Origin of the sequence: Arcanobacterium hippocoleae (assembly GCF_040360365.1) — a bacterium.
GTDB lineage: Bacteria > Actinomycetota > Actinomycetes > Actinomycetales > Actinomycetaceae > Arcanobacterium_A > Arcanobacterium_A hippocoleae_A.
Map to the genome: position 1 here is coordinate 692,060 of NZ_CP136412.1, position 115,343 is coordinate 807,402.

The 115,343-nt window shown below is 47.6% G+C and carries 113 protein-coding genes, 12 pseudogenes and 1 riboswitch (1 of these 126 cut by a window edge); of the genes and pseudogenes, 25 read left to right on the forward strand and 100 right to left on the reverse strand.

The genetic code is table 11. The annotated features are described in order from the left end of the window. Positions 1-187 precede the first annotated feature (187 nt). The gene (locus tag RQN30_RS03660) at positions 188-397 is read left to right on the forward strand and encodes a GntR family transcriptional regulator (RefSeq protein WP_353061291.1); all 210 of its coding nucleotides are present in this window, start codon (positions 188-190) and stop codon (positions 395-397) included. A 102-nt stretch (positions 398-499) separates the two neighbouring features. Beyond that, positions 500-985, forward strand: a complete 486-nt coding sequence (locus RQN30_RS03665; protein WP_353061292.1) for an FCD domain-containing protein — start codon at positions 500-502, stop codon at positions 983-985. Between the two features lie 397 nt (positions 986-1,382). Here RQN30_RS03665 and sucD read toward each other — a convergent pair. From sucD to RQN30_RS12530, 17 genes and pseudogenes are all read right to left on the reverse strand, one after another. Beyond that, positions 1,383-2,260 (reverse strand): annotated as a pseudogene (gene sucD, locus RQN30_RS03670) (succinate--CoA ligase subunit alpha). A gap of 67 nt (positions 2,261-2,327) precedes the next feature. Then, entirely contained in the window at positions 2,328-3,500 is a 1,173-nt protein-coding gene (gene sucC, locus RQN30_RS03675) for an ADP-forming succinate--CoA ligase subunit beta (RefSeq protein WP_353061293.1), read from the reverse strand. 287 nt (positions 3,501-3,787) lie between these two features. Further along, positions 3,788-5,167 (reverse strand): acyltransferase family protein, encoded by a 1,380-nt coding sequence (locus RQN30_RS03680; protein ID WP_353061294.1) that lies wholly within the window; start codon positions 5,165-5,167, stop codon positions 3,788-3,790. After that, positions 5,151-5,558 carry a hypothetical protein gene (locus tag RQN30_RS03685; RefSeq protein ID WP_353061295.1) on the reverse strand — a complete coding sequence of 136 codons (408 nt, stop codon included), beginning with the start codon at positions 5,556-5,558 and terminating at the stop codon, positions 5,151-5,153. The genes RQN30_RS03680 and RQN30_RS03685 overlap by 17 nt, the downstream gene beginning before the upstream one ends. Next, complete coding sequence (locus tag RQN30_RS03690) at positions 5,516-5,749, reverse strand: acyltransferase family protein (RefSeq protein WP_353061296.1); 234 nt, start codon at positions 5,747-5,749, stop codon at positions 5,516-5,518. The genes RQN30_RS03685 and RQN30_RS03690 overlap by 43 nt, the downstream gene beginning before the upstream one ends. A gap of 51 nt (positions 5,750-5,800) precedes the next feature. Next, the gene (locus RQN30_RS03695) at positions 5,801-8,209 is read right to left on the reverse strand and encodes an ATP-dependent helicase (protein WP_353061297.1); all 2,409 of its coding nucleotides are present in this window, start codon (positions 8,207-8,209) and stop codon (positions 5,801-5,803) included. Next, on the reverse strand, positions 8,206-8,604 hold the full coding sequence (locus tag RQN30_RS03700) for a hypothetical protein (RefSeq protein WP_353061298.1): 399 nt from the start codon (positions 8,602-8,604) through the stop codon (positions 8,206-8,208). The genes RQN30_RS03695 and RQN30_RS03700 overlap by 4 nt, the downstream gene beginning before the upstream one ends. Positions 8,605-8,698: 94 nt before the next feature. Then, positions 8,699-9,532, reverse strand: a complete 834-nt coding sequence (trpA, locus tag RQN30_RS03705) for a tryptophan synthase subunit alpha (RefSeq protein WP_353061299.1) — start codon at positions 9,530-9,532, stop codon at positions 8,699-8,701. A 75-nt stretch (positions 9,533-9,607) separates the two neighbouring features. After that, positions 9,608-10,798 (reverse strand): tryptophan synthase subunit beta, encoded by a 1,191-nt coding sequence (gene trpB / locus RQN30_RS03710; protein ID WP_353061300.1) that lies wholly within the window; start codon positions 10,796-10,798, stop codon positions 9,608-9,610. Positions 10,799-10,989: 191 nt separating this feature from the next. Further along, the gene (locus RQN30_RS03715; protein WP_353061301.1) at positions 10,990-11,673 is read right to left on the reverse strand and encodes a phosphoribosylanthranilate isomerase; all 684 of its coding nucleotides are present in this window, start codon (positions 11,671-11,673) and stop codon (positions 10,990-10,992) included. After that, positions 11,670-12,286 (reverse strand): annotated as a pseudogene (gene trpC, locus RQN30_RS03720) (indole-3-glycerol phosphate synthase TrpC). The gene RQN30_RS03715 and the pseudogene trpC overlap by 4 nt, the downstream one beginning before the upstream one ends. After that, positions 12,256-12,453, reverse strand: coding sequence for a beta/alpha barrel domain-containing protein (locus RQN30_RS03725; RefSeq protein ID WP_353061302.1), 198 nt, complete (start codon positions 12,451-12,453; stop codon positions 12,256-12,258). Before RQN30_RS03725 ends, trpC begins: the two are co-directional and overlap by 31 nt. A gap of 72 nt (positions 12,454-12,525) precedes the next feature. Continuing rightward, positions 12,526-13,560, reverse strand: a complete 1,035-nt coding sequence (gene trpD, locus RQN30_RS03730; RefSeq protein WP_353061303.1) for an anthranilate phosphoribosyltransferase — start codon at positions 13,558-13,560, stop codon at positions 12,526-12,528. A 374-nt stretch (positions 13,561-13,934) separates the two neighbouring features. Further along, positions 13,935-14,501 carry an anthranilate synthase component II gene (locus RQN30_RS03735; RefSeq protein WP_353061304.1) on the reverse strand — a complete coding sequence of 189 codons (567 nt, stop codon included), beginning with the start codon at positions 14,499-14,501 and terminating at the stop codon, positions 13,935-13,937. Further along, entirely contained in the window at positions 14,482-16,032 is a 1,551-nt protein-coding gene (gene trpE / locus RQN30_RS03740) for an anthranilate synthase component I (RefSeq protein WP_353061305.1), read from the reverse strand. The genes RQN30_RS03735 and trpE overlap by 20 nt, the downstream gene beginning before the upstream one ends. 265 nt (positions 16,033-16,297) lie before the next feature. Beyond that, complete coding sequence (locus RQN30_RS03745; RefSeq protein WP_353061306.1) at positions 16,298-16,552, reverse strand: hypothetical protein; 255 nt, start codon at positions 16,550-16,552, stop codon at positions 16,298-16,300. Between the two features lie 25 nt (positions 16,553-16,577). Further along, entirely contained in the window at positions 16,578-17,021 is a 444-nt protein-coding gene (locus RQN30_RS12530; protein WP_491608699.1) for a hypothetical protein, read from the reverse strand. A gap of 397 nt (positions 17,022-17,418) precedes the next feature. Here RQN30_RS12530 and RQN30_RS03755 point away from each other — a divergent pair, with 397 nt between their 5' ends. The 3 genes from RQN30_RS03755 (at position 17,419) to RQN30_RS03765 (ending at position 20,040) form a co-directional block, all read left to right on the forward strand. Then, positions 17,419-17,931 carry a protein kinase family protein gene (locus RQN30_RS03755; protein WP_353061308.1) on the forward strand — a complete coding sequence of 171 codons (513 nt, stop codon included), beginning with the start codon at positions 17,419-17,421 and terminating at the stop codon, positions 17,929-17,931. A 64-nt stretch (positions 17,932-17,995) separates the two neighbouring features. Continuing rightward, on the forward strand, positions 17,996-18,499 hold the full coding sequence (locus tag RQN30_RS03760; protein WP_353061309.1) for a phosphotransferase: 504 nt from the start codon (positions 17,996-17,998) through the stop codon (positions 18,497-18,499). A gap of 17 nt (positions 18,500-18,516) precedes the next feature. After that, on the forward strand, positions 18,517-20,040 hold the full coding sequence (locus tag RQN30_RS03765) for a galactose-1-phosphate uridylyltransferase (RefSeq protein WP_353061310.1): 1,524 nt from the start codon (positions 18,517-18,519) through the stop codon (positions 20,038-20,040). 183 nt (positions 20,041-20,223) lie between these two features. On the opposite strand, the gene RQN30_RS03770 is transcribed toward RQN30_RS03765, so the two are convergent. Further along, positions 20,224-21,645 carry a sulfatase-like hydrolase/transferase gene (locus tag RQN30_RS03770; RefSeq protein ID WP_353061311.1) on the reverse strand — a complete coding sequence of 474 codons (1,422 nt, stop codon included), beginning with the start codon at positions 21,643-21,645 and terminating at the stop codon, positions 20,224-20,226. A 78-nt stretch (positions 21,646-21,723) separates the two neighbouring features. Between RQN30_RS03770 and RQN30_RS03775 the strand changes: the two genes are divergently transcribed. Together RQN30_RS03775 and RQN30_RS03780 are read left to right on the forward strand one after the other, a co-directional pair. Then, on the forward strand, positions 21,724-22,173 hold the full coding sequence (locus RQN30_RS03775) for a LacI family DNA-binding transcriptional regulator (RefSeq protein ID WP_353061312.1): 450 nt from the start codon (positions 21,724-21,726) through the stop codon (positions 22,171-22,173). Continuing rightward, the gene (locus tag RQN30_RS03780; protein ID WP_353061313.1) at positions 22,170-22,745 is read left to right on the forward strand and encodes a substrate-binding domain-containing protein; all 576 of its coding nucleotides are present in this window, start codon (positions 22,170-22,172) and stop codon (positions 22,743-22,745) included. The genes RQN30_RS03775 and RQN30_RS03780 overlap by 4 nt, the downstream gene beginning before the upstream one ends. A 5-nt stretch (positions 22,746-22,750) precedes the next feature. Here RQN30_RS03780 and RQN30_RS03785 read toward each other — a convergent pair whose 3' ends face one another. From RQN30_RS03785 to RQN30_RS03850, 15 genes and pseudogenes are all read right to left on the reverse strand, one after another. Next, on the reverse strand, positions 22,751-23,323 hold the full coding sequence (locus RQN30_RS03785; protein WP_353061314.1) for an MFS transporter: 573 nt from the start codon (positions 23,321-23,323) through the stop codon (positions 22,751-22,753). Next, positions 23,317-24,111 carry an MFS transporter gene (locus tag RQN30_RS03790; RefSeq protein WP_353061315.1) on the reverse strand — a complete coding sequence of 265 codons (795 nt, stop codon included), beginning with the start codon at positions 24,109-24,111 and terminating at the stop codon, positions 23,317-23,319. Before RQN30_RS03790 ends, RQN30_RS03785 begins: the two co-directional genes overlap by 7 nt. A 253-nt stretch (positions 24,112-24,364) precedes the next feature. After that, positions 24,365-25,171 (reverse strand): DUF6880 family protein, encoded by an 807-nt coding sequence (locus RQN30_RS03795; protein ID WP_353061316.1) that lies wholly within the window; start codon positions 25,169-25,171, stop codon positions 24,365-24,367. A gap of 1 nt (position 25,172) precedes the next feature. Further along, entirely contained in the window at positions 25,173-26,195 is a 1,023-nt protein-coding gene (locus RQN30_RS03800) for an SWIM zinc finger family protein (protein WP_353061317.1), read from the reverse strand. A gap of 1,240 nt (positions 26,196-27,435) precedes the next feature. After that, entirely contained in the window at positions 27,436-27,711 is a 276-nt protein-coding gene (locus RQN30_RS03805) for a hypothetical protein (RefSeq protein ID WP_353061318.1), read from the reverse strand. 137 nt (positions 27,712-27,848) lie between these two features. After that, entirely contained in the window at positions 27,849-28,841 is a 993-nt protein-coding gene (locus RQN30_RS03810; protein ID WP_353061319.1) for an ATP-binding protein, read from the reverse strand. 25 nt (positions 28,842-28,866) lie between these two features. Further along, a complete protein-coding gene (locus RQN30_RS03815) occupies positions 28,867-29,475 on the reverse strand; it encodes an SIR2 family protein (RefSeq protein WP_353061320.1) in 609 nt (202 codons plus the stop codon). Positions 29,476-29,519: 44 nt separating this feature from the next. Next, entirely contained in the window at positions 29,520-29,867 is a 348-nt protein-coding gene (locus RQN30_RS03820) for a hypothetical protein (protein ID WP_353061321.1), read from the reverse strand. A 409-nt stretch (positions 29,868-30,276) separates the two neighbouring features. Then, entirely contained in the window at positions 30,277-31,842 is a 1,566-nt protein-coding gene (gene guaA / locus RQN30_RS03825) for a glutamine-hydrolyzing GMP synthase (RefSeq protein WP_353061322.1), read from the reverse strand. A gap of 194 nt (positions 31,843-32,036) precedes the next feature. Continuing rightward, positions 32,037-32,225, reverse strand: a complete 189-nt coding sequence (locus RQN30_RS03830; RefSeq protein WP_353061323.1) for a hypothetical protein — start codon at positions 32,223-32,225, stop codon at positions 32,037-32,039. A 164-nt stretch (positions 32,226-32,389) separates the two neighbouring features. After that, positions 32,390-35,289: pseudogene (locus tag RQN30_RS03835) on the reverse strand (DEAD/DEAH box helicase). Positions 35,290-35,328: 39 nt separating this feature from the next. Then, positions 35,329-35,562, reverse strand: a complete 234-nt coding sequence (locus tag RQN30_RS12535; protein ID WP_491608716.1) for an NUDIX hydrolase — start codon at positions 35,560-35,562, stop codon at positions 35,329-35,331. Then, on the reverse strand, positions 35,544-35,750 hold the full coding sequence (locus tag RQN30_RS12540; RefSeq protein ID WP_491608700.1) for a hypothetical protein: 207 nt from the start codon (positions 35,748-35,750) through the stop codon (positions 35,544-35,546). The genes RQN30_RS12535 and RQN30_RS12540 overlap by 19 nt, the downstream gene beginning before the upstream one ends. A gap of 468 nt (positions 35,751-36,218) precedes the next feature. Next, the gene (locus RQN30_RS03845) at positions 36,219-36,389 is read right to left on the reverse strand and encodes a hypothetical protein (protein ID WP_353061324.1); all 171 of its coding nucleotides are present in this window, start codon (positions 36,387-36,389) and stop codon (positions 36,219-36,221) included. Positions 36,390-36,612: 223 nt separating this feature from the next. After that, positions 36,613-37,698 (reverse strand): pseudouridine synthase, encoded by a 1,086-nt coding sequence (locus RQN30_RS03850; RefSeq protein WP_353061325.1) that lies wholly within the window; start codon positions 37,696-37,698, stop codon positions 36,613-36,615. Between the two features lie 829 nt (positions 37,699-38,527). On the opposite strand from RQN30_RS03850, the gene RQN30_RS03855 reads away from it, so the two are divergent. From RQN30_RS03855 to RQN30_RS03885, 7 genes are all read left to right on the forward strand, one after another. Further along, positions 38,528-38,776 carry a hypothetical protein gene (locus tag RQN30_RS03855; protein ID WP_353061326.1) on the forward strand — a complete coding sequence of 83 codons (249 nt, stop codon included), beginning with the start codon at positions 38,528-38,530 and terminating at the stop codon, positions 38,774-38,776. Continuing rightward, the gene (pta, locus tag RQN30_RS03860) at positions 38,773-40,155 is read left to right on the forward strand and encodes a phosphate acetyltransferase (RefSeq protein WP_353061327.1); all 1,383 of its coding nucleotides are present in this window, start codon (positions 38,773-38,775) and stop codon (positions 40,153-40,155) included. The genes RQN30_RS03855 and pta overlap by 4 nt, the downstream gene beginning before the upstream one ends. Positions 40,156-40,308: 153 nt before the next feature. Then, complete coding sequence (locus tag RQN30_RS03865; protein WP_353061328.1) at positions 40,309-41,481, forward strand: acetate/propionate family kinase; 1,173 nt, start codon at positions 40,309-40,311, stop codon at positions 41,479-41,481. A 685-nt stretch (positions 41,482-42,166) separates the two neighbouring features. Then, a complete protein-coding gene (locus RQN30_RS03870; protein ID WP_353061329.1) occupies positions 42,167-42,631 on the forward strand; it encodes a GNAT family N-acetyltransferase in 465 nt (154 codons plus the stop codon). Positions 42,632-42,794: 163 nt separating this feature from the next. Next, positions 42,795-44,471 (forward strand): fumarate hydratase, encoded by a 1,677-nt coding sequence (locus RQN30_RS03875; protein WP_353061331.1) that lies wholly within the window; start codon positions 42,795-42,797, stop codon positions 44,469-44,471. A gap of 420 nt (positions 44,472-44,891) precedes the next feature. Next, on the forward strand, positions 44,892-45,614 hold the full coding sequence (locus RQN30_RS03880) for an exonuclease domain-containing protein (protein ID WP_353061332.1): 723 nt from the start codon (positions 44,892-44,894) through the stop codon (positions 45,612-45,614). Positions 45,615-45,790: 176 nt separating this feature from the next. After that, positions 45,791-46,597: a formate/nitrite transporter family protein gene (locus tag RQN30_RS03885; protein ID WP_353061333.1), complete on the forward strand. Its 807-nt coding sequence runs from the start codon at positions 45,791-45,793 to the stop codon at positions 46,595-46,597. A gap of 513 nt (positions 46,598-47,110) precedes the next feature. Here the strand turns inward: RQN30_RS03885 and rbsK are convergent. The 6 genes and pseudogenes from rbsK to guaB form a co-directional block, all read right to left on the reverse strand. Beyond that, entirely contained in the window at positions 47,111-48,025 is a 915-nt protein-coding gene (gene rbsK, locus RQN30_RS03890; RefSeq protein ID WP_353061334.1) for a ribokinase, read from the reverse strand. Between the two features lie 2 nt (positions 48,026-48,027). Continuing rightward, positions 48,028-48,999: an aldose 1-epimerase family protein gene (locus RQN30_RS03895; RefSeq protein ID WP_353061758.1), complete on the reverse strand. Its 972-nt coding sequence runs from the start codon at positions 48,997-48,999 to the stop codon at positions 48,028-48,030. 54 nt (positions 49,000-49,053) lie between these two features. After that, positions 49,054-50,448, reverse strand: a complete 1,395-nt coding sequence (gene fucP / locus RQN30_RS03900; protein WP_353061335.1) for an L-fucose:H+ symporter permease — start codon at positions 50,446-50,448, stop codon at positions 49,054-49,056. A 1-nt stretch (position 50,449) separates the two neighbouring features. Then, positions 50,450-51,091: a deoxyribose-phosphate aldolase gene (gene deoC / locus RQN30_RS03905; protein ID WP_353061336.1), complete on the reverse strand. Its 642-nt coding sequence runs from the start codon at positions 51,089-51,091 to the stop codon at positions 50,450-50,452. Positions 51,092-51,321: 230 nt separating this feature from the next. Beyond that, positions 51,322-52,304, reverse strand: a pseudogene (locus RQN30_RS03910) (sugar-binding transcriptional regulator). A gap of 83 nt (positions 52,305-52,387) precedes the next feature. Continuing rightward, entirely contained in the window at positions 52,388-53,902 is a 1,515-nt protein-coding gene (gene guaB, locus RQN30_RS03915; protein ID WP_353061337.1) for an IMP dehydrogenase, read from the reverse strand. Positions 53,903-54,273: 371 nt separating this feature from the next. Here guaB and RQN30_RS03920 point away from each other — a divergent pair, with 371 nt between their 5' ends. Further along, entirely contained in the window at positions 54,274-54,573 is a 300-nt protein-coding gene (locus RQN30_RS03920; RefSeq protein WP_353061338.1) for a WhiB family transcriptional regulator, read from the forward strand. Positions 54,574-55,365: 792 nt separating this feature from the next. Here the strand turns inward: RQN30_RS03920 and groES are convergent. Beyond that, entirely contained in the window at positions 55,366-55,662 is a 297-nt protein-coding gene (groES, locus tag RQN30_RS03925; RefSeq protein WP_353061339.1) for a co-chaperone GroES, read from the reverse strand. Positions 55,663-56,048: 386 nt separating this feature from the next. On the opposite strand from groES, the gene RQN30_RS03930 reads away from it, so the two are divergent. Both RQN30_RS03930 and zupT read left to right on the forward strand, forming a co-directional pair. Then, a complete protein-coding gene (locus RQN30_RS03930; protein WP_353061341.1) occupies positions 56,049-57,257 on the forward strand; it encodes a class I SAM-dependent methyltransferase in 1,209 nt (402 codons plus the stop codon). 169 nt (positions 57,258-57,426) lie between these two features. Beyond that, positions 57,427-58,257 carry a zinc transporter ZupT gene (gene zupT / locus RQN30_RS03935; protein WP_353061343.1) on the forward strand — a complete coding sequence of 277 codons (831 nt, stop codon included), beginning with the start codon at positions 57,427-57,429 and terminating at the stop codon, positions 58,255-58,257. A gap of 545 nt (positions 58,258-58,802) precedes the next feature. On the opposite strand, the gene RQN30_RS03940 is transcribed toward zupT, so the two are convergent. From RQN30_RS03940 to RQN30_RS03990, 11 genes are all read right to left on the reverse strand, one after another. Continuing rightward, positions 58,803-59,534 carry a succinate dehydrogenase/fumarate reductase iron-sulfur subunit gene (locus RQN30_RS03940; protein WP_353061344.1) on the reverse strand — a complete coding sequence of 244 codons (732 nt, stop codon included), beginning with the start codon at positions 59,532-59,534 and terminating at the stop codon, positions 58,803-58,805. Further along, positions 59,531-61,504: a fumarate reductase/succinate dehydrogenase flavoprotein subunit gene (locus RQN30_RS03945; protein ID WP_353061345.1), complete on the reverse strand. Its 1,974-nt coding sequence runs from the start codon at positions 61,502-61,504 to the stop codon at positions 59,531-59,533. The genes RQN30_RS03940 and RQN30_RS03945 overlap by 4 nt, the downstream gene beginning before the upstream one ends. A 21-nt stretch (positions 61,505-61,525) precedes the next feature. Then, complete coding sequence (locus tag RQN30_RS03950; RefSeq protein WP_353061346.1) at positions 61,526-62,191, reverse strand: succinate dehydrogenase cytochrome b subunit; 666 nt, start codon at positions 62,189-62,191, stop codon at positions 61,526-61,528. Between the two features lie 285 nt (positions 62,192-62,476). Further along, positions 62,477-62,953: a GNAT family N-acetyltransferase gene (locus RQN30_RS03955; RefSeq protein ID WP_353061347.1), complete on the reverse strand. Its 477-nt coding sequence runs from the start codon at positions 62,951-62,953 to the stop codon at positions 62,477-62,479. An 11-nt stretch (positions 62,954-62,964) separates the two neighbouring features. Next, positions 62,965-63,678 (reverse strand): tRNA (adenosine(37)-N6)-threonylcarbamoyltransferase complex dimerization subunit type 1 TsaB, encoded by a 714-nt coding sequence (tsaB, locus tag RQN30_RS03960; protein ID WP_353061348.1) that lies wholly within the window; start codon positions 63,676-63,678, stop codon positions 62,965-62,967. A 58-nt stretch (positions 63,679-63,736) separates the two neighbouring features. Continuing rightward, positions 63,737-63,964, reverse strand: a complete 228-nt coding sequence (locus RQN30_RS03965; RefSeq protein WP_353061349.1) for a hypothetical protein — start codon at positions 63,962-63,964, stop codon at positions 63,737-63,739. Continuing rightward, positions 63,961-64,344, reverse strand: a complete 384-nt coding sequence (locus RQN30_RS03970; protein ID WP_353061350.1) for a hypothetical protein — start codon at positions 64,342-64,344, stop codon at positions 63,961-63,963. Before RQN30_RS03970 ends, RQN30_RS03965 begins: the two co-directional genes overlap by 4 nt. Then, positions 64,302-64,772, reverse strand: a complete 471-nt coding sequence (locus tag RQN30_RS03975; RefSeq protein WP_353061351.1) for a hypothetical protein — start codon at positions 64,770-64,772, stop codon at positions 64,302-64,304. The genes RQN30_RS03970 and RQN30_RS03975 overlap by 43 nt, the downstream gene beginning before the upstream one ends. 57 nt (positions 64,773-64,829) lie before the next feature. Then, complete coding sequence (gene tsaE / locus RQN30_RS03980; RefSeq protein ID WP_353061352.1) at positions 64,830-65,372, reverse strand: tRNA (adenosine(37)-N6)-threonylcarbamoyltransferase complex ATPase subunit type 1 TsaE; 543 nt, start codon at positions 65,370-65,372, stop codon at positions 64,830-64,832. 108 nt (positions 65,373-65,480) lie between these two features. Next, complete coding sequence (alr, locus tag RQN30_RS03985; RefSeq protein ID WP_353061353.1) at positions 65,481-66,626, reverse strand: alanine racemase; 1,146 nt, start codon at positions 66,624-66,626, stop codon at positions 65,481-65,483. Positions 66,627-66,716: 90 nt separating this feature from the next. Further along, complete coding sequence (locus RQN30_RS03990) at positions 66,717-68,318, reverse strand: NAD(P)H-hydrate epimerase (RefSeq protein WP_353061354.1); 1,602 nt, start codon at positions 68,316-68,318, stop codon at positions 66,717-66,719. A 251-nt stretch (positions 68,319-68,569) separates the two neighbouring features. On the opposite strand from RQN30_RS03990, the gene coaA reads away from it, so the two are divergent. Then, positions 68,570-69,529, forward strand: coding sequence for a type I pantothenate kinase (gene coaA / locus RQN30_RS03995; RefSeq protein WP_353061355.1), 960 nt, complete (start codon positions 68,570-68,572; stop codon positions 69,527-69,529). Continuing rightward, a complete protein-coding gene (locus RQN30_RS04000) occupies positions 69,502-69,639 on the forward strand; it encodes a hypothetical protein (RefSeq protein ID WP_353061356.1) in 138 nt (45 codons plus the stop codon). Before coaA ends, RQN30_RS04000 begins: the two co-directional genes overlap by 28 nt. Positions 69,640-69,736: 97 nt before the next feature. On the opposite strand, the gene glmM is transcribed toward RQN30_RS04000, so the two are convergent. The 4 genes from glmM to truA form a co-directional block, all read right to left on the reverse strand. After that, a complete protein-coding gene (glmM, locus tag RQN30_RS04005; RefSeq protein ID WP_353061357.1) occupies positions 69,737-71,068 on the reverse strand; it encodes a phosphoglucosamine mutase in 1,332 nt (443 codons plus the stop codon). 441 nt (positions 71,069-71,509) lie between these two features. Then, on the reverse strand, positions 71,510-71,995 hold the full coding sequence (gene rpsI / locus RQN30_RS04010; RefSeq protein ID WP_353061358.1) for a 30S ribosomal protein S9: 486 nt from the start codon (positions 71,993-71,995) through the stop codon (positions 71,510-71,512). 38 nt (positions 71,996-72,033) lie between these two features. Further along, on the reverse strand, positions 72,034-72,477 hold the full coding sequence (gene rplM / locus RQN30_RS04015) for a 50S ribosomal protein L13 (protein WP_353061359.1): 444 nt from the start codon (positions 72,475-72,477) through the stop codon (positions 72,034-72,036). 292 nt (positions 72,478-72,769) lie between these two features. Next, complete coding sequence (gene truA / locus RQN30_RS04020; protein ID WP_353061360.1) at positions 72,770-73,669, reverse strand: tRNA pseudouridine(38-40) synthase TruA; 900 nt, start codon at positions 73,667-73,669, stop codon at positions 72,770-72,772. A 135-nt stretch (positions 73,670-73,804) separates the two neighbouring features. Between truA and RQN30_RS04025 the strand changes: the two genes are divergently transcribed. Further along, on the forward strand, positions 73,805-74,683 hold the full coding sequence (locus RQN30_RS04025) for a phosphoribosylaminoimidazolesuccinocarboxamide synthase (RefSeq protein WP_353061759.1): 879 nt from the start codon (positions 73,805-73,807) through the stop codon (positions 74,681-74,683). Positions 74,684-74,813: 130 nt separating this feature from the next. On the opposite strand, the gene RQN30_RS04030 is transcribed toward RQN30_RS04025, so the two are convergent. The 6 genes from RQN30_RS04030 to RQN30_RS04055 all read right to left on the reverse strand — a co-directional run bounded on the left by RQN30_RS04030 (position 74,814) and on the right by RQN30_RS04055 (position 79,370). Then, positions 74,814-75,902: an ABC transporter ATP-binding protein gene (locus RQN30_RS04030; RefSeq protein ID WP_353061361.1), complete on the reverse strand. Its 1,089-nt coding sequence runs from the start codon at positions 75,900-75,902 to the stop codon at positions 74,814-74,816. Positions 75,903-76,125: 223 nt separating this feature from the next. Continuing rightward, positions 76,126-77,211 (reverse strand): ABC transporter substrate-binding protein, encoded by a 1,086-nt coding sequence (locus tag RQN30_RS04035; RefSeq protein WP_353061362.1) that lies wholly within the window; start codon positions 77,209-77,211, stop codon positions 76,126-76,128. After that, a complete protein-coding gene (locus RQN30_RS04040; RefSeq protein WP_353061363.1) occupies positions 77,208-77,426 on the reverse strand; it encodes a hypothetical protein in 219 nt (72 codons plus the stop codon). Before RQN30_RS04040 ends, RQN30_RS04035 begins: the two co-directional genes overlap by 4 nt. A 95-nt stretch (positions 77,427-77,521) precedes the next feature. After that, a complete protein-coding gene (locus RQN30_RS04045; RefSeq protein ID WP_353061364.1) occupies positions 77,522-78,439 on the reverse strand; it encodes a carbohydrate ABC transporter permease in 918 nt (305 codons plus the stop codon). Continuing rightward, positions 78,436-78,615 carry a hypothetical protein gene (locus tag RQN30_RS04050; protein WP_353061366.1) on the reverse strand — a complete coding sequence of 60 codons (180 nt, stop codon included), beginning with the start codon at positions 78,613-78,615 and terminating at the stop codon, positions 78,436-78,438. The genes RQN30_RS04045 and RQN30_RS04050 overlap by 4 nt, the downstream gene beginning before the upstream one ends. Further along, positions 78,612-79,370 carry a carbohydrate ABC transporter permease gene (locus RQN30_RS04055; RefSeq protein WP_353061367.1) on the reverse strand — a complete coding sequence of 253 codons (759 nt, stop codon included), beginning with the start codon at positions 79,368-79,370 and terminating at the stop codon, positions 78,612-78,614. Before RQN30_RS04055 ends, RQN30_RS04050 begins: the two co-directional genes overlap by 4 nt. Before the next feature lie 407 nt (positions 79,371-79,777). Between RQN30_RS04055 and RQN30_RS04060 the strand changes: the two genes are divergently transcribed. The 3 genes from RQN30_RS04060 (at position 79,778) to RQN30_RS04070 (ending at position 82,124) form a co-directional block, all read left to right on the forward strand. Beyond that, the gene (locus RQN30_RS04060) at positions 79,778-80,464 is read left to right on the forward strand and encodes an ROK family protein (RefSeq protein ID WP_353061368.1); all 687 of its coding nucleotides are present in this window, start codon (positions 79,778-79,780) and stop codon (positions 80,462-80,464) included. 905 nt (positions 80,465-81,369) lie between these two features. Further along, positions 81,370-81,756, forward strand: a complete 387-nt coding sequence (locus RQN30_RS04065) for a glycerophosphodiester phosphodiesterase family protein (RefSeq protein WP_353061369.1) — start codon at positions 81,370-81,372, stop codon at positions 81,754-81,756. Beyond that, on the forward strand, positions 81,738-82,124 hold the full coding sequence (locus RQN30_RS04070; RefSeq protein ID WP_353061370.1) for a glycerophosphodiester phosphodiesterase family protein: 387 nt from the start codon (positions 81,738-81,740) through the stop codon (positions 82,122-82,124). The genes RQN30_RS04065 and RQN30_RS04070 overlap by 19 nt, the downstream gene beginning before the upstream one ends. Before the next feature lie 157 nt (positions 82,125-82,281). Here RQN30_RS04070 and rplQ read toward each other — a convergent pair whose 3' ends face one another. The 12 genes and pseudogenes from rplQ to RQN30_RS04130 all read right to left on the reverse strand — a co-directional run bounded on the left by rplQ (position 82,282) and on the right by RQN30_RS04130 (position 91,663). Continuing rightward, positions 82,282-82,812: a 50S ribosomal protein L17 gene (rplQ, locus tag RQN30_RS04075; RefSeq protein ID WP_353061371.1), complete on the reverse strand. Its 531-nt coding sequence runs from the start codon at positions 82,810-82,812 to the stop codon at positions 82,282-82,284. A 48-nt stretch (positions 82,813-82,860) separates the two neighbouring features. Then, entirely contained in the window at positions 82,861-83,862 is a 1,002-nt protein-coding gene (locus tag RQN30_RS04080) for a DNA-directed RNA polymerase subunit alpha (protein WP_353061372.1), read from the reverse strand. Between the two features lie 223 nt (positions 83,863-84,085). Continuing rightward, complete coding sequence (gene rpsK / locus RQN30_RS04085) at positions 84,086-84,481, reverse strand: 30S ribosomal protein S11 (RefSeq protein ID WP_353061373.1); 396 nt, start codon at positions 84,479-84,481, stop codon at positions 84,086-84,088. Between the two features lie 54 nt (positions 84,482-84,535). Continuing rightward, positions 84,536-84,904 (reverse strand): 30S ribosomal protein S13, encoded by a 369-nt coding sequence (rpsM, locus tag RQN30_RS04090; protein ID WP_353061374.1) that lies wholly within the window; start codon positions 84,902-84,904, stop codon positions 84,536-84,538. A 206-nt stretch (positions 84,905-85,110) separates the two neighbouring features. After that, on the reverse strand, positions 85,111-85,227 hold the full coding sequence (gene rpmJ, locus RQN30_RS04095; protein WP_124054080.1) for a 50S ribosomal protein L36: 117 nt from the start codon (positions 85,225-85,227) through the stop codon (positions 85,111-85,113). 159 nt (positions 85,228-85,386) lie between these two features. Then, positions 85,387-85,608 (reverse strand): translation initiation factor IF-1, encoded by a 222-nt coding sequence (infA, locus tag RQN30_RS04100; RefSeq protein WP_309957261.1) that lies wholly within the window; start codon positions 85,606-85,608, stop codon positions 85,387-85,389. A gap of 209 nt (positions 85,609-85,817) precedes the next feature. Then, positions 85,818-86,665, reverse strand: a pseudogene (map, locus tag RQN30_RS04105) (type I methionyl aminopeptidase). A 154-nt stretch (positions 86,666-86,819) separates the two neighbouring features. Continuing rightward, positions 86,820-87,401, reverse strand: coding sequence for an adenylate kinase (locus RQN30_RS04110; RefSeq protein ID WP_353061375.1), 582 nt, complete (start codon positions 87,399-87,401; stop codon positions 86,820-86,822). Positions 87,402-87,453: 52 nt separating this feature from the next. Next, complete coding sequence (secY, locus tag RQN30_RS04115; RefSeq protein WP_353061376.1) at positions 87,454-88,740, reverse strand: preprotein translocase subunit SecY; 1,287 nt, start codon at positions 88,738-88,740, stop codon at positions 87,454-87,456. 344 nt (positions 88,741-89,084) lie between these two features. Next, a pseudogene (locus RQN30_RS04120) lies at positions 89,085-89,868 on the reverse strand (amino acid ABC transporter ATP-binding protein). 8 nt (positions 89,869-89,876) lie between these two features. Next, positions 89,877-90,752 carry an amino acid ABC transporter permease gene (locus tag RQN30_RS04125; protein ID WP_353061377.1) on the reverse strand — a complete coding sequence of 292 codons (876 nt, stop codon included), beginning with the start codon at positions 90,750-90,752 and terminating at the stop codon, positions 89,877-89,879. Between the two features lie 125 nt (positions 90,753-90,877). Beyond that, entirely contained in the window at positions 90,878-91,663 is a 786-nt protein-coding gene (locus RQN30_RS04130; protein WP_353061378.1) for a transporter substrate-binding domain-containing protein, read from the reverse strand. 127 nt (positions 91,664-91,790) lie between these two features. Further along, a riboswitch (Lysine riboswitch) is annotated at positions 91,791-91,958 on the reverse strand. 345 nt (positions 91,959-92,303) lie between these two features. On the opposite strand from RQN30_RS04130, the gene RQN30_RS04135 reads away from it, so the two are divergent. Further along, a complete protein-coding gene (locus RQN30_RS04135; RefSeq protein ID WP_353061379.1) occupies positions 92,304-92,831 on the forward strand; it encodes a MarR family winged helix-turn-helix transcriptional regulator in 528 nt (175 codons plus the stop codon). A 96-nt stretch (positions 92,832-92,927) separates the two neighbouring features. Continuing rightward, a complete protein-coding gene (locus RQN30_RS04140; protein WP_353061380.1) occupies positions 92,928-95,003 on the forward strand; it encodes an MFS transporter in 2,076 nt (691 codons plus the stop codon). Positions 95,004-95,440: 437 nt separating this feature from the next. On the opposite strand, the gene rplO is transcribed toward RQN30_RS04140, so the two are convergent. The 27 genes and pseudogenes from rplO to rpoB form a co-directional block, all read right to left on the reverse strand. Further along, positions 95,441-95,917, reverse strand: coding sequence for a 50S ribosomal protein L15 (gene rplO / locus RQN30_RS04145; protein WP_353061381.1), 477 nt, complete (start codon positions 95,915-95,917; stop codon positions 95,441-95,443). Continuing rightward, a pseudogene (gene rpmD / locus RQN30_RS04150) lies at positions 95,917-96,092 on the reverse strand (50S ribosomal protein L30). Before rpmD ends, rplO begins: the two are co-directional and overlap by 1 nt. Beyond that, positions 96,092-96,784 (reverse strand): 30S ribosomal protein S5, encoded by a 693-nt coding sequence (rpsE, locus tag RQN30_RS04155; protein WP_353061382.1) that lies wholly within the window; start codon positions 96,782-96,784, stop codon positions 96,092-96,094. The pseudogene rpmD and the gene rpsE overlap by 1 nt, the downstream one beginning before the upstream one ends. A 21-nt stretch (positions 96,785-96,805) precedes the next feature. Next, positions 96,806-97,177 (reverse strand): 50S ribosomal protein L18, encoded by a 372-nt coding sequence (gene rplR, locus RQN30_RS04160; protein ID WP_353061383.1) that lies wholly within the window; start codon positions 97,175-97,177, stop codon positions 96,806-96,808. Continuing rightward, on the reverse strand, positions 97,177-97,713 hold the full coding sequence (gene rplF, locus RQN30_RS04165) for a 50S ribosomal protein L6 (protein ID WP_353061384.1): 537 nt from the start codon (positions 97,711-97,713) through the stop codon (positions 97,177-97,179). The genes rplR and rplF overlap by 1 nt, the downstream gene beginning before the upstream one ends. A gap of 19 nt (positions 97,714-97,732) precedes the next feature. Then, a complete protein-coding gene (gene rpsH / locus RQN30_RS04170) occupies positions 97,733-98,131 on the reverse strand; it encodes a 30S ribosomal protein S8 (protein WP_353061385.1) in 399 nt (132 codons plus the stop codon). 55 nt (positions 98,132-98,186) lie between these two features. Next, entirely contained in the window at positions 98,187-98,372 is a 186-nt protein-coding gene (locus RQN30_RS04175) for a type Z 30S ribosomal protein S14 (protein ID WP_353061386.1), read from the reverse strand. A 2-nt stretch (positions 98,373-98,374) separates the two neighbouring features. Continuing rightward, a complete protein-coding gene (gene rplE / locus RQN30_RS04180; protein ID WP_353061760.1) occupies positions 98,375-98,920 on the reverse strand; it encodes a 50S ribosomal protein L5 in 546 nt (181 codons plus the stop codon). A gap of 13 nt (positions 98,921-98,933) precedes the next feature. Continuing rightward, a pseudogene (gene rplX, locus RQN30_RS04185) lies at positions 98,934-99,277 on the reverse strand (50S ribosomal protein L24). Next, positions 99,277-99,644, reverse strand: a pseudogene (rplN, locus tag RQN30_RS04190) (50S ribosomal protein L14). Before rplN ends, rplX begins: the two co-directional pseudogenes overlap by 1 nt. A gap of 64 nt (positions 99,645-99,708) precedes the next feature. Next, entirely contained in the window at positions 99,709-99,975 is a 267-nt protein-coding gene (gene rpsQ / locus RQN30_RS04195; RefSeq protein WP_353061761.1) for a 30S ribosomal protein S17, read from the reverse strand. 20 nt (positions 99,976-99,995) lie between these two features. Continuing rightward, on the reverse strand, positions 99,996-100,238 hold the full coding sequence (rpmC, locus tag RQN30_RS04200; protein ID WP_353061387.1) for a 50S ribosomal protein L29: 243 nt from the start codon (positions 100,236-100,238) through the stop codon (positions 99,996-99,998). Beyond that, the gene (gene rplP / locus RQN30_RS04205) at positions 100,238-100,654 is read right to left on the reverse strand and encodes a 50S ribosomal protein L16 (RefSeq protein WP_353061388.1); all 417 of its coding nucleotides are present in this window, start codon (positions 100,652-100,654) and stop codon (positions 100,238-100,240) included. Before rplP ends, rpmC begins: the two co-directional genes overlap by 1 nt. Before the next feature lie 5 nt (positions 100,655-100,659). Beyond that, positions 100,660-101,511 carry a 30S ribosomal protein S3 gene (gene rpsC, locus RQN30_RS04210; protein ID WP_353061389.1) on the reverse strand — a complete coding sequence of 284 codons (852 nt, stop codon included), beginning with the start codon at positions 101,509-101,511 and terminating at the stop codon, positions 100,660-100,662. Between the two features lie 2 nt (positions 101,512-101,513). After that, the gene (gene rplV, locus RQN30_RS04215; RefSeq protein ID WP_353061390.1) at positions 101,514-101,879 is read right to left on the reverse strand and encodes a 50S ribosomal protein L22; all 366 of its coding nucleotides are present in this window, start codon (positions 101,877-101,879) and stop codon (positions 101,514-101,516) included. A gap of 33 nt (positions 101,880-101,912) precedes the next feature. After that, positions 101,913-102,192, reverse strand: a pseudogene (gene rpsS, locus RQN30_RS04220) (30S ribosomal protein S19). Between the two features lie 17 nt (positions 102,193-102,209). Next, on the reverse strand, positions 102,210-103,046 hold the full coding sequence (gene rplB, locus RQN30_RS04225) for a 50S ribosomal protein L2 (protein ID WP_353061391.1): 837 nt from the start codon (positions 103,044-103,046) through the stop codon (positions 102,210-102,212). Positions 103,047-103,077: 31 nt separating this feature from the next. Further along, positions 103,078-103,419: a 50S ribosomal protein L23 gene (gene rplW / locus RQN30_RS04230; protein ID WP_353061392.1), complete on the reverse strand. Its 342-nt coding sequence runs from the start codon at positions 103,417-103,419 to the stop codon at positions 103,078-103,080. After that, positions 103,391-104,036: pseudogene (gene rplD, locus RQN30_RS04235) on the reverse strand (50S ribosomal protein L4). Before rplD ends, rplW begins: the two are co-directional and overlap by 29 nt. A 5-nt stretch (positions 104,037-104,041) precedes the next feature. Next, complete coding sequence (rplC, locus tag RQN30_RS04240; RefSeq protein ID WP_353061393.1) at positions 104,042-104,713, reverse strand: 50S ribosomal protein L3; 672 nt, start codon at positions 104,711-104,713, stop codon at positions 104,042-104,044. 11 nt (positions 104,714-104,724) lie between these two features. Then, positions 104,725-105,099, reverse strand: a complete 375-nt coding sequence (gene rpsJ / locus RQN30_RS04245) for a 30S ribosomal protein S10 (protein ID WP_353061394.1) — start codon at positions 105,097-105,099, stop codon at positions 104,725-104,727. A 247-nt stretch (positions 105,100-105,346) separates the two neighbouring features. Next, on the reverse strand, positions 105,347-106,537 hold the full coding sequence (gene tuf / locus RQN30_RS04250) for an elongation factor Tu (protein ID WP_353061395.1): 1,191 nt from the start codon (positions 106,535-106,537) through the stop codon (positions 105,347-105,349). 176 nt (positions 106,538-106,713) lie between these two features. Next, a complete protein-coding gene (fusA, locus tag RQN30_RS04255) occupies positions 106,714-108,834 on the reverse strand; it encodes an elongation factor G (protein ID WP_353061396.1) in 2,121 nt (706 codons plus the stop codon). Between the two features lie 75 nt (positions 108,835-108,909). Continuing rightward, positions 108,910-109,380 (reverse strand): 30S ribosomal protein S7, encoded by a 471-nt coding sequence (gene rpsG, locus RQN30_RS04260; RefSeq protein ID WP_353061397.1) that lies wholly within the window; start codon positions 109,378-109,380, stop codon positions 108,910-108,912. Then, complete coding sequence (gene rpsL / locus RQN30_RS04265; RefSeq protein ID WP_309957196.1) at positions 109,380-109,754, reverse strand: 30S ribosomal protein S12; 375 nt, start codon at positions 109,752-109,754, stop codon at positions 109,380-109,382. Before rpsL ends, rpsG begins: the two co-directional genes overlap by 1 nt. Positions 109,755-110,059: 305 nt before the next feature. Then, positions 110,060-113,952: pseudogene (locus tag RQN30_RS04270) on the reverse strand (DNA-directed RNA polymerase subunit beta'). A gap of 99 nt (positions 113,953-114,051) precedes the next feature. After that, positions 114,052-115,343, reverse strand: the 3' end of a protein-coding gene (gene rpoB / locus RQN30_RS04275; RefSeq protein WP_491608701.1) for a DNA-directed RNA polymerase subunit beta. 2,182 nt of this gene lie beyond the right edge of the window; the window shows 1,292 of its 3,474 coding nt (coding positions 2,183-3,474); its start codon lies off the right edge, out of view; the stop codon is at positions 114,052-114,054.

Here is a 115,343-nt window from a genome sequence, read left to right on the forward strand (position 1 = left end):
TACAACACTTGTATACTAGATTCTTTTCAATCTTCCGTCAACATGTATTTATTTTTCAACCAGAAGTGTCATTTCAAGAAGCTTTACACCATAATTGAAACTGCGCCGCAAATAAGTGTTTATAAACGCTTAAACGGTGCAGAAAATTATTTGCGATAGTTCAGAAACCATCGGAGCACAACAAACCGTGACCAAAATTAAGACCCCTACCCGCACACAAGTATTCACAGAAATCCGTTCCCGAATCATCACTCTCGAATACCTGCCAGGAGCTGCAATTTCTGAAACAGAATTAGCTCAGCAGCTAAACACATCCCGCACACCAGTACGGGAAGCATTAGTTTTACTGAATAACGATAACCTCATTGAAGTATTCCCCGCTGCGGCACTTTTGTAACAAAAATCGATTTAGAACTCGTCCATGAAACTCAGTTTCTACGGGAAGCAATTGAACTCTCATCCCTAAAATCAGTTCCGAAAGCTGCAAACAAGGAGATACTTGAAAAAATCGAGCGCAATCTCGCAGCGCAAAAACAGCAGCCACGGCAAAAACTCCAAAGAGTTCTTCTCCCTAGATGAACAATTTCATGAACTTCTCTTAAATCTCGCAGGTCATTTCAGAATCTGGCAATCGGTAACAGACGCAAAACCGCACCTTGACCGCGCCAGATACCTCGGTTTCCAAAAGGCAACACCGCCAATCGACTTTTACCATCAGCACGCTGCTATAGCTGCGGAATTATGCGCTGGAAATATCGATAATGCTGTACAGCTTCTTTCAACACACCTGCGTGCAGTTTTTGCCGACACCGACCATGCCCGGCAGCTTTTTCCGGAATTTTTTATTAACAACACGGACGAAGTTTCTTCCGCCGGCACATTACAGACACCGCAAATGAATAAACGCTCAGGACGTTTCGGCATCGGAAACAAAAAATCATTAGAAAAGCTTGCAGCCGTCCGAGATTCCCATCTCCATAGCTAAGAACGATGGGTTTATCGCAGAGCTGCGTGAATTAAGCTGCGAGTTTTTGGACTGAAACGGGTTCTTTACTTCCCGAACCGCGGATGATACGCATACATAAAGAAAAATAATGACGGCAAGAACTAGTATAAAATTTCTACTCACGATTATCTCTTGCGTTTTCACTGGTCACAGGCTTGCAATGACGGCGGATAATACCGTCGCAGTACAAACCGCTGTTTCGCCGCCAGTTATCTAAAATGCTGGCAATACCGTCAGCCGCGCACCCTCGCGCATGAAAATAAGCATAGACCAACGCAATGAGTGCATCAGCCTATGCTTATTAAAATATGGTTATTAAAATTTGATTTCTGCCTTCATCGAACCGGAAAAAATTCTCCAGTAAGATTGCGGCGGCTTATCTTCCAAGAAGAATTTCACGGGCAATATTTGCCGTCTCGGTTGGCGTCTTCCCCACACGCACTCCGGCAGCTTCGAGCGCAAGTTTCTTCGCAGCTGCCGTTCCAACAGATCCGGAAACAATTGCACCCGCATGCCCCATCGTCTTCCCTCCGGAGCAGTAAATCCCGCCACGTATCCAACAACCGGTTTGGTGAGGTGCTCTTGCACGTATGCTGCTGCACGTTCTTCCGCGTCACCGCCAATCTCGCCAATCATCACAATCAGCTCCGTCTCCGGATCTTCTTCGAAAGCCTGCAGCGCATCAATATGCGTCGTACCAATAACCGGGTCGCCGCCGATACCGATACAAGTAGTGAAACCAATATCGGAAAGCTCTGACATCATCTGATAAGTCAGCGTACCGGACTTTGACACAAGGCCGATCTTTCCCGGACCGGTAATATCGGGAGGGGTAATTCCCACGTTTGCCTGACCCGGCGTAATAATACCGGGGCAGTTCGGACCAATCAGCCGCACCCCGTGTTCGTTGGCATAGGTGAAAAATTCAGCTGCATCCTTTACCGGAATCCCTTCAGTGATAACCACCACAAGCCGCATTTGCGCATCTACAGCTTCAACGACGGCACTCTTTGCGAACGCCGGCGGGACGAAAATTACTGAGACTTGCGCACCAGTAGCCGCTTTTGCCTCTTTCACAGTTCCATACACCGGAACTGAGACGATAGCCGCTTCGCGTTCTTCCTTGCCATAGCCGATTGGCTCTACCGCAAAATCGACAGACGTACCGGCTTTGCGCGGATTAGTGCCAGCCACAATTCTCGTACCGGCTCCCAGCATTCTCCGCGTATGCTTTTGCCCTTCGGAACCGGTCATTCCCTGCACGATTACTTTATCGTTTTCCGTCAAAAAATAGCCATTGTTTTCTCGTCTCACTAAATTCTCATTTTGCTGCCAGCTCAGCTGCCTTTGCAGCAGCGCCGTCCATCGTATCGACGGTGATTACAAGCGGATGATTCGCTTGCGCTAAAATCTGCCGGCCTGCTTCCACATTGTTTCCATCCAAGCGCACCACGATTGGCTTATTTGCTTTCGGACCAAGAATTTCAAGTGCTTTCACAATTCCGGAGGCAACCTGATCGCAGGCAGTGATTCCTCCGAAGACATTTACGAAAACTGAACGGACATCCGGATCATGTAAAATCACATCCAAGCCGTTCGCCATCACATCTGCGTCTGCGCCGCCGCCGATATCCAGGAAGTTTGCCGGACCTACTCCATACTTTTCACCGGCATATGCCACTACATCAAGTGTAGACATCACAAGGCCGGCACCATTCCCAATAATTCCAACCTGCCCATTATCAAGCTTCACATAGTTTAATCCGAGCTGCTTTGCTTTCGCTTCCAACAGGTTCTCGGTGCGGTGATCGATGAGAGCATTATGTTCTTCATGCCGGAAACGGGAGTTATCATCTAACGTGACTTTCCCGTCGAGTGCAATAATCTCACCTGCCGGGGTGCATACAAGCGGATTCACTTCAACAAGTGTTGCGTCTTCACCGGTATAGACGTTCCACAATTTTTCCAAAACCGGCACAATCTTCGCCCCCAACTCCGGGGCGAAACCTGCCTGCGTTACAATTTCCCGTGCTTTTACCGTATCGATACCAACAGTTGGATTTACCGGCACTTTTGCCAGTGCTTCCGGACGTTCTTTTGCCAACTGTTCGATTTCCATCCCGCCCTCTTTGGAACACATTGCCAAATAGCGCCGGTTGGAACGATCTAGGAGTACCGAGAAATAGTACTCTTCAGCAATATCTGCGCCTGCGGCAATCAGCACGCGGTGCACGGTATGGCCTTTAATATCCATACCGAGAATCTGTGCAGCTTTTTCTTTCGCTTCTTCGGGAGTGACAGCAATCTTTACACCGCCGGCTTTTCCGCGTCCGCCAGTTTTCACTTGGGCTTTTACCACTAGCACACTGCCGATTTTGCAAAGCTTTTTTGCCGCTTCATAGGCTTCTTCCGGAGTTTCTGCCACAATACCCGGAAGCACCGGCACTTCATAGGCAGCGAAAAGATCGCGGGCTTGATATTCGTAGAGATCCACTCGGGTGTCCTTTCGTGTGTATTAATCAGCTCACAGCATTCGGAGATACATCTTCGTATTCGTACACCTGCAGCCGCAAGCAATTACTTCTTAGCTTACTTTGTTTCACATTTCTCTGCGGGACTTTCCGCCCATAAAATAATCTTATCTTGAAATCAAAGTATTTATTCAGAATTTTTCCTTTCTGTGATTTTGATTTCCCGCTTTTATCCGCAAACTTCAGATGAAAACTCACATTTCACACGTTACTTCCACACTGCATCCAAAAACACTCCGCGCCGATAAATTTATCCACTCTGCGCAGCACCCTGCTTCATCTTGTTTAACTGTGCTGCAAATTCAGTAACACGGGAACGAATCAGCTTTCCCATCGCATTTGCTCCAGCAATCGATGGGTGCGTCTGATCCACCTGCAGCAAATCAGGATTAGCTCGTACTAGTGAATTCCAGTCAATAATCGCCACATTTGCATATTTCTCTGCCACAGATTCAAGAATCTGATTTGAAGATTCTACAAAGCTCGAGGGTGAATACAGGTTTACAAGTAAAATTAACCGATTTGCACCAAGCTGTTCAATCACCTGCGCGACTTGTTCCGGATTATCCACACCAGCATTGGTTCCAAAACCGAGAATTACTGCCCTCCCAACCATTCCGTCACGATAGCCTTTCAGCACAGTCTGCGGCGCGTCTTTCCATTGCCGATTCGACTTCGCTAAAAACTTCACTCCCGGCATCGCCCAATCTAAACCAGTCTTTGCAGCTGAAAACATTGAATCGCCAATAACCGTTATTTCCTCATTGCGCGGATTACTCGTATCTAATGCTGCGGAAAGCAATGCGGGATTGGAAATCTGCTGCGAGTTCTGCGCAATCAGTTTCCGCGCTTCATCTTCCGAAATATTTTTCTCGGCTCTGTTATCCTTTGTTTTCGCTGCACCTCCCGCATCCGAAGCAGCTTCTTCCTGACCGGTATTCAGGCGCTCCGCCGTCTCAATTGCTAACTGCGTCTGCGATTTTACCGGAGCAAAAATTAAACCAGTCACTGTAAGAATTAAAAACAGCGCACATCCGCTAAGAGCTATTTTTGCCCAAAGTGTATGGCGCACGCTCCAAAATATTGCGCGAAGATAATCTCGAAATCCTAACTTGCGAATCGGAGTCTCAAGATAGCGAAAAGAAATTTCACAAATCAGCAAAGTACTGAGAATTGCAATAGCCGAGCGGATCCAATATCCGGAAGAATTCACGGCTGCCGGGAAAGCAGCTGCCAAGATAACAAGAACCGGCCAATGCCAGAGGTAGAGTCCATACGAACGGGTACCAAACCACTTTAGTACCGATAACTCCCCAATCCGTGCCAGTACAGAATTCGGCTGCAGCATTGCCGAAATAACGACGGCTGTCAGACCCGAAATGAGAAATAGTCCAATGCGGTATGTAAAAGCAGCCGAATCCGGCAGAAAAACGATTGCACCGACAACTGCCGCAAGTGCTCCGAATCCAAAGTATTTTCCATACCGCACCCAAAATTCGTGTCCGAAGATTTTACTTGAACGATCAGCCCAGGAAAATGCGATTAAAACACCAATTGCCAGACCGAAAAGATGCGTATCAGTCCCGTAATAAACCCTGGTAGTATTTGCGGAATCATAAAATAACGCCATTAATCCTGCAGAAGAAAATGCAAGCAGCCCTACTGCAATCAGCCGGGCCCGCAGGCTCTGGCAGCAGCGCTAACATCAGAATAAATATGAGCGGCCAGAACAAATAGAATTGTTCTTCGATTGCCAGCGACCAAAAGTTTTTGAAAAGCAGCGGTACGGCTGAGTCAAAATAAGAGCTTCCGTGGGAAATTTCGAGCCAGTTTGTGGAGAAAGTGAGCGCACCGAGAACTTGCCGTCGGATTCCCACAAGCAAATCGCGTTCAAAAAGAAACGCAGCAGGCACTACCAGCATAATCACAGTAATCAGAGCTGGAAGCAGTCTGCGTGCGCGGCGCAGCCAAAAGTTTGTCAGACTAACTTTTCCGTTTTTTCGCAGCTCACGAAGCAGCAAAGTCGAGATGAGAAATCCGGAGAGAACGAAAAAATATCAACACCAAGAAAACCGCCGCGAATTTTATTGGGAAAAATGTGATATCCAATTACGCTGAGAACTGCAAGCGCACGCAAACCATCCAGACCTGGAATGTATCCGCCGCAATCAGCAGCAAGATTCGCTGGTGTTTGACGCTGTGTGTCTTGCATCTGCTCAGTTTCTTTCTCTGATGACAATTATCCCGAACATTTTCAATTCTCTCAGGAAATCTTTTCCAAAGGTGCGAAGCGCAGCATTAAACGCTTCGTAGTTCCGGAATTGAAACGAACTTTCGCTACTGCAGATTTGCCGTGCCCTTCGAAACCGATTACTTTTCCTACTCCGAAAGACTTATGCCGAACTGTGTCGCCAATCTTAAATTCGGCCGATGCCTTGTTGTTCTGAGAATCAGCATCTGCAGATTCGAAATCCGCAGTTCCGGATGCGGCAAATTTTTTCGCACTGCCCGCAGCAGAACCGTTTAAAGTATCATCCGTATCCACTCCAAGTTTGCCTGCTTTAAATGGCTGGTTTCCACCGCCAGTTCCGCGCCCATATGCTGGTGCAAAGTCATGTTCATCGTCCCACTTGTTTCGCACCCCGTACCGGCTGCCAGCAGAGCTGCGGCCGAAGCTCGCACCGAAGCTGTCTCCCCAACCGCTGCCATATCCGCCGCCGCTTGGCTGCATCCTGCGCCAATCAATCACATCTTCCGGAATTTCTTCAAGAAAACGCGAAGCAGAAAGCTCCTGCGGAGAACCCCACTGCGAACGGCAAGCTGCACGGGTAACATAGAGCCGTTTGCGGGCACGAGTGAGCGCAACATACGCTAAACGGCGTTCTTCCGCTAATTCTTGAATTGAATTTATCGCACGAATATGCGGGAAAGTACCATCTTCCATTCCAGTAACGAACACTACCGGAAATTCGAGTCCTTTCGCTGTGTGTACCGTCATCAAAACAACTTCGCCTTCACGATCTTCTCCGTCCGGAATCTGATCTGTATCAGAAACAAGTGAAATCTGATCTAGAAAATCATCAAGTGTTCCCTCCGGATTCTCACTGCGAAAATCGGCAGCAACAGAACGCAATTCGGCAATATTTTCTACGCGCACATCATCTTGCGGATCATTTGAAGTTTGCAATGCGTGAAGATACCCGGATTCATCCATTAAATAATCAAGAATCTCGGCAGGTTCTTCTCCCGCCGCAGCTTTCTCGCGCGCATTCTTCAATAACGCGGAAAAATCTTGAATTGAGTTAATTGCGCGCGGTGAAATTCCAATTGCTTCACTATCTGCGCCAATTGCAGCTTCGATTGCGGATCCGAAAGAAATTCCATAGCGCTGTGCATAGAGCGCGATTGCTCCTTCAGCTTTTGCCCCCAGCCCGCGCTTCGGCTCGTTAAAAATTCTTCGCAGCGATACGGTATCATCCGGATTTGCTGCCGCCTGCAGATACGCAATCGCATCCTTAATTTCCTTCCGGTCGTAGAACTTCGTTCCGCCGACAACTTTATACGGAATCCCAGCGCGCATCAGCAAATCTTCAAGCGCACGCGATTGGGCATTTGCACGGTAAAAAATCGCAAAATCACCGTATTTGAAACCTTCATCACGCAGCTTGTCGATTTCTTCTACCACAAACGCGGCTTCATCACGTTCCGAATCAGCCACATAGCCAACAAGTTTTTCCCCTTTACCCGAATCCGTCCAGAGATTCTTCGCGCGGCGCCCTGCGTTGTTTGAGATTAGTGCATTTGCTGCCGAAAGAATATTTTGGGTGGAACGATAATTTTGTTCCAGCAGCACTGTATGCGCACTCGGAAAATCGCTTTCAAAACTTTCAATATTACGGATTGTAGCGCCGCGGAAGGCATAAATCGACTGGTCGGCGTCGCCCACTACAGTCAGCTGCCCCTGCAGTTCATCGCGGTCTTCTCCGGCAAGAATTCGGATTAACTCATATTGCGCCGGATTTGTATCTTGATATTCGTCTACCAAAATATGCCGAAAGCGCCGCCGGTAATTTTCGCGAACTTGCCTGTTAGTTTTGAACAAACGCACCGTCTGAAAAATTAAATCATCAAAATCCATCGCATTTGCTGCAGTTAAACGCTGCTGATATCCGGCATATGCTTTTGCCACGATTTGCGCATCACGATCTGCAGCCTGTTCCGATGCTTGCGACGGAGTAATCATTTCGTTTTTTAAGTCCGAAATTCGATGCGCAAGTACTTTCGGCGGGTGCTGCTTTGATTCGATACCTTCTTCGGCGCAAACAATCTTCAGCAAGCGCTGCGAATCGGCTGGATCGTAAATCGTGAAAGTTGAGCGATATCCGATTGCTTCATGCTCCGCCCGTAAAATCCGGACACAAGCAGAATGGAAAGTTGAAATCCACATCCGATTTGCAACTGGCCCGAGCATCGTGCCAAGACGTTCACGCATTTCCTTCGCCGCTTTATTCGTAAACGTGATTGCCAAAATTTCACTTGCTGCAGCTTTACCTGAAGCAATCAAATAGGAAATTCTGGTCGTAAGCACTCGAGTTTTTCCCGATCCGGCGCCTGCAACCACAAGCAAATGCCCGCCCGTATGCACTACAGCTTCATGCTGGCGCGGATTCAAACCGGCAAGCAGCTGAGCTGCGGAATCTGAATCCTTTCCCGGATTCTCAAGATAATCAGATTTTTTACCGCAGATTCATTGCAAGACACAGCTGACAGCTTTTCCGTACTTTCATCCGAATCTGAATCAAATCCGCTGCGAGCGCGCAAACGCGCAGCAAGATTATTCAGCTGACCGCTATTAGCAGCTGATGTACCGCTCCCCGGAATCCTGCCTGGTGAACCGCTGAAATCCGGCTGTGTTTCACGGCCGGATTGGGGTATGCGGGCAGAGGTTTTCGCACCGGCGCCAATATTAATATTGGATTGCGAGCTTTCCTGCGCAGCAGCTACCCGTGCACGCAGGCGGGCCATCGTCTCAAGAAACGGATCATTTGTGGAATTTTTATCGTTCATAACACCCTAAATTTTACTTCACCCTCCTCCGGATTTTTCCTTGCCTTTTCAGAAAAGTGCGAAATATCAAGGAAAAATTAAATCGAAGTAATTGTCACACCAATTTATTTATTGCGAAAACCGCCAAATTACTATTGCGAAAAATTAATGCACCAAAAGCAGCGGCCGGTTTCACGATAACTTTCGCACTAAAAATCGCTTCCGTCATTCGCGCAGCATATTCCCCCACATATTTTGGCGCTTCTGCACAATGCTCTTGAATCAGCTTCACAATTGCCGAACCGACAATAACTCCGTCGGCTTTTCGGCTCATTGTATGCGCCTGTTCCGGTGTAGAAATTCCAAAACCAATCGCACACGGCACATCAGTATTTTCCCGCACCACTCGCACTATTTCGTCAAGATCCGTCGTAATCTGTGTCCGAATACCAGTTACCCCAAGACTTGAAACCAAGTAGATGAACCCGCGTGCTTCACGCGCAATCATTGCAATCCGCCCTGCAGAGGTCGGAGCGATAAGCGAAATCAGCGCTATCCCGTAAGCGTCGAATACTTCAAGAAATTCTTCGCGCTCTTCAAACGGCAGATCCGGCAAAATCACACCCTGCACCCCAACTTCTGCGCAGCATGCCGCAAAATTCGCAGCACCGTAAGAAAACACCACATTTGCATAGGTCATGAAACAAATCGGTACCGCTACTCCGTACGTATCGCGTACCTTGCGAACTGTTTCAAAAGCGAGATTCGTAGTCATTCCGTTATTTAAGGCGCGCAGGGAAGCCGCTTGAATTACCGGCCCTTCAGCCGTCGGATCAGAGAACGGAATCCCAATCTCAACAATTCCAGCTCCCGCTTTTACTGCTGCATGAATGCATTGCGCAGTAGTTTCAATATTCGGGTCTCCGCAGGTGAAGAATGGGATAAACACCTTTTTTCCGCAAATGCGGCACTGATTTGCGCAGCGCCATTGAACTTTTGCCGCTGCTGGTTCTTTTCGTTTTTCTCACTCATGAATATCCTCCCCACGGTAACGCGCAATTGCAGCGCAATCTTTATCTCCGCGTCCGGAAAGCGTTACTGCAAGCACCGAATCATTCGGCATCTCCGGCGCAATTTTCATCGCATATGCCAGCGCATGCGCTGATTCTATCGCCGGAATAATACCTTCCATCTGTGAAAGGTATTCAAAGGCGCCGACGGCTTCATCGTCAGTAATTGCAGCATATTCAGCACGGCCGATATCGTGCAGATACGCATGTTCCGGTCCGATTCCCGGATAGTCAAGCCCTGCAGAAATCGAGTATACCGGCGCAATCTGCCCAAATTCGTCCTGACAAAAATAAGATTTCATTCCGTGAAAAATACCAAGCGAACCAGTGGAAATTGTAGCTGCCGTTTCATGGGTGCGCACTCCGCGGCCCGCTGCCTCAACCCCAATCAGACGCACACTATTATCGTTAATGAAATGATAGAAAGAGCCAATCGCATTTGATCCCCCGCCGACACATGCAAGCACCGCATCCGGCAGTTTTCCCGCAGCTTCCAGAATCTGTGCACGTGTTTCTGCCGAAATAACCGCCTGAAAATCGCGCACAATTGTCGGGAACGGATGCGGGCCCATCACCGATCCAAGGCAGTAATGCGTATCCGTAATTCGGGAAGTCCATTCACGCATTGCTTCAGATACCGCATCTTTCAAGGTTGCAGTACCGGAAGTCACTGGCACTACTTCCGCTCCAAGGAGCCGCATTTTATAAACATTTAACGCCTGCCGAACCGTATCTTCTTTTCCCATGTAGACCACGCATTCCAGACCGAGTAATGCTGCCGCCGTCGCTGCAGCCACGCCATGCTGCCCTGCACCCGTCTCTGCAATAATCCGTGTCTTTCCCATTTTCTTTGCAAGCAGTGTTTGCCCGAGCACATTGTTAATCTTGTGCGCGCCAGTGTGGTTTAGATCCTCTCGTTTGAGATAAATCTTTGCACCGCCCAAATTTTCGGTCATCTTCTGTGCGAAATAAAGCCGCGAAGGACGCCCCGCATACTCATTGAAAAGCTGTGTCAGTTCTGCCTGAAAGTCGGCGTCTTGTTTGTAAAAGTTGTAGGCGGTTTCGAGTTCAATGACGGCGTTCATCAGCGTTTCCGGAATATATTGCCCACCGTGTATCCCAAAACGCCCATTTGGATTTGTCATCTCACTCTCCTTTCAAATCATCGGTAATTTTGTTTAGTTGTGTCGGTTTCGTTTTAACGCAGATTCGGATTCTCTTTTCAGATGTTTGTGCAGTGTCTTTTTCCGACGGATATCATGCCGCAAGTATCGTGCAGACCGGCGCTTTCGAGTTTAACTTTTGAACTTTTGAAGAATAATATTTCAGTCAATTCTCAACCCCGCACACAGTTCAATGCTTCATGCACAAACTCCCGCATTAGCTGGAGGTTCTTCGCTCCGGCAGCATCTTCGATTCCCGAGGAAACGTCCACCCCAAAAGGATGCAGTTTCTGAACAGCTGACCGCACATTTTGTGAATTTAAACCGCCGGCTAAAATATAGGGCCGAGAAATTTTCGCGAGTAACCGCCAATCGAAAGTTTTACCAGTGCCGCCGCCAAATGCATCACAAAGCACAATATCAGCTGATGATTCGTTTGCTGCTTTCACATCTGCTTCCGTGCGGATTCCAAATGCTTGCACAATCTCCGCACCGCCGCAGCAATCAAGTGTTTCGCGCAGCTGCCGGATATATTTAGCAGACTCATTCCCGTGAAGCTGTACTGTATCAACCGCTCCGCTTTCCACTACCGCCGCTGCTGCGCTAATTGGTGCGTCCTGAAAAACTCCGACTGTACGCACCCGCGAATCAAGAAGCTCCCGCAGCCGCAAAATTTTATCTGCTTCCACAAAACGCCGCCGCCCAGGCACGCAGATGAAACCAACATATTTCGGTTCATTCCCGCGGCGCTCAGCAAATACTTGATTCACTGCATACACATCAGATTCACTGCGTATCCCGCAAAATTTTATTAGCACGGATTCAGTTTTTTCATTAGCTTTCGCGTTTTTGTTCATCGCACATCTCGAAATTCTGCAAGCTTTGCACCTTTGTCCGCAGCACGCATCAGCGCTTCGCCAACCAGCACAGCGTCAGCTCCGATTGCGCGGGCTTCCTGCACATCAGCCGCACTTGAAATTCCGCTTTCTGCCACAAAAGCACGCCTTCCGGCACATTTTTCCGCAGATTCACAGAATTTCCAATATCGACGGTGAAATCTTTCAGATTTCGGTTGTTCACCCCCACAATCCGTGCTCCAACATTGAGCGCCTGTTCAGCCTCATTCGCGTCGTGCACCTCGACAAGTGCGGAAAGTCCGAGTTCATCAGCAAGCTGGTGATAGTCATACAGCTGCACTGAGTCAAGAATCGAGCAGATTAACAGCACCGCACTCGCACCGAGAATCCGTGCCTCGTAAATCATATACTCATCAACAGTGAAATCTTTCCGCAAACACGGAACAGCTATTTCACCAGCAATTTCACGTAAATATTCGTTCCTGCCGTGAAACCATTTCGGCTCAGTCAAAACTGAAATCGCATCAGCGCCGGCAGTTTCATATTCGCGGGCAATTTTGCGGTATGGAAAGTCCGGAGAAATCACCCCTTTCGAAGGAGATGCCTTTTGCACTCACAGATAAAAGCCAAATCCGGGCCGGCAAGCGCCTTTTCGAATCCGAAATTTGCTGTACCAAGCTCACTGCTCAGCCGCTCTAAGACACTCTGCGGCATTTTATTCTTCGCCTGCGCCACTCGTTCACGTGCAAAATCGGCGATTTCAGTAAGTATTGTGCTCACTGTTCCAAAACTCCTTAAACTTACAGGGAAAAATCTACCCGGTACGTATTCCCGGCTGTCTGTGTGCGGGAATTATTTTGTGTCACCGAGCTGATTCGATACCGCAATAAGCTGTTCAAGCCGTTCCGCCGCTCTGCCGGAGTCAATCAACTCCGCCGCCAGTTTCACACCGTCAGCAAAAGAGTGCGCCTTTCCGCCAATATAGAGCGAAGCACCCGCATTCAGCAGCACCGCTTCACGCTTCGGGCCGCTAATCTTCCCATTCAAAATATCACGGGTAATTTTTGCATTTTCCGCAGGCTCACCACCGAGCAAATCAGCTTTTGCACATCGTTGAAAACCAAAATCTTCCGGCGCAACCTGATAAGTTTTGTACCAGCCATCTTTGAATTCACAGATCTTCGTCGGTGCGGAAAGGGAAATTTCATCAAGCTTGTCTAAGCCGTACACTGCCATTCCGCGTTTTACTCCGAGTTCAATGAGTACTTGTGCAAGCGGTTCGACAAGATATTCGTCATATACTCCCAGCAAATGCATGGTCGGATGCGCCGGATTAGTGAGCGGCCCGAGAATATTGAATACGGTTCTAAAACCGAGTTCTTTACGGATTTTCCCTACATACTGCATCGAAGTGTGATATTTTTGCGCGAAGAAAAAGCACAGTCCGACTTCATCGAGAATCTGCCCGGCGTTCTCCGGCGGAATATTGATATTCACCCCGAGTGCTTCCAGGCAATCAGCTGCTCCGCTTTTTGAAGAGGAAGCACGGTTGCCGTGCTTTGCCACACGCATTCCCCCAGCTGCCGCGACCAATGCTGAAGTGGTTGAGATATTAAAAGAATGCGCCCCGTCGCCGCCGGTACCGACAATTTCGAAAACCTCACCAAGTCCGGTTACTTTTAATGCCGCCTCACGCATTGCTTTTGCACAGCCGGCAATCTCTGCGGATGTTTCAGCTTTCGCACTTTTCGCCGAAAGTGCTGCCAGAAAAGCCGCATTTTGTGTCGCCGAGGTTTGCCCGGTCATGATTTCATTCATCACGGCGTATGCCTCATCGAAGCTCAAATCTTCTTTATTTACAATTTTTACGATTGCTTCCTTAATCATTTTCTGTCCTTAAATATCTTATTTATCGCAGTTGTCTTAGTTTAAAATTATTGGTGTTTTTATTTTCTGATACCGCTGCTGCAGATGGTGAAACCTGTCCGGAATATAGTTTTCGCAAGATAGCAGCAAATAGCAGAAATTATCAGCTGAATCTGTGAAAACACCGCAGATGAGTGCGGATTCCTCCGCTATCTTGGATACTGAAGAGTTTTCAATAACCAGATAACTCCGTAACTTGGAAGAATTCAGTTCACTCGGAAAAATCCGGTAAATCCGCCAGTTCATATCAGCTGCCCGCTATGCCGGCATTTTCGGTATTAATTTCAGAATGCGAAGTTCATCCGCGGCTAATTCCGCATTAGAACTGCACCTATTTAGCTCTCCAAAAATGCTTTTATCATCAACTTACCGTTGGGGGTAAGAATCGACTCCGGATGAAATTGCACCCCGTGAATTGGATACATTTCGTGCTGTACTGCCATAATTTCACCGTCGGCAGCCACCGCTGTTACTTTCAGGCAACTCGGCATAGTGGCCGGATCTGCTGCCAGCGAATGATAGCGGGCGACCAGTTCCGATGCAGAACACCATCGAAAAATCGCAGCCTCATTATCAATTTTCACAGCAGACTGCTTGCCGTGCATTAAATGCTTCGCATAAGTAACGACGGCGCCGAAAGCCGCACATATTGCCTGATGCCCGAGGCACACACCGAGAGTCGGAATTCGCGGTGAAAGCTGCCGAATCAGATCAATAATCACTCCGGCATCTTCCGGCCTGCCCGGACCCGGAGAAATAACAATTTTTTCCGGTGCGAGAGCTGCAATCTCAGCTACCGTAAGTTCATCGTTACGCACCACTTTCAGTTCCGGATGCAGCTCACCGAGATACTGGTAAAGATTGTAGGAAAAAGAATCATAATTATCGATTAAGAGAATCATCACTGTTCCCCTCTCCAGCCGAAGTCACTGCGGCGCCCGCAGCATCAGCCTGTTCAAGCCCGCTGGAAATTTCGAGTGCACGCACAATCGCTTTCGCTTTATTTACACACTCGGCAAACTCTTTATCGGCAACCGAATCAGCCACAATACCCGCACCAGAACGTACAAAAACCTGCCCATTTTTCTTGTACGCCGTGCGGATAGCGATACAGGTATCCATATTTCCGGAGAAATCAATATACCCGATTGCCCCGCCGTAAATTCCGCGCTTATTATTTTCAAGCTCACCAATGATTTGGCAGGCACGAATTTTCGGCGCACCGGATAGCGTGCCAGCTGGAAGTACCGCCGCAATCGCATCGAGCGCATCTCGGTCTTTACGAATTTGCCCGCGTACTGTTGAACCGATATGCATCACGTGCGAGTAGCGCTGGATTTCGCGAAGTTTCACTACCTGCACAGTTCCGAAACGAGAAATCTTCCCCAAATCATTCCGGCCGAGATCCACAAGCATATTATGCTCAGCTAATTCTTTCTCATCGGCAAGAAGTTCTTCTGCAAGTGCAATATCCTCTGCTTCGTTCACTCCGCGCGGGCGCGTACCGGCAAGCGGAAAAGTATGGAGTACTCCGTCGTGAAGCTTCACAAGAGTTTCCGGAGAAGCCCCGGCAACTTCCACATCTGTACCAGAAAAATAAAACATGTATGGTGAGGGGTTTAATGTGCGCAATACACGGTAAGTATTGAAAAGGCTCCCCGAAAAAGGAGCAGAAAGACAATTTGAAAGCACAATCTGGAAGATGTCGCCCGCAAAAATATGCTTGCGGGCATGCTCAACCATATTGCAAAACTCTTCCCGGCTATATAGCGGTTTGGGTTCAGAAAGCAGCCGGCCAGCCGGAATCTGCTGCTTTTTCCCCGTGTGCAGCAGTTTCGCAAGATCTGCCAGCTTTTTACCCGCAGCCGCATATTCTGCTTCATAGTTATTTAGTGAAATATTTTGAATTAAAAAGATTTTCTGTGCGAAATTATCAAAAGCAATAACTGTATCGAAAAGCATCAGGTCAAGATCCTGAAAACCTTCATTATCCTCCACTTTAACTTTTGCTGCCGGCTCGCAGTAATTAATGAAATCGTACGCAAAGTATCCGACTAAACCTCCGGTAAAAGGAGGCATTCCTGCTATTTTCGGACTGTAATATTCGGCAAGCAGCTCGCGCAGATACGCCGATGGGTTCGCCGTCGGAATCTCTTTCCGGTCAATCCGCAGTACGCCGTCTTTACAGGTAATCGAAAGTTTCGGATTAAATCCGAGGAAAGTGTAGCGCCCCCACTTTTCGTGTTCTGCTACGGATTCAAGGAGATATGTGTGTGCGGAAATTCCGCGGAGAATCCGCATTGCTTCGATTGGTGTGAGGAAGTCAGAGAGGATTTCGCTGCGCACTGGGACAACACGGTATTCGCCGGCTTTCGCGTAATTCTCCACTTCAGCAAGGCTTGGGAAAAGTTCTCGCACCGGCTGGGATTTCATTCTCTGCCCTCACCTTTCCTCAGAAACGAATGCTGATACAGCAACTCAACTGTGTAATTGTTTAACAGGTTAGCAACTTTTCCAGTTCGGCGCATTCCCAGTCCGCAAGATGAACTGCGGATATAAAACCGCAGGCAGGAAACAAAAAATCTTCACCGCAAAATTTCGATAGATGAAAATCTGTTGGGAAAATAGCTAATACTATGCAGTGTTATGCGCAGCTAACTTAAGCACGCAAAATCAGAATTGCCTTTTCGATTGATTATTATTGGTAAATTAAATTTTCGTTTTCAAGATGGGAGCTGATAACGATAAGAGTTCCCTTTGCTACGGAAATCTTCACTTCGCTTGCACGTCCCCACTCGTTGCTCAAACCAATCGGGAAAGTGCGGTGCAGAACCGCATTTTCCAGTTCGTAAACCGCACCTGTAATTGATACCCCGACCGATTTATCGCTCAGCGAGAAAACGGAAAGCGAGCGGCCTGGCTGTGCCTGAAAAGTGCGCGATCCGTCGTGCAAATAGGTAATATGCTCTTTTTACTAATCACTTCAATATCAGCTCCCTGTTCAGCAACGAACGAAAAAGCTTGCAGGTTTGAAATAAGATGGTCAAGACGGCCGCCCAGGGCACAGTAAATCCGAAAATTTCGGTATCCAAGTGCGAGACAGTGCCGGAGTGCAGCGAGAGTATCGGAATCGTCTTTCGCCGGCGGAAGCTGCATAATTTTGGGAAAGCAAAATTTGCAGCAGCGCCGGATTCGCCGGCGGAATCAAAATTAATATTATCTTCACAATCCGCGGCAGAACTTTTCGGTCTCTTGCCGGTATCCCAGATGTAATCGCACGAATCAAAATCGCCGACCACAAGATCCACCCGGACTCCCTGCTCGCATGCATAGCGGTATCCGCGGTCAGCGGCCACTATAAAATCAGCAGTTTCAATGCCAGCGAACGTATCAAACTCTCCGCCGGAGATAACTGCACACAATTCATTTCTCGGTCTTTGCATCATATTTCCATATTTCCTCATCCGGATAAACCAATATGCCAATATCAATAATATTGCTCCCAGCCTGGCGGAATTATCCGCATATCCCCAGAAATATCGCAGCAGAATTCAGCAAAGGCGCAACATACTTTTCAGGTGAAATCCGGATAATAAAAACTTCCGGATTCGCGGCGCTGACACGATTGTATATTGCAAAACCGATAAAACCTGCAAAACCGCAGCATGAGATGCTTAGCATAAATTTTTATTCAGCCGAAAATGGCTTATCCCGGCAATAATGCACCGATTTACGTTGTGTCTTCGGTGCAGGCAGCGGTAAAATAGGCGTAACGCTTTCAAAATTATTGTGAAAGAATTACAAATCCAAGGACGATTCATGGAAAGTTTCCGCACGCTGCTGCCGCACGTTACACAGTTCGATTTTGCAGAAAATGTTGCGTCCATCATCCCTTGGGGCGACGGGCACATCAATAAAACCTACAAAGTAATCACAGATTCTCAGCCCTATCTGCTCCAACGAATGAATGAAACAGTATTTTCAGACATCCCGCGGCTGATGGAAAATATTCAGCTGGTCACAGAATTTTTGGCGCAGCGGAATCAGGAAACGCTGGAAATCGTTCCCACAATCGACGGAAAACTGTACTACACAAGTGAAACTGGCGGAAAATACCGGCTTTACAAGTTCATCACGGAAACAATCTCGTACTCAATGGTCACTGATCCGGAAATTGTACGCTCAGCAGGTGCAGCTTTCGGGCAATTCCAAAAGATTTGGCAGAGTTTGACGCCGCAAAGCTCGCCGAGACAATTCCGTATTTTCATCATACTCCGCGTCGTTTTGAAAATTTACAGCAGTCGATTCTCAAAGATTCGGCCGGCAGAGTGAAAGATACCGCCGCCGAAATCGAATTTTTCTTTCCCGGAAAGACGATTGCAGCCGGGTAGCAGATTTGCTTGGCACTCCGGAGATTCCAGTGCGGGTAACCCATAATGACACCAAAATAAATAATATTTTGTTCGACAGTAAGACTCACAAATCTCGCGCAATTATTGATTTAGATACAGTAATGCCCGGATCGGCACTTTACGATTTTGGCGATGCTTTGCGCACTGGAGGAGCCACCGCAAACGAGGATGAAAAAGACGCCGCATTAATGCATTTGAATCTCGAACTATTCCGCGCATATTGTGAAGGGTTCCTCTCGGCAGTGAAAGATTCTCTCACCCCGACGGAAATCTCATTACTTGCTTTTTCGGTGAAATTGATGACGTTGGAGTGCGGAATGCGGTTTCTCACCGATTTCCTTGATGGCGACGTATATTTTGCAACAGCATATGCAGAACATAATCTGATCCGTACCCGCACCCAGATTGCGCTGGTAAAAGATATCGAAACAAAGCTTACACAAATGAATGAAATTGTCGCTGCCGCGGCAGCATGCGAGAAAAATTGAGAGATTGGGAAGCAACTATGGAAGTGAATATGGAAGTAAATATGGAAAAGGAACTTTACGCAGTATACGAAGCCATTGACGCCCTAGTTGATTATGCCGAAGCACGTCTGGAACTTGCCGAACTCGATACTGACTGGGTTCGAAACCAAATATTCGCACTCTTTGCTTTGAATTCATACCCGTCTGCCGGTATTTCAAACGCAGCCCGCAAAGTTTCAGAAATAGCTCCAGAACGGCCGGATACGCTGCTCGCAGCTTTTACGGAAGCTTGTATCGCAGCTAATTTGTTTGCCCAGGAAGAAGCGGATTCGCGCTGTGATCAGGTAATGGGAATTCTCACGCGTACCCCGTCGCAAATCAGTGCACGTTTTTCCGATATTTCACAATCTAGCGGCACGCAGGCAATGGAATGGTTCTACAACTATTGCGTCGCCAATAACTATGTCCGCCGCTCAGTGCTGGACCGCAATCCGCGGTTTAACGCAAATGGTCTTATCATTACGATTAACAAGGCGAAACCAGAGTTTAAAGATCCAAAGAAAGCCGCTGCCGGAAATTCTGTATCGGGCGGGTATCCAAAGTGCTCAATTTGCCACGAAAATGAAGGTTTTGCCGGACGTACGAAGTACACTTTGCGCACCGTACCATTGCAGCTTGCTGGCGAAAAATGGTTCTGGCAGTTCTCGCCTTACGGATATCTCGCCTGCCATGGAATCGCGATTAACTCGCAGCACACCCCGATGCATGTTGACCGCAAAACTTTTACAAAACTGATGGATTTTGTGGATCAATACCCAGATTTCTTTATCGGCTGCAATGCTGCATTGGCAAGAATCGGCGGATCGGTACTTGGTCATGATCACTATCAGGCAGGCGGCGAAGCACTTCCAATGCAGCGTGCAGGCGCATGGAAAACACTTCAAGATCAAAACTTCCCTGACGCGATAGTGGAGATTCTCGACTGGCATAATACTGCAATTCGGGTGGTGTCAAAAAACCGCAATGCGATTGAAGAAATCAGTGATAAAATCCGCCAAGCTTGGGTAGTTTACAACAACCCCGATTTCGGAATCAAATCTGGGAACGGCAGTGAGCACTTCTCAGCCGTATCACCGACGGTAATCCGCACTGAACGCGGATATGAGATGTCACTGATTTTGCGGTCAAATATTACTTCCGCAGAATTCCCGGAAGGCGTATTTCATGCCCATCCAGAGTATTTCCCAATTAAACAAGAGTCGATTGGTTTGATTGAAGCACAGGGTTTATTTGTTTTGCCCGGACGTCTTGATTGGCAGCTTGCGCAGATTGCTGACGCATTAGCAGCAGGAACAGAGCTGCCTGCAGATTTATCCGAGTTCGAACTGGTATGGAATGAGCTGCGGGAAATGCTCGGAGATGAAACTGACCGCAGCGCGGCAGAGAGTGCAATCCGGAAAGAGCTTGGAAGTATTTGTGAACGGATTTTAGAGAACACAGCCGTCTTTAAGGATAAGGAAACAACAGTAGAGTTCCTTTCAAGTATTGGGATTGAAGCATAAAATACACCATCAGGTTTTCGGTCTGCTGCTGTTAGATAACGTAAATAACGGCAGCGGACCGGTTAAAGGATTTGAGATAAATATTCATAGTACGACGGCTTCCGCGAACGGAAATACACCCCGCCAACTCCTCGATTACTCCGCACTATCGATAACTGCAATGCTGGCGTGACTCATCCGTCGTTAATGTGAATCATCGCCATCAAGGAGTTCTTCTGCTGCAGCATAGATTCGCCCGTCAGCATATCCGCTGCTCGGCGGATGAATTTGGCCGCGTCCCCGAATATTGCGATGATAGGCGCGATTAACCTTTGTTTCATGCGCTGCAAACCACTGCGCAAGTTTATCCGCTAACTCACTTTGGATTGATTCATATTCAGGATTATCTGCAAGGTTATTCCGCTCGCCGGGATCAATATTCAGATTGTAAAGTTCCTTTGGCCCATCATACCGATCAACAAACTTGTAGCTGCCGAAACGAATCATCCGTCCGCCGCCGTATTCGTCAAAAACCATTACCGGATTATTATTTTTGCGTTTTTCTCCCCGAATCAAATCAGCAACCGAACCAGCAGCACGCAGCACATCCTCCGGAGCCTGCACCCCAGCAAGTTCACAAATGGTTTCGTAAAAGGAACATGCAGAAACATGATCGAAAATATTGCGCCGCACAGTTTGTTCCGGCAAATGCACCATAAACGGTACCCGCACTGAATTTTCCCAGAAATTTAATGGATAAGTGCCGTTGCCTTTTCCCCATAATCCATGCTGACCGCAGCTGAAACCGTTATCTGACATATAAATAAAAACGGTGTTCTGTGTTAAATTTTGGGCCGCTAACGCGGTATTGATTTTCCCAACGGCACAATCAACACCGGTCAATGCAGCTGCATATCCGCGCAGACTCGGTATCGGATCGGCAAATGCGTCAGCGAAATCATTATAAGTTTTTGTCCACGGATGCGGTTCTTCACGCGGAATCGACGAAAAATCTGTGTCCTGGTAAAGGTCAAGAAGTTCTTTTGGATGATTATCGATCCACGGAGAATGCGGGGCAGTGAAATTTACGAGCAGGAAGAAAGGTTTCGCCTTATCTCGAGTATTTAAAAATTCGCAGGCACGATCTGCAACCGCATCAGTGAAGTATTTTGGCTCGGCGGCTTCTGCACCTTTTTCATCCCAAATCGGCGCATTATAGTAAGGTCCGCCTCCATAGCGGTGGGCATACCAGTAATCAAATCCAGCTGCCGGCGTTTTTGCGGTGCCGACATGCCACTTACCGACCATGCCGCAAGAGTAACCGTTATTATTTAGTACTTCTGGAAATGTAATCATCTGTTTCAGAAAGTTTTCTTCAAAATCATCCGGATGCCGCCCGCCCACTAGCCAGTCATGGATTCCGTGTGCTGAAGGCATTCTTCCGGTAAGTAACGATCCCCGAGCAGGCGAACAAACTGGTGACGCACAGTAATAATTGTGAAAAACTGCCGACTGCGCAGACAAAACATCAAGATTCGGGGTTCGAAGTTCCGGCCAATTTTCACTAGTCGCCCACGGACCCTGATCATCTGTAATTACGACCACAAAATTAGTTGTCATTGCCATCTTGATTTTCCTTGTCTATTATCTAAATCGCGGATCCTTTCCAAATCCGTTTTAAATTTAAAAGAGAGATTGAATCAATTGCCGCGAGCCACCCGCAAAGACGTTGCCCAGTTAGCTGGAGTTTCAGTAGCTACAGTTTCGCATATTTTAAACGGGAGAGGCGATGAGCTTGGTTTTTCACAATCCACCGCGAAAAGAGTGAAAGCGGCAGCTAAGCAGGTAGGATACATTGCACATCCATCAGCCCGAAATTTTCGTTATCAGAAAAGCCAGGTAATTGCGTTATTCACCGCGGAAGCTCCTTCCTCGCTTCAGCCGCCGATCTTTAATGAATTGCTAACAGCTGTTATTGGCCGTGCACTCAGCGCCGGATACTTCATCTTGCCAGTACCTATTACTGCAAATCCTCGCGAAACAGTTGAGGCAACTTTGCGTGAAGTATATCTTGCGGGAGCGATTCTGCGCGACGACCCGGAACTTCGCGATATTGCACCGCTCCTTGAACTAAATGAAATTCCATCAGTTTGATTAACACCGGCACTTGCGCACCGGATTCACCGAATCTGACCACCGTATTTATTGACGAACGTCCGGGAGTTGCCCAGATTCTTTCAAGTATTGACATCAGCGAAGTACAGCAACCAGTTATTGTGCGCGGACCGGGAGACGCTTCCGGACACAGAGCGGCGTTTCTCGAATATTTTCCGAAAGCTCTGAATCTTGAAGCAGCCGGCTGGTCATATCACGACGGATACACAGCCGGAGCAAAAGCAGCAGCTATGGATTCGAATCTTATCTTTGCCCCAAACGAGCAGTTCGCCGCGGGTTTATTACATTATTTCCAAGAACTGGGAACAGAAATCAGCCCGAGGTTCCAGCTCTTCGCTCTCGGCGGTATCGGACAGAACCCAATATTTCCCGAAAAATCTGCGCAGCTCACAACCGTTGTTTCGCCATTGCTGCAAGCTGCGCAAATTGCGGTAGATTTACTGATTTCACATCTTTCCGGAGAACGCGAATTACCAAAAGGTGTTTATCAAACTTTGCAGACTTCAGCGCAGCTGCGGGAAACAACTATCCAACTGATCCGGCAAGATTAGCGGGTTCACTTTTCAAAAGCTGTAAGTTCGCCTTCAGATAGGTCTTCAAGATTTTCTCCGGTAGAAGCAAGCCACGGATTAGCCCAGACCAGAATAAACATCAGCATATAGGCCACTGCAAACGGGGCAATCGGATAGTATCCATACTGTGCAACGAGAATCGGAACCAAGAACGACACCGCTGCGGACATAATCCGCGCCATTGATTGTGTAAATCCGGCGCCGAATCCGCGAAGCTCAGTCGGATAAGCTTCCACCGCCCACACTACTGCAAGCATCCCCGGACCAAAATATGCAGTGAAGCTCCAGATTACAAAAGCGGTGAAAAGAATCGTGTTTGCCATCGCACCAAATAAGCCAAGAATTGCGACAGCCGCGGTCAATATGAGCGCAGTAATCATTCCCAGATTGCGGCGGTTTACACGGTCAATGAAAAACGCTCCAATAAACAGAGCCAAAAAAGCGACTATATTTGCAAGCAAGGAAACCATTAAGTTTGCCGATGCCGGAACACCTGCCTGCTCAAAGATAACGGGGCCAAGGAATGAAACAACTGGTCCTGCAGTCGAATTTAACATAAAAAGCCAGTACACACGAGCATCCGGCGACGAGTGTTCCCTTTAAAAAGCCGACGATATTCACGGGCACTCCTCCGCGGATTTGCCTGAGATATTTCATTTTCAAGACCAAGCGCGCGGATAATCGTCCATGCTTTTTCGCGCCGTCCGTTCTGAATCAGCCAGCGCGGAGACTCTGGAAGACGTTTGCGTAAGAATAGTACGATTGCTGCAGGAACTGCCGCAAACGCAAACATTCCACGCCAAATCCAGTCGTGATGATTCGCCGGCATCACCCAATAAAGGAACATTGCGAGAATGATTGCGAATATTGCACCGAGTACCATCATCAAGTTCAGTAACGAACCGGTTATTCGGCCGCGGCGGACTTTTGGAGCAATCTCGGCGAGGTACGCAGCAGAAGTCGATAAATCCATTCCAATAGCTACGCCGATTAGAAAACGCAGCATCCAGAGCATCCAAACTTGCGTGATTGCCGCCGCAAGCAGCGCGGTAATGATAAAAATCCAAAGATTAAAAGCGAAGACTTTCTTGCGTCCGATTCGATCAGATAAATCTCCGAAGATAATCAAACCCGCAGCAGTACCGAGAAAGGAAATTGCAACGAGCATTCCTTTCGCACTTGGAGTGAGTGCGAAAGACGATGCTAGGAAAACCATCGCCACACCAATAACGGCGAGGTCATATCCGTCAACAAATTCACCGAAAGCAATTAACGTTGAAGCATGTTTCTTAATAAAACGCGCATCTTTTTCTGAGATTTCCGCAGTAAGAATTTTCGAATCCATTCAAACGCTCCTTTGAACGAACTGTAAATGCGAGCTATTGCTCTTGAAACCAGATATTATCACGTGATAATAATTTTGCACAACAGCTGATACGGATTAGAAATTCCACAAATCACAACGCCGGCATTGAGAAAACAACGCAGCTCAGCAAAACTTCACCGTTTACATGCGGGAGAAAATCGCGGAAATTACCGAAACCACTCGCCCGCCGCACAGCAGACGATAAACCCTAATCGCAAAACTCTGCCGATGTCTAGAATCCAGCTTCCCGAAGCTGTGCCATTAAACTTGGCCGATTCCGGTAGTCTTGACGAATCTGCGCAATAAATTCTTTAAATTTCTGCATTAGCAGCGGCTGCACAGCAAGTTCATTACTGCCAATAAATCCCCAAATCTTTCGCAGGTGACCCACCACAACAGCAGCGCCTTTGCTGCCAGTCTTTGTAAAAAGTTCATCCGTCGAAGCAAAATATAGCTGCAAAGAACGCATTGAATCTTTTGGCTGTAAAGCAGCCGCCAATTCTTGCCATGCATAACCTGCACCATATTTTTCGGCACAGACCCATGCGCGTTCAACATCGTTTAACATCAATGCAATTTTCACCGTATCACTGCCGCTGACTCTGGGCTGACTATCAATAACTTCCCAAATTCGAGTTTCGTATTTATCCCATATTCCCTGCTTGACACAAAAATCGTAAAATATTCGCGTCACTTCTTCACTCGGACTTTCCTGAAATGCCTTCCACACGAACTCTTCAGCTTCTTCCGGAAAGCCGTCTTCAATATACATTTCCAATACATCCGGGCCATAAACGTCAATTTCACCGCCGCCAAAATAAGAAGAGAACTTGAATCTCTTTGCCGCAATCGCTTTTTCCATCCACAGCATCGCCTCGCGTTTGCGTCCTGCAGCCGCTAAACGCCGCATAATTTCGGCATAATACGGAACTTCCCGATTCGCAAGTAACGAGATTGCCGCATCTAAATCGCCGTCGTAATCTGCCAATTCAATCAGCATCTGCCCGATTTCAAAATCGCGAACGTACCCATTTTTCACATCACCTTTTTTGTGAAATTACTTTTTCCAAATCTCGACGGTAGGCTGCCACGCCTTCCTCACCGAGAGCTTCCACAAAAGGGGCGAGCGTAATATTCGGCCAGCTCGGAGAGTCAATACGCATTTTCACCAGCCATTTTGCAAGTTTTAGTGAATTAGCTGGAGCGAGAGCAGCAACTTCCGCATATAATTCCAGCGAATCCTGGCATAAATTTCCAATATATCCCGAAGAATCATCGGATCGAAGCAGCATATTCGTAATTCTTTTTACAGTGCGTTTTGCAAACGGCTCAACAACACTTGCATACCCTTCAAGCATGTATTTCCGCATTAAAACAATAAATTCATCAAGGTCAGCCGAAACCTCATACGACTTATACCAGTCAATAAAGCCACGCGAACGGAATACACGTTTATATTCACTGTCGAGAATATCTTTGATCGTATCTGTTGAAGCAAACTTCAAACTTCCCAATCGCTCCAGACGGACTACGATTTCCGGATAGTCCGCCGCAATCACTTGGAATAGTTCTCTTAGTTCCGGTTCAGTAAGCGAATTAAAATACTTCGCGGCGCTGGAACCGCTTGGGAAAACACTGGCGACGGTCTGATCCGCACCTGCAGCCAAAGCGGGATTCTCCTGCTTATTCTGATTTGCAAAATCTGCTTTTCGCGTTCTTTTATGCTGCAGTTCTGATTCCTCAATACTCTGCAGATTTTCTTCTCCTGCTCCCGCGCCGGTATCTGCTTTATTTTTATTCCGCTGCACAACATCTTCCGGCTTAAGCTGCTGTGCATCTATCGAGGCTTGATACTCCTGAGCTGAAATTCCCTCCGGCACATTATTTACTACAGAAGCAGCAGCCACTAAATGCTTACAAAATTTTCCCGAGCTGAAACTCGGGCAAGTGCACGCCGCATTCCAAAGCGAACCGTTTTCATCCCAGCGCAGAGTTTGCCAACAAATTTCAGTTCCGAGAATCTCAGTGCGCGCAGCAAGGTCGGTGAGCTCAAGCAACTTCACTCGGGATAAGTATTCTTTTGCACGTCGAATAATTGTACGTGACGTGAGTTTTTCTAAATCGCTAACTTTTGGGACGCACCATTCGACTTTCCAACTTTCTGCCCCGCATATTACTGCATGCTCATTACGCCTATTTACCGCACCCGCTTATGATGCTTGTTTTTTAAGCTCGTTCATTACGCCCGCTTCCAGCCTCTAGTTAAAGTTTAACAAGCGGTATTTAGTAATTCAGTCTTTAGTTTTATTTAAATTTTATTTGAATTTTATTTGGATTTTATCTGAATTTTCACGTCAATCATCCGCAGGCCGTGAAAAGCCTCCGAGTTTCCTTTTCGGCGTTAGTAAATTTCTTCGGCATGACTCAAATTATCCCATCTACTCAAACAGAAAAACCTGGGATGGTTCGATTTTAGCAGTCGATAGCAAAAACACATCTAGACCGCAATAGCCGATACTCAAACCGTCACTGACGTGCACGGAAAAGAACGGAAAAGAACGGACTGGAAAGCAAATGCGCAGGTGAACAGGCGAAGAAAATGCCCTTGGAATCGACGATTTCAGGGGCATCTCAAAATATTTACTCACCAAAAATATCTGGCGGTTTGCACGTCACCTACCATTGTCTGTGACTAAATGTTAAGAAATCCACTAGATTGGTTATTCCCACTAAATATATCCATTGATATTATTTTGTATAAATGGCATAAAATCAAGGTTTTTATTATCGGATTTAGCCTTATTATCCATTTTATTTCTGTTTATCGGATTTTTGCAAGCATATTGCAAGCACAGCATTATTCTTTATCCAACAAATCTAAACATTCTTCATCATTTAGTTTTGATACGGCATTTCTAACTGTTTTAATCATTATCTGCTATGCAAAAGTCTTCTCTTTTCTATTCTTTAGTTTGACACCTCATATTTTCTATAGCTTCAATAATTGCAGCATTATCCGCCTTAGTATTTTCCCACTCTATCCAAAAATTTTTAGTTGCACTCATAGGTTTTAATTGTGGCGTTTTTAATCTAATCCTACTTGGTAATAATATTGCATCTCCAACCGCTATTGCTTCTCCTACATCTAATAGGGGAGTTGATCTAAAACGCCTTTTAAAGCATCTGGTAGTAAATTTCTTATTACAGACTTATCTTTGTCATTCGACAGTCGTAGTACCAAAAAGTTATTACATTGGCTTAAAATTGTCTTACTTACATCTGAAGGTCTCTGACTAATAACAACTAAAGAGATTCCATACTTTCTACCTTCTTTTGCAATCCTTTCAAAATTTCCCAATGCTTGTTTTTGAACACTATCAGCATCCTCTTGTATTGGAAGATACAAATGAGCTTCATCACACAAAATAGCGAAAGGAGTTCTTTTTCCTCATCCATCCATATTTGCACATCAAACAGTAATCTTGAAATAATTCCCGTAACTATAGGCAAAACATCGGAAGGTACTTCTGAAAAGTCAATAATTTTTATACCTTTTCTTTCGTCATCTGCACCAATCATCTTACACAATAACTTGGATAGCCAATCATAATTTAATGTATTAATATTGGGTTGAAACAAAAATCCGTATCTTTTGTCCATGATTTTCGTTTCTAGCCTTGATATAAAACGAGTAAGTTTACCTTCCCACTCTCCTTTTACTGGTTTGTTATTAGCTCCAATTCCTTTTTTGTATCATCCTCTTTCAATCTTGTAATCAGTGCTTCCATATTAAATGGAATAGGTGAATCAACTGTAAAAGTACTTAAAACTTTAGATTTGCCCAATTCTCTTAAAGTTTCCTCTTTTAGTTCCCTTACATGAAAAGTAAAACGTGAAGCTTGATTAGGAGCATTATTATCTGATCTATCTAAAATCATAGATAGCATTTCATCTCTATTTAATAACCAATATGGCAAGAAAACATATTTTTCATCGTCGTTTTCTAAGTCTCCTGGTCCTGCAATCTTATAATAATCAGCATATTTCTTATCTGTATCACATAATGACTTATATTCACCATGCATATCAAGAACAATAATATTAGGATTATTAAGTTTGCTGGCTTCCTCTATCAAATTTGCAACACACCAACTTTTACCTGAACCTGTACTTCCCAAAATAGAAGCATGTCTTTGAAAAAATTTATCGCCGTCTAAAATTGCAGTAGCATTGTCATCAATTGCAAATTTTCCTATAACCAATTGTTTTTCCAAAGAAACATCATCACTAATAATATTCATAAATAACTTTAAGTTATTACCATTAATCGAATAACAATGATGTGTAATTTGTGGGAAAGTATCAATTCCTCTTTTGAAACAATTTTTAGTATCTCCGTCAACCGTTTTGTATGTCCCAATTAACGAAACTTGGATTACATCTGATGAAATGTAGGCTTCTTCTTCAAGGCTTTCATTATATTCATCAGTTAAATCTTCTAATTCCATTAATTCATTTGCTTTTCGTCTTACTTTATCTATAATACCAATTGTAAACTCAAAGGATCTTGTGGTTTGAATAGCAACAATACTACCAACATTTAATAATGATATTTTCTCATTATCTTCCACTTCAATTAAAACCTGATTAGTATCCACATATATAACAGAACCTATTGTTTCATTTTCTTGAAACACTAACTTATCCATCAAAACACCTCCTTAATCAATTCAGCTATATCCCATATTTTTTATCTTTAATTTCATATATTTGTTTTTCAAAGTAAATTCTTGTTCCACAACTCTTATCATTTATTTTCATCTCTTCTATAGCTATAGTATTTGGCGAATTATCAACAATTTTTTTCGCATTACCATATAAGGTTCTAGTTACAATTAGTTTAGGTTTAGAAATATTTTCTGATTTATTTAAATGAGTTTCCAAATGGTTATCATTAAAACCATATCCAATAAATATTAACCTTTTCGCTTTATCTATCGCCTGCCCCATTTTTCCAATATGATAATCAAAAGGCACTTCATATCCTTTTTCATATTTATTAGAACCTGGGGTAATTATGCAAGGAGTACCACAATTTACATGATTTATCTTATTAAGTTTTCCATTGATGAGTTTCCAATTAATTGATCCATGTGGTTTATATATTTTTATATGTGGCTTGGGTTTCTTACCTCTTTTCATCCCTTTAAGCATTTCTTTTTCAACGTTTTCGGGTGAATATTTAGAAATGATTTTCCCTTTATATGAATCTAAATATACCAATCCTTTGATTTCACAAGCATACTCTATTAACAAATCATAATTGGTTGTTATTACAACCAAATTATACAAATCAACATTAAAGCATGATAAATACTCAGAAAATCTTAATTTTCTACTTTTTCTATAATTTCTTTAAAAATAGATATATCTTCGCTGGAAATAAGTTCATATGCACTTTCAATAATTGCTTTTTCAATGTTACTTGTTACTTTATTTTGTTGTAGTGTAGATTCTAAATCTGTTCCATTATTTAAAGTTTCTTCTATACTTCTCCAATACTCCATATCTTCGGCACTTAGCCTATCAGGAACATCTTCAATCAGTTTTTTAGACAGTGCTTTCATTCCTGAAATACCTTCAGCACAAGATAGCCCAGAACCCACTATTGTCACTGTTCTTTGGTCAAAGAAACTTTGGATTTGTTTCTTTAGATTATCCATATCTATATCCATCTTCTTACTCCTTTAAGTAAAATATATCACTCTACTCTATTCCTCCTTAGACTATTCCATACATCATATATTTCATTAATTTCAAATTTATTGAACCCTGATAATGGTTGAATTAAATTATCCACCCATTTCACAATTTCTGTGAACTCATGATTTTCTCTAAGTTTTTCATCTATTTTTTGAGATTTCAATATAATCTAACCTATTATTAATTTTAGGTAATCTAATATTTTTTAAATCACCTGGCAGTATTTCTAAAGCTCCCCAATATTTGACATAGAGCTTTTTAAAATAAAAAAATCACCCAAAGAATTATTCTTCAGGTGACTAATTTCTAAAATCTGCAAGCATTTTGCAAGCACAACGCTTACAAAACGGCTATTTATAAGGCTTTAGAGCCTGTTTTTAACTACTCCCACTCAATCGTTCCCGGCGGCTTAGAAGTACAGTCGAGCACGACTCGGTTTACTTCCGCCACTTCGTTCGTAATCCGATTAGAAATTTTCGCCAGCAAATCGTAAGGCAAACGGCTCCAGTCGGCACTCATCGCATCTTCGCTGCTCACTGGGCGCAGCACAATCGGATGCCCGTAAGTTCGCCCGTCGCCCTGCACACCTACAGAACGCACATCGGCAAGCAAAACTACCGGACACTGCCAAATTTCTCGGTCAAGCCCGGCAGCAGTAAGTTCTTCCCGCACAATCGCGTCAGCTGCACGTAAAATATCGAGACGTTCACGAGTGACTTCACCAATAATGCGAATCCCTAAGCCCGGCCCAGGGAACGGCTGACGCCACACCAAATTCTCAGGCAGCCCCAGTTCCAGGCCAATCGCACGCACTTCGTCCTTGAACAAATCACGCAGCGGCTCAATCAGCTCAAATTTCAGATCTTCGGGCAAACCTCCCACGTTGTGATGGCTCTTAATGTTTGCAGTTCCGTCTCCGCCGCCAGATTCCACCACATCAGGGTAGAGCGTGCCTTGCACAAGGAATTTAATTTCCCGCCCTTGCTCACCAGCTTCGGCAATCAGCTTGCGCTGTGCAGCTTCAAAGGAACGGATAAATTCGCGTCCAATAATCTTGCGTTTGGTCTCTGGTTCGGTCACGCCAGAAAGCGCATCCAAGAAACGCGCAGACTCGTCTACCGCAAGAATTTTCATTCCGCGTGCACCTGCATAATCGCGGATTACCTGCTCAGATTCACCAAGCCGGAGCAAACCGTGATCGACGAACACGCAGGTGAGCTGGTCGCCAATCGCACGATGTACCAGGGCTGCAGCCACAGATGAATCTACCCCGCCGGAAAGCCCGCAAATCACGCCAGCATCTCCAACTTGTGCACGGATTTTCGCGATTTGATCTTCAATGATTCCAGAAGAATCCCAGTTAGGATTAAGCCCTGCCCCATCGATAAGGAAGTTCTTGAGCAGCTGATTTCCGTTTTGTGAATGCACCACTTCTGGATGCCACTGCACGCCAAACATTTTCCGTTCACGGTCTTCAAAAGCAGCGACGGGCGCCCCCGGTGTGGAAGCTGTGACAGTAAAACCTTCAGGAGCGATGGAAACAGAATCACCGTGACTCATCCAGACATTTTCGGTATTTCCAGCGGTAAGGCAAAGCACGCCGTCGGCGATAATTTTTGCTTCTGTGGCACCGTACTCGCGTTTTCCGGTATGCGCTACCGTACCGCCGAGTGCTTGCGCCATCTGCTGGAAGCCGTAGCAAATGCCGAGCACAGGAATACCCGCTTCGAGGAGAGCTGAATCAAGCTCGGGTGAACCTTCGGCATATACCGATGCCGGCCCGCCAGAGAGAATGATTGCAGCAGGATTCTTTGCAAGGATTTTTGCTGCCGGCCAAGAATGCGGCACAAGCTCAGAGTAGAAACCCACATCACGAATGCGGCGCGCAATCAGCTGCGCATACTGCGCACCATTATCAACAACAATTACCGGACGAATTTCGTTCATATTCACAAGTTAAGATTATCTGAGGAAGCGGCGATTTTGGAAATAGTCTCAAGTGTTAGATTCAATGAGTTTACAATGCGGTTAAAAAATTTGGTTAAAATCGCGGTGAAAGCTGAGGTTAAGGAAGCGGATTAAAGTTGCTTTTCACATTTTGTTTGTGCCGCGGGTGTCGGTTTACGTAAGTGGATGTAGGTTTACGTAAGTGATGGCAGAATCTGCCTTGGCTCACCTAACTGATGGCATAATCCGTATTTTTTAACGTAACTGGCGGCAAAATGGATGGTTTTGATTAACGACGGGAAAGCCGTCGTTCCTGTAAGCCCGTGACCAGTACAAACGCAAGCACCTTCGACGGTGAAAAATACAGCCCAAGTTCTTGCCACACCACTTACGTAAAATTTTCCACTTCCCGCCACCGCTTACGTAATAAACCTGACTCCCTGCCGTATTTTTCGCGGCAGCGCATACTGTAAGCCCGCACTTACAAGTCACACTGCAGCTCACTGGAAAGAATTTTCCGACGGGGATACGATATCGCAGATAAGGATTATACCGTTTCCCTTTTTTCTTCTTTCAATGTTGTCTGCAGATATTCGTAAAGATGAGTATCAATTGGAGATTCGAAATTCAAATTCATCGTTACTACATCTAGTATTTTATTATCTTTACCAGGCATTTCACTTTGCATTTCCCCGCTAGTGCCAGCCTTACCGAGATAGAAAAATCTGTCCCAGTAGCATCGTTTTTCTTCACGAATACGTGAATTTCATACTCTCCACTAAGCAGACGTTTCACCTCGTCACTCTCGAGTGTACGCCGCGAGCGCGTAAACCAATGCATCGTCGAAGTATCAATAAAAGAATCGTGATACTTTGTTGATTCGGAAATATTGTCTTCTTTTTCGTAAGTAATGAAAATCGGACAAGTCTTCGATAGCTTGTCTACTTTGTATCCGTACAAGGTACTTTCTTCATTTTTCTGGAAGTTTAACATCTTGCAGACTTCACGGCGAGAATATAAGTTCCCAATTTTCATTTCCGCCGACCACGACTCTACGTGACGCGCGATAAACAAACCCGTCTTTACGATATCTCGCACATGCGCACGAAACTCCGAATCTGCAAATTCTCTAGAAAAATTACCATCAAAGCTATAACCATTATCAGACACTTCAATAATTGGCGAAGTACCAAATAACTTTTCCTGTTGTGCACTATAGAAACTTAACGTGAGCACACGTTCCACACTCGCAATAGTTTCTTCCGTAAAATCAACACCTCTTACTTCGAGGAACTTTTCGTATTCATAACGTGAAATCTGTTTCTTTGCAATTAGTTGCTCAATTAGCAGTAACTCATGCGGACGCTTACCTGGCAAAATCTCATTCGAAAGAAAATTTAAGAAAAGCTCCTGCTTTGCATTTGGCTCAGTTTGTACAAACTTAGTCTTCTGCAACATTCGCCAATAGTTCTTTTGACTCTTTGCCATCAGAATTGGATCCGTAGTTCCCTGTTCTAAAAAGTCATAAAGTTTCGGTACACGATTCAAGCGGTCCTTGAGCTTTTGAATCTCACTTTTCAACTGCACTAATCGATCAAGTGTCGCCGATTGAATCGAACGCAAAATTCGTTTCTGTGAAATTTCATCGAAATTTACCGAAGATATTCCCGCCAAAGTATTGTCTGTAACGTTTCTTGTCACGCGTCCGCGGATACTATCCGTATTACGCGAGTTATCGCCATAAAGAGCAATTGGAATTAAATAGTTATTTGTATAGTTTCCAATAAAATCGATTACGCGAAGATGATCTTTTCCCAATACCTTTCGTAAACCACGACCAAGCTGTTGCGTAAAAATAATCGCTGATTGCGTGTTTCGCAACATTACTATTTGGTTTACAGCCGGAATATCAATACCTTCATTGAAAATATCAACTGTGAGCAGATAGTCAAGCTGTCCCTTTTCGAGCATATGCGCAGCATTCTCACGTTCATTTTGATTATTCGCACCTGATAAAGCTTTTGTACGAAGTAATCTACCGTTCACGCGTTCACGATTAAATAACGCAGATAGTTCTTCTGCTTCTTTCACAGAGCTGCAGAACATCAAACCTTTTACATCACGCGAATAGCCGTATCGTTCAAGCATCTGCACAATATATTTCACCCGTTCAGGAGCCACCAATTTTTTGAGTGTTGCTGTGTCAGTGATCGTTTCTTCGTTTTTATCAAGATAATCGGTGACTCCGAAATAGTGAAAAGGAGTAAGCATTTTCGATTCGAGCGCAGTCTGCAGGCGAATTTCGTAGGGTACGTTGAAATCAAAGAGCTCAAAAATATTGAAATCGTCTGTACGCTCTGGGGTTGCCGTCAAACCAAGCAAAAATTTTGGCTGGAAATAATCGATTATTTTTTGATAACTTTTTGCACCTGAATGGTGGCCTTCGTCGATAATAATTAAATCGAAGTAATCTGGCGCAAAGCTCTGCAGCGTCAGATCAGAATTCATCGACTGTACCGTTGCAAATAAATATGGACGATCAACTTCTTTCTTATTTCCAGTAAGCAAGCCGAATTCTGATAGTGGATATTCGAGCACACGCTGGAATTCTGAAATTGCTTTCACAAGAATCTGCTCGCGATGTACCATAAACAGCGCACGTTTCGGCTTTGCGTCTTTCATTGCAAGCGCAGCAAGAATAGTTTTTCCAGTTCCGGTTGCAGAGATAACAATTCCACGTTTTTCACCGGATTCACGTAAGTTGCGAATTCTTTCAAGAGCCTCTTTTTGCATTTCATTTGGTTGAATTTTTCCATTCACAAAAATTGAATTATCAGCATTCGAATTTCTAATGATATGCGGCTTTGATCGAGTTGCTTCATATTTATTAATCCAATCGCGCGTAAGCGGCAGCGATTGTGAAAATTGTAAATTTATAGCTCGTTCAAGATCAGTAACAACATGCCCATCAGGAGCTGCAGAGAACTTAAAATTCCACTCGTGGTTTGTTTTTAATGCGTTTGCGGTGAGATTGGATGAACCAACTATCGCCGTCACCGAATCTTTATGACGAAAAACATATCCTTTCGCATGAAATCCAACTTCATTTTGTTCAAATATTCGTACCTGGATATTCGGTAATTGCAGTAGTTCTTCAAAAACTTCTGGCTCGTTGAAATCCAAATAACGTGAAGTAATAATCTGACCCTGACCTTTGAAGTTCAGCAAGTCTTGCTTGAGCATTGCCAAACCACCCACAGTGATGAATGCTGCCGACATCGTAAAACTCTCACAATTACGCAATTCATTACGAATTGCAGTATTCATCGAGCGTGATTCGCTGTTCCAAATTAGCTCCGGATTTAGAATTTCACGTTCGTATGAGGATTTCTTATCTAAAAATCCCCACGCAATCGAAGCCGCAATTGGCGATAGGTTAATGGTCATTCTAATACCTTCACATCAATCAAAGCTGCAGGAAACTTGTTATCCCGCAGCGTTCAACCGCTTTGTAAGCTCTTTAATTATCGGCACATCAGCCGGCGCCCACTTCACCGAGAACAGCTCATCAGCTGCAAGCCAGCGGATTTCTTGGTGTTCAGTTAGCTGCGGCTCGGATCCGATAATCTCACAAAAATACGCATCTAAGGTAACCACACCAAAGTCGTATTCATACACCGAACGCGCAATGAAGTCTCCTACTAGTGCTTCGGTAAGCAGTTCTTCGCGTAATTCACGGGCAAGCGCCTGCGGGCCGCTCTCCCCGCTTCAATTTTTCCGCCCGGAAACTCCCAAAAACCTGCAAGATTTCGCCCTGCTCCGCGCTGCGCTGCAAGCACTTTCCCCGCACGCAAAAACACGGCACCTGTTACATGGATTTGTTTCTTCAATTTTGCAGCGCCTTCCATTATTCCATTACTTGTTTCCAATTCGTCACTTCTCCGTCGCTATTCTGCTTCACAAATCGTAAATTTAAAGTTTTCAGCACTCATCACTAGATACCGCTTCCGCAGCATCATCAGAACAGATATCTAGATACACACCTGAACTAGAAAAATAAATCACGCCAAAACTAAAACTGCAGCGAATAAAGCAGGAACAATCTATCCCAACCAGCATAAAACAAACTAATTTAGTGTTACCACAAGTGCGCAACCATCTACACGCTAATAAAAAATGATTAACCAGCATTCTTAATATTAGATTTCAGCACTTCCGTATCAATTCCCTTTCTGCCGATTCGGAAAAACAAGCGCGCTTATTGCGTCGATTGATAGCAGGATCTCTGGGGGGCTTACGTAAGTGATGACAAAATCTCTGCGGCTTACGTAAGTGATGACAAAATGCGCGTGAGCTTACGTAACTAGCGGCAAGATTTATCCAAGTTTCCGTAACTGATGGCAAAGTGCTTGCAATCTCACGTAAGTGGTGGCGAAATCGGCAGTTTTGATTAACGACGGGAGAACCGTCGTTACTTTAAGCCTGTGACCTGTGATAACGCAAATGCTTCCGACGGCAATAATCGCAGCCCAAGTTCTTGCCGCCACTTACGTGAAAATTTGTACTTCCCGCCGCCAGTTACGTAAAGTTTTCTTCTTGTTGCCGTCAGTTACGTAACGCAAACGAGTTCCCTCCGCCAGTTAAGTCATAAAATATGTCTTTACCGCCAGACGGATTCAAACGACGGAAACATTTGCCGGCTCACGCCAAAATATTAGCTGCCGAGACATGCCAAAACTATCAAAATCACCAAATCACCAAATCACCAAATCATTCCCCAGATAAAGCATCGCCGCAGATATCTAAAGCTAGGCGCTGGTGTGAAACAAAATGCAGCCGTTCCCCAGTGTACGGATCTGCAAATTCCAACTCACGTGCAAGTAATTGCAGCGGAAATGCCCGCGCAGCTTCTTCTGCTTTCGTCATCCAGCGCGGGTAGAGCGGATCACCAAAAATCGGCGCACCAAAATGCAGCATTGTCACCCGCAACTGATGTAAATAACCAGAATGCGGGCGCAGTTCATAAATCCCCCAACGTGCAGGCAAATTTTGAAAATCGCGGTGCCCTGAAAGCGATCTCTCGACGGCAGAAAATTTATTATCGCCTATTTCGCGCACTAGTTTCACCTCAGTACGCGAATTCCATACCTTTCCGCCGCCAGCCAAAAACTCTTGCCCGTTTTGCGATTCAGGAGCAAACACTGAAACCCAAATCTGCCCGTGCGGACGAAAAAGCGGCAGATTAACTTCATGCGCACCGCCGTCGGCAAATTCATCAAGAATCGGTGCGGCTGCATAATACGTTTTTCGAATCTCGCGGCGCTGAAAAATGCTTTGATACTTTGCACGATATTCTGGAGCTTTCGTAAGCAGCACTAACCCGGCCGTTTCTAAATCTAAACGATGCGCAGCCGCAAGTAAATCATTTTGAAATTGCCGACGGGCAGCCACCGTCACAGTATTCGCCACATGCGAACCGCGCGGAATAGTCGCCATCCCATGCGGTTTTTCTACCACAAGATAGCGCTGAGTCTGCTCCACTACAGTAAGTTCAATCGGCTCGGCAGGTTCATCCAGCACTGGCCGAAACACCCAAACCCGTTTCCCCGCACGGTAAGGATCGGCTGCGCTTAAACGCACATTACCGTCGGCAAAATAATCACCGCGGTCAAAAGCTGCGAGCGCTTCCCCGCCCCAACCGGCTTCCGCCCATTCGCCAAGAGTTTTAAAAGATACTGGAGTGCCGTCGGCAGAAAATTCTGGTAATTTGATTTCCGAAGCGTTAATCCTGCCGCGCAAAGGCGGAGCAATATTTGCCCGCTTTGCCGCTCGCCGCTCACTACGTTTCCGACGCATTAGCTCCTCCTTTTCAGCTTTCAGCTCTTTTACCCGCACTTAATTCCAGGGCACTGCACTTTATCTGATTTCACTTTCGCATCCTGCCGAGTGCAAACACCGCCAAGTATAAACACCGCCGATTACGAATACATAAACACCGCCGATTACGAATACATAAACACCGCCAATCACAAACTTATAAACGCTGCCCGCGATTCAGAAATCCAGAATATGCTCTAAAAAAGATAAAACAGCACACAGCATATTTCACAAAATACCTATTACTGTTACAGCCGCGAAACCGATATGAAACTAACGCGGCAGCAGCTGGTGCAAATTCCGCGTATCACCAGCAATAACCGGAAATAACCAGCACACTCAGGTTCCTGCTTTTCTTAAATCACACCATCTTTTCTTAAATCACACCATCTTTTCTTAAATCACACCATAAGTACCTAAAACACACTCAAAAACTCGAAAATTTACATACTTCGATAACTGAAGTCAATAAATCGCCGGTAAAAACACGAATTAAAAATAAAATAAAAAATGAAAATCGTAAGTACCGCCTTGCTTATATCCTTCTTATACCGCTTAACCAGTTCACAAATAGCGTGAGATTAAACAGCTTTCCGTCTCCGGTTAAGCAAAAAGTCCTAATAAGTGCAAGAATGGAACCGAACAGTTACGTTGTTTAATACGTTCAAATCAAACTTCGGAAAGCGAACAGCGCGGTTCAAGCGCCTAAATACCAAAGGTCGCAGCACCTGAGATAAAAAGCCGAGAACCTTTCACCGCCGCAGCATCCGCACAGATTTGCAATAAAACACCTTTGGAAGGATTTTTCGTGACCAAGAGCGTTTATCTAACTGCCACTGAAGGCAACGCCGGCACTCGTCAAGTTTTCCTCGAAGCCGTGGAAAAGCTCCGCCAACTTTACCCAAACTTCGCAATTTTCCGCCCATTCACCAACGGCAGAATCGAAGATGACCACACATTCAGGAGCTTCTCACCGCCGCCGGCCGTGAAGATGATCTTGCACAGGCTTGGGGCACGAATCGTGAGGCGCTCGTATTCAACGAAGAAGATGCAATGAACCAACTGGTGAAGCGGTTCACCGATTATGCACAGCCTTTTGATGCTGTGCTAATTGTCGGTGTTTGCGACGGAGATACAATTTACCCCGGTTTACTTGCCCGTATCGGCCGCGCGGCTGCACACCTTGGCACTACTGTAATGCCGATTATCTCCGGAGCACTCCGCTCTTCACACCAGATTTCTCATATCGCTCACCTTAGCTCAAAAGAAATTTCTGAGTCGCACGCCCCAATTTCTGCATTAATCGTTACCGAAGCAGGTGAAGAATATACATCGCAAGATGCAGCAGAACTGGAATACCCAGCAATCGTAAAGTCTGCCGGGCAGCCGATATCGCTTACCGATACCGACACAGAAATTCTTCATCAGGCAATGGAGCAAGAATCCGCAGTAGTCACTCCGCTCAGCTTTACTGCTTCGCTAATTGCACAAGCGCGTGCCGACCGAAAGCGAATCGTGCTCCCAGAATCTACCGATGACCGGATCTTAAAAGCAGCTGACGAACTAATTTCCCGCGAAGTTGCAGATATTATTCTGCTCGGAGATGCCGAAACAGTGAATAATCGTGCCGGTGAACTGGGTCTTGATCTTTCTGCAGCACGTGTAATCAGCCCGCAAGATCCGCAGCTGCTCGAGAAGTACGCTGCAGAATTTGCGCGTCTGCGGGAGAAGAAAGGTGTAACCCTCGAACAAGCTCGGGAAAAGGTGCAAGATCTTTCTTACTTCGGCACAATGATGGTTCATATGGGAGATGCCGACGGCATGGTCTCCGGTGCAATTCATACCACTGCACATACAATCGTGCCTTCTTTCCAAATTATCAAGACAAAGCCAGGTGCAGATCTTGTTTCTTCCTGTTTCTTAATGCTGATGGAAGACCGCGTTTACGTCTATGGAGATTGCGCAGTAACACCAAATCCTGACCCAACCCAGCTTGCTTCAATCGCACTTTCTTCTGCAGAAACAGCAAAACAGTTCGGTGTTGATCCGCGTGTCGCAATGCTTTCCTACTCCACCGGCACATCCGGGAAAGGACCGGATGTCGATGCTGTAGTAGAAGCAACAGCAATTGCAAAGGAACGTAATCCGCAGCTTTTGCTTGAAGGCCCAATCCAATACGACGCTGCCGTCGATGCCGATGTAGCAAAGACCAAGCTTCCGGATTCCCCGGTTGCCGGACGCGCCACCGTGTTCATCTTCCCAAATCTTTCGGCTGGAAACATCGGATACAAAGCAGTACAGCGTTCTGCCGGCGCCGTCGCTGTCGGACCAGTGCTGCAAGGTTTAAACAAACCCGTAAACGATCTTTCCCGCGGCGCACTCGTGGAAGACATTGTAAATACGGTAGCGATTACCGCAATTCAGGCACAGAAATAACGTTTAAACGTATCACGCATATCAGCCAGCATAGTGAGATAGTATGACACGGATTTCGCAGGCCGAGCTTGTTTCCGGGGAATCTCAAAAGCTGCGTGTCCGCTGAACACTTTCGATTCATACATCAAATTCATCATAATAGGAGAAATATTCATGACCGTTCTCGTGATTAATTCCGGGTCTTCCTCGATTAAATACCAGCTCATTGACCCAGCTAGCGGCGAAGCAATAGCTTCCGGGCTGGTTGAACGCATCGGTGAAGAAATCGGCCGCTACGAGCACAAGTACGATGGCAAAACTACCGACATTGAAGAACCAATTGCAGATCATGGCGCAGGTTTGCGCAAAGTGCTCGAAATTTTCGACTCTGCCGGACCAAACTTGCAGGAAGCGAATATTAAAGCCGTCGGGCACCGCATTGTGCAAGGCGGAAAATACTTCGACCGGGCAGCTATTATCACCGACGAAGTACAAGCGCGCATTGAGCAGCTTTGTCCGCTCGCTCCACTACATAATCCGGCACATTTGAAAGGAATTGAAGTCGCCCGCAAACTGCTCGACGTACCGCATGTTGCCGTATTTGACACTGCTTTCTTCCAGCATCTGCCAGCAGAATCTGCCACCTACGCGCTCGACCGTGAAGTGGCGGAAAAATATGAAATCCGCCGTTATGGCGCACACGGCACCTCACACAAATTTATCTCGGAAAAAGTTTCGGAGCTGCTCGGGCGCGATGATTTGCGGCAGATTGTGCTTCATCTTGGCAATGGCGCATCGGTTTCTGCTGTAAAGAACGGGCAGGCATTCGATACTTCAATGGGATTAACCCCGCTCGAAGGTCTTGTGATGGGAACCCGCACCGGAGATATCGACCCTGCCGTCGTCTTCCATTTGCAGCGCGTGGCAGGAATGAGTGTAGACGAAGTAGATACTTTATTTAATAAGAAGTCTGGATTGAAGGGGCTGACGGGCGATAACGATATGCGTCAGGTGCGCATGCGTGCTGAAGCCGGTGAAACAAATGCGATTGAAGCACTCGAAGTTTACACTCACCGCATTTTGCGTTACATCGGTGCTTATACTGCGGAAATGGGCGGGCTTGACGTAATTACCTTTACTGCCGGTGTTGGCGAGAATGACGCGCATCTGCGTGCAGATGTTTGCGCTCGTCTTGCCCCATTCGGGGTAAAGATTGATACTGCGCTGAATGAAACACGTTCGAAAGAACCGCGCACAATTTCCACTGCAGACTCTGCAGTGCAGGTAATGGTGATTCCAACTAATGAAGAGCTTTCTATTGCACGCCAGGCAATGGAACTGATTTAAGCACACTGTTTCGCTGTACGATATCTGAAATATTTTTGGGGTTTTGACGGTACATCAGTTTACCGCCAAAACCCCAAATATTTTGTGTTAAAAAGTGCTCCGTATTTTTGTTTGTCTGTAACGGGTCTGACGGAGACGGCGTGCGGGGTATGCAGTGCGTGCGGTGAGTGTGCGGTCGGTGCATACAGCGCGTACGGGTAGTTGTGCGGTGCCTGTCGTTTTTATGAAGAATATTTTTAGGGCGCTGTATAGTCTTGTTCTGGTTCGATTCCAGTTTGTGTTCAGTTTCTGCTTGGGTTTAATTGGTTATGTTTATCCGGATTGTGCTGGGGTGCGCGTGTTTGTCGGTTCGCTAAGCCGACGGATACGATCCCGCAGCTCGAAAATGCGGAAAGCCCTTTTCAGTTGGGTCCGGTTTAGCTGGTTCCAAGCAGTGTTTTGCACAGCGGTCAAGCTTGATTTATGTAAAACACCGCTTTCCGCCCAAACAAACACAGATTGCATTCCACTAGCACGAATAAAAACATGAAGTCTCTGTTAAATGCGGGATGTATTTCTAAACCCGGACGTATTTCTAAACCCGGATGTATTTCGCAGCAAATATTAGTAGAGTTAATGGGAATCACTTTTATTTTTATCCGCTCTTTTACCCGCTCTTTTTATCTACTCTCCGAAAGGAATACCCATGGCAGTTGAATTGATTGAAAATGCAAGCCCGGAATTGGAAAACGCATTCGCAAAATTAATTCCGCAGCTTTCAAAATCATCTGCACCAATGAATATTGAGCAGCTTGAAACGTTCCTTGCACAAGATAACATCTACTTACTCGGCTACTTTTCCGAAAATACTGGCGATTCTAACGACGGCACTCACGATAAAACGCGCAAACTCCTTGGAATGCTCACGCTCGTCACATTCGAAATTCCAACCGGCTGGCGTGCTTGGATTGAAGATGTAGTCGTAGACGAAGCTGCCCGCGGGCAAGGCGCCGGGCAGAAACTGGTGGAAGCAGCCGTCGATTTAGCAAATAAGATTGGCGCGAAATCGATTGATCTCACTTCACGCCCGTCACGTGAAGCAGCAAACCGGCTTTATCAGCGCTGCGGATTCGCAATGCGCGAGACGAATATTTATCGTTTCCAAGGTTGAGAAATAAAAGCGCCGCCAAGCACAGCACCAAATATCACACCCAGCATATCCGCGATAAAAGCAAGGAAACACTTGCGAATTTTCGGGCCCCTTGACCCGTCATTCCCAATACAAGGCAGATATCCTAGAAAGGAAGATAACCTTTATAGGAGAGATTCGAAGAATGGCTGAGATTAAATACAAGGATATGCTCCCAGTAGGGCCAGACAAGACCGAATACCGCCTGCTGAGCAAAGAAGGCGTGAGCGTAGTTGCAGGTCCGAATGGGATGAAGTTTCTGCAGGTTGCAGAGAGTGCGCTTGAGCTGCTTTCTGAAACTGCATTTCACGATATCAACCACTACTTGCGTACTGCACATTTGCAGCAGCTTGTGAAAATCACTGAAGACCCTGAAGCTTCCCCGAATGATCGTTTTGTGGCAAAGACGCTGCTGCGGAACGCCAATATTGCTGCCGACGGTGTCCTGCCGATGTGCCAAGATACAGGTACGGCGATTATTAAGGGTGAGCGCGGGCAGCATGTGCTGACTCCCGGAGTTGACGAAAAGGCACTTTCGCAAGGTGTACAAAATACTTACGAGAAATACAATCTGCGTTATTCACAGAATGCCCCGCTCTCAATGTACGAGGAGAAGAATACTGGAACAAATCTTCCGGCACAGATTGAGATTTATGCCGATACGCATCCAGGGCACGAACTTGAATATCACTTTCTGTTCATGTCTAAAGGCGGCGGTTCAGCAAATAAGTCTTACCTTTACCAGGAGACAAAGGCAATTTTGAACCCAGATTCGATGATGCCGTTCCTCGAAGGAAAGATTCGCTCGCTCGGCACTGCAGCCTGCCCGCCATATCATTTAGCGATTGTAATCGGCGGTACTTCTGCCGAGTTCGCTTTGAAAACGGCAAAGTATGCTTCAGCGAAGTATCTCGACGAGCTGCCCACCCACGGCGGTGAAGAGGGGTACGGGTTCCGAGATATCGAGATGGAAGCGCAGGTTTTGGAACTGACTCGGCAGATTGGAATCGGAGCACAATTTGGCGGAAAATATTTCTGCCATGATGTGCGGGTAGTCCGTTTGCCGCGTCACGGTGCTTCTCTGCCGGTAGCAATCGCTGTTTCATGCTCGGCAGACCGCCAGGCGAAAGGCAAGATTACTCCAGAGGGAATCTTTATTGAACAGCTCGAATTTAATCCAGGGCAGTTCTTGCCGGCAACCACTGATGCCGAAATCGGGCACCAGGAGGGCGACGAAGTAATTAAGATTGACCTGAATCGTCCGATGGATGAGGTGCGTGCGGAACTTTCGAAATATCCAATCAAAACCCGTCTTTCGCTCACCGGCACGATTATTGTGGCACGCGATATTGCACATGCAAAGATTCGCGAGCGCATTGACAATGGTGAAGATATGCCGCAGTACATGAAAGATCATCCGGTTTATTATGCCGGCCCGGCAAAGACTCCGGAAGGCAAACCGTCGGGTTCGTTCGGTCCGACTACTGCCGGCCGGATGGATCCGTATGTCGGCCCATTCCAGGCCCGCGGCGGATCAATGGTAATGCTGGCGAAAGGAAACCGTTCACAGCAAGTAACAGATGCCTGCAAGCAGTATGGCGGATTCTATCTTGGATCAATCGGCGGTCCGGCTGCGCAGCTTGCAGAAGACTGTATTAAACATGTTGAACTGCTTGAATACCCAGAGCTTGGAATGGAAGCTGTATGGAAAATTGAAGTTGAAGATTTCCCAGCTTTCATTGTGGTAGATGATAAGGGCAATGATTTTTTCGCTGGTTCGCAGGAAGTTTCAGTAACTATCGGCAGGCGTCCGGGGATTTAATTGTTAAGTACGATTCGTTTTATTTATCTGATTTGCGCGGTATGTTCGTTCTGCAGCGGCGCATCAGAGCTTAACGGTAAGTACTAAATCTGTAAAAGCGGTTTTTGTGAATCCGAGATTTTCAGGGTTTACAGAAGCCGCTTTTTGTTTTGTTTTTCAAAATATGGTTGTTGGTTGTTTCTTTTATATTTTGCAGGAGTAACTTATATTCGGCAGAGGGTACAGCTGAACTTTTTGCCGAAAAATTTCCAGCCAGCTTTAACTAACGGTCCATTCTTCAAGCGCACTATTGGAAAAATTTCAATAAGTATCTTTGCCGAAAAGCACGGAAATTTTCGGGATAAGCACCCTTATACTAATAACAGCAGATTTTTAGTTTAATTTTGGTTTTCATTACATAAAATTTAGAAATGAGGCATTATGTGGAGTGCGCATCCTGTAGTTGGTTTTGATACCGAAACCACTGGTATTGATTCATGTACCGACCGATTGGTTACAGCATCGGTAATCGTAGTAGATAACGACGGCACTCACAAACACTATTGGCTTGCCGATCCCGGAGTTGAAATTCCTGATCGGGCAGCAGCGGTACATGGTATTTCGACGGAAAAAGCACGCGCTGAGGGCCGTCCGATTATCGAAGTGCTGACAGAAGTTTCCGCGCTGCTGTTTGAACATTTAGCAGCAAAACATCCGATTGTGGCTTTTAATTCCGGATACGATATCACTTTGCTCGAAAATGAGCTTGCCCGGCATGGGCTGCCAACGCTTGAAGAGCAGCTCGGGCAAGAAATTGCACCGATTCTTGACCCGTTCTTGCTTGATAAATACGTCGATAAGTGGCGGAAAGGAAAACGCAAGCTGGAAAATGTCGCAATGCACTATGGTGTCTGGGCAGATGACGCTTTCCATAATGCTGAAGCCGATGTGCTTGCCACACTGCGGGTGCTCGCCGCAATTGCAGAAAAGTTTGCCGGAAATACTGAGGGAAAAGATATTACCCAGATGAGTTTAACTGAGCTAATGCGGGTGCAGCGCGAAGTGCACAATGAATCTGAGGAATATTTCCGCAATCTTGCAATCAGAAACGGACGAAACCCCTCGCCTGTCACCGGCTGGCCTGTGGCACGCGAAATTCAGTAATTTTCGAAAAGCAGCACCGCGGCATTATTCTGCGCATGTAATATTTCCGCACATCCGGGACTTAATTGCCGTATTTTCCGGCAAATACTGAAAAATAGGCAGAAATGTGAAAGCTGTAACTCTGAATTTTTCCTGCCGGTTAGCCCAAACAGGAAATTTTCCGCAAGAATTAAACCATGCTTGATTTACAAACTACTCTTTATGAACAAATGCATGCTGGCAAGCATAAAGCTGATGAACTGAAAACTCCGTTTAAGTTTCTGATTGCCACAATGCTTGCCGGTTTATATATCGGTATCGCCGACGTATATATGATGACGGCAGCCGGCCCGTTCTTTGTATCCGACGCGCCCGCTACAATGCTTGTTGCCGGTCTCGTTTTTGGAATCGGTTTAGTTCTTGTCGTATTTGCCGGCGCAAATCTTCTCACCTCCGCGATGATGGCTCTGCCGCATGCAGCTGCCGGAAAAATGATTTCATGGCAGCGCGCTGCTCTTGCTTTGCTGCTAATTTTCCTTGGGAATCTAATCGGTTCAGTTGTTTTCGCTTACCTGATGGCACATAGCGGAGTATTTGACGACGGCACTGCAGCACGTGAAATGCTTAATTATCTTGTTCATTCTAAGACCGCCAAACCAACCCTTGCCCTCTTTATCCGCGGTATTTTCTGTAATGTCCTGGTTTGCGGCGGTATCTGGATGGCAGCGCGCACAAAGAACGACTGCGCAAAAATTCTGATTCTGCTGCTTTCAATTGCAACTTTTATCACGGCAGGATTTGAGCATGTGGTAGCAAATATGACCACGATTTCCCTCGGGATGTTCGTCGGCAGCCCTGATGCTGCACTTGGCGGTTTTGCCTGGAACTTGCTCTGGGTAGGTCTTGGAAATCTTGTCGGCGGGATGCTCATCGTCGGCGGTTCTTACTATGTGTATGCCGGCCCGGCAAAGGCACCGGATGCAGGAATGAGCGATACGCACTAACAAAATCCAATTTGTAAAAATTTCACGAATATCAACTCATATCAAGCGGGAAATATTTCCCTGAACAGAGCCGTGCTCAGCTGTATTAGGGAAATAAGTGGGTATTGTGCTCGTAAAATAGTTCAGATTTCGATAATTTTATGAGTGCATTTCAGTTTGCGTTTGGGAATAAATCGTATCAGGTGTGCGGCTTTTGAGGTTCAAAAGCCGCACATTTGGAAATCCCGTGTGCTGAAGTATGCGCAGCGCACGTATCATATTGCAGGTATGGATTTATGGATTGCAATCATTCGAGATTATAGCGTTCCTTGCGGCCGGTTTGACTCCGCTTTGGATAGCGAGCCGGTAAATTATAGAAACAAACTGAAATCCAATATCTGTAAAGCAGAAAATAGGGAGTGCTCATCGGAATTTTCCTACAAGCACTCCCGATTAATTTAACGGGACTAATCGCAGCCAATATAGAAGCGTCACTCATCTGCCAGAAGCAAAACCCTATCCGCTCTGCCGCATCTAAATATTTCGAATAGTTTGTTCAAATTCTGCTAAAGCAGCATAAGAAGTTTGCGTGCCGAAACGTGTAACGGAATCAGCAGCATATGCATTTGCCATTCGCAATGACTTCTCGATATCCTGTGTCTTCACCAAATAGCGGCTAAAGCATCCAATGAAAGCATCTCCCGCTCCCGTAGAATCATATGCTTGTACATCTTCGGCAGGTACTAGCAGCTCCCGTTCACGGCTCATCCAGAGCACACCTCTTGAACCCAATGTGACAATTACATTCTTCATCCCTGCTTCCAGCAGTGCCGAAGCAGCATTTCGAATATCGTCAATGGAATCCACCGGCATACCTGTGAGAAGTGAAAGTTCACTCTCATTTGGCACGAAAAATTCACATCCGCGAACCTCATTGAGCATCAAATCGGGTTGTGCTGGAGCCGGATTAAGCAATACTGGAATATTATGCGCATTACCGAAACGAATCGCTGCATAAACTGTTTCCAGCGGAATCTCCAACTGGAGCACAATCAACTTACACTTAGCGATGTCAGCGGCAGCAGCATCAATATCTTCCGGAACCAGCTGCGCATTGGCACCTTTCACAATAATAATTGAGTTGCGGGAATCTGGATCAACGAAAATTGGAGCCACACCTGATGTTGCTTCAGTGGGAAGCACATACCGCGTATCAATCCCGTTTTCAGCAAAATTACGAATAGTGTTCTGTGCAAATATGTCATTTCCCACACGAGTCAGCATCAGAACTTCCGATCCAAGCCGTGCTGCTGCCACAGCCTGATTCGCCCCTTTACCGCCGCATCCCATTTTGAAATCTGGAGCTTCAATCGTTTCACCTTCTTTTGGCATCCGATTAATATAGGAGATCAGATCAACCATATTTGAACCAATTACTGCAATATCCACAATTATTTCTCCTTGATTCCAGTAGTCACACTAAATCTACGCATCTCACCAGCAGCCAGCTCAATCAGCGTACCTGCAGCTTTCGCAGCTAAGAATCCTTCAGGACGCGAAGTCCCCGGCAAAACGAATGCCGCAACTTGCTGGTCCTCATTAAAAAGAATCCATCTTGTAGCTACTGGAAAATCAGCTGTTGCAAACTGCGTAATAAATACGGTTCCGTCTGGAGCTGCTAACTCAAATTCTACATTCTCACCATAAGCCGGCAAATCATCAGCAAAATAAACTATTTCCGGATCAAACTCTTTCGCGCTTTGCAAAGAATCTGCAGCAATTTCGCCTGAAAGAATCTGTTTGTTAATTTGCGTCCAGCGTTCAGTTGGCACTACATGCGCTGGAATAGAACGACGCAATTCAAATGCTCCATCCGGAAGGTTCTGTTTCATCTGCCCATTCTCTACAAAGGCATAATTCATATGGCACATATATTGCAATGGCATTGACGCGGATGCTGAAAGATTCTCAACTGCTAAATCAATATCAAATAGTGTTGAATTCGCAGTTAATTTCACCGACGGCTGTGCACGATAATGGTTTCCGAAACCTCGTACATACTCATATGAACTAACCGCTTTTACAGATTTATTATCCGAATCTATCTCAATCCACGCCGAATCCATTACAGCCGTCGGAAATTCTCCGTGCAAGGGGTGCGTGTCTTCCGGAGATGGACAGCCCGCAGCTAACAACCCTGAATGGAAAGCAAAGCAACCGTAAACATCCGAAATTTCGGTGGCCGGCTGCGGCTGGCGAAACATATTTTTCATCCGCAAAGAATGGCCGTCGAAATTGGCATCCCAAATAATTTGTCCGAAAAACGGCAGCACTTCCACAAAACCACGCGAATTTTTAATACTCAGACTTTCAATACCTTTCGGATATTTCTTCGCAATAACCTCAAAATCACCGGTCTTCATCACCAATTTCGGGAACTGCGTAAAAGTTCACGATAAAGATTTATCCTAAGCATTCTAGATACCTGCTTTCAAAGAGTTTTTCTCACCAGAAAAGAATCGCCGCGCAAAATAAACCAGAACTGCCGCAAAGCAGAAAAGCGAAACAATGAATGCAGTTTGCATTGAACCAGACGCATCCGAAACAAGACCTTGAATTACTGGAATCACTGCACCGCCTACAATCGACATCACAATTACCGCACCGCCAGTTTCAGTATGCCGTTTATCTTCAATTGAATCTAACGTGCGCGCATAAATCGTCGCCCAGCACGGCCCGAAAAGTCCCGAGGTAAGAACTGCGGCATAAACGGCAGTCATGTTCGGCACAATGATTACGTAAATCAGTGCAAGCACACCGAATACGGAATATCCAATTAGAACTAGATCTTCATTGAATTTCGCTATCAAAATATTTGCCAGCATTTTGCCAATAAAGAATGCTGCGAACGCCCAAATCATATAATTTGCTGCTGAACGTTCATTGAGTGAATCGTCCAGATTAAGAGCAAGTCTGATTGTGAAAGACCAAACCGCTGTTTGCATTCCGACGTATAGAAATTGGGTTAAAATCCCTTCGCAAAATTTCATATTGTGTGCCAAGTAGCTTAATGTTTCACCAATTTCAGCTTTCAGTTCTTGTGCCTGTTTCATTGGCTTACAATGCGGGAACTGCGTGATTGCAACCAATATTAACAATATTGCAAGCACGATGATAATGAATCGGTATGGTCCGAGCGTACGCTGAAGCATTTCATTTGCGAACTCTGTTTTCTCAATTCCGTTCAGGTTTTCCAACTGTTTATCTAAAGTATCTCCGTCGGTGAAAATTAAATACTTGCCAAGCAACGTTCCAAAAATTGAACCAAGCGGATAGAAAGTTTGTGAAATATTAAGCCGAAGTGTTGCTAATTTACGCGGACCAATCATCGCAGAGTAAGTATTACAAGATGTTTCCAGGAAAGAAAGACCGGTCGCAATAGCGAATAGCGCTGCTAAAAATACGGTGTATGTTGCCACATGCGAAGCAGGGAAGAATAATGTACAGCCGAGAATATAGAAGCTCAAGCCAATAAGAATTACACTTTTATAACTCCACTTCCGAATCAAACGTGAAGCTGGGATGGCAAGCAAAAAGTATCCGCCATAGAAAGCTGACTGCACGAATGCGGAAGCGAAATCAGATAGTTCGAAGATTGATTTGAACTGTGTAATCAAAATATCGTTCAAACTTGCTGCCGCTCCCCACATCGGGAAACAAATCGAAAGCAATATGTATTGAATAATCGGGGTGCGATCCAGATACCCATCTTCTAACTGCCGGCTTGAATTCTTAATGCATCCGAAAGTTTTACGATTCATGCCAGCATCGCCGCGCATCTTTTGAACACCCTTGTTCATCTTTTGCAGCATTTTATTCTCCTAACAATACTTTTCCAGCCGATGATCCGATTCGTGAAGCTCCAGCAGCTACCATTTCGTCATAATCCTGATAAGTTCTAATTCCGCCTGCTGCCTTTACACCAAAATCACTGCCGACGCTCTCACGCATTAACTGCACTGCGTGCACAGTCGCTCCAGCCGATGAAAATCCAGTGGAAGTTTTTACATAATCAGCCCCGGCCGCAACCGCAACTTTGCATGCTTTAACAATTTCTGCATCAGTGAGCAGGCAAGTTTCGAGAATTACTTTCACAAGATTATTTGCACTAGCCCTAACCACAGCTGCAATATCGGCTTCAACATGCTCCCAGTCTCCGTCTTTTACCGCTCCAAGATCGATTACCATATCAATTTCGGCAGCACCATTGGCGACGGCCTGCCTAGTTTCAAAGGCTTTCGATTCGCTGGTAGCAGCACCAAGAGGAAATCCCACTACGGTACATACTTTTACTTGTGAATCTGCAAGTATCTCACTTGCAGTTTTCACCCATTTGGGATTTATACATACTGCTCCCATTTCAAGCTCAATTGCTTCAATGCACAATTGTGTTATTTCCGTTTTGGAAGCATCCGCCTTCAGCAAGGTGTGATCTATTATTTGCGCTCGGTTCATCTTAAACTCCTTTGTTTCCGTGTAAAACCAGCAAACAAGACCAGTAAACATGAACACCGAACAGTACGTAAAACTAAAATAAACCTGCAACAAAAGCAAAAAATGGCCAATTACCAGCGAAAACATAAATTTTTTCAGGTGCGGCAGGAGGATTCAGCACATTTGAAAAACATTGGCACATATGTGCCAATATGCTAATGCGTTTCGCAAGAATAACCCGTTAATGCAAATTAAGCATTTTTTAACTGTATTTCCTGCACGATTTGCCTTGCAGTATTTATATCGGTAACTAGCCGATTCACATACCCATTTTCCAATGCCGCTTTCACTGCAGAAACTTTTGCTTCTCCCCGGCAATCAAAATTTTTTGCTCCATATGCCGCACTTGCGGCAGCGAAATTCCAAAAGTGCGATTATTTAAATCCGGAACACAAATTCTCCCATGCATATCAATAAAACGGGAACAAATATCCCCTACTGATCGCGAAAACAGAATCTCTTTTTCCGATTCACGAAGCTGCGCACGCAAAATCAAATCACGATTACTTTCAGTATCACCAACAGTATAAACAATAAACCGTGCCGTACTCATCAGTTCAAATACTTTTCGCAATTCCGGATTACGCATTAATCGATTTTGTTCAATCACCGAATGTGAAAAAGTGGGAGCCTTCAAGCTGATACATGACGCACCGAAAGCATTAGCAATTCGGTATAAAATACTTTCCTGCTTATTGGTAGCCGGCAGTGAAAAACCATTCGACATTTGCACAATTGAAACACAATTACGCGGAGTGTATTCAAGATAGCTTGCAAGCATAGAGATAGTCCGCGACGGCACAATCCCAATTAAATCTTCATCACGCACCAAAGATTGCAATAATTTTGCACCAGCTCGCCCAAGATTATCGCGTAGAGTCTGCATATCATTCTGCGCTGGGCTAACTAATACGACCTCACGTAAGCGATAGCGTTCTTGCAGTGTCTCCACTAATCTTTCATCATGTTCACGCGGATCAATTACCTGGATTCGCACAAAACCGCGGCGCTGCGCATGACTTAAAAGCTTTGAAACCGTAGGACGGGCCACATGCAAACGCTGGGCGACTTCGGCTTGACTCAATCCAGAATAATACAGCTTCGCAGCGTCAATCGCCTGAACATCCTTTGAGTGAAGCTGCGGCGTATAATCCACTTTCCCGCCTTTCGCCATTGAATAACAGGATAGTTTTATCCAGAGCTTCCCGCCTTTGCAGCCACGAGCTCTGGATAAAAACCATTCAAGAAGAACACAAATCAGCGATGTGAGGAATAATTTGGTGCTTCCACCGTCATCTGCACATCATGCGGGTGCGATTCACGCAAACCCGCAGGAGTAATCCGCACAAAACGGCCATTCTCCTGCAGCTGGCGAATCGTGCGCGCACCAGTATAGAACATTGTTTGATGCAAACCGCCAATCAGCTGATAAGCCACCGAAGCAAGCGGGCCGCGGTATGGAACTTGCCCTTCAATCCCTTCCGGAATAATTTTATCGTCAGTAGTTACATCAGCTTGGAAGTAGCGATCCTTTGAATAGGAGACGCGCCCGCGTGAACTCATCGCACCCAGCGAACCCATCCCGCGATAATTCTTATATTGCTTCCCGTTGACGAAAACAAGATCCCCTGGGGATTCTTCACAGCCGGCAAGCAGCGAACCAAGCATTACCGTAGACGCACCAGCTACCAGCGCTTTACCGATATCGCCTGAGTACTGCAAACCGCCGTCGGCAATTACCGGAACACCAGCTGGTTTACAAGCAAGCGAAGCCAAATAAATTGCAGTCACCTGCGGCACACCCACACCGGCAACCACCCGCGTAGTACAAATCGAACCTGGCCCAACGCCAACTTTCACTGCATCCACGCCAGCATCTACCAGTGCCTGCGCACCTTCAGTAGTAGCTACGTTACCGCCGATTATTTGAATATTCGCAAACTCCGAATCCGCTTTAATCTTCCGAATCATTTCAAGTGCAAGCTTCGCTTCACCATTCGCAGTATCCACCACAAGCACGTCTACACCCGCTTCGGCAAGTGCCTGCGCACGCTGCCAGGCATCTCCCCAATACCCGATTGCTGCGCCTACACGCAAACGCCCGTCGGAATCTTTGGTTGAATCTGGATACATTTCAGATTTTACAAAATCTTTAACCGTAATCAGGCCAGCGAGTTTTCCGGCATCATCTACCAGCGGCAACTTTTCAATCTTATTCTTTGCAAGGAGCTGTGCAGCTTCCGCAGAACTAATTCCCACACGCCCAGTAACCAGCGGCATCCGAGTCATTACTTCCTGCACTTCGATTTTGTCCCATTTATCTGGAGAGATGAAACGCAAATCTCGGTTTGTAATAATCCCAAGCAGAACTTGCTTCTCGTCCACCACCGGCAAACCGGAAACACGATATTTTCCGCAAAGCGCATCCAGCTGTGAAATCGTTGCCGTCGGCGCAACCGTAACCGGATCAGAAACCATCCCAGATTCACTTCGTTTCACAATCCGCACCTGGTTTGCCTGATCTTCAATCGAAAGGTTGCGGTGAAGGATTCCAATACCGCCCTGACGCGCCATCGCAATTGCCATCCGCGATTCCGTAACCGTATCCATTGCTGCAGAAAGTAACGGGAGTTTTAGTGTGATCTCCCGTGTAAGCTGTGAGCTGGTATCGACCTCAGAGGGAACCACATCGGTAGCTCCCGGAAGCAAAAGCACATCGTCATAGGTCAAACCAGTAAGGGCAAAAGGATTATGTTCAGTCACTTCAACCAACCTGTCTATCTCGCGTGTAACACGAATTTGTGAGTTTTTATTCTTGAACACAGTTCAGAAAATATGTTTTTCTTCCCGAACAAAAGCTCATATAGCCGAGTCCATACAGCCAAGTATAGAACTTTTACTTGAATTTTCTGCTATCAGCTTTGGAATGTGAGCGAACCTTGCATTGATAAAATAAAACCGGCTATTCTGAGACTTGAATTATTCAAGAATTGATTTTTAACTTTGACGGTGTTTACCGATAACGGCGTTAGAATAGAAGCTGAGAATACAGTTCTCAAAGCGACACGTTTTCGGCAGAGCATAAAGTTTAATCCGCAGCGAAAAGTCACTTCATTTCTTGACGATAGCAGAGAGGATAGACCTTGGTTTCACACATCAGAGATGTGCAGGGCGCACTAGTCGATTTTTGGGACTGGCAGCAAGAAGGTCTATGCAATACGCTCGATCCAGAGTATTTCTTCCATCCGGAGGGTGAACGCGGCGGTCCGCGCCGGCGGAGGATTGAACGCGCAAAACGGATTTGCTTTGCCTGTCCGGTGATTGACCAGTGCCGCGAATATGCGCTTGTACATCATGAACCATACGGTGTCTGGGGCGGACTTTCTGAAGAGGAACGTGCCGCTATTTTGCAGCAGCGCCGGCGGACAGCCCGCAGCGCATAAACATCAAGCACACGAAGAAGTTTCGGTTCCGCGCAAACTGTATCGAAGAAGTGCAGCAGATGCCGGATAGAGGGAAGGCTGTGTAAGCAGAAGAAGTGCCCCGTGCAAGCCGGATATATAAACGCAGCACATAACATATCTGCACAAACACGTATATGTACAAACAGCTGCAGACAAAATTTCAAAAACTCAGCAAAGATCTGAACTAATGGCAAGATTTCCTGCAGTTCGCCGGGATATCTTGCCGTTGTTTATGGTTTCATCTTTCAAGCTGAGATTATGGGTCAATAACGGATCTGTACGTCTTATGTTGGCATGTCTCGGTTCAAAAAACGTATTAATGTTAATTTTCGAAGTTCTTTAGTTTAGGTACTCAAAGCAGACTTTCATTAATTTTCGGAGGCAAAATCCGGTTTTGAATCATGACACTGCGAACCGTCAACAATCTCCATACAGAGTTTGAATGTTGATTGCAATGATTAATTCATTTTGCTTAATCTTGATTGTCTCAAGATATTTTTAATCTCTGAAACAGTTCCAGCCATTTCGCACAAATTAACCGAATTGAAAACAGCTGCGATGAAAAACCAACCGCATCGTCTGCATACTTTGCATATTTTCTCTGAACGAATATCATATGGCAGCTCACACTAGTCTGTGCGAAATCCGGTACGTGAAACAAAAACAAAGCCGGGTTGTTTATACCGCATAACTCAGCGGAACAAACAACCCGGCTTTTCCCGTCTGCCACAGCCGAAAATAGCTGCAGACATCTTTTAGCGCAATCGCAGATTAGCGCTCTACAATTGCGAGAATATCGCGGGCAGAGAGGATGATATACTCGTCTGCACCGTACTTCACTTCAGTACCGCCGTAACGAGAGTAAATCACTACATCGCCGACTTTTACGTCAAGCGGTACACGGTTGCCGTTATCATCAATCCGGCCCGGACCAATTGCCAGTACCTTACCTTCCTGCGGCTTTTCCTGTGCGCTGCCTGGCAATACAAGACCGGATGCAGTAGTTTCTTCTGCTTCAACCTGCTGAATCACAATACGATCTTCGAGCGGCTTAATGGAGACCGACACGGGCGCTCCCCTTTTCTTTTTTCGTAAACTATTGAAACAACCTGCGCTGGCTCGCCGTCGCGGGGGTCGAGCTGTTGCGCGGTGGCAGCTTGCGCTGCCGTCAATAAAAAGACTATTCCGAAAATTGGCACTCAGCAAATCAGAGTGCCAATTAAAACTATGAAACTCGCTATCTGCGAAATAGCAGATAGCACAATCGATTCCGAAACATGCGCTGCAAAATATTTGCTCGATATCAGTATCAGAAAAAATCTCCGGATCCTGCAACGTCCCACATGAATTTCCCGATATTGCACATGCATTTCCGAAACTCGATAACAGTTATTGAAACCGCAATTGAAAGCTGCGATCAAAAAACAGCCGCCGCTTTATGAGAGACTGGATGAGTGAGTATTCAGGATTTAACAACTGCCGACGGCACCGCGCTGCTCGCGGCGCTTCCGCCGTACAGCGAGAAAACAGTTTTCCAAGTAACCAGCGAGTTCCGCAAGCATGGCTATGCGCCTGATTTAATCTCTGCAGCACTCACACAAAAACGATTACGTGCAAAAGCAGCAGCAAAATTCCCTCCCAAGATTGCTTCCGAAATGTTTTTTACGCACGACGGTATCGAGCAGGCAACACGCCATTATATTGCGCTTCAGCACGCAAAATATCTGAAAAAGCACGGAGCGCAATCAGTCATTGATTTTGGCTGCGGAATTGGTGCGGATTCACTTGCATTTGCAAAGACCGGCTTAACTGTGTCTGCAATAGAAATGCTTGCAGACACAGCCGTTGCAGCCGCACATAATCTAAAGCACTTCCATCATGCACAAGTAATTGCAGCAGACGGAAATCATCTCAACCTGCACGAGCTTGGAGCAGATGCAATCTGGATTGATCCAGCTCGCCGCAAGAACGGCAAGCGAATTATGAATCCAGAACAATGGGCGCCAAGCCTTTCACATGCGGTTTCCCTTGCACGGCAATTCAAAATGGCAGGAATTAAATCCGCACCTGGGATTCCTTACGAAAATCTTCCTGCTGACGCTTACGTAACTTGGATTAGCACTGCCGGTGATTTATGCGAAGCGGTTATCTGGCTTGGCGAAGCGGCTCCGCAGCCTGGCAGAGCCGCCTGGCTGGTTTGCGAAAATAACGACGGCTCCCCGGTTGTGACTGAACTTAGCCAATACCATCTTGACCCGCAAACACCGCCGGTATTTCTTGAACCAGCAGAGTTAGGACCATACCTTTACGAGCCGAATTCTGCGATTATCCGTGCCGGGCTTGTACACTGCGTAGCAGATGAATTTGGGCTCGCCCCAATTTCTGCAAAAATAGCTTACGTAAGCGGAGTAGCGAAAGTTAATTCGCCGCTGTTAACACGTTTTGCTGTACACGAAGTACTCCCTTTGAATGTTAAAAAGGTTCGGAAACGGCTCGCGGAACTTGAGATTGGAATTGTTGAAATTAAGAAACGCGGCACAGATATCTCTCCGGAAGCTTTCCGGAAAGCGCTTTCGTTGAATTCGAAACATAAAAATTCTGCCGTGCTGATCGCGGCACCTGTAATGGGTGCACATCGGCTGATTTTAGCTGAGCGTTGCTAGATTTTCACACATGCGCAAAATACTGCTTTCGGGAACTAATTTGCACGAAAATATTTCCTGCAATTGGTGATTTTGCGCCCTTTCATATTTTCAGCGCGATGCCGATTATCTTGAATGTTAAAGTTTGGATGTCCGAACAATAGTATTTGCAGTATTGGTTACACGCACCATGAACACTTTCACTATCGCTTTTATTCTTACGCTCCTTGCCGGTTTGGCAACGGGTGTCGGTTCAGCGCTTGCTTTCTTTACAAAGCGGACCAGCCCGCGATTTTTAGCAATTTCCCTCGGCTTTTCCGCCGGAGTAATGCTTTATGTATCGTTTATTGAAATTATCCCGAAAGCACGTGAGTCACTCGTGCAAATTAGCGGCGAGACGGCCGGTGCATGGCAGACAGTGATTGCTTTCTTTCTCGGAATTGCGATTATTGGGTTAATTGACTTTTTTGTTCCCGACTATGAAAACCCGCATGAGATGGGTAAGGAAGATAAATTCCAAGGTGTCCCCGGGCAAAATAGCGTTATATTCCGTCCTGGCCCAGATCAGAGTGCAAAGCTCATGCGGATGGGACTTTTCACAGCCGCCGCACTTGCGATTCACAACTTTCCGGAAGGATTTGCAACCTTTCTTGCAGGGATGCACAGCGCTGATCTTGCCTTACCAATAGCAATCGCCATTGCCATTCACAATATTCCGGAAGGAATTGCCGTCTCTGTTCCGATTTTCTATGCGACGGGTTCGCGGAAAAAAGCTTTCTGGCTTTCCTTTGCATCAGGGCTTTCCGAACCTTTGGGAGCACTAATTGGTTGGATGCTCCTTTCGAACTTTATGGGTGCAGGCGGATTTGGTTGGGCTTTTGCTGCCGTCGCCGGAATTATGGTCTATATTTCACTTGATGAACTGCTGCCGACGGCTGAAGAATATGGGCAGCACCATCATGCGATAATCGGTTTAATTACCGGGATGGCGATTATGGCAATTTCACTGCTTTTGCTCTGAATACTACCGCCAGTGAAACATCTGCAGAATTCACTGCATTAGAACAGATTTCCGTTATTTTTCCGCTCTCCCCAGCTATCGCCGGTAAATATTTCCGGATGCAGCAGTAAGAGTGCCTGAATAGAATTTGCAGTTTGTTTCGAAAACGATGTGAACGCGGTGCTTACCGCGGTGTGTTTGCACCTGTCTATGATTTATTACGGCAAATTACACACTATTCACAATATAGATTCACCGGCAATTTCGAAGCATAATTTAGGTTTAAGAAATATTTATGACGGACATTAAAACACCGCTTTGATTCCATTTCATAGTGTTGTATCTGGCGGAATAATAAAAGTGAACGTTTCCTTACTGTAAGCATCGTTTCTACGCTTTGGATAGAAATGTTTCATATCTGCGCGCGCCCTTATCTGATTTGCACTACCATAATTTATTTTCCAATTAGATTCGCTTTTCCGCTATTATTCTCCTGAATTCCAGAAAACTAAAGTGTGGGGCTGATCCTTTTCAGAACCAACCCCACACCGGCTAACTACTAAAGTTTAGAGTGCTTTAATCAAATCGCGATTCAGCATCGAAATAAACTCAAGCGGCACCTGCTTCGGACAAGCAGAAGCACAAGCACCAGTATTGGTGCAGCCGCCGAAGCCTTCATCATCATGCTGGCGAAGCATATTCACTACGCGTTCCCGGCGTTCTGGCTGACCTTGCGGCAGCAGCCCAAGATGCACTACCTTTGCCGAAGTAAAGAGCATTGCAGAACCATTTGGACAAGCTGCTACACAAGCACCGCAGCCAATACAGGCTGCAGCTTCAAATGCTTTGTCTGCATTTTCTTTCCGCACCGGCACTGCGTGTGCGTCTGGAGCAGCACCGGTATTCACTGAAATATATCCGCCTGCCTGCACGATTCGATCAAGCGCTGTACGGTCAACTACAAGATCGCGCAGTACCGGAAATGCTGTGGAACGCCACGGCTCAATCGTGATAGTATCGCCGTCTTTGAAAGTCCGCATGTGCAGCTGACACGTGGTGGTGACAAGCGGTCCGTGCGGATCACCGTTCACAACGAGACCGCACTGCCCGCAAATCCCTTCACGGCAGTCAGAATCGAATGCGACCGGTTCCTTACCTTCAGCAAAGAGTTCCTCATTGAGCTGATCAAGCATCTCAAGGAAAGATGCATCTTCAGAGATATTTTGAATTGTATGCGTCTCAAAGCTGCCCTTAGCTTTTGATCCAGCCTGACGCCAATATTCTAGATTAATTTTCACTTGTAGCTCCGCTGCTTCATCTCGACAAATTCATACTTCAAATCTTCCTTGTGCAGGACAGGTGCTTCATTTTCACCCTTCCACTCCCAAGCGGCAGCATAAGCGAACTTATCATCGTGACGAAGTGCTTCGCCTTCTTCCGTTTGGTGCTCTGCGCGGAAATGACCGCCGCAAGATTCTTCGCGATGCAATGCATCGATACACATAAGTTCACCAAGCTCAAGGAAATCTGCCACGCGGGTAGCTTTCTCCAGAGACTGATTCAACTCTTTGTCCTTACCAGGCACGCGCACATTCTTCCAGAAGTCGGCACGGAGTTCGCGAATCATTCCGATTGCTTTCTTCAGCCCTGCTTCGGTTCGCTCCATACCGCAGTACTCCCACATAATTTGCCCAAGTTCCTTATGGAAGGAGTCTGCTGAACGGTTTCCGTCATTATTTACCAAATACGCAATACGTTCTGCGTTTTCTTTCTCGATTGCGGCAACTTCTGCGTTATCCGGTTTCACTTCTGGGAATGCCGGCGCACCTGCAAGATAGTCATTAATTGTATTTGGAAGTACAAAATACCCATCCGCAAGCCCCTGCATCAGAGCCGAAGCACCAAGACGGTTTGCACCGTGATCGGAGAAGTTTGCTTCTCCTGCCACGTAAAGCCCAGGAATTGTAGACTGCAAATCATAATCTACCCACAGACCGCCCATGGTGTAGTGCACAGCCGGGTAAATCCGCATCGGCACTTCATACGGATCTTCAGCAGTAATCTGCTTATACATATCGAAGAGATTGCCGTACTTTGCCGAAACCTGTTCTTTGCCCATCCGCTCGATAGCCTCGGAGAAATCGAGGTAAACGCCGCGTGCAACGCCGCCGATTTCCGGACCAACACCGCGCCCGTCGTCACACATATTCTTTGCCTGGCGGGAAGCGATATCACGCGGAACCAAGTTACCGAACGACGGATAAATCCGCTCCAGATAGTAATCGCGGTCTTCTTCCGGAATATCACGCGGATCTTTCTTACAATCCTCCGCTTTCTTCGGCACCCAAATGCGGCCATCATTACGCAGCGATTCCGACATCAGTGTAAGCTTCGACTGTGATTCACCATGCTGCGGAATACAGGTAGGGTGAATCTGAGTGTAGCAAGGATTTCCAAAGTAAGCACCGCGGCGATGAGCCCGCCACACAGCAGACCCATTACATCCCATCGCATTGGTGGAGAGGAAGAATACGTTACCGTAACCGCCGCTCGCAATTACCACTGCGTCTGCAATGTGCGTCTCGAGTTCGCCAGTGACCATATCGCGGGCAATAATGCCGCGCGCACGGCCTTCAACCACTACCAAATCAACCATTTCGTGACGGTTGTAGAGTTCGACGGTGCCGGCCTTTGCCTGCCGCATCAGCGCCTGGTATGCACCAATCAAGAGCTGCTGACCAGTCTGACCGCGTGCATAGAAAGTACGGGAAACCTGCACTCCGCCAAAGGAACGGTTATCGAGGAGACCGCCGTACTCGCGAGCAAACGGCACGCCTTGCGCCACACACTGATCAATGATTGCTGCCGAAACCTCAGCAAGACGGTAGACATTCGATTCGCGGGAGCGGAAATCGCCGCCCTTAATCGTGTCATAGAAAAGACGGAAAGTGGAATCATTGTCGTTCTTGTAGTTCTTCGCCGCGTTGATACCGCCCTGCGCTGCAATTGAGTGCGCCCGACGGGCAGAATCTTGATAGAAGAACGCTTTCACATGGTATCCCATTTCACCAAGGGAAGCTGCACCTGCGCCGCCAGCAAGACCGGTACCGACAACAATGATTGAACGCTTCCGGCGGTTTGCCGGATTTACCAGCTTTGCACTGAACTTACGTTGTTCCCAACGCTCTGAAAGCGGCCCGTGCGGAGCCTTAGTATCTGCAATTGGCTCGCCTTCGGCGTAAAGCCCATGAATTAAAGTATCTGTCATTTTTCTTTTCTCTCCCCTACCTTATGAAATTGCTCCGAAGAGGATGAAGGTTGGCGGAAGCATAAAACCTACTACAATCAGCCCCGCAACAATATCGCCTGCAATCCGATAAGCTTTCTCACGATTGCGGCTGGAAAGACCAAGTGTTGCAAGCGCCGACCAAACACCGTGCCGGATATGCAATCCAATGGCCAAAATTGCAACCAAGTAGAAGATGTACACCCATGGAACGCTGAAAGCAAGAACCATGTTATTGTACGGGTTGCTTGCATCATAAGCACCGCCAACCTGCAGCTTCAGCGCAGTAAACTGGAGCAAATGGAAAACCAGCCAAATTGCAATCAGTACGCCGCCCCAACGCATTACCACTGCGGTATAGGTTTGAGACGCGCGAACTTTCTTACCAGAATTGACTTTATATGCATCACCACGCGCTTTTGCAGCTCGGTTCCACAAAGTGACTGCCGAATAAATGTGGAGCACAATCGCAAGCAAAAGTCCGATGCGCATAATCCACACAAAGCCCTTGGGAGGCAGAATCGGATAAAGTAACTCATCATGCAGGTAGTGTGCATAATGATTATATGCGTCTGCTCCAAGGAACATCTTCAGATTTCCATACATGTGGAACAGAAGGAAAAGGACAAAAATAATACCGGTTGCTGCCATGAGCACTTTTAGTGCCACGGTAGTCTTACTTCCACGATTTGTTTTTACATTAGAGTTAGCCACATATCGAAAATACCAGATGATTCCACGGTTTTTCGGTGCTCAAGACCTATTTTCCCGTTTAATACCTGAGATCGGGAACTAACCTTTGAATCAAGATGTTTTCAACCGCGACTATTCGGCGTTATTTCGCAGTTTTTCCGGCAGCAAATCTAAATATGAAATTGCGTGAGAGTTTATTTGCGTATATCCGGCAAATTTCCAATTCTGCCTTTCAATCGGAAATTTGGAAAAGATATGCATTCACGTATGCAGATTTAATTTCATAATTACACCGTCATCATCGTGATAATACTTTTTCCGAAAACCTACTGCGATGAACCCAAGATGCCGATAGAGTGTTTGCGCCCCCGTATCACGGGAACGCACTTCGAGAAATATTTCCGCTGCACCGCGGTTTTTTGCAAGATACATCAACTGCGAAATCAAGCTGCGCGCAATTCCGCGGCGGCGATAGTGAAAATCAACTGCAATCGTTAAAATCTCCGCTTCAATCCCAAATCCAACTCCGCCAAGAGCAATTAAATTCCCAAAATTCTGATGCGGCGCAGGCGGATCAATCAATGCAAGATAAGCACAATCTTTGCGGGCTAATTCACTGCGCCAAACTGTTTCCGGCCACGCATCACGCCCGAAGTTCCGGATATCAAAGCGGGCACAGTGATTCGCCCAAGCCGGGGTAAGCTGCTGAAACTTTCCAAATAAATTCACGTCTGCCACTTGGATTTAACTTATTTCATCCCAAGCTCATACGGATTTCCCTGCGCACTAGTTTGCGCATGAATCCCGCTCTGCACATCCGGACGGCGCAGATATTGCGGATCGGTACGAAAATCAATCTCCGCTCCGGCATCTTTTCGGCTTTGTCGGGAAAGATAAAGCCGAGTCAATATTTCAGGCGTACACTGTGCCGTAATTCTTTCCGGGAACTCATCAGCATACAGCAGCGGATTAGCACACACCACGATTGCGGGATTATTTTCCAGTTCAGCTGCCAAATCAACCGGTCTAATCACACGCGCATCTTCCAATACCTCGATATCATCAGCGCCCATTAATCGTCCGCGAAGCGCGTAAACTTCCCTCCGGCGCGCATCAATCAGCGCTTCAACAATATTCGCCCCCTGTTCTGCTCCGGCAAGCGCAAGTGCCTCAAGTGAAGAAATTCCGTAAATCGGCACATTCCAAGCACGGGCAAGAGTCCGTGCTGTTACCAATCCGGCACGCAAACCAGTAAAAGCTGCCGGCCCTGTACCCGCAATAATTGCGTCCGGCCTTTCGATTCCTGCCGCATGCAGCACATCACGAACCATCGGCGCAAGCGCTTCAACATGATGCCGCGCATCAGCAGACTGCTGAATTGAAAGCTGCTTTACTGCACCAAAATCGCTTTCGCATACGCCCGCAATCAGCATATTGGAAGCATCAATCGTCAAAAACTTCATTTTTCCTTCTTTCTCTTCACATCGAATTCTTCTCTGCCGCTGCCGGAGACCCGCGTCATTACCGATTTTCGTAGAGCGTAACCTTACCGCCGGATTCACTAAATTTTACTTTCCGCTGCTGCGCGTCTTTATCTCCGAAACGCACTATCCGCAAGTGGCCTGTAGCCCATTCCCAGAGCATATTAGCTTTTTTATGCTTTCGAAGATGCTCGAAGCGCGATTCCCAAATCAGCCAGGCAATCGAACTTACAAAAAGCAACAGCATTAATGCAAGAACGACAATCATAAACCATGGATGCCGGTAATCTGCTGCCTGCGGCAGAGTTTCAGCTTGCTGTTCAATTGATGCAGCAGTAGCACCACCGGAAATAATACCTTTACGCTGTTGAAAAAGACATCCAAAGGCACGCTGCCAAGCACAACGCTTTCCCCGGACTGTGAAGCTGCCTCAATCGATTTATCCTTAACCGCAAACCAGGCTTTCAAAGGCTGATCATAGATTAGCGTCTCCGGATCCGGCCGCTGCTGCGAACTCGCTGGCGGCGGCAGCAACCGCTGCCCCAACTTTACATCTGCAATTACTTGCCGGGTATTCGGATTTTCTTTATCAAGCTCCACTTGAATCACGCCGACGGCATTCCCGTCGTTATCTGAAATGGGCGCCACCCGAATTGCCGATTCAATAATCTCCGGAACCCCGTTTTGTCCTTTTTTTCTGCAAACCGGAATACTTTTACCGGTTTACCAATCTTATAAGCGATAATTTCCTCAGCTGTCACGTCTGGGAAAACGGTCGGAGCGTAAGATTTGATTACAGCCAAACCTGATTCTTGAAGCCATTTTTCAAGGGTGGAATCCGTTATTTCTACGTTGAGCAGATCTAGCTGCAAATACGCCGCAGCATTCGGAACAGCAGAACTGCCTGCGGTTTTATTTTCTGCTGCAAAAACTCCTGCGGTTAACACTCCGCACCTTTGAATACGCTCTTGGAGCAAAAAGTTCGGTGCCGCAAATGCCGGCGAAGCCGCAAAGAAACCTGCTGCCATCCAGATGGCTGCTCCTCCTGCGGTTAGTTTCCGGATGAGGTGATTCATCAGAAATATTTCCTTAATCCTCGTTACCACTAGCTTTGCCGGATTTTCATCAGTTCACTAGCTGGTTTGCTTATTCGCAACCAGTGCGGAAACAGTTTCTGTTAAAAGTACTGATGTGAGATATTCCGTACCGCGCACACCGTAAGCTTCCGCAATGAGTGTCCGCGGCGCATCACCATAAAGATCTTCCGGATCAAGACCAGCCGCGCTGCCCTCCGGCCGTTTAATCTGCAGCTCCACACGATCAGCGGAAAGTACTTCCGCTTTCCCTTCGCCCCATTCCACCACGGTCAGTGAGACGTCAAGCGAAGTATCAAGATCAAGCGCATCCAGTTCTTCCAGCGATTCGAGACGGTAAGCATCCACATGCACCAAATCTACGCCATGCGCACCCGTATAGTTTTGTGCAATCACGAAAGTCGGAGAAGAAACTTTTGCTCCGATTCCAAGCCCGCGGGCAATCCCCTGGGTCATTGTAGTCTTTCCTGCACCCAGCGGCCCGTTGAGCATTAGTAAATCGCCGCCGCGGGCACAACGTCCAAACTCCGCACCCACTGCCTGAATCTGCTCTGCAGTCGGCACCTCAATCTTTATCGTCATTAGTTTCCCGTTTCTTGCAGATTTTGTATTTCTGCAGTATTTAATGCTTTACTTCAGCTGTCCAAAACACAAACTATTGAAATTCCGCAAATGAAATTCAATTATTTTTTAATCAACATAATACCGCGGTACACGTACCCCTAAACGGCAAACAATTTCATATCCGATTGTATCGCAATGTTTTGCCCATTCATCAGCAGTCGGATTACCTGCATCTGCAGAACCGAAAAGTGTAACAGTATCGCCTGGATCCGCCCCATCTGCGGCAATCACAAACTGATCCATGCATACACGGCCGCAGATATTTCGCCGTCTGCCATGAAGCATTACCTGCGCCGTATTCGATGCATGACGCGGAATCCCGTCGGCGTATCCTAACGGAACAGTGGCAAGACGCATTTCTTTCTCCGTAACAGCCGTGTGACCGTAGCTCACTCCAGTCCCAGCCGGCACATCACGCACTGAAATCAGATTTGCTTCAAGCGTCATTACCGGCTTGAACCCAAGTTCTTCAGCCGTCGCATTCTCCGGCTCAGGACTAATCCCGTAGAGAATCGCACCTGGACGCACCATCGAATAACGCGATTCCGGATGCCATAAGAGTGCGCTGGAAGCAGCAATATGAAAGTATTCAATCTCCATACCTGCTTCGGCCGCAATTCGCTTCGCCGTCTCAAAAATCTGAATCTGTTTTTCAGTCGCCGGTGAACTTAGTTCATCAGCACAAGCAAAATGACTCCATAACCCAACAGTTTCAAGCACACCTTGCCGAACGCAGCGCATAATTTGCGGTACAAGTTCCCGAAACTCCTGCAGTGTGAAACCGCCGCGCGCCATCCCGGTATCAACCTCAATATGCACTCGCGCCGGTTTTCCAGTATGCTCAGCAGCCGCAGTTATTTCCGCTAAAGCCCATGCAGATCCAAGCGAAAGATCAATCCCAAGTTCTAGTGCTTCAGCAAACGGCGCACTCGGATCAGCAATCAACGCGAGCATTCTTCCGCGCTGTCCAAGCGCTTTCCGCAGTTCAATAGCTTCACCAAGCTGTGCAACAGCAAGCCATCGAATACCAGCGTCCAAAGCCCACTGCCCGATTTGATACGCACCATGCCCATAAGCGTCGGCTTTCACTACTGCCATTACTTCAGCTGCTCCGGCAAGCTTTTTTGTTTGCCGTAAATTATGCACAAAAGCTTGCTTCGAAATTAGTGCACGTGAAGGAAAATGCGAATCTGCGATATGTTTTTCTTTCACAAATCACGCCTCCTCGAATCTTGACACTTTATTTTTCGCCGTCGATTTACTTTACCCCTTAGAATCCGATTAGGGAATAATCTATCGAATCTATTCCGACACGTCCTGCACTGGATTCAAAACTGCGTACAACACGTCCGCAATCATCTCAATAATATCTCCGGCAATAATCGGCTTGCCAGAACACATTATCCGACGCGGCTGGAAAGTCATTATTTCCTGCTGCCTGACCGCTTTTGCCGCAAGAGCTGCGGCACGCGCATGAATCTCCACTCCGCCCGCAGCAATTTTTGCAATTGCAAAATAATCTTGCCTGGTTTGGGAATCTGCGGGATTACTCCGGATTACTGCCGCGTTCCAATTTGCCGCTAATGCGGCGATAATTCCCGCAAGCACATCGCCTGACCCAGCTGTTGCAAGCCACGGCGTCGCCGGACCTTGCGTAAAAATATCGCCTTTCGGTGTTGCAATCAGCGTAACTGATCCTTTTAATACTACAGCTGCCTGCGTCAATTCAGCTGTAGTTTTCGCGTAATACGCAGGATTTGCGTTTATTTCCGAAACGTCAACTTGCGCGAAATCCGGAAAAGTCCGCAGCAGTTTTACCAATTCACCCGCATGGGGTGTAATCACTGTGAGAGTTTGCGCCGCACTGCCTGCAAGCAAATTAATTGCTCCCGCATCAAGCACTGCCGCAGCTTTCTGTTCCGCTGCTTGCTGATAGGATTTTTGGGCAGAAGCAAAATCAGTCATTCCGGAACCGATCAGCCATGCGTCACTATTTCCGGCATGCGCAACAACCTCTGGATAAGCGCGCAAAATTTCATCTTTTATCCCGCCGCAATAACGCAGCATTCCGATTCCCGTACGGAGTGCTGCGCCGACGGAGAGTACTCCCGCTCCCGGATATTGCGCCGATCCAGTGTTTACACTAAGCACACCGCGCGAATATTTGTGGTCTTGCGGAAGCGGGGAAAACAGCACATCCTGCAAATCTCCGCTCCCGATACGGCACACACGCGGCATCTGCGCAGCATTCAGCAGGAACCGTTCATATCCAAGATTAATTACTTCAATCCGCCCGCATAATTTTGCGGCAGGCGGCAGCAGCATGCCCGTTTTCATGCATCCCATGGTGACGGTAACGTCTGCTGGCAGCACTGCGCCAAGCAGCTTGCCGGTATCGGCTGCGATTCCAGACGGGATATCCACTGCGAAAATTTTCAGCGACGGCGGCCAGCAAAATCGCTCCGCGTTCAGCACACGAATCCAACTGGAAAAAGGTTCACGAATCTCACCGCGAGCGCCGATTCCCAATAGTCCGTCAACCCAGATACCGCAGCCGCGGGCTAATTCCCGCAGCTGATCTTCCGAAGGTGATTCAATGATTTGCACATTTGCCCGTTTTGCTGCGCGCATTCCGGCTTCGTGTGCTCCGGAAACTGCTACCGCGTTCACGTGCATTCCGCGCTGCGCAAGATATGCGCCAGCATAGAGCGCATCTCCTCCGTTGTTTCCTTTTCCCGCAAGAATCAGCACTGTAGATCCAGGAATCCGGAAATTAGCTTCACGCAGCTCGCGGATAATACAGTTCGCAAGTCCGTAGGCGGCTTGTTCCATCAGCGGTGCTCCGGCTGCAAGCAGAATCTGATCGGCTTGGCGGACTTCTTTCACGCTAAATGTGTATTGCATATTTCCAGTTTACATTTCGAAAACGGCAAACTGCGGATAAAAATAAGGACGTTTCTGCTTCATTTTTGTGAAAGCGATTTTGCTGGATTTTCGAATCTGATTCGCGCGATTATCCTGTTTAACTGTATTTTCACTAGCGATATCACTTACAATTCCCCACAGAGAGAAAATACAAATTCGCAATCCGCGATTTTGTATTTCTGCTTTTAAACCAAAACAGCTTCGACGAGTTTGGCGGCGAAATAAACCTGATGGAACACACTCCTGACCCCCGTTATTCCATAGCTGAAAATGCTTTTCACGACGGCAGTGCCGGCACTCGCAGTGGTTTGCAGCATAATTCCGGCAACAGTTTTGATATCAATTTCACCGGCGCTGCAGCCCCTTCATTTCACGGATCTTATGTGCAAATTCCAGCAGAAAAATGGCGTTCCCTTGCCGCAGCTACTGCGCTGCCGCTAAATGATGAAGATGTTCGCCGGCTTGCCGCACTTGGAGACCCAATCGATATTGCGGAAGCTGACGCAGTATACCGTCCGCTTTCGGCGCTGATGCAAATGTATGCAAAAAGTACCCGCAAACTGCTCCATGAATCAACTGAGTTCATTGGTTTCCCTGAGGCGCGCACGCCATGGATTATTGGGATTGCCGGATCCGTAGCCGTCGGTAAATCTACAGCTGCGCGTTTGCTCCGCGAGCTCATGAGCCGCTGGCCGCAAACGCCAAATGTTGATTTAATCACCACCGACGGTTTTCTCTATCCGAACGCAAAACTTGAAGCACTCGGGATCATGCACCGGAAAGGATTCCCGGAGTCTTATGACCGCTATGCGCTGCTGAATTTCTTAGATGATGTAAAATCCGGAAAACCGAATCTGAAAGTTCCAGTATATGATCACGTCACCTACGATATTGTGCCGGATCAATTCATTACAGTGAATCAGCCCCAGATTTTAATTGTTGAGGGTTTGAATGTGCTTCAGCCTCCGCGGATGTCGAGTGCCGACGGAGAGTTTCGCGCGGTTTCGGATTACTTTGATTTCTCAATTTACCTTGATGCTGCAGAAGAAAATCTTGAAACCTGGTATTTGAATCGAATGCTTGCGCTGAAAAAGGCGCATTCGCAAACTCGCGCTCTTTCTTCCGAAAATATGCGAATCTTTCGGAAGCAGAAGTGCTGGCGATGGGACGCGAAGTTTGGCGTGCGGTAAATCTGCCGAACCTGCGCAAGCATATTGCCCCAACCCGTTCCCGCGCTACCGTAGTTCTCGTCAAAGGCAGCGATCATACGGTAACTGATGTCCTTCTCCGCAGGCTTTGACTTGCAGCAGCCGGTGCTGCCGCACCTGCCCTTCACAACTCTGCCTGCGCAGAAAAACATTTAAAATTGCGGAATTCTTTTCCGTTAATCAAAGCATTCAGAGTGAAAGTTTTTCCCGGACAGTATCAGCAAGGTATTGTGCAGCTTTATCTGCTTCTTCTTGCGTACCTGCTTCAACCATCACACGGATTAAAGGCTCTGTACCCGAAGCACGCAGCAGTACACGCCCAGTTTTGCCCAGTTCAGCTTCAATCTCATTTACTTCTTTTTCAACTTCCGCCACCCGGTTCTTATCGACGTTCGACACGTTAATCAAGGTTTGCGGCAGCTTTTGGACAAATGAAACCATCTGCGCCAAACCCTTCCCGGCTTTCGCGATTTCACTTGCAATCAGTACCGCAGTGAGCGTTCCGTCGCCAGTGGTGGCTTGATCGAGGTTAATCACGTGACCTGACTGTTCACCGCCAAGGTTATATCCGCGTTTGAGCATTTCTTCCAGTACGTAACGATCACCGACTTTGGTGGAAACAGTTTTAATCCCCTTATCGCGCATTGCCAAATGCAAGCCGAGGTTCGACATTACTGTCAGCACAAGCGTATTCCGCTTCAGTCTTCCGTCGTTTTTCATCGCGACGGCAAGCAGTCCCATAAGTTGATCCCCGTCAACAAGCCGGCCCTCGCTGTCCACTGCCAGGCAGCGGTCGGCATCACCGTCGAATGCGAAACCAAAGTCCGCTTTGGTGGCAATCGTCAGTGCCTGCAGCTGCTCTGGATGCGTAGAACCGCATTCGTCATTAATATTTTTCCCATCGGGAGCGGCATTGATTACCACCACATCGGCACCGAGCTTTTGAAAAACACGCGGAGCAACATCGGATGCAGCCCCATTTGCACAGTCGAGTGCGATGCGCAGCCCGTGCAGCGGCCGGCCGGCACGGATTAGGTGATTCATATAAACACGGTCAGATACGAGCGCTGTTTCGGAAATTGCGCCAACACCTGCACCGATTGGGCGTTCCCATTCCTCACCAAGCAGTGCCGCAACTTGATCTTCGATTGCATCATCAAGTTTAAAACCGTCGCCGTTAATGAATTTAATGCCGTTATCTGCCATTGGATTGTGCGAAGCCGAAATCATCACACCGAGGTCATAGTCTTCTTCTGCTGTCAGATAGGCAACTCCCGGGGTTGGAATCTCACGCACATGTTCTACGTCAACACCTGCGCTTGCAAGCCCGGCAGCGATTGCGTGGGAGAGCATCCCGGACGACTGGCGCGTATCACGCCCAATAATTGCGCGGGGACGATGTCCAAGATCTGTGCTGGCAAGCACCCGGGCGGCAGCTTCACCAAGTTTCAGCGCAAAATCTGCAGTGATTTCCCGATTCGCCACCCCGCGAACACCGTCAGTACCAAATAATCGTGCCATTTCAAGTCTTTCTATTTGTCCGTTAATGCTTTTGGTTCATTCTTTGGAAATTGTCCTGAGAAATTTCCTTGTCTTTTCTCAGCATACTTAAATCCATTTCGCTGATACTAATTCTAATTCTCACCGCAGGGTAATACTGCGATTTTGCTGTGATAAAAACACAGCGGAAAGATGCGGATAATATCTGCCGAAAATTTAAATATCAGGGAAACGGGATGCAATTTCCCGGATCGTTTCCGTTTCTCCGGCAGGAAAGCAGCGCTCGCAGTTTCAGCATGCCGCAGATGAAATTTTAGTTTGGCTGCAGATTGGATCTTTTATCCGAAAAGAAAACTCGAGCCCGCCTGGAAACCAGAACGGACTCGAGTAAAAGGAATCATTTTCCCGAATTCTTTCACAAAGTCTTTCCCGTGTAAACTGCGGGATACTGATGAAAAAGAATTAACGCTTGGAGAACTGCGAAGCCTTGCGTGCTTTCTTCAAACCAGCCTTCTTGCGTTCTACTGCACGCGCATCACGAGTGAGGAAACCAGCCTTCTTCAATGCAGGACGGTTTGCTTCACGATCGATTTCGTTCAATGCGCGGGAGATGCCCAAGCGGAGTGCACCAGCCTGACCGGAAGGACCGCCGCCGTTAATGCGTGCAATCACATCAAAGCGGCCTTCAATATCGAGAAGTGCAAACGGGGAATTAACGAGCTGCTGATGCAGCTTGTTCGGGAAGTAATCGTCGAGAGTACGACCATTAATCTTCCAATCGCCAGCGCCTGGAACGAGACGGACACGGGCAATGGCTTCCTTACGGCGTCCAAGGCCTGCGCCGGGGGCGGTCAAGGATGCTCCCTGACCAGTACGCGGAGCTTCGCTCTCGCTAGTATATGAGCTAACTTCGGTCAGCTCTTCGGTTTCTACGGTGGTCTCAGCCACGGTACTCCTTAAGTTTGGTCCGGATTAGAATCGCGGATTTACTGTGCGACCTGCTTGAGCTGATATGGCTCTGGTTTCTGAGCAGTATGCGGATGCTCAGATCCGCGGTAAACCTTCAGCTTCGTAAGCTGCTGGCGACCTAGTGTATTCTTTGGAAGCATGCCTGCCACTGCCTTCATCACAGCCTTTTCAGGATTTGATGCGAGAAGTTCAGTGTAGGAGGTAGCCTTCAAACCACCTGGATAACCTGAATGGTGGTAAGCAATCTTTTGTTCACGTTTTGATCCGGTGAGAGCCACCTTCTCAGCGTTGATAATCACTACGAAATCACCGGTATCGGTGTTCGGAGCGAAGTTCGGCTTATGCTTCCCACGGAGCAGGGTGGCAACTTGAGCTGCCAGACGGCCAAGAACGACGTCGGCGGCATCAATAACATACCACTTCTTTTCTACGTCGCCGGGCTTCGGTGTATACGTGCGCACTTGCGTAGCCTTCGTTTCTATTCGATGAATCGGCACGGCAAACCCCACAATTAATGGCTTTTCAGCGGATTTACTGCCAATTCGTTGGTCAAAATATCAATCGTTGCACGGCTCTCGGTGCCAGATGAGTGGGAGTATATCTGCACACAACCTGCACAACATTAAGTAAGCCTATCGATATAACAGTCTCCAGTCAAAGCTTTTCGCCCTGCTGTGAGCCGATTCATTCATGATTTTCACTGCGGAAATATTTGTATTTGAACTTAAATATCTGCTTCCACCGAATCTTGATTCAGCCGCACCCGCAGTCCGCATTTTTCGTTTCTCCGCGGAAACGCTTTGCAAGCTGCGCCTGTGCTCCGTACTCATCCGGCGCCGGATAACCAACTTCGGCAAGTGTTAACCCGTGAGCAGGTGCGACAATAACTTCTCCGTTACGCAATTTTGCAGCCAAACGCCGCTTCGGCCAATCAATATCACGGGCTCCCCTGCCAACTTCAATGAGTGTGCCGATAAGTGTCCGCACCTGCGAATGACAAAACGCATCAGCCCGCACCTTTGCACAAATCACCCCATCGTCAGCACGGATAAAATTCAGCTCTTGCAGTGTCCGCACAGTTGAAGCTCCTGCCCGCGGTCGGCAATATGAAAGAAAGTCATGTTCGCCAAGGAGCGGAGCGGCAGCTTCGTTCATGGCGGTCAAATCAAGTTTATTCGGCACCCAGAGTATATCCGTACGCATTGGATCCCATTTATCGATTCCGTCGGCGATTCGATAAATGTATGTGCGCCAAAGTGCAGAAAAACGGGCATCGAATTCTTTCGGAACCGCCTGCGCAGCATAAACTACACAGTCAGAATAGCTTTTCGGACCGGGAACGTTATGCGAAAGCAGCGCATTTACTTTCCTGAGCAGCGCTTGCTCTGGCAGCAAACCTGCACGGCCTGATAGTCTTTCCCAAACCGTGCGCGGCAAATCAAAATGTGCAACTTGCCCGCAGGCATGGACTCCGGCATCAGTGCGTCCGGCTACAGTGAGAGTCACTTCTGTCCGGCAAATCTTTGCAAGCGCCCCGGCGAGCTCTCCTGCTACTGTCCGTAAACCAGGCTGTATCGCCCAGCCATGAAAAGCGCTGCCGTGATAACGTAAATCAAGTCGAATCCGTAAGTTTTGCGTCAGTGCTGTTTCCATGTGTTTAGTTTCCCATATCAACGCGGCATCCGCCAATAATCTCACATCGTCTCAATATTCGTCGCCAAGAATTCCATAATTTAGAACATCGCGCAGAAAAAATATCAAAGAGATACGCTAAACAGCGTGACTCTTATGAAAAACAGCCCAGTAACAGAGGTTCCGCTTCTCTCCCGCGGGAAAGTTCGCGACCTCTATGATCTAGATGAAAACCTGCTGATTGTCGTCACTGACCGCGTATCAGCTTTTGACGTCGTATTCGACGAAGTAATTCCCGATAAAGGCGGGATTCTCAACTCAATTTCCGCCTTTTGGTTTGAAAAACTCGCACATATCATTCCAAACCATATGATATCGGCAGATCCAGCTGATTATCCCGCACCTTTTAGGAATTATGCGGAAAGTCTCGCACGCCGTTCAATGCTTGTCCGCAAACTTGAAATGGTTAATGCCGAATGTATCGTACGCGGATATCTTGAAGGTTCAGCCCTGAAATCTTACCGCAAAGACGGCACAATTAACGGCATTAAAATGCCGGCCGGTTTGCAGCAGGGCGATGCGCTTCCTGAACCAATCTTTACCCCGTCCACAAAGGAAGAAGGCGGGCACGATATCAATATTTCAGTTGCTGAACTGAAGAATATTGTCGGTGCTGAAACCGCACAGGCATTAGAATCTGCTTCATTACAGCTGTTTAACGAGGCATCTGCTTACGCTGCTGAACATGGAATTATTCTCGCTGATACAAAATTCGAATTCGGATATCTCGACGGCACGCTTACCCTCGGTGATGAGGCATTTACTCCAGACTCATCACGCTTCTGGGCTAGTGAAACTTGGGAACCAGGGCATGCGCAAGAAAGTTTTGATAAACAATTCTTACGCGAATGGCTGGAAACTCTCGAATGGGATAAAACCCCGCCGGCACCTGCTCTCCCGCAAGACGTTATCGATAAGACCGCAGCACGTTACCGCGACGCCTACAAGCGCCTTACCGGAAAATCCTGGGAATAATCAGCCGACGACTACCAATATCCAAATAAGTCCCGACGTGAGCAGCGGCTGCAAGAGCACCTCTTACAGCCGCTGTATTCATATCGATACGTTTCACGAGTCTCAGCAGAAGTTACAGTACTGCCGAAGTTTATAACGCCGCTTTCGTAACCGCATCAAAATAGTGAATTTCCTCCTGCCGCGGGCGCACCGTTAAGACTTCGCCAACATGAAAATTAATTCCCCGAGTTAAAAGCACCGCAATCCGCTCTGGATGCAGCTCAGCTTCCGCATGTGCAAACATTTTCCCATACAGATATGTTTGCGCCCCCAGCATCTCCACTAAATCTGCCGCAATCTCAATTCCCGGCATTTCGCGGCCAACTATTTCCCACGATTCCGGGCGAATCCCAAGCACAATCTCATCCCGCGCTTTTGCCGCAATATCCCGCGGCAACGGAAGCCGGTACGAACCAAATACCGCATTACCGTTTTCAACACGGCAATGGAAAAAATTAATACTCGGCGACCCGATGAAACCAGCCACAAAAGCATTTGCGGGATGAGAATAAAGCATTTTCGGCGTATCGACCTGCTGTAATTGCCCGTCTTTCATCACTGCCACACGATGTCCCATCGTCATCGCCTCAACTTGATCATGAGTCACATAAATCGTCGTCACCCCCAAACGCCGCTGTAAGCTCGCGATTTCACCGCGCATTGAAACCCGCAGCTTCGCATCAAGATTCGACAAGGGCTCATCCATACAATACACGGCCGGTTTGCGCACAATGGCCCGCCCCATCGCGACACGCTGCCGCTGACCTCCGGAAAGCTCAGCAGGTTTCCGGTGAAGTAATTCATCCAATTCCAGCATTTTTGAAGCCGAATTAACTCGCTGTTCAATTTCTGACTTCGCAATTTTTGCATTTTCCAAAGCAAAAGCCATATTCTGCGCCACAGTCATATTCGGATATAACGCATAGGATTGGAAAACCATCGCCACATCACGTTTCCGCGGACGCACCCGAGTCATATCTTCTGCACCGATTAAGATTCTTCCGGACGTAGTTGGTTCAAGGCCGGAAACCATCCGTAACGATGTAGATTTACCGCATCCAGAGGGGCCAACTAAGACCAGAAACTCGCCGTCGGCAATTTCTAGATTGAGATTATCTACTGCGGGTTTTGCCGCGCCCGAAAAAATACGCGTAGCTGAATCAAAAGTTACACTTGCCACTTAAAAGTCCGTATCCTACTATTATCGCGTTTTTAAGAAACGTGAATTTTATCTAAAAGCCAATACTGCTTTGCAGATTATTTCCCGCACATCACGACGGTTTTGGGAAAATATACTGCTTATTTCAATCCGCGGATGAGAGCAGCATCGGCAATTTCGCAGACACTGCTCTCACCTCTTGTAAGCCGTTTTATTCACTCAAGTATTAAAAACAAATTCGGATTTACTTGAGTTTCGGCTTGATTTGAGTATCGATAATCTTCTGTTGCTCTTCATCAAGAGCTTTAAAGGTTTCTGCAACGTCAGCACCCTGGGAGATCTTGTCTAATGCAGCACCAATCCGCATCCCGCCGCCAGGAACAAATGCACGGGCTGCATCCTGCTTTTGCGTAAGCTTCAGCTGATTCACCGCCGTAAGGAAGTTTGGATTTGCTTCATAATACTTCTTCGCTTCCGGCAGCTGCGCAGCAGAAGTACGAGTGACGAGATAACCGGTCCCCTGGGAGAATGCGAAATTATTTTCCGGATTGGTTAAGAATGCTACGAACTTTGCAGCCGCTTCTTTATTCTTTGCCTTCGCTGGAATTGCTACACCAGATCCGCCGGTGGAAACTCCAGAAACATTCTCTGGCGACGGCAAGAAAGCCGTCCCAACATTAAACTTTCCATCTTGCGAAACAGTTTGCAGCGAACCAGTGGATTGCAGCATGGATACTGCCTCACCTGCAACAAACGGTACTGAGGAATCCTTCGCTGCGCTGAAATAACCCTGCTTAAACTGATCTTGGAGGAATTTTCCAGCTTCGATTGATTTCTCATCAGACATCGTCATCGTCCAGTCCTTTGAATAAGAACCGCCAAAGGACCAAATCATGCCCTGGAAATACCAATCCATATAATTTGCACCATCTGGAATCGAAAGCGGAGAAATATCCGGGAATTTCGCTTTCAGCTTTGGAGCAAAATCGTCATTCCATTCTTGCCAGGTTTTTGGTCCGCGATCAGGCAAACCAGCTTGCTGCCAAAGATCCTTGTTGTAGTAGAAAAGCGGCGTGGAACGAGCATACGGAACAGCAAAATGCGAACCGTTAAACTTGTACTCATCATAAAGATTCTGGTTGTAATCTTCCGGCTTTGCATCTGCCTTTGTAAGCAGATCATCCAAAGGCTCAAACTGATTATTTAGTGCAAAATTGAACCAGGTCACATCAGATGCCACAACCACATCTGGAACTTGCCCGCCAGAGAGCGCCGCATTCAATTTTTGCGCAACTTCTTCATAATCTTTTCCAGCATCTGTGAGTTTCACTTTGATATCTGGATTCGCCGCTTCAAAATCAGCAATAATCTTTTTTCAATTTCTTTTGAAGATCCTGGGTGATTTGACCAAAAATCAACGGTCACCGGACCGTCAGCTTTATCTGAAGACTTTTCTGCAGCTCCCTGAGATCCCATCCCAGCACAGCCAGATAGTGCCAGCGAAACAATCGCAAGAGTCGCGAGTGCGATTTTGTGTGTTTTCATCATGTACCTTTCAAATACATTTTCATTTCAATTGCGAGAAAGAATTTTCGATTTACTTGTCAGAAGAACCGCTAAAAGTTCCCGATCCAGCGCATTTACCCCTTGACCGCCCCGGAAGTAAGGCCTTTGATCATGTTCTTCTGCAAAAGCAGGAAGACAATCAGCACCGGAATCACTGCAAGAACCGTGCCAGCCATCACTGGCCCCCAATTTGTAAGACCTTCGTTGTTTTGTAAGAAAGTCAAACCGATCTGCAGCGGTGCCGTCGTTTCATCATCAGACATCAAGAATGGCCACAAGTACTCATTCCAATCATTGACAATCGTGATTAACGCAAATGCGGAAAGAGTAGACCACGACATCGGCAAAACAATTCGGAACAGCAGCTTCAACGGACCCGCACCGTCCATCCGCGCCGATTCAATCACTTCCTTCGGCAGCGATAAGAAATGGTTCCGCATTAAGAACGTTCCAAACGCGGTGCCGGCAAGCGGCAAAATAATCCCAATAAAAGTATTGCGCAAACCAAGATTCGCAATCAGAGAATAATTCGAAATCAACGTAATCTGGTTTGGCACCATCAGCGATGCGATAATCAGCATAAACACCAGATTCCGCCCCGGGAAGCGCAAAAGTGCAAGTGCATAGGCAGAAGCAACACCGAAAATTATTTTCACAGTTGACAGAAAAACAGTGATAATAATTGAATTGCGCAAGTAAGCACCAAAAGCCAGATCTTCACGAACGGTCTGATAATTTTCTAATGTCCACGGATTAGGCCAATACGTTGCCGGCGAAGTATAAATATCGCCTTGAGTTTTAAAAGACGCAATCACGATCCAATAAATCGGAATCAAAATCAGCATCAGTGCAATCAGCATTGCAATATATCCGATAATTTTCAGCGAAGTACTTTGTACAGCCGCATTCGCTTCTTCGCGGGAATCTTGCCGCCGCTGCCGCTTTGACCAGATTTTATTTCGCCCGCGGATCGCAATTCTTTCTGTTTTCATTTTTCACCTCGCTGCATAACCCGCACCTGCACCACAGTAACGATAAGCAAAATCAAAAACAGGATTGTTGCCACCGTCGCCCCATACCCGGCACGATTATTCACAAATGTTTCCTGATACACCTGGAAGACCATCGTGGTAGTACCTGTCCCCTGCGGACCGCCGCGCGTCATCACGTTGATAATGTCAAATACTTGAATCGAGTTGAGCAGCACCGTAATTGAAAGGAAAAAGTTGTGGGCCGAAGCTGCGGCAAAAGAACTTTCCGTAAATGTGTCCATGGCGAAGCACCGTCGATCTCTGCTGCTTCATCGAGATCCTTCCGCCGCCCTTGTAAGGCAGCTAAATAAATCACGAAAGTATATCCCAGATTTTTCCAAATGTACGTCACGGTAACCATAAAAAGCGCCCAATTCGGATACTGATAAAAATCCGGAGCCGGAATTCCGAAACGTTCCAGTACGTCGGCAATCAACCCAAAATCAGGAGCAAAAATAAACTGAAAAGCCACACCAATCGCAGCACCCGAAATAACATACGGCGCAAAAACTACCGAACGAACAAAATTGCGTCCGCGCAGCCGCTGATCCAACACAAGCGCAAGAAAAAGCCCTAACACAAGTGAACCGATTACCGCAGCAAGCGTGAATATCAGCGTATTTCCGAGAATCGTCCACGTATTGGGATTCTGCAGCCACTCTTCATAATTAGCAAAACCAATCCAATTCGCTTCGGGAGCTGCCAAATTCCAATCAGTAAATGAGAGCCGAATATTATCTGCTAACGGCCGATAAGTAAATACCCCCAGAAAAATAAGATTTGGGATAAGTAAAACAGCCGCTAAAAACAACTCGTGGCGATCTGGGCGATCCGAACGTTGATTTAGTTTTCCGATATTTTTCGTTTTGCTCGCAGGTGCGTGGAACATCATGTTCCCGACTCTAAATACTAAAATTGAACCGAAAACATCTAGTTCCAAAATATAAAATTAACAAACCGTAAAACTTTTATCGTGCTGCTGAATTGCTTACGCAGAGAAATCGATTCAGTTGGAAATTATTTCCAGGTTAATTGCAATATTTTCAGGCAAAATCTTTAATTTTTCCTGGCGGAAAATTCCGGCAGTTAACTGCCGCCAAGATAAAATCAGCCAGTATGCTTTCTGCCACAACCCAGCATTTCGGCACATACAATCGCAGCAGATTTCAGTGCGCAAACATTTTGCTGTGAGCTGCTTGCGCAGCGCAGAATCGGTTTTTCTCGTTTTTGCGCTAATGTCGAATTCATGATTGCAGCTTCACACCGGTGGATTACCCGCACTTCACGAAAAAGATTCGCATGGCTCGTCTTGAGTCTCTCCGCAAGCCCTGCAACACTCTGACTGTAGACTGCGGCGGCGGCGGCATCAAAAGTGCGATCCTTGACCGGCAAGGAGGCGTGATCAGCAAATCAATCCGGACCGAAGTGAATTACCCTTTTACCCCGGATGATTTGCGTGAGATTATCGAAACTCAGACTGCGCATCACCAGCTGCCGTTCCAACGCATTACCGTCGGGATGCCCGGAGTGATTCGCCAAGGTGTAATAACTTATACCCCGCATTATATTCGCGACGGCGGACCGCACACCAGCATTAATCCCCGTCTTGCCGCACTCTGGAACGGATTAAATTTAGCCCGCAAATTTGGCGCACATTTCTCAGTTCCATGCAAAGTTTTGAACGATGCTGAAGTAGCGGCATACGCAGTAATTCGCGGTATCGGAAATGAACTGGTGCTGACACTTGGTACCGGGCTTGGGTGTGCTTTTTCGTCGACGGCGAGCTTGCTCCGCACCTCGAATTTTCTCATGCCCCGTTCCGTACTAATCAAACTTTTGATGAAGCTATCGGTCAAGAATCACGAGTTATTTTGGGTGACGAGAAATGGTCAGCCGAGGTACTTGCCGCTTTACAGTCTCTTTGGCCCGTATTCCGCTGGGATCAGCTTTATCTCGGCGGGGAAATACTCCGCTGATTACGGTTAATACACAGACCGAAATTAACCGTTTAGCTGCCGAAACTGCCGGACAGGGATCAATCATTTTCATTGAAAATTCTGCCGGCACCACTGGCGGCGTTGCTGTCTGGAAATAGGACAGATCGGAAATAGGCCAGACAATTAAAATGCTTCCGAAAAATTAGAATCAGTATTTGATTCCCGGTTCAATAATTGAGTCCCGGTTTTCGGGAAAGATTTGCACTTTTTGCGCCAGGATTTATCTGCCGAAAATAAAATTCGTTTCCGGATATTTTACTTTTATAGCTTCCGGCAGAAAATAAATTTCGAAAACTCACCGCCAAAAAACATTATTATGACCTTTGGCTGATTTTCACCGCATTTACTCCGCTACACTTGATACTGGCAGACACGATCAGAAATCGAAGAAGATTGACGGCGTGCTGTTTCCCGGCAGTTAATCGCTGCGTCGTTATATTGAAAATATTTTGGTTTGTTTGTTGTGTGTTTTTCAACATATCGGCGATTGATTATCTCACCGCTAAATTTGGCGGTGGAAACTGCAGAGATAAATAACGGTGAAAAAACGAATCCTTTTCGGTGTGTGGGCAGGTAGATATATCCGTTCACGCACCGCCGTTTTTTGAATATCGCAAAAGATTTGTATTTTCGGGCAGGCGTTGTTTTTTATCGTCTTAAATTTTGCAATATCATCAGGTAGAAAACCGCGCTAGAATTTAAACGTTCCGCACATTGCTGCGATACAAATCAGGAAATCCGGCAGCATCTGCTAGCTGCTTCGGAATTTGGTTTATTTCACTCTTATCAGATTTCCAATCCTGCGCCGTGTTTCCTGCATCATGCTTCCTGCACAGTGCGTTAGATATCTTCCCAACCTCCAAAAAAACAAATCGCCATTCGATAAGGAAAAACATGCCAAACTGCCAGCTCATTGCCCATCGCGGGTTAAACACATTAGCTCCGGAAAATACGTTTTCTGCTTTTTATGCCGCGGTAAAACACGGCATTAACTGGATTGAAACTGATATCGATATTCTTGGCGACGGCACTCCGATTATTATTCATGATTCAAGTCTCGATCGGACAACAAACCGCTCCGGCAGCTATTACGATTTGACCGCAGCAGATATTCCGACGATTGATACCGGCAGCTGGTTTTCTGCAGATTTCATCGGCGAACCGCTGCCGACGCTAAGCGGTTTAATTGATTTCATGAACAAGTATCAGCTCAATGCAAACATTGAAATCAAGTCAAATGAACAAGGGAAAAACAAACACTGGTGCTCATTGAAGCAGTGATTACAGAACTGGAAAGGCTTGATCCAAAGCGCGAAATAATTGTGTCCTCTTTTAATCATGTGCTTTTAGAAAAATTTAAACAGCGCGCACCAAAACTTCCGGTCGGTTGTCTTTATGAACAAGGAATGCTCCGACCTGATTGGAAGAGTGTGCTTGAACTTGTCGGAGCAGCATATATTCATCCCCATGAAGCTGATTTGACTGCACAGCGGGTGGCGCTCTGCCACAGCGCAGGATTCGGTATCAACACTTGGACGGTAAATGACCGTAACCGCGCAAATCAGCTTGCAAATTGGGGTGTCGACGGAATCATTTCAAATATCGCACATGAGCTGAAAACAATTTCCGGTGCAAAATCCGTACAGTGAAAATCTCGTAATAGTTGGATTAGATTTTTACCCACGTAATTATTTGCTGGTACGGCACAAGGGAAATTTGCCCCATCGAACTCGAAACTGAATAAAATTTTGCGGGAGTGCCCAAACGGACTCTCCCGCAAAATTTGCTGTTATTAAAAGCGAAACTTTACTTCGCTGCTGCTTCACTTACCTCTTCCGCAGCTTCAGCTTCCATTTCGGCTGCCTCGGATTCAACTTCAGTTTCGGCTGCAGCTGGCGTTGTTTCTTCCGCAGCTGCTGGCTCTTCCTGCACAGCTGCAGCAGGTTCTGCATCCTGCTTTGGCTTCGGTTTTGCCGATACAGCTTCAAGCACAAGCGAAATCTCTGCCTGCGGTGCATTATCGCCCTTGCGGTTTGGAAGTTTCACAATACGGGTATATCCGCCGTCGCGATCTGCAAATTTTGGAGCGAGTTCTTCAAAAAGCACATATGCTGCTTCCCGATCGCGTAAAACAGAAAGCGCAAGACGCCGATTGTGCGTATCGCCCTTCTTTGCCTTCGTGATTAGCTTTTCAACGTAAGGACGAACACGCTTCGCCTTAGCTTCGGTGGTCACAATAGACTCGTTAAGAATGAGCTGTTTGCAAAGGTTTGCAATAATTAGACGCTCATGCGCTGGGGAGCCGCCCAGACGCGCACCCTTAGTGGGCTTAGGCATTTTTATCTCCTAATAAAAGTCTTTACACAGCTTTCGAATCGAAATTCGTTACTGCAGGTCGTCACTGAAAGTCATCGGGTAGTTGTCGTCTCCCAAACCAGAAATAAAACCGGCTGGCGAATCCTTCAGACGAAGATCGTACTTTGCAAGTTCGTCTTTCACGTCTTCAATCGACTTTGCACCGAAGTTCCGGATATCAAGCAAATCCGCTTCCGAACGGAGTACTAATTCGCCCAGCGTATGAATCCCTTCGCGCTGCAAACAATTCTGCGAACGTGCCGGCAAATTCAATACGGTAATTGGACGCTGCAAATCCGATGACTGCTGTTCTTGCACTGGAGCTTCCTTCAGTTCAAGCCCTTCGACCTCCTCGTTTAATTCAGTACATAAACCAAAGAGCTCAACAAGAGTCTTTCCAGCAGATGCAAACGCATCACGCGGAGCCATTGACTCCTTGGTCTCAACATCAACAATGAGCTTGTCGAAATCCGTACGCTGCCCCACACGGGTGGCTTCTACCTTGTATGAAACCTTAACCACTGGAGAGTAAATTGAATCTACAGCAATACGGCCAATCTCGTAATCTGGAGAATTGTTTTGCTGTGCCGAAACGTAGCCGCGGCCGCGTTCAACAGTCAAATCAACCTCAATCTTGCCCTTTTCGTTGAGCGTTGCAATCACGAGATCAGGATTGTGGATTTCCACTCCGGACGGCGGAGTAATATCCGACGCAAGAACTTCACCTGGCCCTTGCTTCCGCAAGTACATCAGTACAGGTTCGTCATGTTCTGAAGTAACTACAAGATCCTTCAGATTCAAAATAATCTCAGCTACATCTTCTTTGCAGCCTTCAATAGTGGAGAACTCATGAAGCACACCGTCGATATGGATCGAGGTAACTGCCGATCCGGGAATCGAGCTCAGCAGCGTTCGACGCAGCGAATTTCCAAGAGTGTAACCAAAACCTGGCTCAAGCGGATTTAAAGTGAAACGTGAGCGGGTATCGGATAGCTTCTCCTCGGTAAGAACAGGACGCTGTTCGATGATCACTATTTCTTTCCTTTCATTGGCGCCCACTATATGACGCCATTTTGATTCCTAGCCGGCATAATATCTGCCAGCGGAAGTTTGAGCGAAACTCACAGAACGGTATCGAAGCGAAAATCCGCAAGGTGTTAAATACTGTGCCTTACTGTATATTTTCAGCTGTTATACCGATTGTGCTGTTGTTACAGCTAAGTTCCGCACCGGAAAGGGCTTGACGCCCCGAGAATCAAACGCGGCGGCGCTTCGGCGGACGGCAGCCATTATGAGCCTGCGGAGTCACATCCGAAATCGAGGTGACTTCCAGACCGGAAGCTGTCAAGGAACGAATTGCGGTCTCGCGGCCCGAACCCGGACCTTTCACGAAGACATCAACCTTTTTCATTCCATGATCCATCGCACGACGGGCAGCGTTTTCCGCAGCAAGCTGTGCAGCATACGGGGTGGATTTACGAGAACCCTTGAAACCAACTTGACCGGATGAACAAGCTGCAATCACTTCACCTTTCGGATCAGTGATTGAAACGATGGTGTTATTGAAGGTGGACTTGATATGTGCCTGACCTACAGCGATATTTTTGCGCACAGTACGACGCGGGCGACGCGTCTGTGTCTTTGGTGGCATTTAAATCTCCTGAAATCTATCGTCGATTCACGCTTGCAGCGCAAACTACTTATTTTACTTCTTCTTACCTGCAACGGTACGCTTTGGCCCTTTACGGGTGCGTGCGTTCGTCTTCGTACGCTGACCGTGTACTGGCAAACCGCGACGGTGGCGCAGACCCTGATAACTGCCGATTTCAATCTTCCGGCGAATATCAGCTTGAATTTCGCGCCGCAAATCGCCTTCTACCTTGTAGTTTTCATCGATATGTGCTTTTAGCTTAACCAAATCGTCTTCAGTAAGATCTTTCACGCGCGTATCTGGATTTACACCAGTTGCGGCAAGTGTTTCCTGAGCGCGTGTGCGGCCGATTCCAAAAATGTAAGTAAGCGCGACTTCGACCCGCTTTTCACGGGGCAAATCAACGCCAGATAGACGTGCCATGCTAATTGGCTCCTATTTAGTAATTCCGAAGGTGTGGAACACTGTTTTCTGAGCGATGTTATCAATACATCCGCATTTACTCAGCCACAGCCCTCGGCCTGTGGGTTGCACGCATGTGCTAACAGTGTTTTTACTTCATCCCATCCGCCTTGATGACTTACCGATCTAGTGTTTAGCCGGAAAGACTTGCGTCTGGAATTCCAGGATTAGCCCTGGCGCTGCTTGTGCCGCGGATTAGAGTCACAAATGACCATCACACGGCCGTGCCGACGGATAATTTTGCAGTTTTCGCAAATCCGCTTCACGCTTGGCTTGACCTTCATAGTGTCTTTTCCTCTGCCGCTCGGATTCGTTACCGTATCCAAAGCAGCATCTCTCGTTAGTTAATTTCTTACTTTTGCTTTGCCGAAACAAACAAGTTTCGATTCCCAATATTTTCAGCGTTTAACTCATCTCATAAAATATGAAACAAGTTGGTACTGCTACTTATAGCGATAAGTAATTCGACCGCGCGTCAAATCATAAGGTGTTAGCTCCACAACCACACGGTCGTTCGGAAGGATCTTGATGTAGTGCTGACGCATTTTCCCCGAGATGTATCCGAGCACCATATGCCCGTTATCCAGCTCAACAGTAAACATTGCGTTCGGCTTCGCTTCAACAACGGTGCCTTCTACTTCGATGACGCCTTCTTTTTTAGCCATTTTCCCCGCTTACTTCGGTTTCTTGCAACTTCTGAAACTCTTTATTGATTTTCATCAACGCCGAATTTCGCTGATAAAACACGTCAAGACGCATGATACCAAACAACAAGTCTACGCTAATTAAAAAGCATTACGGAAGATATAATATAGTGTAACTAGTCACTCTACTTATTGTTGAGTGAAATATTTAAACCCGCAAATCAAAACTGTCAAACACTGAGCGGTACCGGCGTAATACCGTACTTTGCAAGTTCTTTTATCCCGCCATCCGGCTCTGTAAGCACCCAAATCCCGTTTGAATGCAGCGCAACTTCATGCTCCCAATGGCAAGCATCACTGCCGTCGGCAGTAATAACCGTCCAGCCGTCATCCAGTGTGCGGTTTTTCTGATTGCCGGCAACAAGAATCGGCTCAATACAAAGCACCATTCCGGGCTTTAGTTTAGGTCCGCGCCGGTTGGTCCGGAAGTTCAGGACTGTCGGTTCCATATGCATTTTTGATCCAATGCCGTGACCAGTAAAATCCAAGACAATATCTGGACGCTCATTTTCCGAAAATGTACACACATAATCGTCAATCGCATTTCCGATATCGCTCACACGTTTTCCGGCCGCCATCGCCGCAATTCCGCGCCACATTGATTCGCGGGTGATTTCCGAAAGCCGCTCCCGCGCAACAGTCTTTTCGGCATCCCCGCCCGGCACAACTACAGTGATACATGCGTCGCCATGCCAGCCGTCGACGACTGCACCGCAATCCAGCGATACGATGTCACCCGGTTGAATCACCCGATCCCCGGAATCCCATGCACGATTGTTTCATTTACCGAAATACAGGTTTGCCCGGGATAATCATAGTAACCATAAAAATTCGATTTCGCATTATTAGCTTTCAGTGTTTCAAGCGCTATTTGATCAAGTTCCCGAGTTGTAATTCCCGGCCGAATTGCCGCGCGTAAAGCCTTGTGAATTTCGGCAACAACGAGTCCTGCCTGCCGAATTTTTAAAATTTCACTGTCACTCTTGTATTCAATTTGCTCGCGGCTAAAAATTGCCATATTACTTAGATTCTCCTTTAAGCTCCGCAATACTTTTCAATTCGTATTTCAATTCGTATTTGTGATCGAATTTCACCAAAATTTTCCGAAATCGGATTTAATGTGAAAAATGGCGTCTTGAAGACTCTTACTTCAAGACGCCACCATACAATAGTTAGCGATTCAGAAATTCATGCACGGAATTTACAAGACTTGCAAGAACTTCCGCAATTGTTCCAGTACCGTCGACGTTCAAAAGCAGTCCGCGTTCTTGGTAGATATCAATCAGCGGAGCTGTCTCTTGATGATAAACTTCGATGCGGTGCCGAATGACTTCTTCAGTGTCATCGACACGGTTTTCAATCTCTGCACGATGCAGCAGCCGTCCAACAATCGCTTCATCCGGAATCGCGAGTTCAATCACGCCGTCCAGGGAAACACCCAATTCGGTAAGGATTTTGTCTAGTGCTGCAACCTGATGCACATTACGCGGATAACCATCGAGAATAAATCCGGCTTTCACATCAGCTTGCGAAAGCCGATCTTTTACCAGCGCATCAGTAACCTCATCCGGAACAAGATTTCCGCCGTCAATATACGATGCTGCAATCTTCCCTAATTCGGTACCTTCCGAAATGTGAGTGCGGAAAATTGATCCAGTGGAGATTGTTGGGACACCCAACTTTTCAGCTAAAACTTTCGCCTGCGTCCCTTTGCCCGCTCCTGGCGGACCAACCATAATCAATCGTGCTTTCACTTTTCTTCGCCCCTATAAAGTTGCCTGTTATCCGTTAAACCGCACCAAGCGACTAGCGGAGGAAACCTTCGTAGTGACGTTGCTGCAGCTGCGCGTCGATATCCTTAACTGTCTGAAGACCAACGCCCACAAGAATGATAATCGAAGTTCCGCCGAAGGAAGCGGACTGAATACCTAGTTGCGTGAACACAATATGCGGAATCAACGCAATAATCGCAAGATACAGCGCGCCAACCCAATTTATTCGGTTAATCACGTAACGTAAATAATCTGCTGTAGGCTGCCCGGCACGGATTCCGGGGATAAAACCGCCATAGCGTTTCATATTGTCAGCGATTTCTTCCGGATTAAATGTAATCGAAGTATAGAAAAACGCGAAGAAAACAATCAGCAGTGCATAAGCGAGCATATACCAGATGGAATTCCAGCTGAAGTTTGTATTCAGCCATTGCACCCATCCTGCATTTGGATCACCGAAACGTGAAATCATCTGCGGCAATGAAAGGATCGACGAAGCAAAAATAACCGGAATCACATTTGCCATATTAATCTTGATTGGAATGTACGTGGACGTTCCGCCGTAAGTACGGCGGCCAACTACCCGCTTTGCATACTGCACTGGAATCCGGCGCTGTGACTGCTCCACAAAAACTACCACGAGCGTGATTGCAAGGAACATTACGACGGTGATTGCCACATATCCCCAGCCGCCTGCAGACTGTGAAATAGTGCCCAACAAGGTTGGGAAAGATGCGGCAATGCCGGTAAAGATGAGCAAGGACATTCCATTACCTACACCGCGCTCAGTAATCAGCTCTGCGAGCCACATCACTAAACCGGTACCGGCTGTCATCGCCAGAATCGTCAAAATTCGTACGAACACGCCGTCTTGCGGAATCGGATCGACGGTACAAGCTGGGAAAAGCTGACTATTTGCTACCGAGACAATCACAGCTGACTGCAAAATAGCGAGGAAAATCGTAAGATACCGCGTGTACTCAGTGAGTTTTGCAGTGCCTGATTGGCCTTCTTTGTGCAGCTCTTCAAACCGCGGAATCACTACCCGCATTAATTGGATAATAATTGACGCGGTAATGTACGGCATAATCCCCAAAGCGAAGATTGAGAGTTTCAGTAAACCGCCGCCGGCAAACATATTCATCATCGTGAGTAAATCTGCGCCGCTTTGCTGATCCAAGCAAGTACGAATATTTTGGTACGAGACAAATGGAGCTGGCACGTATGTACCGAGACGGTAGAGCGCCATGATCATCATCGTGAAGAGTAACTTACGGCGAAGATCTGGAGTGCGGAATGCAGATCCCAGTGCTTTCAGCAAGAGTTTTCCTCCCAATCAGGTCACCGCGGCGTTATTGCAGCGTGGTGACGTGCGTGACCGTCTTTTTGACGGGCAAAGAGCTTGCGCGATTGCGGCAGAACCGCTGCTTCCCAAAATCTGAAAATTTAAATTCCAAGATTAAAAAGAAATCGCCTGTATACATCCGGAAAACTGCATGGCAGTACCGAGAGAGTGTATACCATTTAAGGATTATACCCCCAAGTATAGGCAAAATTACAACATAAATTAAAGAGAGATGTCTCAAATTCTGCAGAAATTATCAAACATTCGGTTTTTATCGAATTTCGCCTTGTTTTTCGAATATGAAATGTTTTAGGCGCTGCCTAAAGATAACGCTGAAGAAATTCTCGCGTCCGCTCACGGCGCGGATGCGAAAAATCTGCTCCGGAGAGCCCTGTTCGGCAATCACACCGTCAGCCATAAAGACCACATTCTTACTCACAGTCCGAGCAAAAGCCATCTCATGCGTTACTACCAGCATCGTCATGCCTTCTGCGGCAAGCTGTGACATCACCTGAATCACTTCACCTACCATTTCCGGATCGAGAGCCGAAGTAGGTTCGTCAAAAAGCAATACTTCCGGATCCATCGCCAAAGCTCGCGAAATTGCCACACGTTGCTTCTGCCCGCCGGAAATTTGCCGCGGCTTCGCATTTATGTATGGCAGCATGCCAACTTTTTCAAGATAATGCAATGCTTTTTCTTTTGCCTCAGCTTTGCTCCGGCCCAAAACCTTCTCTTGCCCAATCATGCAATTTTGCAAAATCGTCATATTATTAAAGAGATTAAAGCTCTGGAAAACCATCCCGACCTTTGACCGGTAGCTGCTTGGGCTCACCGCGCGATCACGCACATTTTTCCCGTGAAAAGAATCTCGCCCGAGGTGGCCGATTCCAGTAAATTAATGCAGCGCAGCAAAGTGCTTTTACCCGAACCTGAAGCCCCAATAATACTCGTCACATCGCCAGGATAAACGGCAAAATCTATATCCTTCAGCACCTCATGCCGACCGAAACTCTTTGACAGATGCCGTACTTCAATGATCGGTGAATTCGGTGCAATCAGCTGCGCTTCTGCACTTCCCTGAGGTTCTCCAACCGGCTGCATTGTTTCCATCAAAGCACTCCTTTCTGCCCTTTGCGCGGCTTCGGATAGGTATAGTTCCCTGCTGCCATTACAAGCTGATCCTGGTTTACCAAATCGTATCCTTGCGCACCATCTTGATGTAAGTTTCCGCTGCCGGCATTCACTTTCCCAGGTGCGATTTCATACGCGTCAGCACCGTCGAGACGGCGTTCCAAAGCACGCAATAAGAACGACGAGATCAGCGTCAGCGTAAGATACCCAAACATCTCAATCGTAGCTGACGGGAAGTATTTAAAAATCGCACCCGAAACCATCTTGTGGACGGAGAAGAAATCAGCAAAACCGATAATAAACATCACTGAAGTATCTTTGATATTGATGATGAAATTATTCCCGATTTGCGGCAATAGATTGCGAAGTGCCTGCGGTAATATCACGTATCGCATCGTCTGGAAATGGTTCATCCCAATGGCACGCGCACCCTCCGTCTGCCCTGGATCCACTGAGATGATCCCGCCGCGCACTGATTCGGAAATATATGCGCCAGTGTTGATTGAAACTACAAAGATCGACACTCCCCAAAGGCTGGAAAACTGGAACGCGTTATTCGTGAAATAGGGTAGGCCGTAGAAAATGAAAACCGCCTGCAAAATCATTGGAGTCCCGCGGAAAACTTCCACGTAAATCCGAATGATCACACGAATCAGTGCCAATAAGATGCGCTTGGCGAGAGCATCATTTTCCGAGCTGGGAATCGTCTGCAAAATACCGCAAACAAAACCAATCGCGCATCCGAAAAATGTGGCTACCACCGCGAGGATCAAAGTGTTTAACATGCCGGAAAGATATGTGCCGCCATAATCATTTAGCAACTCGAAAATATCTTGCCAAAGTTGGAGTAACATCTGCTTCTGCCCTATTTCGTTTCGTTGCGCTTACTCGTTTGCTGGCGCGATCGATACCGCCTGCACCATCAGTTTCTCGAAATCAGCTGCGCTCTTGCCGGCAAGTACTTTATTGATCGTATCTTTTAATGCTGTATTTCCTTTTTCACAGCAATCCCGATATTTATATCTTCATCAGATACTTTGAAATTATCTGCAGAATCACTAAAGTCGAGAATCTTCATCTCAGGATAGGCATTTACGGCGCTTTGTGCAGTCGGCATATCCGTTACCACATAGTCAACTTGCCCCGTCTGCAGTGCCATCAGCATCGCGGGCGCACTTTCAGCCGGTGAAAGACGGTTTGCTCCAGGAATTTGCGGAATCAGGGTGTCATACCAGATCGTACCGGTTTGGCTGGTGACTTTCCCGCCGCTCAGCTCTGAAATGCCTTTCGCATCAGCAAATTGCGAGCCTGCTTTGGTGAGCACCACAATATTTGCATAAAGATACGGACCAGCGAAATCTACTTCCTCCATGCGCTGAGCCGTCATTGATTGACCTGCAATCACCGCATCGATCGTACCTGCTTGCAATGCCGGAATCAGCGAATCCCAATCTTGCTTCACAATATGCAGCTCCCAGCCATTTGCTGCAGCAATTTCTTTCGCCGTCAAGACATCATAGCCATTTGCATAACCAGTGCTATTATCGATTTTCACCGCAGCATTTGCATTATCCGGCTGCTCCCAATTGTATGGAGCATATGCGGCTTCCATTGCAATCGTGAATTTACCGTCTGCAATCAGACCAGAGGCGTTTGGAGTACCGCCAGATTTTGCATTGGAAGCAGAATTTCCGCCAGTTGCACTGCATGCGCTAATACCGAGTGCAAGAATTCCGGCAGTCATCGCAGCTAATCCTCGTCTCATCGTTTTCCCTTTCTGTTCACGTTCTTTCAAACATACATAAGCCTGAAGCTGGCCCCAGAAAGAAAATTGGAGCCATGCCAGACATGACTCCATACTGTTTGCAAAGATGTAAACTCTTGCAACGATGCGCCATGACAGCTCTCCGCATCCGCGACAGTGCAACAGATCTTATCCGTTACCCCGAGAACTTGTGAGTGTGGGCCACATCCAAATTCTCTCGGCGACCTCCCCTTTCACTTTCCGCATATCCCATTCGCGAAAAGCTACTGATGTCGGACGCGCCTCTATCATGCTTATGTTGCAAGCAACTCTATGATACTTCCAAGGCAAAAGCAACCCGTTTTACATAGTGAGAATTTTTCCGATAATTTCCCTCAGCTTTCAATTTGATTAAAATATTTAATTGTTAATAAACTTAACTACCGTCAAGGTGTGAAACCTCCGCTCCTGCCGTCGCAAAATTACTAATCGCTTCCCCGATCTGCGCGCGATTAGCTGATCAACCGGCGGCTGGCACTCGCTGCAGTGCGCTATGCAGTGCAAATATTGTGCATCCTAACAATCCAGATCTTGCACACAATGACACAGAAAACTTATCGATCATCAGTAACACCAGCCTACTTTCAGAACGGAGATGCATATGAAGGGCCCGCAAACTGACGGCACTACCGAATACTCTGATCACACCCCCATAGATCACACACCTCCAATAGCACCAGCAAAAGCAGTGCCACGCACACAACATCGACAAAAACTCGAAGATCACATCATCTTTGAATTTCATAAACTTGCGCTTCACGCCACAAAAATGCTCACAGGCTATGCCGTCAGCACTGGGCTAACCACACGTGAAACAGATGCGATTCTCAAAGTCTGGCAAGCCCAGCTCACCGACCAGCCAATCACCGCCTCTGAACTTGCGCTGGAACTTGGCATCTCACGAGCAGCCGTCAGCTACCTGACTGAGAAACTCGAAGCTGCCGGCTACCTCAGCCGCACATCAGACACGAAAGACCGACGTCGCTCCTACCTGATCCTTTCTGAACTAGGTGCACATATCGGGAGTGAATTTGTAAAAACAGTTGAACCGCATCGCGAAATTGCAGATATCCTTGCACCTTATGACGACGGGCAAGTTGCAACTTTTTACAAATCGTGCGCGAACTAACGCGTATTTTGCCCCAATCCCACCAACCAGCAGCATTACATCCAAAACTAAAAAACTGCCACCAAAATTAAATACTCACCAAAGAAAATATTGAAAATGATTCAAAAAGAAAACAAAACTCAAAATAACTCAGCACAAAGTAAGGCATCCGTCAATATGATAGACGAGCAGCGAGAAAAAACATCAAAAAATCCTGCAAACTGGGTCATGGTGATGGCACTTTACCTGTTGGGAATTTTTATGGGCGCCATCGATACTGGAATCGTCACCCCTGCACGTACCGTTATCCAAAATAATCTCGGCATCAGCGAAACCGTCGGCATCTGGATGATTACCATTTACACTCTTTCCTACGCCGCTGCAATTCCAGTAATGGGAAAATTAGCTGATAGATTTGGGAAGAAACGCCTTTACGTGATTTCCATTGTGCTCTTTGGGATCGGTTCATTTGGATGCGGGCTAGCACAAAACCTCGCATCATTCCCGCTGCTCTTATTCTCGCGAGTTGTGCAGGCGATCGGCGGCGGCGGAATCGTGCCAATCGCAACAGCCGCAATTGGCACGATTGTGCCAAAATCGAAGCAAGGAATGGCGCTTGGGCTTGTCGGCGGAGTTTACGGCGTCGCAAACGTTTTTGGCGCTTCTGCTGGTTCAGCAATTCTCGATATTGTCGGTATTGATAACTGGCAATGGATTTTCTATATCAACGTGCCAATCGCTGTGTTCGTGATTGTTTTCGGAATTCGCTCATTGCCAGCAGATGCACCAAGCGCAGCAAAGAAAATCGACTACGCAGGGATTACCTTGATGGTCGCAATAGTGCTTGCTTTACTTTGGGTATTCCAGCATCTTGATTTCTTTGATCTGATAAAGTCCGTCCAAGATCCGAATGTCTGGGCTGCAAGTCTCGCCGTCATAGTCTTCACACCAATCTTCATAATTTGCGAATTAAAAGCTGACGACCCCGTGATCGATATTCGTTATTTTGCGAAATTCCAGGTAGCGTTAACGATGCTGCTCGCAGCGCTCTCGGGGATGACGATGATGGCGATTATTTTTGTGCCGCAATTTGCTGAGAACTCGATGCGTTTAGCTGCCGGTGCAGGGGGATATCCGGTCATTATCCTCGGACTTGCATCAGGCGTGGGTGCCCCTTTGAGTGGGAAACTCACAGATAAATATGGTCCACGCCTTGTGATCGGCTTTGGCGCGTTAGTATCTGTAATTGCTGCACTCGCCTTGATTTACTGGGCTTCTCCCAATCCTGGATACTTCTCGGCAATTGTGTGCTTGATTTTAATGGGCTTAGGACTCGGTTTTATCATTGGCGCTCCACTGAATTATCTGATTTTGCATTTACTGCCTGCATCACAGGCGACCAGTGGTCTCGCTAATCTCTCGCTTGTGCGGGCTTTCGGCACCACGATCGCTCCTGCAATATTGGTAGGCTTACTCGCAAACTCGCTTTCCGGATTGCAAAATACGCTGATGGACGAGCTCCCAGATACAGTATCTATTGGTGAACTTCCACATGCGCAAGAATTGCAAAACCGTTTCGCGGCATTGAAAGCAGACCCACGCATGGCAGAGGTAATTGGAGATTTCGCAATACCTGATTTCACCCAGACAACTTTTCCGGTAAAAATGAGCACTGTTAATGCCGGAAAAGCCGCGACGGACAATGGAATCGTCCTCCCCGACCAGCTGATTTCTTTATTGCAAACAGCTGATGTGACGAATATTGTTGCGCGCAGCATACAGGTTTCTGATTATATTTTTGAGCAGCAGCTGCCAACGCAGATTGCGCAGATCCAAGCTGGAATTGCAAAAGGTATTCATGAAATCAGTAACGGGCAAAAGCAAATTGATGCCCGGATCGTGCAGCTAAAGTCTACGGGAGCACCTGCTCCCGTAATTGCACAACTTGAAAATTCGCGGAATGAAACGGCACAAACAATTATTTGGATGGAAGAACTCAGTGCAGCACTTCCTGATGCTTTTACCGTAGGACAAAAGAATTATGCTGCTGATATTCGCGAAAATAGCGCTGAACTTGAGAGTACTTTCCAATTAGCATTAAATCGTGGGTTCGCAAATCTGTTTTGGTTCTATGGTTTGGCTTCATTGGCAATGCTGATTTTATTGATCGGTGTTCCGGGAAAGAAAAAATAGACTCAACTGAGTAATTTCGGTTCGTTTAGCCATAAAGGCGGTGGTGAGTTGCAGAATATTTCTCCCACCGCCTTTGTGGCATCTGGCAAAATGACGGGAAAGAATTGATTTGTTGCCGTGATGCGAATTCTAAAATCCGAAATTGGGAAAGCGCATGTAATTTTATCTCCGCTAAGCTCACTTATTTGCTGAAATGTTCCCAGCAACAGCAACAGCAACAGCAACAGCAACAGCAACAATACTATCTGTTCGTTATCGAAATAAGCATCACTGTAAATATTGCGAGATCCAAGACGAATGATCGCATAGTGCGAATCACTAACTAGCTCAGATCCTATTCAGCTGGAGATACAATAGTGCTCCTCCCTTATATTTAGGGAGGAGCACTATCAATATTCTATTGCGTTTGGAGCGATCCAAACGCAAATAAAATCGTGTTATTCAGCGTCGCGCTTTACAAGCGAACCGCCAGCAGCTTCAATCTTTTCCTGAGCGGAAGCAGACCAAGCGTCTACCTTTAGATCAAACTTAGCCGACACTTCACCCGAACCGAGCACTTTCACAAGCTCACCGGAGCGTACAGCACCCTTTGCGATGAGATCGACTACGGTCACTTCTCCGCCTTCCGGGAAAAGCTCACCAAGCTTGTTCAAGTTTACGACCTGGTATTCAACACGAGCCGGATTCTTAAAACCACGAAGCTTCGGCAGACGCATATGCATCGGCATCTGACCGCCTTCAAAGCCCAAAGGCACCTGATAGCGAGCCTTTGTTCCCTTCGTACCGCGACCAGCCGTCTTACCTTTTGATCCTTCACCGCGGCCAACGCGGGTCCGTGCCTTATGCGAACCCGGAGCCGGACGAAGATCGTGAATCTTCAATACCTCTACGGAATCGGTCTTCTTTTCTGACATTAGTCAACCTCCTCCACAGTAACAAGGTGTGCCACAGTACGAATCATGCCGCGAGTAGCTGAATCATCTGGGCGAACCACCGACTGATGAATCTTACGCAAACCAAGCGTACGCATTGTGTCTTTTGATTCTGTTTAGCGCCTACAAGGCCCTTCTTTTGAGTAATCTTCAACATTATGCACCAACTCCTGCCGCAGCTGCTTCATTCTCTGCAACCTGGGCAGCGATTTCAGCATCTTCGCGTTCCTTGGCTTCGTGCTCTGCACGCTTCCGAAGCATTCCGGCTGGGGCAACCTGATCAACTGGGAGACCGCGGCGTGCTGCCACAGCTTCCGGCTGTTCGAGCTGCTTGAGTGCTGCCACTGCGCCGCGCACGATGTTGATTGCATTTGAAGATCCGAGCGACTTGCTCAGCACATCATGAATACCTGCGCACTCCATTAGCGCACGTACCGGACCGCCTGCGATAACACCAGTACCTGCAGAAGCCGGACGAAGCAAAACTACGCCTGCAGCATCCTCACCCTGTACGAGATGCGGAATCGTGGTGCCAATCCGCGGAACCTTAAAGAAGTTCTTCTTTGCATCTTCGGTGCCCTTGGCGATTGCTGCCGGCACTTCCTTTGCCTTGCCGTAACCAACACCAACGGTACCGTTGCCGTCACCAACTACCACAAGGGCAGTAAACGACATCCGGCGGCCGCCTTTCACGGTCTTAGCTACACGATTAATCGTCACAACGCGCTCGATGTATGGATTTTTCTCTTCGGCGCGACGATCGGTGCGACGGTCGTTACGACGACCTTCACGACGGTTTTCACGCTCTTTGCGCTCGCCGCCATTTTGTGCTTGCTGCTCTGCAGCCATTGTAATTCCTCTCGTTTTGCCTTAAAGCGTCAAACCAGCTTCGCGTGCGCCATCAGCAACAGCAGCTACGCGGCCATGATATTTATTTCCACCGCGATCAAACACGACGGAACTGATACCAGCATCAAGTGCGCGCTTTGCAACAAGCTTACCGACCTCGCGTGATTTGGCAACCTTGTCCGCTTCCTGTGCGCGAAAATCGGCTTCCATAGTAGAGGCGGATACAAGCGTTTTGCCAACGATATCGTCGATTACCTGCGCAACCATATGCCGGTTGGAACGAGTAACGACGAGACGCGGACGTTCCGCAGTACCGAAAATACGCTTGCGGAGACGTGCATGACGACGTGCGCGAGCAACAAACTTGCCTTTGCCCTTGAATGATACAGCCATCACTTACCAGCCTTTCCAGCCTTGCGGCGGATAACTTCGTCAGCGTACTTAATACCCTTGCCCTTATAAGGCTCAGGCTTGCGAAGCTTTCGAATACGTGCAGCCAGTTCGCCAACTTGCTGCTTAGAAATACCGTTAACCGTAAACTTGGTTGGGCCCTCCACCTGGAAGGAAATTCCTTCAGGAGCCTGCACAAGAATCGTATGCGAATATCCAAGAGAAAATTCGAGATCTTTTCCCTTAGCTACTACACGGTAACCAGTGCCAACAATTTCCATTGCTTTAGCGTAGCCGTCGGTTACACCAACAATATTATTGTTGATAAGAGTGCGAGTTAAACCATGTAATGAGCGAGATTCGCGCTCATCGTTAGGCCGCGTCACTAATATTTCATTACCTTCTACAGCGACGGAAATTGGAGCTGGAACGGATTGAGAAAGTTCGCCTTTCGGGCCCTTTACTGTAACCACACCATTTTCGATTTTTACATCCACACCCGCAGGAATTACGATTGGGAGCTTACCAATACGTGACATTGTCTAAACTCTCCTTTCGCTACCAGATGTAGGCGAGGACTTCCCCGCCTACGCCCTTTTCCCGAGCCTCGCGATCGGTGAGCATCCCGGACGAAGTGGACAAAATTGCCACACCGAGACCACCGAGTACCTGAGGAAGATTCGTCGACTTCGCATAAACGCGAAGACCTGGCTTTGAAATACGACGCAAACCTGCAAGCGCGCGCTCACGGTTCGGTCCGAATTTCAAGTTGAGGGTGAGAGTCTTACCGACTTTCGCATCTTCAACTTCGAAATTCTGAATATAACCCTCACGTTCGAGGATTACGGCGATATTCGCCTTCATCTTTGAGTACGGCATCGAAACCGACTCGTGGAATGCTGAATTTGCATTCCGCAGACGTGTAAGCATGTCTGCAATTGGGTCTGTCATTGACATCGGGCTTTAGCCCTTTCTCGTCGTGGTTTCCTGTTCAGACCTACGACGTAGATTCTTACCAGCTGGACTTCTTGACACCTGGGAGTTCGCCGTGATGGGCCATCTCACGCAGGCAAATACGGCACAAACCGAACTTGCGATACACCGAATGCGGGCGGCCGCAGCGCTGGCAGCGCGTATATGCACGCACAGCGAACTTCGGCTTCCGGTTTGCCTTTTCTTTCAGAGCAGTCTTCGCCATCGTCAGTCCTCCTTGAATGGGAATCCGAGGTGACGCAGCAAAGCACGACCCTCTTCGTCAGTCTTAGCGCTAGTGACTACGGTAATATCCATACCGCGCACACGGTCAATCTTATCCTGATCGATTTCGTGGAACACTGATTGCTCGGTCAGACCGAAAGTGTAGTTTCCATTTCCGTCGAATTGTTTAGCGGAAAGACCACGGAAATCGCGGATACGCGGAAGAGCCGTTGAAAGCAGACGGTCAAGAAACTCCCACATCCGGTCGCCGCGAAGCGTAGCATGTGCGCCAATCGGCATTCCTTCACGCAGCTTAAACTGTGCAATGGACTTGCGCGCACGAGTAACATGCGGTTTTTGACCAGTGATTGCAGTGAGGTCAGCTACTGCGCCTTCGATTACTTTCGAATCGCGGGCTGCATCGCCGACACCCATGTTAACCACGATTTTTACCAGACCGGCAATCTGATTAACATTGGTGTACTTGAATTCGTCCTGCAGTTTACCAGTGATTTCCTCACGATATTTCGTCTTGAGACGCGGCTGAATTTTTCTGCGGTGCTCACAGCTCAATCTCCTTTCCTGCACGGCGACCAATGCGCTCACGCATAGTCTTCTTTTGCCGTCGCGCTCTACCTCGATCTCGCGGAAACCGACACGAATCGGCTTCTTATCTGGACCGACGAGAGCAACATTAGAAACATGGATTGGAGCTTCCACCGTCTCAATACCGCCAGTAGCAGCACCGCGATCATTACGTCCGACCTTAGTGTGCCGCTTCACGCGCTGGACACCTTCAACAATGACACGATCGCGCGCGGTATCAACTTCGAGCACATGACCTTGCAAACCTTTATCGCGGCCCGCAATCACCTGCACAAGATCACCCTTTTTGATCTTTGCCATTAGATTACCTCCGGTGCCAGGGAAACAATGCGCATAAACTTTTTATCACGAAGCTCGCGGGCGACTGGCCCGAAAATACGGGTACCGCGCGGCTCATTTTCGTTTTTCAAAATTACAGCGGCATTTTCGTCAAAGCTGATGTATGAACCATCGCTGCGACGAGTTTCTTTCTTCGCACGGACGACAACCGCTTTCACGACGTCGCCCTTCTTAACATTTCCGCCAGGAATTGCATCCTTGACGGTGGCAACAATTACGTCGCCAATTCCGGCGTAGCGCTGGGCTGAACCGCCAAGAACACGAATACAAAGAATTTCTTTGCACCTGTGTTGTCAGCGACCTTAAGCCGAGACTCCTGCTGGATCATTTACTATCTCCTGTCGTCGTGCCGGTTCTCGAATAACGAGCCTTGCCGAACGGATGGTTACTAATCACTTCGCCTTCTCGATAATCTCAACCACGCGGAAGTGCTTGGTTGCAGATAACGGTCGGGTTTCCATGATGCGTACTAAATCGCCTACACGAACCTCATTTGATTCGTCATGGGCTTTAACTCGCCGAGTGCGGCTCATAACCTTGCCGTAAAGCGCATGCTTCCGATGGTCTTCAACCTCAACTACGACGGTCTTATCCATTTTGTCACTAACCACGTATCCGCGCTCTACCTTTCGGTGATTACGCACTGTGGTTTGAGTCATTTCTTCGCTCACGTTAGGCCTCACTTCTTAGCCGACTTCTGAGAAGTCGGAGCGGTACGAATATTGAGCTCTCGCTCGCGGGCAATGGTGTAAATGCGTGCAATGTTGCGGCGCACTTCCTGCAATCGGCCGGAGTCCTCAAGTCGGTGAGTAACAGCCGAGAAACGAAGATTGAACAATTCTTCTTTCGATTCCTTCAGCTTCTGTGCAAGCTCTGCATCAGTGAGCTTATCAAGCTCTGCAGTGGTAATCCCCTTAGCCATTATTCACCATCCTCTCGAGTAACAATACGTGCTTTCAATGGGAGTTTGTGCATCGCGCGAAGCAATGCGCCGCGTGCGAGTTCATCGGAAACACCGCTTAACTCGAACAGCACTCGACCGGGCTTAACATTAGCGACCCAGGTTTCAACCGGACCTTTACCAGAACCCATACGCAAACCAAGAGCTTTCTTAGTGAGCGGACGGTCTGGGAAGATGTTAATCCAAACTTTACCGCCGCGCTTCACGTGACGAGTCATTGCGATACGAGCAGCTTCAATTTGGCGATTGGTAACATATGCCGGCTCAAGTGCCTGCAGACCGTATTCACCAAAAGCGAGCTCATTTCCGCCTTTAGACATACCGTGGCGATCGGGACGATGCTGCTTCCGGTATTTTGTACGACGTGGAATAAGCATTTAACTTAAGCCTCCGTTTTCTCAATAGTAGCCGCAGCTGCTCCTTGCGGAGCTGCTTCAGCTGCCGTTGCATTAGCTGGAGTTTCCTGCGCAGCTGCCTGCTGTGTGTTTCCACGCTGTCCTCCGCGCGAATTACGGTTCCCGCGGCGGCCACGGCGTTCTCCGCGGTTCCCGCGAGCACTGCGATTGCCTTCAGTCAGCTGACGGTAATACTCTTGGTCGGTAATATCACCGCGGTAAATCCAAACCTTTACACCAATCTGACCGAAAGTGGTCCGAGCTTCGTAGAAGCCGTAATCGATGTTTGCACGAAGGGTGTGCAAAGGCACACGACCTTCACGGTAGAATTCGGCACGTGACATTTCGGCACCGCCGAGACGTCCGGAACACTGAATTCGAATTCCCTTTGCTCCTGCGCGCTGTGCTGATTGCATTGCTTTGCGCATTGCACGGCGGAATGAGACGCGAGCAGACAGCTGCTCGGCAACGCCTTGTGCAACAAGCTGTGCGTCAGCTTCGGCGTTCTTCACCTCGAGGATGTTAAGCTGCACGGATTTACCGGTGAGCTTTTCAAGATCCTGTCGGAGACGGTCAGCTTCCGCACCGCGGCGACCAATCACAATACCCGGACGAGCAGTATGAATATCAACTACTACCCGCTCAGTACGGCGTTCGATATTCACACGTGAAATCCCCGCACGCTCAAGATTCTTCTCCATCAACCGGCGAATTTTAATATCTTCACCAAGGTAATCAGCGTAACGCTGCCCCGCTTTGGTGGAATCAGCGAACCACTTTGAGCGGTGTTCGGTGGTGATGCCGAGACGGAATCCGGTTGGGTTTACTTTCTGTCCCACGATCAGGCCTCCTTCTCGTTCTTACCATCGCTGACAACCACTGTAATGTGGCTTGAGCGCTTGAGGATGCGATTCGCACGGCCCTGAGCACGCGGCTGAATTCGCTTCATAGTTGGTCCTTCGTCAACGTATGCAGCTGAAATAACAAGTTCAGCTTCATCAATACGCGATCCTGCCTGATCAGCAGCATAACGTGCGTTCGCAATCGCGGATTCAACAATTTTCTTTACGTCTAGAGCCACAGCTTGTGGTGCATACTGCAGCATGTCGACGGCATCCAGTGCACGCTTACCGCGGATTTCGTTTACCACGCGGCGCGACTTCTGGGGCGTGACGCGCACAAATCGTGCCTGCGCCTTAGCTTCCATAATTTTGCCTATCTCTTTCTCGTGCTGCGCGCCTTAGCGGCGACGGCCCTTTTATCTTCCTTGACGTGTCCCTTGAAAGTACGAGTCGGTGCGAATTCGCCCAACTTGTGACCCACCATGGACTCCGTTACGAACACCGGCACATGCTTGCGGCCATCATGGACAGCAAACGTGTGACCGAGGAAGTCTGGAGTGATCATTGATCGACGGGACCAGGTCTTGATTACGTTCTTTGTACCCTTTTCGTTTTGCTCGTCAACCTTCTTGTAAAGGTGTTCGTCAACGAATGGGCCTTTTTCAAACTACGCGGCATTACTCATATCCTCCTGATCAGCGCTTCTTACCAGTCTTGCGACGGCGAACAATGAGCTTGTCGCTGTGCTTATTTGGATGGCGGGTACGGACTTCTTTCTGGCCCCAAGGCGAAACTGGGTGACGGCCGCCGGAAGTCTTTCCTTCACCGCCGCCGTGCGGATGGTCAACCGGGTTCATTACCACACCGCGAACGGTCGGACGGACGCCCTTCCAACGCATTCGGCCAGCTTTGCCCCAGTTGATGTTTGATTGTTCAGCATTTCCAACTTCACCAACGGTTGCGCGGCAGCGTGCGTCTACATTGCGGATTTCACCAGACGGCATCCGCAGCTGTGCAAGCTTGCCTTCCTTTGCAACGAGCTGTACCGAAGCACCGGCTGAACGTGCAATTTTCGCACCGCCGCCAGGACGAAGCTCAACAGCGTGAATCACGGTACCAACTGGGATGTTCCGCAGCGGAAGATTATTTCCGGGCTTGATATCAGCACTTGGACCGTTTTCAACAATCATCCCTTGCTTTAGATTTTCCGGAGCAAGAATATAGCGCTTTTCACCGTCGACGTAGTGCAGCAAAGCAATGCGTGCAGTACGGTTCGGATCGTACTCGATATGCGCAACACGTGCATTTACTCCGTCTTTATCATTCCGACGGAAGTCAATTACACGATACTGACGCTTGTGTCCGCCGCCCTTGTGGCGGGTTGTAATGCGCCCGTTGTTGTTGCGGCCACCAGTCTTGTGAAGTGGGCGAAGTAGCGATTTTTCCGGAGTTGACCGGGTGATTTCAACGAAATCTGCTACGCTCGCACCGCGTCGACCTGGAGTGGTCGGCTTGTACTTACGAATTCCCATGAGATCTTATTCCTCAATTATCCTCGGAGGCTTATCCTACGATATCGCCGTAAATATCAATCGTACCCTCGCGAAGCGTCACAATTGCGCGCTTCGTGTCTTTACGACGACCGATACCATTGCGGGTGCGGCGGGTTTTACCTGCACGATTCATCGTGTTTACAGAAGCAACCTTGACACCGAAAATAGCTTCAATAGCAAGCTTAATTTCAGTTTTGTTTGCATCTTTTGCAACGAAGAACGTATATTTGCCTTCGTCCTCAAGACGTGTAGCTTTCTCAGATGCCAAAGGCGCGAGAATTACGTCGCGAGGATCTTTATTTTTAGTGCTGCAATTTCGGAAGTCACTTCGTCTCCTCCTTGGTGTTTGCACCGATCCAGAGTTTGAGTGCAACTTCGCTGAAGATTACATCGTCTGCGCAGAGCACATCGTATGTGTTCAACTGGTCGACATAAAGCAAATGAACTTCTGGAATGTTCCGAAGCGAAAGCACATCAGTATCATCTCCGCGGTTCAGCACAACAAGCGCACGGCGGCCTGCATTAACTTTACCGAGCAGTGAAAGAGCAGCTTTTGTTGACGGTGTTTCTCCGTCGACAAAGCCTTTCACCACGTGAAGACGCTCATTGCGTGCACGATCCGAAAGTGATTGACGCAAAGCTGCAGCAATCATTTTTTCGGTGTCCGCTGTGAATAATCACGCGGTGTCGGACCGTGGACAATACCGCCGCCAGTGAAGTGCGGAGCACGAATCGAACCTTGACGGGCCCGACCGGTTCCCTTTGCTTGAACGGCTTAACACCGCCGCCGCGCACTTCGCCGCGGGTCTTTGTTTTGTGTGTACCCTGGCGTGCAGCAGCAAGCTGTGCATTCACTACTTGGTGCAGCAATGCGGTGTTTGCGTCAACGTCAAAAAGCGCTGCAGGAAGGGTCGCACTGCCAGCTTTTTCGCCAGCGTAGTCGAGAATATCAACCTTGAAGTCTGCCATATATATCAGGCTCCCTTCACAGCAGTACGAATCATCACGACGCTGCCCTTGTGACCTGGGAGAGCGCCCTTTACGAGAATTAGCTCATTCTCAGTGTCAATTGCATGAATTGTCAGATTCTGGGTGGTGACACGCGCATTTCCCATTCGGCCTGCCATCCGCATCCCGCGGAAAACACGCGAAGGAGTAGCACATGCACCAATTGAACCTGGCTTCCGGTGATTGCGGTGTGCACCGTGCGATGCTGAAACGCCTGCGAAACCGTGACGTTTCATTACACCGGCGAACCCTTTACCTTTCGAAGTACCAATTGCGTCAATAACCTGACCTGCTTCGAAAGTTTCTACACCGAACTCCTGACCCAGCGTATATTCGCCAGCATCAGACGTACGAACTTCAGCAACGTGACGGCGCGGAGAAACTCCGGCCTTTGCAAAATGACCGGCAAGCGGCTTGGTCACGTTCTTATTCTTCAGCTCACCAGAAGCAATCTGGAGCGCTTCATAACCGTCAACCTCAGTGGTACGAACCTGGGTGACTACATTTTTTCCAACTCGCACAACAGTAACCGGAACGAGCTTTGCATTCTCATCCCAAACTTGTGTCATGCCGAGCTTGGTGCCGAGCACAGCCTTTACCGGCTTGGCTGCAGCAGCTGCTTGGATGTTCTTTACCATAATGCGTTACCTCAGAGCTTGATTTCTACGCTAACGTCAGCCGGTAAATCCAGGCGACGCAGAGTGTCAATTGTCTTCAGGGTCGGATCGACAATGTCGATAAGTCGCTTATGCGTACGCATTTCAAATTGTTCGCGACTATCCTTATATTTGTGGGGCGAGCGAATGACTGTAAAAACGTTCTTTTCAGTCGGAAGCGGCACTGGCCCTACAACCGATGCACCTGTCCGGGTAACTTCGTCGACGAGCTTTTTCGCTGCACTGTCGATGACCTCATGGTCATAAGACTTCAGACGGATGCGGATTTTTGTCCCGCCATGGCGTCGTCTCCCTCTCTTATATTCCGTGGCCACACCGAAACCCGCATTCGGGCGTGTCGCGCTCATTTGGAAGTAACAACGAAAGCCCTATGCAGTTTTGAGTAGCCTTTGAATGTACCGAAGTGCTTTTGCAACTTCGGCCAAGCTTCGCTCGGCGTTCCCGAGCAACTCATCTAGTATGTCAAAACATGGACACATCTGCAAGATATAACCATGATAGGTGGTACACTGCACAAGAAAATTTAGAGCCCCGAACCTTTTGATTCGGAGCTCTAAAAGTTAGTCAGTTACTGATTCTTTAAGTAATCAATAATTACTTAATCACCTTGGTCACACGACCTGAACCAACGGTACGGCCGCCTTCGCGGATTGCAAAGCCAAGACCTTCTTCCATTGCGATCGGCTGAATCAGCTCAACAGTGATGGTGGTGTTATCACCAGGCATAACCATTTCGGTACCTTCTGGAAGGGTGATTACACCGGTAACATCCGTGGTCCGGAAGTAGAACTGCGGACGGTAGTTGGAGAAGAACGGATTGTGACGGCCGCCTTCTTCCTTCTTCAGCACGTACACCTGACCTTCGAATTCGGTGTGCGGGGTGATGGTGCCCGGCTTAGCCACAACCTGACCGCGCTCAACTTCATCACGCTTGGTGCCGCGAAGCAGAAGACCGCAGTTTTCGCCTGCGTCTGCGTGATCCATCTGCTTGTGGAACATTTCGATACCGGTAACGGTGGTCTTCTGCGGCTCACGAATACCGAGGATTTCGACTTCCTCGTTGAGGTTAAGCATACCGCGCTCAACACGGCCGGTAACCACAGTACCGCGGCCGGAGATGGTGAAGACGTCTTCAATCGGCATCAGGAATGGCTTGTCAAGATCGCGAACCGGATCGTCGAAGTAGGTGTCAACAGCGTCCATCAATTCTTCGATTGACTTAACCCACTGCTCTTCACCCTGAAGCGCCTGGTAACCGGAAATTTGTACAACTGGAGCGTTATCGCCGTCGTATCCATTGTCGGTCAGGAGATCGCGGATTTCCATTTCGACAAGTTCAATCATTTCTGGATCGTCAACCATGTCGCACTTGTTCAATGCAACGATGATCTGCGGCACGCCCACCTGACGCGCAAGCAGCACGTGCTCGCGGGTCTGAGCCATTGCACCGTCGGTAGCAGCAACCACGAGGATTGCGCCGTCCATCTGTGCAGCGCCGGTAATCATGTTCTTGATGTAATCGGCGTGGCCTGGAGCGTCAACGTGTGCGTAGTGACGCTTTTCGGTCTGGTATTCAACGTGAGCAACGTTAATCGTAATACCGCGCTCACGTTCTTCCGGAGCGTTATCGATGTTCTCGAAAGCTGTTACCTCATTGAGATCTGGGTACTTTTCTGCGAGAACTTTTGTAATTGCAGCGGTCGTGGTGGTCTTACCGTGATCCACGTGACCGATGGTGCCGATGTTCATATGCGGCTTGGACTTATCATACTTGGCCTTGGCCACTTGTGCCCTCCTGGGACTCGGGTAGTGTCTTTCAGCTTGTCAGTTTCGAAACCGAAGCAAAAGTGCTGATTTCAAACCTTAACGGATTGAGTTTAACACTTCTGCAGGCTTAGCGAAAACATGGCTAAGTGAAATCCTACTGGTTGAATTGTTTTCTGTAAATTTAACCTGTTGGCTCACTCGCCACGGGTCTTAGAGATGATTTCGTCGGCAACAGCCTTCGGAACCTCTTGGTACTTTGCGAACTGCATGGTGTACACCGCACGACCCTGCGTCTTTGAACGCAAATCGCCGACATAACCAAACATCTCGGAAAGTGGTACGTGCGCACGGACAATCTTCACGCCCGTTGCATCCTCCATTGAAGCAATCTGACCGCGGCGAGAATTAAGATCGCCAATCACATCGCCCATGTACTCTTCCGGAGTACGAACTTCAACGTCCATTACTGGTTCAAGAATGACCGGGTTAGCACGTTTTGCTCCCTCGCGGAATACCATCTGACCAGCAATCTTGAACGCCATTTCCGAAGAATCGACATCATGATATGCGCCGTCTTCCAAAGTTGCCTTCACGCCGACCATTGGGAAGCCTGCCAGCACGCCATTCTCCATTGCTGCTTGAATACCGGCATCAACTGACGGAATGTATTCGCGCGGAACACGACCGCCGGTAACAGCATCAACGAATTCGTAGGTGGTGCCTTCTTCGTTCTCCTCCAGCGGTTCGAACGTTACAAGCACCTTTGCGAACTGACCGGAACCACCGGTTTGCTTCTTGTGGGTGTACTCAATACCCTTTGCAGCCTTCCGAATTGTCTCACGGTACGCAACCATTGGCGCACCGACATTCGCCTCGACCTTAAACTCGCGGCGCATCCGGTCTACAAGCACATCAAGATGCAGCTCGCCCATACCGCCAATAACAGTCTGACCAGTCTCGTTATCAAGCTTCACCGTGAAGGTTGGATCTTCTTCCGCAAGCTTTTGAATCGCAATACCGAGCTTTTCCTGATCGCCTTTCGACTTCGGCTCAATTGCGACATGAATCACTGGATCCGGGAAAGTCATCGACTCCAAGGAAATTGGATGAGCCTGATCGCACAAGGAATCTCCGGTGCCGGTTTCTTTCAAACCAACCACAGCATAAATATGCCCTGCGTGAGCAGTATCTACCGGATTTTCCTTATTTGCATGCATTTGGAAAATCTTTCCGATACGTTCTTTCTTTCCCTTGGTCGCATTCTGTACCTGCGCACCTGCATCAATCTTTCCGGAATACACGCGGATGAAGGTGAGCCGGCCGAAGAACGGGTGAACCGCAATCTTAAATGCGAGCGCAGCAAACGGCTCTTTTTCAGAAGGTTCGCGAGTGAGCTCTTCATCTTCATTTGCCGGGTTTACGCCTTTCACAGCACCGATATCAAGCGGTGATGGCAGGTAATCTACCACAGCATCGAGAACTGGCTGAATCCCGATATTCTTGTATGCGCTGCCGCAGAATACCGGATAAATCTCACCGTCGATAGTGAGCTTACGAATCTGCTGCTTCAATTCAGCAACGGAAATTTCTTCACCGCCGAAGAACTTCTCAAGAAGCGCATCGTCAGATTCAGCAACCTTTTCAATCAGCTTTTCGCGGTATTCCTCAGCCTGTTCAAGCATATCTTCCGGAATATCTTCTTCAACAACAACACTGCCCATAGTCTTGTTGCCTTTTTCGTCTTCTGCCGGGAAGCGGATTGCTTTCATCTTGAGCAGGTCAATAACACCGGAAAGTGTTGATTCTGCACCGATTGGCAGGGTCATTACAAGCGGCGTTGCATGGAGACGATCTTCAATCGTCTTCACTGAGAAGTAAAAATCAGCCCCCATCTTGTCCATCTTATTGATGAAGCAGATACGCGGCACATTGTATTTATCAGCCTGCCGCCAAACAGTTTCAGACTGCGGCTCTACGCCTTCTTTACCGTCGAATACTGCGACGGCGCCGTCAAGCACACGCAGAGACCGCTCCACCTCGACGGTGAAGTCAACGTGGCCGGGGGTGTCGATGATATTAACTTGGTGATTCTTCCAGAAAGAAGTCACAGCAGCGGACGTAATCGTAATACCGCGTTCTTTCTCCTGCTCCATCCAGTCAGTAGTGGAGGCGCCGTCGTGAGTTTCACCAATCTTGTAGTTGATACCCGTGTAGAACAGGATACGTTCGGTAACGGTGGTTTTACCCGCATCAATATGCGCCATAATCCCGATATTCCGAACCTTAGTGAGGTCAGTAAGCACTTCGTGTGCCATTGAGAACTCTTTTCTTTTTCTCGGCTGCGCATATTTTTGCCCAGCCTGCGTTTTACACTGCGAATTACGCTGAAATTACCAGCGGTAGTGTGCGAATGCGCGGTTCGATTCAGCCATGCGATGCATGTCTTCACGACGCTTCACTGCTGCACCAAGACCATTAGCAGCATCCATGATTTCATTCTGGAGCCGTTCAAGCATGGTGTTCTCACGGCGCTGGCGGGAGAAATCTACAAGCCAACGAAGAGCGAGGGTGTTTGCACGACCCGGCTTAACTTCCACCGGAACCTGGTATGTTGCACCGCCGACACGGCGGGACTTTACTTCAAGCTGCGGCTTAATGTTATCCAGAGCGCGCTTCAAAACTGCAAGCGCATCCTGACCGGTCTTTTCAGCCACTGCATCAAGTGCACCGTAAACAATCCGCTCTGCAGTGGACTTCTTACCGTCAAGGAGGACTCGGTTAATAAGCTGGGTAACGATTGTAGATCCGTGGACTGGATCTGCAATCAATGGGCGCTTCCGCGCCGGACCTTTACGTGGCATTACTTCTTCTCCTTCTTCGCACCGTACTTCGAACGTGCCTGAGCACGGTTCTTTACGCCCTGCGTATCAAGAGCGCCGCGGACGATGTGGTAACGAACACCAGGAAGATCTTTCACACGACCGCCGCGGACGAGCACGATGGAGTGCTCTTGGAGGTTGTGACCTTCGCCTGGAATGTATGCCGAAACTTCGATTCCGGAAGACAGACGCACACGAGCGACTTTCCGAAGAGCTGAGTTCGGCTTCTTCGGAGTGGTGGTGTAAACGCGAGTGCAAACTCCGCGGCGCTGAGGGCTTGCCTTCAACGCCGGCGTATTGGAGTGACTCGCCTTGCTTGAGCGGCCCTTACGAACCAGCTGCTGAATAGTAGGCACTATTTCTCCTGTGTAACTATGCGATATTAGCTAACTTACCCGCTGCTTGAAGCGTTTTACTTCCAGCCTGTGCTTAGGAATTCACCGTTCTTCCTCGCGTCCGTGCGTCTTTCCTCTAATAGAAACACGGCCAAAAATGCAACTATCGCCGCGCGATTAGAAAAGCAACGTGAAAGACACCGAAACGGGCACCATGTTTAAGGTTAACTAATATTCGCTTTCACCGTCAAAGAAAGAAGCGAGATTGTGACGTGTTAGTCGCCAAAATCCCGCTTCTTCCGATAATTAACTTTTTCTGCGCAGCTTTAGAAATTTAATCCGTAACCATAACCGAGTGAAGAGTCATAGTCATCAAAACCGCCGTAACCGTAAATATCATCAAGCGCATCGAAATCGCGCGAAATGATATTGTTCAGCTGTTCATATTCGCTGCGTGCTGCCGGAGTCGGCTCGACTTTCAATCCGCGCAGCGTCTCCAAACCAGTGCCGGCTGGAATTAGCTTACCGAGAATCACGTTTTCTTTCAGACCTGCAAGCGGATCAGACTTGGCGTTAAGCGCAGCCTCAGTGAGCACCTTTGTCGTCTCCTGGAAAGATGCTGCCGAAAGCCAGGAATCTGTAGCCAAAGACGCCTTAGTAATACCCATTAGTTCCGGACGCCCAGATGCCGGCTTACCGCCTTCTGCAAGCGCTGCACGGTTCGCATCTTCAAACACCGAAACATCCACGAGCTCACCCGGCAGAAGCTTTGTAGAACCAGCTTCCAGCACAGTGACGCGCCGCAGCATTTGCCGGACGATAACCTCAATATGCTTATCGTGGATTTCCACACCCTGCGAACGGTACACATGCTGCACTTCCGAAACGAGGAACAGCTGTGCTGCACGGCGGCCGGAAATCCGCAAAACCTTCTTCGGATCAATCAAACCTTCGACGATCTGGGTTCCAACAGTAACATGCGATCCTTCTGGTACCAGCATCTTTGCGCGCTTACCGACGAGATAAACCAAATCCTCATCACCGTCGTCGCGTTTGATAATCAAACGGCGCGAACGTTCAAGATCTTCAACCTCAAGCCGGCCAGCAGCTTCCGCAATTGGTGCTTCACCCTTTGGTGTCCGGGCTTCAAAAAGCTCCTGCACACGCGGCAGACCCTGAGTGATATCTTCTGCGGAAGCAGCACCACCAGTGTGGAAGGTACGCATCGTCAGCTGAGTACCAGGTTCGCCAATGGACTGTGCCGAAACAATCCCGACGGCTTCGCCAATATCAACGAGCTTACCGGTAGCGAGTGAACGGCCGTAGCACTTTGCACAAGTACCGACACGGGAATTACAGGTCAAAACGGAACGTACCGTAATTTCCTTGATTCCTGCATCAATCAGCTTTTCAAGTGCAACATCACCAATATCGGTTCCTGCTGCAACTATCACATTTCCGGCAGCGTCAACAGCATCCTTGGCAAGAGTACGCGCAAAAACGGAAGTTTCAATATCTTCAGAGCGCGTTTCATTACCGTCGGCATCAGTGACAATAATTGGCTTCAGCAGACCGCGTGCGGTGCCGCAATCAGCTTCACGCACAATCACATCTTGCGCCACGTCTACAAGACGACGGGTCAGGTAACCGGATTCTGCGGTACGCAATGCGGTATCAGCGAGACCTTTGCGGGCACCGTGGGTCGCAGTGAAGTATTCGAGAGCGGAAAGACCTTCACGATAGTTTGAGGTAATCGGGCGCGGAATAATATCGCCCTTTGGATCAGCCACCAGGCCGCGCATCCCTGCCACCTGACGAATCTGCATCCAGTTACCGCGTGCACCGGAAGTCACCATGATGTTTACGTTGTTCCAGTCGTCGAACTGGTCACGCATTTCGTCAGCCACTTGGTCGGTTACTTCAGTCCACAGTTCCACCAAGTCGCGGCGGCGATCTTCATCGCGAATGTTGCCCTCTTGGTATTCCTGCTCGATCTTTGCGGCGCGCTTTTCGGCAGCTGCCAGAATTTCCGGCTTGTTTGCCGGAGTCTTCACATCGGAAACGGCAATCGTCACGCCGGAACGCCCGCCCCAGTAGAAGCCAGTATTCTTCAATGCATCAAGTGAAGCGCCAACTTCGACCTTTGAATACCGTTCTGCCAGCTCGTTCACAATAGCGCCAAGCACCTTCTTCCCCACCACTTCGTTAATGAATGGGAAAGCGGTCGGCAATGCGTCGTTAAATAAACAGCGGCCCAGCGAGGTTTCAAGAATCACAGCATCGCCTTCGGTGTATCCTTCCGGAGCTTGCCATCCGCGCGGCGGCACAATCTCATCGGCTTGGAACCGAATATGCACTAAAGAATTCAAATCAAGATCGCCGAGATCAGCTGCCATTTGCGCCTCTGCCACGGAGGTAAAGTACCGGCCTGCACCTTTTCCGTCTTCACGAAGCATTGTCAAATGGTAGAGACCAATAATCATATCCTGCGACGGGACAGTAACCGGGCGGCCATCAGACGGCTTTAAAATATTGTTTGCCGAAAGCATCAAAATCCGAGCTTCTGCCTGTGCTTCAACCGAGAGCGGGAGATGCACTGCCATCTGATCACCGTCGAAGTCGGCGTTGAATGCCGAGCAGACGAGCGGGTGCAGCCGAATCGCTTTTCCTTCAATCAGCTGCGGTTCAAATGCTTGAATCCCGAGACGGTGCAGCGTTGGTGCACGGTTGAGCAATACCGGATGCTCGCGAATTACTTCTTCGAGCACGTCAAAGACCTCATCATGCTGACGCTCGATGAGACGCTTTGCAGCCTTAATATTCTTTGCCAATTCGAGATCCACAAGCCGCTTTTGAACAAACGGCTTGAAGAGTTCGAGTGCCATCGTCTTCGGCAGACCGCACTGATGCAATTTCAGCGTCGGACCAACCACAATCACAGAACGGCCGGAATAATCCACACGCTTACCCAGCAAATTCTGCCGGAAACGCCCCTGCTTACCTTTGAGCATGTCGGAAATTGACTTCAGCGGACGATTTCCGGCACCTTGTACCGGACGGCCGCGGCGGCCATTATCGAAAAGCGCATCGACTGCTTCCTGCAGCATTCGCTTTTCGTTATTCACCATGATTTCCGGCGCATTGAGGTCAATCATGCGCTTCAAACGATTATTTCGATTGATTACCCGACGGTAAAGATCGTTCAGATCAGATGTTGCGAAACGGCCGCCGTCGAGCTGCACCATCGGACGCAAATCCGGCGGAATCACTGGAAGCGCATCAAGTACCATCGCCTCCGGTTTCGTACCTGAATGCAAGAACGCATTCACCACTTTGATTCGCTTCAATGCGCGGGTCTTGCGCTGCGCAGTTCCGGTTTCAATCTGTTCCAGCAAAGATTCATGCTCGGCTTGAAGATCGAAATTCTGCAGCCGCCGCTGCACAGCCTCTGCACCGCGGCAAGCGTGAAAATAATCACCCCAACGCAATTCCATTGCCCGATAAGCTTCTTCGTCGCCTTCTAAGTCGCCCACAGTAAGCTTGGTGAACTTATTCCAGACTTCTTCAAGACGCTCAATATCTTCGTCATATTGCCGCCGCACACGCTTGGTTTCTGCCTCTGCCGCGCGTTTAATCTTATTCCGCTCTGCCGGCGTCTTGGCAGCTTCCACTGCTTTCAAAGCAGCTTCTTCGGCTTTGAGCGCCTTTTCAATCTGCGCATCACGCTCTTGTTCAAGATTCTTCCGCTCAAGCTCGTATTCAGCGGTCAGCGTCGGCATATCGTCGTGACGGCGCTGGGCATCCACATCAGTGACCATATATGCAGCGAAATAAATGACTTTCTCAAGATCTTTCGGAGCAATATCCAAAAGATAACCGAGACGGCTTGGCACACCCTTGAAATACCAAATGTGGGTTACCGGTGCGGCAAGCTCAATATGCCCCATCCGTTCACGGCGCACTTTCGAGCGGGTGACTTCTACACCGCAGCGTTCACAGACAATCCCCTTATAACGCGGACGCTTGTATTTACCGCAGGCACATTCCCAATCACGGGTCGGACCAAAATTTGTTCACCAAAAAGACCGTCTTTTTCCGGCTTTAAGGTGCGGTAGTTGATTGTTTCAGGCTTCGTTACTGTGCCATGCGACCAGGAACGAATATCGTCAGACGTCGCCAACGAGATGTGGAGCTGATCGAAGAGATTAACGTCGAGCAAGATTCCTACTTCCGAAGTTTTTACGCCGAGGCTTTAATTCTTATCCTGCAGCTTGCCAAACGGCAGGCGTTTTCCGCTTGGCAAGCCGATATGCGCGGTTTAGAAATCCGCACCTGTCTGAAGATCTTCAAGACCTGTCTGAATTTGCGCAGATTGCGGGGCTTTGAAAGCATCCTCGTCAGTATCCTGCAAATTAATCGAGTTACCGACGGAGTCAAGCGCTTCCACATTTAAGCACAGCGACCGCATTTCTTGAATCAAGACCTTGAATGACTCGGGAATACCGGGCTCTGGGACGTTGTCGCCCTTCACGATTGCTTCATAAACTTTCACTCGGCCGACGGTGTCGTCAGACTTGATTGTGAGCATTTCCTGCAAAGTGTGAGCAGCACCGTATGCTTCAAGCGCCCAAACTTCCATTTCACCAAAACGCTGCCCGCCGAACTGGGCTTTACCGCCAAGCGGCTGCTGGGTGACCATCGAGTAAGGACCGGTGGAACGGGCATGAATCTTGTCGTCAACCAGATGGTGCAGCTTCAGCATATACATATATCCGACTGAAACTGGTTCCGGGAACGGTTCACCAGTACGGCCGTCGAAAAGACGTGCTTTACCTGCGGCGTTAACCATGTGATCACCGTCGCGGTTCGGCAAAGTACATTTGAACAGACCGTTTAATTCGTCGGAGAGCACACCGTCGAACACTGGTGTTGCAACGTTTTGCCGACCAGCGGTTTTTACTGCATTCTCTGGTAAACGCAAAGCCCATTCTTCACCGCGCTGGCGAGCTTCGGTAGCATCCCAGCCTTGTGCGGCAATCCAGCCCAAGTGCAGTTCGAAAACCTGACCGAGATTCATTCGGGAAGGCACACCAAGCGGGTTCAAAACAATATCCACCGGGGTACCGTCTTCCATAAACGGCATATCTTCAAGCGGAAGAATCCGTGAAATCACACCTTTATTCCCGTGCCGGCCGGCCATTTTGTCGCCAATTGTGATCTTGCGCCGCTGTGCGATATAAACACGCACGGTTTGGCGCACATCAGCCGCAAGCTCGTCGTGATTATCAGAGTTGAATTCTTTCACTCCGATCACGATGCCGGACTCACCGTGCGGCACACGCAGTGAGGTGTCGCGAACTTCTTTTGCCTTTTCACCGAAGATTGCCCGCAGCAGGCGTTCTTCGCTGGTAAGCTCAGTTTCGCCTTTCGGTGTAATCTTGCCGACAAGAATGTCTCCTGCGTTTACTTCTGCACCGATTCGGATAATGCCGCGTTCGTCGAGATGCGAAAGCGTTTCTTCCGACACGTTCGGGATATCGCGCGTAATTTCTTCCGGACCAAGCTTTGTATCGCGGGCATCTACTTCATGTTCTTCGATATGAATTGAAG

Bases quoted from the DNA above. Each gene is read 5' to 3' on its own strand.
- RQN30_RS03680 (WP_353061294.1), bottom strand. From the start codon at position 5,167: ATGGCGTTATTTTATGATTCCGCAAATACTACCAGGGTTTATTACGGG.
- RQN30_RS03690 (WP_353061296.1), bottom strand. From the start codon at position 5,749: ATGCAAGACACACAGCGTCAAACACCAGCGAATCTTGCTGCTGATTGC.
- RQN30_RS03700 (WP_353061298.1), bottom strand. From the start codon at position 8,604: ATGAACGATAAAAATTCCACAAATGATCCGTTTCTTGAGACGATGGCC.
- trpB (WP_353061300.1), bottom strand. From the start codon at position 10,798: ATGACAAATCCAAATGGGCGTTTTGGGATACACGGTGGGCAATATATT.
- RQN30_RS03715 (WP_353061301.1), bottom strand. From the start codon at position 11,673: ATGAACAAAAACGCGAAAGCTAATGAAAAAACTGAATCCGTGCTAATA.
- trpD (WP_353061303.1), bottom strand. From the start codon at position 13,560: ATGATTAAGGAAGCAATCGTAAAAATTGTAAATAAAGAAGATTTGAGC.
- RQN30_RS03735 (WP_353061304.1), bottom strand. From the start codon at position 14,501: ATGATTCTCTTAATCGATAATTATGATTCTTTTTCCTACAATCTTTAC.
- trpE (WP_353061305.1), bottom strand. From the start codon at position 16,032: ATGAAATCCCAGCCGGTGCGAGAACTTTTCCCAAGCCTTGCTGAAGTG.
- RQN30_RS03755 (WP_353061308.1), top strand. From the start codon at position 17,419: ATGGAAAGTTTCCGCACGCTGCTGCCGCACGTTACACAGTTCGATTTT.
- RQN30_RS03765 (WP_353061310.1), top strand. From the start codon at position 18,517: ATGGAAGTGAATATGGAAGTAAATATGGAAAAGGAACTTTACGCAGTA.
- RQN30_RS03770 (WP_353061311.1), bottom strand. From the start codon at position 21,645: ATGGCAATGACAACTAATTTTGTGGTCGTAATTACAGATGATCAGGGT.
- RQN30_RS03785 (WP_353061314.1), bottom strand. From the start codon at position 23,323: ATGTTAAATTCGACTGCAGGACCAGTTGTTTCATTCCTTGGCCCCGTT.
- RQN30_RS03790 (WP_353061315.1), bottom strand. From the start codon at position 24,111: ATGGATTCGAAAATTCTTACTGCGGAAATCTCAGAAAAAGATGCGCGT.
- RQN30_RS03805 (WP_353061318.1), bottom strand. From the start codon at position 27,711: ATGATTGGTGCAGATGACGAAAGAAAAGGTATAAAAATTATTGACTTT.
- RQN30_RS03810 (WP_353061319.1), bottom strand. From the start codon at position 28,841: ATGGATAAGTTAGTGTTTCAAGAAAATGAAACAATAGGTTCTGTTATA.
- RQN30_RS03820 (WP_353061321.1), bottom strand. From the start codon at position 29,867: ATGGATATAGATATGGATAATCTAAAGAAACAAATCCAAAGTTTCTTT.
- guaA (WP_353061322.1), bottom strand. From the start codon at position 31,842: ATGAACGAAATTCGTCCGGTAATTGTTGTTGATAATGGTGCGCAGTAT.
- RQN30_RS12540 (WP_491608700.1), bottom strand. From the start codon at position 35,750: ATGGAAGGCGCTGCAAAATTGAAGAAACAAATCCATGTAACAGGTGCC.
- RQN30_RS03850 (WP_353061325.1), bottom strand. From the start codon at position 37,698: ATGCGTCGGAAACGTAGTGAGCGGCGAGCGGCAAAGCGGGCAAATATT.
- pta (WP_353061327.1), top strand. From the start codon at position 38,773: ATGAACCAACTGGTGAAGCGGTTCACCGATTATGCACAGCCTTTTGAT.
- RQN30_RS03865 (WP_353061328.1), top strand. From the start codon at position 40,309: ATGACCGTTCTCGTGATTAATTCCGGGTCTTCCTCGATTAAATACCAG.
- RQN30_RS03870 (WP_353061329.1), top strand. From the start codon at position 42,167: ATGGCAGTTGAATTGATTGAAAATGCAAGCCCGGAATTGGAAAACGCA.
- RQN30_RS03875 (WP_353061331.1), top strand. From the start codon at position 42,795: ATGGCTGAGATTAAATACAAGGATATGCTCCCAGTAGGGCCAGACAAG.
- RQN30_RS03880 (WP_353061332.1), top strand. From the start codon at position 44,892: ATGTGGAGTGCGCATCCTGTAGTTGGTTTTGATACCGAAACCACTGGT.
- RQN30_RS03885 (WP_353061333.1), top strand. From the start codon at position 45,791: ATGCTTGATTTACAAACTACTCTTTATGAACAAATGCATGCTGGCAAG.
- RQN30_RS03895 (WP_353061758.1), bottom strand. From the start codon at position 48,999: ATGAAGACCGGTGATTTTGAGGTTATTGCGAAGAAATATCCGAAAGGT.
- fucP (WP_353061335.1), bottom strand. From the start codon at position 50,448: ATGCTGCAAAAGATGAACAAGGGTGTTCAAAAGATGCGCGGCGATGCT.
- deoC (WP_353061336.1), bottom strand. From the start codon at position 51,091: ATGAACCGAGCGCAAATAATAGATCACACCTTGCTGAAGGCGGATGCT.
- zupT (WP_353061343.1), top strand. From the start codon at position 57,427: ATGAACACTTTCACTATCGCTTTTATTCTTACGCTCCTTGCCGGTTTG.
- RQN30_RS03945 (WP_353061345.1), bottom strand. From the start codon at position 61,504: ATGACAGATACTTTAATTCATGGGCTTTACGCCGAAGGCGAGCCAATT.
- tsaB (WP_353061348.1), bottom strand. From the start codon at position 63,678: ATGAAGTTTTTGACGATTGATGCTTCCAATATGCTGATTGCGGGCGTA.
- RQN30_RS03965 (WP_353061349.1), bottom strand. From the start codon at position 63,964: ATGATTGTCGTTCTTGCATTAATGCTGTTGCTTTTTGTAAGTTCGATT.
- RQN30_RS03975 (WP_353061351.1), bottom strand. From the start codon at position 64,772: ATGAATCACCTCATCCGGAAACTAACCGCAGGAGGAGCAGCCATCTGG.
- tsaE (WP_353061352.1), bottom strand. From the start codon at position 65,372: ATGACGATAAAGATTGAGGTGCCGACTGCAGAGCAGATTCAGGCAGTG.
- RQN30_RS03990 (WP_353061354.1), bottom strand. From the start codon at position 68,318: ATGCAATACACATTTAGCGTGAAAGAAGTCCGCCAAGCCGATCAGATT.
- coaA (WP_353061355.1), top strand. From the start codon at position 68,570: ATGGAACACACTCCTGACCCCCGTTATTCCATAGCTGAAAATGCTTTT.
- RQN30_RS04000 (WP_353061356.1), top strand. From the start codon at position 69,502: ATGGGACGCGAAGTTTGGCGTGCGGTAAATCTGCCGAACCTGCGCAAG.
- glmM (WP_353061357.1), bottom strand. From the start codon at position 71,068: ATGGCACGATTATTTGGTACTGACGGTGTTCGCGGGGTGGCGAATCGG.
- truA (WP_353061360.1), bottom strand. From the start codon at position 73,669: ATGGAAACAGCACTGACGCAAAACTTACGGATTCGACTTGATTTACGT.
- RQN30_RS04025 (WP_353061759.1), top strand. From the start codon at position 73,805: ATGAAAAACAGCCCAGTAACAGAGGTTCCGCTTCTCTCCCGCGGGAAA.
- RQN30_RS04040 (WP_353061363.1), bottom strand. From the start codon at position 77,426: ATGAAAACACACAAAATCGCACTCGCGACTCTTGCGATTGTTTCGCTG.
- RQN30_RS04045 (WP_353061364.1), bottom strand. From the start codon at position 78,439: ATGAAAACAGAAAGAATTGCGATCCGCGGGCGAAATAAAATCTGGTCA.
- RQN30_RS04055 (WP_353061367.1), bottom strand. From the start codon at position 79,370: ATGATGTTCCACGCACCTGCGAGCAAAACGAAAAATATCGGAAAACTA.
- RQN30_RS04060 (WP_353061368.1), top strand. From the start codon at position 79,778: ATGGCTCGTCTTGAGTCTCTCCGCAAGCCCTGCAACACTCTGACTGTA.
- RQN30_RS04065 (WP_353061369.1), top strand. From the start codon at position 81,370: ATGCCAAACTGCCAGCTCATTGCCCATCGCGGGTTAAACACATTAGCT.
- rplQ (WP_353061371.1), bottom strand. From the start codon at position 82,812: ATGCCTAAGCCCACTAAGGGTGCGCGTCTGGGCGGCTCCCCAGCGCAT.
- rpsK (WP_353061373.1), bottom strand. From the start codon at position 84,481: ATGCCACCAAAGACACAGACGCGTCGCCCGCGTCGTACTGTGCGCAAA.
- rpsM (WP_353061374.1), bottom strand. From the start codon at position 84,904: ATGGCACGTCTATCTGGCGTTGATTTGCCCCGTGAAAAGCGGGTCGAA.
- rpmJ (WP_124054080.1), bottom strand. From the start codon at position 85,227: ATGAAGGTCAAGCCAAGCGTGAAGCGGATTTGCGAAAACTGCAAAATT.
- infA (WP_309957261.1), bottom strand. From the start codon at position 85,608: ATGGCTAAAAAAGAAGGCGTCATCGAAGTAGAAGGCACCGTTGTTGAA.
- RQN30_RS04125 (WP_353061377.1), bottom strand. From the start codon at position 90,752: ATGTTACTCCAACTTTGGCAAGATATTTTCGAGTTGCTAAATGATTAT.
- RQN30_RS04130 (WP_353061378.1), bottom strand. From the start codon at position 91,663: ATGAGACGAGGATTAGCTGCGATGACTGCCGGAATTCTTGCACTCGGT.
- RQN30_RS04135 (WP_353061379.1), top strand. From the start codon at position 92,304: ATGAAGGGCCCGCAAACTGACGGCACTACCGAATACTCTGATCACACC.
- RQN30_RS04140 (WP_353061380.1), top strand. From the start codon at position 92,928: ATGATTCAAAAAGAAAACAAAACTCAAAATAACTCAGCACAAAGTAAG.
- rplO (WP_353061381.1), bottom strand. From the start codon at position 95,917: ATGTCAGAAAAGAAGACCGATTCCGTAGAGGTATTGAAGATTCACGAT.
- rpsE (WP_353061382.1), bottom strand. From the start codon at position 96,784: ATGGCTGCAGAGCAGCAAGCACAAAATGGCGGCGAGCGCAAAGAGCGT.
- rplR (WP_353061383.1), bottom strand. From the start codon at position 97,177: ATGGCTGTATCATTCAAGGGCAAAGGCAAGTTTGTTGCTCGCGCACGT.
- rplF (WP_353061384.1), bottom strand. From the start codon at position 97,713: ATGTCACGTATTGGTAAGCTCCCAATCGTAATTCCTGCGGGTGTGGAT.
- rpsH (WP_353061385.1), bottom strand. From the start codon at position 98,131: ATGTCAATGACAGACCCAATTGCAGACATGCTTACACGTCTGCGGAAT.
- RQN30_RS04175 (WP_353061386.1), bottom strand. From the start codon at position 98,372: ATGGCGAAGACTGCTCTGAAAGAAAAGGCAAACCGGAAGCCGAAGTTC.
- rpsQ (WP_353061761.1), bottom strand. From the start codon at position 99,975: ATGACTCAAACCACAGTGCGTAATCACCGAAAGGTAGAGCGCGGATAC.
- rpmC (WP_353061387.1), bottom strand. From the start codon at position 100,238: ATGGCTAAGGGGATTACCACTGCAGAGCTTGATAAGCTCACTGATGCA.
- rplP (WP_353061388.1), bottom strand. From the start codon at position 100,654: ATGCTTATTCCACGTCGTACAAAATACCGGAAGCAGCATCGTCCCGAT.
- rplV (WP_353061390.1), bottom strand. From the start codon at position 101,879: ATGGAAGCTAAGGCGCAGGCACGATTTGTGCGCGTCACGCCCCAGAAG.
- rplB (WP_353061391.1), bottom strand. From the start codon at position 103,046: ATGGGAATTCGTAAGTACAAGCCGACCACTCCAGGTCGACGCGGTGCG.
- rplC (WP_353061393.1), bottom strand. From the start codon at position 104,713: ATGGTAAAGAACATCCAAGCAGCTGCTGCAGCCAAGCCGGTAAAGGCT.
- rpsJ (WP_353061394.1), bottom strand. From the start codon at position 105,099: ATGAGCGCGACACGCCCGAATGCGGGTTTCGGTGTGGCCACGGAATAT.
- fusA (WP_353061396.1), bottom strand. From the start codon at position 108,834: ATGGCACACGAAGTGCTTACTGACCTCACTAAGGTTCGGAATATCGGG.
- rpsG (WP_353061397.1), bottom strand. From the start codon at position 109,380: ATGCCACGTAAAGGTCCGGCGCGGAAGCGCCCATTGATTGCAGATCCA.